This is a genomic window from Paenibacillus sp. Soil724D2, assembly GCF_001427935.1.
Classification (GTDB): domain Bacteria; phylum Bacillota; class Bacilli; order Paenibacillales; family NBRC-103111; genus Paenibacillus_E.
In genome coordinates this window covers 57,672-173,014 of record NZ_LMRY01000059.1, presented here as the reverse complement: position 1 = coordinate 173,014, position 115,343 = coordinate 57,672, and the positions used below count along the sequence as shown (strand labels likewise).

The following is a 115,343-nucleotide window of genomic DNA, read 5'->3' as shown; positions in this document are numbered from 1 at the left end:
GCCATCGAACCGGCCTTCTGGTTAAACTGCACGGCCGATCTGCGCTGGGAAGGTGTCGAATACGAAGGTTCGGATTCAAGCACGGGGAATGCGTTCAGCCGGGAATATATGGAGCTGTATCTCAAGCACGCTACAAGTAAGTCCGATTGGCGACTATACGGACTCTATTGGGCCGTGAATACGTTGTCCGTATCACCCCGTCACATTTTCAACCCGCAGACAGCCGTCCAAGTTCTATCCGCTTCAGATGAAGGCAAACGACTGCTCGCCGGGCTTAAGGTGAAAGACGGCCGGTCGGTCGAGGCAGTTCTGGAAGAACTGATGCCCCGATTCTCGGAAACGCCGTTCGAGTCGGCAAAGCAATAGTGATTTTAAAAATCGGATTTGTTATACTGATAGATATCTATATCGTCCGGCAAAGGAGCACTCGACATTGGCACCATTAAACGATGAACAATTGCATCAAATCCGCGATGAACGAAGAGAACAAATTAAGGCGGCGGCCATCCAGGTGTTTGCCCATAAAGGTATCGTTAGCGCGAAGATGAGCATGATCGCAGAAAAAGCAGGTATTAGCAACGGGCTGCTCTACCATTATTACAAATCGAAAGATGAGTTGTTTATGTCGCTTGTTCAAGAGGCGATGATCGAAACGGAAGCGGCCATGCGAAGCATCAATGAAATGCCGGGAACGCCAATCGAGAAAATCAGGGCTTTGACGGCGGAAATTCTCGATGAAAGCGGAGCACCGTACTTCATGCTCATCCACCAGGCGCGCACGTCCGATGGTGTGCCCGTACCGGTTAAGCACCTTCTGGAGCAGTATTCGATGGATACTTTTATTGATATGCTGCTTCCGTTATACCAAGAGGGACAGCAGGTCGGAGAGTTGGCGGCAGGAGACCCTAGAGAGCTTATTGCCTGTTTTTTATCTGTCCTTACCGGTATCATGGTCATCAATGCGAACGGGATTGAAGACTATCGAATTCCGAAGGTCGATATGTTGATGCGGTTGATTGCCCCTCTGTATCGAGTAACAAATAATTAATGTAATATTCGTATGAAAACTAATCTTGAATATAGAAAAATGGATTATTAGGCAAAAATTCTTTAAGACGAAGAACGATAGTTCAAAAAATAACAGCGGCAGGCCTAAGACTTTATTTCAAGTCCTAGTCCGCCGCTGTTTCATTTTTGGATTAGTCTACTATATAGACTTCATAAAAGGAGTTTTGTGATAGTGCTACGATCAGTTTAGAAACTGTTCAAAGAAATCTGGGCTAGAATTTAGCACCAACCTCTCTCAGGCCAATCATCCGCATAAATCGTTGGTCCTGGCCATTCACTTGCACTGACTGCTCCGGAAAATGTTAGCAACATACAGACTACTAAAAACCCAGTAATAAAACCTAATCTTAATTTTCTCATCAATATTTGTCTCCTTTTTTATGTGTTTATTAAGCGAAAATCCTTGAAGAACATATCTTAACAGAGATAGGTAATATTTTACAGAGTTAAATAGACCAATACTTTATGCCCTCAAATAATCGAGATAACTTTTAAATATGGTAAAAATTACCTATATTCGATAAATTAATAATGATAAAGCTTTTAGAAATTATGAAATCAACGTAAGTTATTTGGAGAGCAGTTTCAAAAACTCGCGCATGAAGCCTGGTAAATCCGGCCAAGCGTGACCAGTGACTAATTTCCCATCCACATGAAGTGAATCTGTCGTATATAAGGCTCCGAGCTGCTCCACATCTAAACGGCAAGCGTTATAGGCAGTCATGGTGCGGCCTTCAAAAAAGCGATTGTCTTTTAAAGCGGAGAATACCTGTGCAGCATGACAAATAGCGCCGATTGGTTTATCAGCTTCAAGAAAGTGACGAATAATGCGCGGAACATGCTCGTTCGAACGAATGTATTCTGGGGCTCTGCCTCCAGGAATGATTAAACCATCATATTGACTAGGATCTACATCAACGAAAGCGATGTGTGACGGCAGCAGATGCCCTGGCTTCTCTGTGTAGGTCTCCCAATCGTCGATAAAATCGTGAACAACTGTACGAAGTACTTTTTTAGTCGGTGAAGCAATTACGGCCTCGTATCCTTCCTCTAATACACGAAAATAGGGGTAATACACTTCCAGAACTTCTGCAGCGTCACCGGTTAGAATTAAGATGCTCTTTGACATGGAATCACTCCTTGGAAATAGATGGTAACCCACATACAATTATGAATAAACCTCGTTTCGTTGTAAACGGGTGGAATTTGATACGATTTGTCGAATCCAACGAATGAAACTCTATATCCAAAGACTCTTTACCACTCGAACTACTAAAAGTATAATAAGTATAGAACAAACGTTCTGGAAGTGGAGTGGAGCCATAATGAGTATTAGTAATCGTGAGAATAAAAAGATAGCCAACGTAATGGCAAATGCCTTACTTAGCCAGCAATTTATTAGTGTAAAGATTTATAATGAGGCTGGGGATGGGCAAATTACAGGTCTGATCACCAAAATTGATCAAGAGATAAGAAGAGTAAAGCTATCCCACGAAAATGGTACGGATTGGGTAGCATTTGACGATATTTTGAATGTAGAATTGGTGGAATAATACTTATAAGAGGATAGTGCTAAAGGAAGGCATGTTGGGAGCTCAGCATGTCTTTTTTCTTTGATTCGGTCTCAAGACCGATTGTGAGTTCATACCCGGGCTTGAATGAATGACAATGTCGTCATTATATAATGAAAACACTAATATGATTCATTTGGGAGACTTGCTTGTAGGGGAGGGAAATGGCATATGGTAAGTGCAAAAAAAACGAGCTTTTTGGATTCGTTTACCCATTCAACTGTAGTTTCGAAGGACGGAACTACTATTGGATACCAAAGTATAGGTAAGGGGCCGAGTCTCATTGTAATCCATGGGGCACTAAGTACTTCGAATGATTTTACCAAGTTTGCCCAAGAATTATCGGATGCATTTACAGTTCATGTTATGGATCGACGTGGACGTGGATGGAGTGGACCGCAAGGGAATGACTATTCCATCAGGAAGGAATGTGAAGATGTAAAAAGCGTACAAGAAGCAACGGGAGCAACCTATGTATTCGGTCATAGCTATGGTGGGCTTGTAACCTTGGAAGCAGCGCGTACAAATACCTTTAAGAAAATGGCCGTCTATGAACCTGGCGTTTCAATTAAGTTGTTACCAACCGATTGGGATTGGCTGCCTGAATATGAAAATGACATGAATAAGAAAGATTTTAGAGGGGCATTTGCCAGCTTTGTAAGGGGTTCAGGTCACACTCCCTTAAAACGGTTACCGAAATGGTATGCAAAATTTATTTTACGTTTGGTGATACGCGGCAATCATTGGAATCAAATAGAAAAACTATTGCCAGAAAATTTAATTGAGCACAGAGAAGTGAAACGTCTGGCATCCACTTTCAGTAATTATCAAATGATTGATGCGAATGTCCTATTAATTTCTGGGGGGAAGAGTCCAGATTCTGTACATCAAATGATTCGCGTATTGGATGAAACAATTTCACGAACACAAACGTTGACTTTACCTAATCTAGATCATCTCGCTCCGGAAAATAAATACACACCGGTCGAAGTGGCACAGCATGTAAAGCGGTATTTTCTTAGTTGAATTTTGGTACCTAAGTCAACCCTATTGATGTATAATCAATTAAACGTTTTTAAAGTGAGCTGAAGCTGATGATCGTCGAGGTCATTCGAGAAAAATAAGTGTTAAAAAAAAGCTGATGGGTGTTATTTTACCGATCAGCTTTTTTAAAGTGCTAAATAGTTGTCTTGATGGGGTTGCCGGCAGGTTGGTTATTAACTCAAGATGGCACAAGAAATACTAGTGGGAATATCGAAAGGGAGGAACCAACCTTGGTTAACGCCATTATAGAAGTGGACGGACTCGTCAAAAGGTATGGGAAATTCACTGCGGTGAATGGAATTAACTTCCAAGTGCGTGAGGGGGAAGTGTTCGGACTGCTCGGGCCAAATGGGGCAGGCAAAACGACAACGATGGAAATGATCGAAGGTTTGCGGCGTCCGGACGAAGGGAGGGCACTTGTTGCAGGCTTCGATACGAAAAAGGATTTGAATAAGGTTAAGGAAATCATCGGCGTCCAGCTCCAATCGACGTCATTGTTCGACCTGCTCCACGTCCACGAGATTATCCGCATGTACGCAAGTTTTTATCCAAGCTCAGTGCCGATCGAGCCGCTGCTCGACGACATGATATTGCGCGAAAAAAAGAATGACCGCGTCAAAAACTTATCCGGCGGTCAGAAGCAGCGACTCGCCATTGCGTTGGCGCTCGTCAATGATCCGAAGGTGGTTTTTCTGGATGAGCCGACAACCGGACTCGATCCTCAAGCCCGGCGTACGTTGTGGGATATCGTGCTCCGCCTGAAGGAGCGCGGCAAGACTGTGGTGATCTCAACGCACTACATGGAAGAAGCTCATGTGCTTTGCGACCGCATCTGCCTCATGGATAAAGGACAAATCGTTGCGCTCGATACGCCGGAGCAGCTCGTCCGCAGCCTGCAGTCAGACAGCGCCATCGAGTTTCGCTTGCCGGAGCCGATTCGGGAAGATGAGGCACGAAAGCAGGAAGTGCTGACGCTTGTCCAGTCATTGCCTGATGTGAAGCAAGTTGAACAGCGCAAAGACACGTTTGTGTTGTACACGGATCATTTGCAAAATGCGCTGACCGCATTTGTACAACAAGCCGCTGAGCAAAACATTAAGGTTTCTGATCTGCAAACGCGCACGGCAACGCTCGAGGACGTGTTCATCCACATGACGGGAAGGAGTCTGAGAGAAGAATGAAAGCGTATCGTCAATTGACTTTGGCCCAGTTACGACTTTTTGGGCGAAATCGGCAAGTATTATTCTGGACGCTCGTTTTTCCGATCTTTTTCATGGTGATACTAGGTTCATTCTTAGGAAAAGGGGACAACACTTCGCTCTCCGTCACCGTTATCGACCAAGACCAGACGACTGCGTCGAAGGCGCTTCTATCCTCTATGAAGCAGCTATCCATTTTAAAATTAACTGAAAGCTCAGATCTCAATACGGCGATGAAAGATCTTAAGCATGGCGATCGGCAGCTTGTCGTCGCAGTTCCAAAAGGGTATGAAGATGCTGTGAGCGCTAAATCATCCTCTATGCAAGGTTCCAAACTCACCGTTTACTACGATGAAACGAGCCAAACAACCAATCAGATCGGGCTCCCCATCATGTCTCAGATCGCCGATGGCATAAGCAAGCAGATCGTTGGTTATAACCCTGTCATCACGATTCAATCACAAGCTGTCCAATCCCTTAACCTGAAGTATATCGATTTCCTAGTTCCAGGGATCGTCGCTATGATGATTATGAATAACAATCTGAACGGGGTCGCCGGCCAAATCGCATCTTGGCGCGAGCGGGGTATCCTTCGGCGTCTTCAGAGTACGCCGCTTCAACCTCGCAGCTTCATTGCCGCGCAAATCACGGCCCGACTGGTATTGAACGGCGCTCAGGCGATAATCGTGTTGCTAATCGGTAGCCTGATTTTCGGAACGCAGGTGAATGGTTCGTGGATGCTTCTGCTAATGTTCGTCATAATCGGGACACTGACGTTCATGTCGATCGGCTTTATCATCGCCGCGCTCGCCAAAACGCCAGAAAGCGCTGGCCCGATTGCCGGATTCGTCTCCTTCCCACTTCTTTTTCTAGGCGGCGTCTTCTTTCCGATCAAGAATATGCCTGATTGGCTGCAGCCTGTAGTCAATTTGCTGCCGATCTCGCATCTGTCCACAGCGCTGCGCCAAATCATGAATGTCGGAGCCTCGCTTGCCGACGTGTGGCGTGAAGCCGCGCTGCTTGGCGGCTGGATGCTCGTAGCCTTCATTATCGCCAGCCTAACATTCAAGTGGGAGTAACCAAAAATATGGGCAGCCGGCCAGATTGGATCGGCTGCCTTTTTCAGCTATTTCTTTTTTGCTAATTGCGTTAGTGTATATTTAATTGAATAATAATTCAATGTCTTGTATTATTATACATAACATTTTCGCATGATGTTATTAATGGATTGAGGGTGAACTGGAATGATTTTGTCTTGTGAATCAAATTTTCTAGAAGATTATCTAGTAGAAACAGAGGAAGTTGATTATAGTCACCTTTCCATTCAAGAAAAAGCAGCAGAATTATATGACGAATCGTATAACGAAGATCATTTTGTGAAAAAAGCTTATGAATTTGTTCGTGATGAAATATCTCATTCTTGGGATATTCAAAGTTCACGAATTACATGTAAAGCCTCGGAGGCGCTATTCTTTAAGGAAGGTATTTGTTACGCTAAGTCTAATCTGTTGTGCGCCATATTAAGAAGCAAAGGGATTCCAACTGGTTTTTGTTATCAACGACTTACAATAGGTGACACACCAGATACAGGGTACTGCATCCATGCTTTAAATGCAGTTTACCTTAAATCCATAGGAAGATGGGTTCGCCTAGATGCACGTGGAAATAAAGTTAATGTTCATGCGGAATTCTCCACAGATGAAGAAAAGTTGGCTTTTTCGGTACGGGAAGAATATAACGAAGTGGATCATCCAGAAATATTTAAACGGCCAAACTTAAAAACAATAAATGCATTAAAGCAACATACAGATTGTATAAAGATGTATCTTCATGGATTACCGTCTAATTTATAATCATGTAGTGAAAAAAACTTATCCATGTATACTTTGCTTTTTATTTGGCAATAATAGTGTTTATTGCGTTAAAAACGGAAAAGAAAGAAAACCTGTTTACCGGATAATGTTCGAATTAAAAATGTATCCATATTGGAATTGAAAATAGAATGAAGTATCGCCTGCAATACGGTTAATTTTTCCTTTCAGGTAGACGCAAGAATGAAGAAGCTGAGATCATTGATCCAGCTTCTTTTTTACGTTTCAGCACGAAATAGGGTTCCATCATCACGGAAGTAATATGCGATATCATCCGTTCTCGTGCTCAGTCTCACTGATTTATTAGTGAACTTTTCGATGATTCCGCGATCTACTTCGTGGTAAACACCGTCAGCGTCCGTTTGCCACACGGAAACCGGAGTTTGTGATAATGCTGCGGTAAATAGATCTGCATCGGATTCCAGCATCTTAGGCACTAGCTCGACCTCACCTTCGGAAGGTCAATTGCGACCAGCTTTATACAAAATAATACTTGAGTATATGTAATAGCTTATCATGTAATAACGGCGGTTATGTTAAAATAATAACATAGACTAAGCTCATGAATGTTTTGTTTGGAGTTGAAATTAATGTACTTACGAAGCCTTGAGATTCTGAGGAATGATCATACGGATCCGAAAACTTATCCATTTTCTATACCTGCTGTGAAATCTTTAAAGTCACTTTCTTTTCGAACGAATGTCACCTTTCTTGTTGGGGAGAATGGTTCGGGTAAATCAACGCTCCTTGAAGCAATTGCTTATCAAAGCGGGTTTAATACGGCTGGTGGAGGGAAGAACAACTATTATGATGTGGAGGCTTCGCATTCCATTCTGGGGGATCATCTTCGTCTTTCATGGATGCCTAAAATCACGAATGGCTTTTTCCTAAGAGCAGAGACTTTTTATCACTTTGCTTCCCATTTGGATACGTTGCCCGAAAGCCTGCAGTATTACGGTGGTCGTTCTTTACATGAGCAATCGCATGGTGAAGCGTTTCTTTCTCTTTTTAAACATCGTTTTGGAAAAAAGGCGATTTACCTTCTCGACGAACCTGAGGCGGCTTTATCCCCTGCAAGGCAATTGGCATTAATGCGTGTTATCAAGGATTTAGAGAAAGAAGCTCAGTTCATCATTGCAACGCATTCTCCGATACTTCTCGGATTTCCAGATGCACAGATTATTAACTTTGATGTTCATCCCATAGAGGAAATTAGATATGAGGATACGTTACATTACATCATCACAAGACGGTTTCTTGAAAACAGAAAGACGGTCTTGCAGGAGCTATTTTCCGATTCCGATGATAATAATTAACGAAAAACTTTACTTTAACAGAAGCTGCTATGATGCGGCTTCTTTTTATTTCTCGCTAAAGAAACGGCACTTTAATACTAAATCACGAAGTTGGAGGGAATAATAGCCACAACAAATTGTGGGGGACTTGGGAATTTAAATTGAGTTAATGGATAAGAATAATCATTAAAACAAGGGAGTATAGCCAATGAATTCAAATCATGTACCATTGACGTCATCAGAAATAGGGAACTTGTGGATGACTTATCAAGAAAAAACAATGTTATTGAGATTCTTAGAGTATTTCCTTGAACACGTTGAGAATGAAGAAATTCAACAAATCTTAAAGTCAACTTACGATTCATCGGAACAAATTGTAGAATCCATAATAACTATTTTCCAACAAGAAGGAGCCGTTATTCCACTTGGCTTTACAGCGAACGACGTTAATAAAGGAGTTCCTAAGTTATTTGATTATCTATATGAACCTATGTTTTTACATATGATAAGTAAGATTGAGGCTAGCCTTTTTGCAATGCACTCGACGATGTCCTATCGTAAAGATATAAGACAATTATTTAAGCAATTAACAGCAAACGCACAAGAGATGTTTGACCAATGTACAGAGTTTCTTTTAGATAAAGGGGTTCTTGCCCGCCCGCCTTTTATGACAATGCCCAAAGAAGTTACCTTTGTTAAAGATAATAATTATTTATCAGGGTTTAATTTGTTAAGGGAAACAAGATCATTAAATGCAATTGAAATATCCCTTATACATCATGCTATTGAAACAAACCTTGTAGGCATGCAATTAATGATTGGATTCGCTCAAGTGGCAAATGATAAACATGTCAAAGAATATTTTGTTGAAGGAATGAAATTGTCAAAGGACATTGAAACCACTCTAGGTGAATTTTTACGTCAAGATTACATAGAGCCGCCGGCTACTCCCGGAGGGAAAGCGACGAATTCTACTGTTGCTCCATTTTCGGATAAGTTAATGATGTATATCACTAACTTGTTAGGATCATTTAGTATTGGGAGCAATGCGCTTGGTGGAGCTTTTAGCTTACGAAGTGATTTGCTGTTAACGATGGCTCGACTTACTCAGAAAATTGTACCCTTTGTCAAAGACGGTGGAGAACTAATGATCAAACACGGTTGGATGGAGGAACCACCACAAGTAGAAGATAGAAAACAACTAACTAAATCATGATAGAAAAATGTTATGCGTTCTTTACTAACGAAGAGCAATGCTCAATAACACATCTAGGCTGCCGCAATTTAATTGGGCAGCTTGTTCTGTTAACAGACAATTTAACACAATAAACGTTTATTTGGGATTGATTGTTAATTAGGAAATTTATGGAGGCTATAAAAGGGGAAAGGTTATTGCTTGGCCAAGTCAATCCTCATGGAACTTGAATCAGGGGCACTGGGTTCATCAATCGGTAATATTTCTCATATAGTATTCAATAATATCTTTTCGACGAATAATGCCTATGAAAATATTGTCATCATCAACAACCGGAACAAAATTTTGATCTGCTGCTAACGCCAGCATATCTTCCATGTGTGCATGAATTGAAACGGACTCATTATGAATATGCTTCTCGATTTCGCTCACGGGCACTTGATGGATATTATCAAAATGAATCCCAGGTGTATTCTTTAACGTCCACAATAGGTCACCTTCCGACAATGTGCCTACATATTTCCCGTCACTATCAACTAGGGGAAGTGCTGTGTAATAGTGATTTTCTAATTCTTCTAAGGCTTCCTGCATGGAAGCAGACGATGTGATAAAGGCAACCTTCTCTTTGGGTAATAGAAAAGAGGCTATTTTCATAGTTATTAACTCCTTTTCTCTCAAATTTCAATTAACTATATGTTCATTAAAACATAAATGTCTTACAAAGGCATTGAAAGATGTTACCATTTTAACAAGTAACACCAGTATTTAATAAAAGATTTCATCCAAAACCTGCGTTAGCCTAACCAGATCCTCCCTAATATCCCGACAAGACCTACTGATCATATTCAACTCTCTCCAGCCTTCCTCAATCTCGGCAATCATCAGGTCAATATCTCCATTAGTGATTTTTCTTTCCTCCATATTGGTCAGCATTTCGATGCTCCTTTAATCATGTTAATTGTTTCAATAGTATAAGTTTCGTTATGCAGTTCACGAATGAGGGTGTAGAAGACAGTCCAATTATGAACGGCAGCTAAACGGACAAATTGTGATTGCATGTCAAGAAATATTGGAGTTCATGCCGGTGTACCATCGAGCTCCTGAAATGTTGACTTTGGCTTCTGAAACCCATATTGTGGAATCGGAAGCATAAAGAGATGGATGTAGCTGAATCAGAGACGCATCGCGAGGATTTGCAGCATCATGACGGTTCTTTTTTATTTGAGAATATTGTTGATCGAGGGAAAATGAACGATTGTTCTCCTCACTTTTCAGTTGTACAGTTGGATCGCAGGAGAATTTTAGTTCTTCTGTTCAACTACAAATATTCGAATTCAATTTTAGGGGAGAGATAAGATTGTCTAAGCATTGGCAAGCACGTTGGATAACGGATACCCCGTTTAGATCGATGGAACCATTGGATCTATTTCATAAAGAAATGGATGCTGCTGAATCAGAGACGCATCGTGAGGATTTGCAGCATCATCATTGGCTTGTAAGGACCACATTTAATCTGGAGTCTATTGATCTTGTTTCCTTATATATGGACATTACAGCGGACGATTACTACAAGCTATACCTGAACGGCCGGTTTGTTGCTCAGGGCCCGGCTCAAAACGATGCTGGCCATTATTATTATAATCGGATGGATGTTAGTCCCTTTCTTCAAGAGGGGAACAATGTCATCGCTGTCCATGTATATTACCAAGGACTAGTTAATCGGGCATATAACAGCGGCGATTACAGGCAGGGGCTTATCGCAGAGCTGACAACGGGTGACCGTGTTCTCGTTAAAACCGATGAGACTTGGCGAGCTAAACGGGCAGAAGAATTCCTGAAAGGGGAGACTTTTGGCTATTTGACGCAATTTGCCGAGCATATCGATGCCAGAAAGTCGGAAAAAGGCTGGAAGGATCTTTCCTTTGATGACTCCGCTTGGCTTCCCGTCCAGACGAACGATCAAGCGGACTATACGCTTGTAGAGCAGCCGACACCGATATTATCGGTTTATGAGAAGCAGCCGCATAGCGTGGTAAGAAGGGCTCCCGGTCATTACTGGATTGATTTTGGCGAGGAAATCACTGGCCAGTTTACCATGGAGGCGGAAGGGGAAGCAGGCGCAGAAATCGAAATCCGCTGCGGTGAAGAACTGGAAGAAGATGGACAAGCGGTCAGATTTAACATGCGCTGCAACTGTACTTATCAAGATCGCTGGACGCTATCCGGGGATAAAGATAAATTGGACCTTTACGATTACAAAGGCTTTCGATACGTGGAAGTGTTCGGCCCTGAACAAGCGATTCGTCCGGATTCGTTCCAAGCGATCGTCAGACACTATCCTTTTAATGAAGAAAGCTGTCGTTTTGAAAGCTCGGATGACTTGATGAACCAAATTTTTCAAATATGTAAAAACGGAGTCAAATACGGTTCCCAAGAAAACTTTGTTGACTGTCCGACCCGTGAGAAAGGACAATACTTGGGCGATAATACGGTAATTGGGCATGCTCACATGCTCCTCAGCGGCGATCTACGATTGTATAAGAAGGCAATTGAGCAATTTGCTCTTAGTTCCTCTACGTGCCCTGGTCTCATGTCAGTAGTTCCAGGAAACTTTATGCAAGAGATTGCTGACTTTTCACTTCAGTGGCCGCTGCAATTACTGGAATATTATCGATACAGCGGGGATCTCACCTTTTTGCGGGACATGTATCCTTATGCCGAGGAACTGCTCCGTCATTTTCAAGCCTACGATCGTGGCGATGGATTGTTACATGAAATCACTGATAAATGGAATTTGGTTGATTGGCCGAAGGAACTGCGCGATGAATACGATTTTGAACTAACGAAGCCGATAGGTCCCGGTTGCCATAACGTGGTTAATGCGTTTTATCTTGGCTGCATCCAAGCAGTGAATGAGATACGTGATTTGCTTGGGATTTCTTACGAGGATGATCTTTCACGGCTAAAAAAACGCTTCATCGAAGTTTTTTATGATCCGACCCACCGTTTATTTACAGATGCAGAGGGAAGCAGTCATCATGCGCTGCATGCCAATGTGCTGCCATTGCTCTTTAATCTGGCTCCGGAGGAATCCATTCCATCTATCGTAGATCAAATTCGCGAGAAAAGATTTTCGTGCGGCGTGTACTTTTCCTATTTTGTCTTAAAAGCTTTGGCGAGGGTTGGAGAACATTCGTTGATATATGAGCTTATGAGCTCAGAAGAAGAACATTCATGGGGAAATATGCTGAAAGAAGGCGCTACGACTTGTTTTGAGGCCTGGGGGAAAGAACAGAAATGGAATACCAGTCTCTGTCACCCTTGGGCAAGTGCTCCGGTACCGTTGCTGATCGAGGAAATCATCGGACTGAAACCTTCCAAACCGGGGTGGAAGGAAATTTCATTTTCACCAAAAATTCCGGCACAATGGGAGCATTTTAAGCTGGAAGTCCGCGTCCCTTCTGGAATGATTCGTCTTGTATACAACCATGGACAGTGGGCCCACGATTTTCCGCAACAGGTACAGGTGATCCGACACGGACCATAAAAAATATTTGTGGAAAAGGAGAATAAACGATGATAAAGAATATCTCGCTGAACAAGACATGGTTTCGTCGTCTCCTATTTTCCTATGTAACGATTTTCCTTTTTATCGTGCCTCTCCTCATGTTTATCCTATTGATGGCATTCAGTGAATTGTCGCGAAAAACCGCAGTCGAATCGAATAAAATTTTCACCAAGCAAGTGCTCCAATCCGTAGACAATCAGATGAAGTTGATCGATAACACGATCACGAATGAGATTGCCAGCGATGATACGCTATTGGGTTTTTTTAATCCTGCCTTGCGCAGCGATCGATATTATTCGGGCTATATGTCGTCTGTAAAAGTGAAAAGTCTCATGGCAACGATGCCTCTCATCGATTCGATCTATTTATACAGGCTATCGGACGATACGGTGCAGACACCATACTCCGTTTCCAAGCTAGCTGCATTTAACGATAAACAATTGATTGTGGAAGCATTAAAACAATCCGGGCTAAATTATCAATGGACAAATGTGCGGAAAGGTTACACGGAGCAAGGCGAACCTTCCGAATTCGTATCGTTAGTGCGATATGTCCCATTGAATTCCGGTAATGACGGTCTAATCGTTGTCAATGTGCAGCTTCAAGCGATTGCCCATTTTGTTCAAACACTGACAACAGAAAATTCCAATCATCTCAGCCTTTATGACCGCAAGGGTACGCCTATTTATGGTGATAGTCATGGGAACGATTCCCTAATGACGGAGATGCGCTCCGATTATTCCGAATGGGCCATTTCCAGCAGTGTGGCGAATGGTAATTTGTTTCGTCTTGTCTCCGCGATATCTAAATATTGGATATTCGTTTGTGCAGTTTTCTTTTTTATCGGCGTTGTATGGATTGTTGTGGTTACCCGACGAAACTATAAGCCTGTAGAAACGATCATACAGCGTATCCAATTATTCTCCCAGCAAAAAAGCGCCGAACTGTTCCGTAAAGGCAATCAAGATGAATTTAAGTTTATCGATACCGCCTTGGTGAATTTGATGGAGCAGTCAAATGCCTATCAGAAGCAGCATGAGGAAGATTTGGTTTTTAAGCGAAAGCATTTCTTTTTCGAATGGATGGAAGGGAATCGGCCCTTGAAGGATGAAGAGTGGCAGCAGGAGATGGAGAGCCTCGGAATGCCTTGCGCTTTTGACTCGCTATGTGTTAGTGTGCTCGAAATTAATAAATACAGTAAATTCGCTAGTCTTTATTCCGATCATGATCAAAATTTACTTAAATTCGTTTTGTGTAGCGTAGTAAAGGAAATTGCAATTGGCCGAAATGTAACCATATGGACCGAGTGGACGTCCAAGGATCAATTGACTTTGCTGCATTTGGTCCAGAACGTTTCGTCGGAAAGTAAGCCCGAGCAGATAGCGAGTGATATAGCGAATGACCTGATGCAATGGGTGAAGACCAACCTTGATTTCAATATTACAATGGGCATAGGTTCAGGCGTCGATCGGATAGAGCTTGTACATTACGCGTACGTCGAAGCCTTGGAAGCACTTCAATACAAACCTTCACTAGGTGAGGATAGTGTGATCTGTTATTGGCAGATTAAGCTCGAGGGCAAGCAACAGTCGCTCGATCTGCTCGAATATATCCGTGAGATTGCCTTTTCATTACGAACGGGGGAAGGCGATTGGCAGGGCAGCTTCGCACAACTTTTCGATGGCATTCGAGCCGGTCTGTATGCGCGTAAGGAATTGGACAACTTAATGAGCTACATGATATTTTTTCTTGATAAGGAGTTTACGGACCTACCAGTGGATGTGCAAAAAATATGGGCAAACGGCGTGCAGGATAAACTGCAAAAAGCGGTAGACGACTGGGACACCGTGGACGAACTACAGCAAATGTTGAGAAGTGTTCTTACGGAAACAACTGAAGCAATCGCGACGCTGCGTGAGATGAGCAGCAATTATATGCTTATCCGCAAAATTAAGTTGTATATGGAGGAGCATTACCAGAATCCGGATCTATCATTGCTTCATTTAAGCGATGTGTTCCATGTGCATATGAAAAGCATCAGTCGTACGTTTAAAGAAGAAATTGGCGAGAATTTTATTGATTATTTGACGCGAATTCGTACGGAACACGCGAAAGAGCTTTTGGTTCAAACCGAACATTCCATACAAGAGATTACGGTCAGAATCGGATATCTGCATCCGAACACGTTCATTCGATCATTTAAAAAGCTGGTTGGTCAAACCCCAGGAGACTTTCGGAAGACTGCTCAAGTGAAATCATAAAGATGAACTTTGTTGATTGGTGTTTTTTTGTTGATTAATAGGATTTGGATTGCGATAGAATCGGATTCACTGGTGAAAAAGCCAGGGAGAACGGTTCTTTTTTTATTTGAGAATATTGTTGATCGAGGGAAAATGAACGATTGTTCTACCTCACTTTTCAGTTGTACAGTTGGATCGCAGGCTACAACAAAGAAAGAGGGAACGATATGAAAGCAATAGACCGAAGGGGAATCGACATGAAGAGATTAAGGGAGAATATGCCACTTCTCCTTATGTTCATACCCGTCATTTTATTTTACTTAATTTTCAAATACGCGCCGATGGCTGGGCTGATCATTGCTTTTAAAGATTATAACTTTTTTGATGGGGTGTTTCGCAGTCCTTGGGTTGGATTTGAACATTTTCAAAAGCTGTTCAGTAACCCAAATTCGTTAAAAATTATCCGAAACACGCTTCTACTTAGCAGTCTAAATATATTCGTGGGGTTTCCGTTTCCGATTCTATTAGCTATTCTTTTGAACGAAGTGCGAAAAATGTGGTTCAAGAAGATCGTTCAAACACTTGTTTATTTACCTTACTTTTATTCATGGATTATTGTCGGTGGGATCGTCTTTAGTATTTTCGGAATCGAAGGAAGCTGGTTAAGTCAGTGGATGACCTTCTTTAATGTTGAACCATTTCCATTCTTATACAATATCAAATCATGGATTACCATCTTTGTTGGTGCAGGAATATGGAAGGATATGGGTTTTAATGCCATTATCTATTTGGCGGCAATGACGACAATCGATCCCTCACTTTACGAGTCAGCAAGTATGGATGGCGCTAATAAATGGAAACAGATTATTCATATTACGATTCCCGGAATTGCACCGACCATGATTTTGCTCTTTATACTTTCCATGGGGCGTGTGATGGAAGTCGGATTCGACCCCATTTACGTCTTGCAAAATGCTGCGGTGAACGACGTTTCGGATGTCATTAGCACGTATATTTATCGCGTTGGACTGCAAGGCGCGCAATTCAGCTTAACTACAGCAATGGGTATGTTTGAATCTATCGTTGCATTAATTTTGCTGCTTTCTGTCAACTGGATTGCACGTCGTTTTCAGAAGGGTCTATTTTAGAGAGGAGGAATCGTGATGCGTGCATCCAATGGAGATAAAATCTTTTACATCATGAACTATATCGTATTAGCCTTAATTGCCTGCTCTAGCTTGTTTCCACTTCTTCATTTGATTGCGCTTTCCATTAGTAGTTCATCCGCCATTGAAACCGGGAAAGTAAATCTTTGGCCTATCGGCTTCACCTGGGAAACGTTTAATGTTTTGATCAAGGGAACACCGCTTATCCGATCATTCAGCAACAGTGCTTTGATCACGTTGGTAGGTGTTACGTTATGTATGCTCACCACGATTATGGCCGCATATCCCTTATCACGTCCCAACTTTTATGCACGACGCTTCTTTACGCTTTCGATGATCTTTACGATGATCTTTACGGGTGGCATTATCCCTACTTTCCTGGTCATCCAAAGTCTGGGACTGGTTAACTCCTATTGGGCGCTATGGTTACCGGGTTTAGTAAGTACGTATAACATGTTGCTTTTACGCACGTACTTCGAGAACATCCCGTCTGAAATTGACGATGCGGCGCGTATGGATGGCTGCAGTGAAGTACGTCTTCTACTTCAAGTTGTATTGCCCATTTCTATGCCTGTTCTCGCGACATTAACGCTTTTTTATGGTGTTGCGTACTGGAATATCTTTATGAGTATGCTGATTTACATCAACGATACCGATAAGCACAACTTAACCGTACTCGTACAGCAAATGATTCAAAGCCAGAGCGTGCTGCAGCAAAGCATGGCGGTGCAGCCTGACGATCAGGTTCATGTGGTGGAGGAAGGAATTAAAGCTGCAGGCGTGATCGTCATGATTACCCCGATGTTGGTGGTTTATCCATTTTTGCAAAAATACTTTGTCAAAGGCGTTATGCTTGGTTCCGTGAAAGGCTAAGGGAAGCATGAGGGCGATAAGGAGGTGGTGTTACAAAGAGAAATATGGTTCCCAAAGATTCGATGAGGTAAGCTTAAGCAAGCAAATAACGAATTCAAAAGGGGTTTATCAAACATGAAAAAATGGTTTGCGACATCACTAACGATGGCATTATCGACTTCAATGGTTCTAACGGCATGCAGTACGAAATCTACCGTACAACCGAGTCCATCTGCTAATTCAACAACTCCAACAGCAGCAACAACTCCAGCCAAGAAAGGGGATATCTCCGTATCGGTTTATGACCGTGGAAGTATTCCTGCTGCAGAAGGAACATTAGAAGATAATCGTTGGACAAAATTTATTAATGAAAACGGCCCTGCGAATGTCAAATATGTGCCAATTCCACGCAACGATGCGGCACAAAAATTCAATGTACTGTTTGCTTCGGGATCGGCGCCTGACATTATTAACGAGTTTGATCCGAATATACTAAACCCGCTCATTGATCAGAAGCAGCTTATGCCGCTAAACGACCTGATCGACAAGAACAGTGTTGAATATAAGAAGGTGCTTCAGGATTATCCCGCATTGAAGAAAGTAGCAACCAATCCCGACGGGAAGATGTACAAAATTGGACGGGTGCTAGAATCATTTCCAAGTTATGCGGTCTTTGTCCGTGCAGATTGGTTGAAAAAATTGAATCTGGACGTACCGAAAACGACCGAGGATCTGTATAAAGTAGCAAAAGCGTTTGCGGAGCAAGATCCTGACGGCAACGGAAAGAAGGACACATACGGAATGGCTTTGAGTTTTCGTTCGGAGTTTGCGATCGATATGATGTTCGGGAACCCTGTTGAGCTGTATGGTCTTGTAAACGATCAACCGAGCCGGGCATTTGAACATGCAAAATTGGCGACGGAATTCAAAAAACGCTTGTTTGATGAGGGGATAATCGATAAAGACTTCGTGAATGACAAAAATGGGGCAAAGGCCAAACAAGACTATTTGAATGGCAAGCTGGGCATTTTCCCGACGTTTGTAGGAAGTTGGTTCGATTCGACAGTAACCGATATACAAACCTTGAAAAAGGCTGTTCCAGATGCCGATGTGATCCCTATCGCACTGCCAAAAAGTCCAGTAGGCGAATTTATTCCGGATGTACAAAGTCCAGTGCAAATGACAACTGCGATTAATGCAAAGACGAAAGACCCGGTTGCAGCGATCAAATACATCGACTTCATCAATCGTGTCTCGACGGGTACCAGCCTGCTTTTCGGTGTGGAAGGTACGCATTATAAGAAGGATGCAAACGGATGTCCGCAAAACATCGACCCCAATAAAAGCAAGTCTGAAGTTAGCTGGGCGGGCGACTACGCTCAATCCTATTCCCGTTTGCTGCTAGGGAAGTGTTCGTTCTTCCAAAATCAATTCAATCCTGACATTCCAGAACAAAAAGCAGGACTGGATATGTTCAACAAAGCCGAGTCCTTATATCTCGATTCGACTAAAAAATACCGTTTCGTCACCTTGCAAGAGCTGATACCGTCTTTCCCCAAAGATATGCAAACGTCATTTAACACTGTCAAAAAGCAAATTACCGATACGTGGTTGAAATCAGTCTTGAGCGGGGATAAATACTCTGTGGAACAAGCCTACAAGGACGTTCAGACTTCATGGGATAAAGCGGGCGGCAAACAAATGGATGACTTCATAATCGAGTGGTATAGAACCAATAAGGACAGCAGTTTCATGATGAAAGATTTATGGGAGACCGTTGCCAAACAAGCACAAATGAAGAAATAAGCAACGCGCTTGTAATACACGATGGGGGCCGTTATCCGAATCTGCGGTCCTCAGCTTTATTTTATCCATGCATGAATACGAGGAGGGGGATTATGAGGAAGTTTAAGAAATTTATTTGTGTTTTGGGGCTATTATTTTTTATGGTAATTGGAGCACGTGCTGCTACTGCGGCGGTTATACAGCAGCTGCCGGTCTCGAACCCAGGATTTGAAACACTGACTGTAACGAACGGTGTTTACAGTCCGAAAGATTGGAAGACGTGGTGGTGGAGCGGACCCGTCAACAATCCGTCAATTTCGGCCGCGAATTATACGGAGAATGAAAAAAGCGGCGGCCAGCGCTCCGTATTTATTGGCAGTGTTAGCACGGGATACGCGGGGTGGGTATCAAATCCCATAACGCTTCCTTCGGATATGATGTCGTTTCGAATTTCTGCCAAACTGAAGACATCGCAAGATTATGCGGGAAACAAGCCGCGTTTATGGGTTTCCTTCCAGAACAACGGGACTTTTTTAGGGTCCTACACGACGGATCAGACGGAGGGAGTGTCATTTGCGGATTGGACAGAAGTGTCGTTTACCGTCGATCGAAGCCAATTTCCGGCTGGCACCAACACACTTGTGCTGAACCTGTCGACAACCAGCATAAATACGGCGACACCAGCAAGCGGCAAACTTTACTACGATGATGTGATGGTGGAGGCGTCGGATGAACCGATTCCGGTTGTTCAGCAGCTGCCGGTTTCGAATCCGGGCTTCGAGATATTGACCGTAACGAATGGCGTTAACAGTCCAAAAGATTGGAAAACGTGGTGGTGGAACGGAACCGCAAACAATCCGCCTGTTTCTGCGGCGAATTATACAGAGGATGAAAAAAGTGGCGGTCTGCGCTCGGTGTTTATCAACAGTGTCAGCAGCGGATACGCGGGGTGGGTATCGAGTCCCATAACGCTCCCTTCGAATATGACATCGTTTCGAATGACAGCCAAGCTCAAGGCGTCTCCAGACTATTCGGGCAATAAACCGCGTTTATGGGTTTCCTTCCAGAACAACGGGACGTTCCTAGGGTCCTACACGACTGATAAGACGGAGGGGTTGTCGCTTGCGGATTGGACGGAAGTGTCGTTTACCGTGGACCGAAGCCAATTTCCAGCCGGCACCAACACGCTAGTGTTGAATTTGACGACCACCAGCATAAATGCTGCGACACCGGCCAGCGGCAAACTTTACTTTGATGATGTGAAGGCGGAAGCGTCGAACCAATCGCTGGGACCGGTTGTTTTTACCTTGAAAGGCAATAAATTTGCTAGCTGGTGGAATCTGGGGGACCCCGTCGTGTATCAATTGAACGCCGGAGCAGTAGCGAGTTCCGTTAATGCCATAATTGGTAGCGTTTACAATTCTGATAATGAATTGATAGCACAAGTGCCTGTATCGAGACAGACATTCCTCGATCAAGGCTGGAGCTGGACGCCTCAAGAGCCGGGGTATTACGAAATTGCTTTTGCGTATCAACAGAACGGTTCGACGGATTTAACGTATCTGCCCGTCAAATATACGTATTCACAGACGGATCTTACTACGTTTACTCGTGAGCGGTATTCTTTGGTAGTGAGTCAGGGTCCAACTAAACCAGTATCGCAAAGATGGCCGACCATGGGCTTCAGCTACCAGCTTTCGGAAGGCGAGAATGCCATGAAACTGGCTGATCTAGTGGGATTTCGCTTTGCTCGGATTCATGCAGTGCCATGGGGATCGCAGTTCCGCGATACGAGCTGGGCGATTGAACCGTCACGCGGTGTTTATGAGTGGTCGAGATTCGATGACCAAATCAACAAGCTGTCAAGTTACGGCTTCGATATGATTGGAAATCTGTTATACACGCCGCAGTGGGCATCGCCGCATCCGGAGCAAACGCAGGCGAATATTAGTGTGCCGGCCTATTCCGCTTATGCTCCTGTGGATATGAAGGACTGGGAAGATTTTGTTCGTGCCGTCGTTACCCGGTACAATACTCGAATTAAGACGTGGGAAGTATGGAATGAGCCAAACTTGCCGGGGTTGAGCGTGTTTTGGTTGGATTCGACGGAACGTTTCGTGGAGCTGTTGAAAACGGCGTATCAGACAATTAAAGAGGAGCAGCCGGATTCAGATGTATGGATTGGCGGACTTGCAGGACGCAACTATTTATCATTTTATAAAGAACTGCTCAGTTTGGGCGGAGCGTCCTATTTTGATAAGCTCTCGCTGCATGGTTACCTGCCAGATCCGCGCGAATTCCAGCGTATAGATCAGGCTTTTGGGATCGCATCCAAGCAGTGGGCAGATTCGGAGAGTCATGCGATTCTGGTCAATTCGAATTCAGTAACAGGCACAGTGCCTACGGAATCTGAGATCGCCAAGCGCATGATCGTTGACTTCCTGTCGCAGCTCAAATGGGGAACGCAAAAAATTGCCTTATTTCATATGTTGAATTTATCGGAGATGGAAACTTTATCTTATGCCAAGAGCACAGGAACTGTTACGCACGCATCGGGTTTATTCCGCTCTAAGCCGCGAGTGGAGCCGAGACTCGCAGCGTCAGTAGCCCATCATTTTCTCGATCTTGTTGGTCAATCGCTCGTTTATAAAGGGGAGTATGTTCTCGAGGGAGGACAAAAAGCAGTTGTACTTGACAATGACGGGGCCAGGCTCATAGGTTTGTGGTCTGACGCATCTTCAGATGCTCCGATCGATGCGCGTCTAGCGGCTGCTTTCACTGGAGAGACCACTGTGACGGACTGGGAGGGCAAAGTGCAAAGTGCCAATAACCTACTTAGCGTACATCCTGGCAAGGTATATTGGATAAGTAATGTGGATAGCGCAGCATTAACGCTACTACCGATCTCAGAGCCGTTTTTGATCTCGGATTTCGACCGTAATACGAGTAATATTGTTGTCCCTGAGTCGAAGGGAACCAGCGGAGAACTGTTCAATCCTGTCACATTAGAAGTCGCTGACCATGCTGTTTGGACTACCGATAATTGGGCGTATAAAGCAGCTGCCCAGTCGACGAAACCGGTGGATTTTGACGCTTCCTTTGCGGCGGGGTATTCAGATAGCGGGCTAGACCTGATCGTTCGTGTGAAGGATGGGACATTTGTTCAGGATAATCCACTCGGAAGCTTCTGGAAAGGGGACAGCGTACAGTTCGCGATTGACACATTCGGACAGGGATTTACGGGAGATCAGGTGGAGTTCCAGGCGGCACTGACACCGCAAGGCCCAGTGCTTTATAAACAATCGGTGCCTTATGTTGGCGGCAATTTGCCAACCAATTGGACACCGGGTAACAGCGTAGCACAGTACGCGTCCCTAAAGGTAGATCAAACGGTCCCAAATGAAACGACTTATTATATTCATGTGAATTCTTCTGAATTGTATCCTTATGTACATGATCCGAAAAATCCGCTTCGACTGTCTGTGCTGGTCAACGATAATAACGGCAGCGGTCGACTTGGATGGCTTGAGTGGAGCAGCGGGATTGGCAGTGATAAAAATCCGGCGAAATATGGAAAAGTGTGGATGTTGAATGGGCTAGTTGTTGAAGCGGCTCAAACGAATATGACGGAGGGACAAACACAGACTCTGGGTGCCCACGGACTGACGGCAAGCGGTTTTGTAGATTTGTCTGGCAAAGCTGCTTGGCATTCATCCGATCCATCAACCGTAACTGTGGATACTTATGGCGTAGTGAAGGCAATTGGGGAAGGCAGAGCGATCATTCAAGCATCGTACGGACCCTTTGTCGGCAGCATAGAGATAACGGTAGATAATACGGCGCCAATTGCAACAGTGGCCTATAGCGTTGTAAACGCACAAAGCGTGATTGCCACAATTACACCGAGCGAATCGGTAACGATTACGAATAATGGGGGTTCAAACAGCTACACATTCATCTTTAACGGCAGCTTTACCTTCGAATTCGTCGACGCGGCAGGAAACTACGGAACGGCAACGGCAACTGTGAACAATATTGCAGCAAAAAGTAAAGCTAAACCGGGTACAGTAGTACTATCCGATGACAATGGGTATGATACCGGACTTCTGGACGGTACATATAATGTTACGATGAACATGTGGTATGGAGAAAACGGTAGAATTTATAAACTTTACGAGAATGATGTATTAATGGATACGCAAATTCTCACTGACAATTCACCATCAGCTCAATCCACCGTAACATCCATTACCTACAAGCAGAATGGGATTTATCGTTACTATGCAGAGCTTACCAATGCATTCGGAACAACAACGAGCCCTACACACGTAGTTTCGGTTACGAAAGCAGCGCCAGAAAAACCGGTTCTGTCGGGCGATAACTGGGATGGCGACGGCAACTTTAAAGTCAGCATGAACATGTGGTGGGGAACCAATGGGACAACGTATCATTTATATGAAAACGGTATTCTCATCTATACAGAAGCACTGGCCAATCATACACCGAATGCCCAATCCTCCGTAATGACCGTGGCAAATAGAGCAAAAGGCAACTATGAGTATCGAGCTGAGCTTATTAACTATGCAGGAGCCACCTCTAGCGAAAAGATGATTGTAAATGTAACTAAATAATTAAGTTTTGAAGGGGCACCCCAACTCATCTACGAGATGAGTTGGGGTGCCTCTCCTCTTCTATATAATCGAACGGGATATTTTAATTAAAATCAATTCCTAGCTTCTATTTTAGAACTATTTAATGCACTATTAGTAGAGAATCATAAGTAAGGGGGATGAGCTAACATGAATAAAATTCAGGAGTTTAACGCGCTACATGAATCCAATGAAGTTTTATTGCTGGGGAACGCCTGGGACCTACTCTCCGCTCTGTCACTTGAGAAAGCCGGATTCAAAGCAATCGGTACAACGAGTTGGGGAGTAGCGAAAAGCCTAGGATATTCTGACGGCGAAATGATTGAATTTGCCATCCAGCTTAACGTTGTGAGAATGATCGTAGATCATGTGAAAATACCTGTTACTGCAGATATTGAGTCAGGTTATGGAGAAGATGATCAAACGATCGTCGATAATGTGATGAAACTTGCAGATTTAGGTGCTTCAGGAATCAATATAGAGGATTCGCTCAAGAACCAAGCGGGTCTCAAACCATTGGACCAACAATGCAATCTTTTATCGAAAATTAGAACCGCATTAGAGAAGAATGGGTATCAAGATTTTTATATAAACGCGAGGACGGATACTTATTTACAAAATCAAGATCCTCTAAATGAAACGATTTACAGAGCAAAAGCCTATATCGAAAGCGGGGCAAGCGGTATTTTTGTTCCTGGATTGAAAGAAGATGATGAAATCAGAGCAATCCTATCACAAATAAGTGCCCCACTAAATATTATGTCTTTGCCGGGACTTACTAATTGCAATAAGCTCAAGGAGCTTGGAGTCAAACGGTTAAGTATTGGAGGTGGGTTATATCGAAAGGTTAATAACTTATTGGATCATTGCGCGGCTCAAATTTATGAGTCTCAGGATACATCGATATTATTTAATTGATTTATCATTTAACAGGTTAACGTAAGGTCAGGCTTCGAACTGAAACAGTTTAGAGAAAAATTTCATTGCATCGGGACTACTACTGCTTTTTAACCGAGCGTTCAATTCTTCTTTGGCAATTTTCAAGTCAACATCGAATTCGTGCAATCCAACGCTCTCCATCCAATGATCCGCTGTTTCGAATGAAGTGCTTTGCCATGCGCTGTTCTCATCTAACGAAATTCTGCTTTCTTTGACACCGGAAATGACGATATCCAAGGTGCCTTGTAAATCCAATAAACCTTGTCCAAAGGTTTTTTTCATTTCTTTGGCGTTCATGCCCGATTTAACTCTTAACGACCTTGTTTCAATCCCTTCGTCTTCTTTGATTTGCTGGAGAAGCTCTACAGAAGTTTTTGAGACAAGGCCGTGCTTATATCGATCTTCAATGGGTTGAGGGCTTCCCAATATGGCTTTGATCCATGGAAACAGTTCACGTGAAATGAAAACTGATTTTTTTTTTAGGAATTTGCCATAGGCAGCCGTACCGTCGCTCGGAAACCGTGCCCGCCACACCCAAGGATCTAAATCAGTGCCAGTTAACCACGGCTCACCGTGAGTGACCTGATAGAGTGACGGGTGATCTGGAATTAAGGGAGCTAAAGGTAGAATACCGACTTCATGAATTAGTTGAACGGCCTCTTCATACGTATGTATTTTTTGTTCTTTCATAGCAGTTCACCTCAACCAGTCGATTTAATTTGAAAATAAAGGCTTATCCATATAAATATGAAGCACGTGACAGTAAAACACAATATAAATGTCTAGAGCTATCCCATTCAAATTGGAATAAATATCTATTGATTAATAACCTGAAGCTAATTAAAATAGTAAAAGTTATGAAAACTAAATATGAACCCTCATCAACCTAGATGAGGTAGAGGTCGCGATGTTGAAGAGTACGTCGGAGGAAGTCCAGTAAAGACTGTTGATTCCGATGAAAAGGCAACATTGCCGAAGCCGCACGGTATACTGACCGCGCTCGGCTGGGGCCGTTTCCGAAAGGAGCGGAACTGTCATACTGTTGAATCCAAAACAGTGTGTTGTGCTATCTTGAAACAGGATAAACGAGGGAGTAGAAGCGGCCTAACTTTATTTATGAAGAGAGGCGGCTTTTTTGCGTTGTTAGCCTTCTATTTAATGAAAACTAATGGAAACATGTAAAAGGGAGCGTACAGAAATTGAAAGAGAACAAGTTACTTAGAGGTCTAAAGTCGCGCCACATGACGATGATTTCACTCGGTGGATCGATTGGAACAGGGTTGTTCCTAGCCAGCGGCGGGGCGATACATACGGCAGGACCAGGCGGCGCGCTGTTAGCATACTTCATCATTGGAATAATGGTTTACTTTTTGGTAACAAGCTTGGGAGAAATGGCGACCTATATGCCGGTATCTGGAACCTTCAGTACCTACGCAACGAAATTCGTAGATCCATCCTTTGGCTTCGCGCTAGGGTGGAATTATTGGTACAACTGGGCAATTACAATCGCGGCAGAATTGTCCGCAGCGACATTAATTATTAAGTTCTGGCTGCCTGACAGCCCCTCGTTCTTATGGAGTGCTTTATTCCTTGCCTTGATGGTTGGTCTTAATTTATTGTCTGTTAAAAGCTATGGCGAGTCGGAATATTGGTTCGCAATGATAAAAATTGTAACAATTACTGTGTTTATCGGTATCGGCTTGCTAATGATCGTCGGCATCTGGGGCGGAGAAGCGATTGGATTCAGTAATTTTACAGCGGGTGACGCGCCGATTTCGGGCGGCTTGCTTGCCGTACTTGGGGTTTGTATGGCTGCCGGCTTCTCCTTTCAAGGAACAGAACTCGTCGGTCTTGCAGCAGGAGAGTCCGAGAATCCTCGGAAGAGCGTACCTCGCGCGATCCGCAGTGTGTTCTGGAGAATTCTATTGTTTTACATCTTGGCGATTTTCGTCGTTGGCATGCTGATTCCGTATTCCACAGATACACTCTCTAGCGACAGCGTAGCCGCAAGTCCGTTTACGATTATTTTCGAAAAAGCAGGCTTAAGCATAGCAGCTTCTGTGATGAATGCCGTTATTCTAAGCTCGGTTTTATCCGCGGGTAATTCAGGGATGTACGCTTCTACACGCATGCTGTGGGTATTGGCGAAAGAAGGTAAAGCGCCTAAATTGTTCACGAAATTAAATAAAAGCGGGATTCCAGTTTATGCCCTGCTCGCGACAGCTGCAATCGGAATGCTCGCGTTCCTGGCCTCTTTCTTTGGTGATGGTAAAGTGTACATTTGGCTATTGAATGCATCAGGTATGTCTGGATTCATCGCATGGCTTGGTATTGCAATTAGCCATTATCGTTTCCGTAAAGCTTACGTTGCACAAGGGCACAAAGTAGCTGATCTTCCATACCGCTCCATGTGGTTCCCGTTCGGGCCGATTTTGGCAGGTGTAATGTGTATGATTGTCATCATTGGCCAAAGCATTAGCGCGTTTTCAGACGGTCAGGTGGACTGGATGTTCTTACTCGCTTCCTATATTGGAATTCCATTTTTCTTGGTGTTGTGGTTGGGCTACAAGTGGAAATACAAAACAAAGGTGTTAAAACTGGAAGAATGCAATTTGGATTCTACAGTAGATTAATTGCAAAAAGAGCAAGGGCTATAAACTGCCTTTGCTCTTTTTGCGTAGGGACTGTCCCAAATTGTCGCACAGTATATCACTCAGATATCTTCGACTATTTTTGGATAGCCTTCTCCCATTAATGTAAAGAATACTTGACATAATGTATGGTTGATAATATGATGTGTAAATAATACTTTACTTTTTTATAAATATTAACAGAATAGGAGAGGTGAATATGTCCTTTCAAGAAAAGAAAAACATCGTATCTTTGTTTACCACCTTACTCATTTTTTCTATCTATAGCATGTATGTGTATCAAAAGTATCAAGAAGGGAGCTTTCATACCTCGAATGTATTTAGCTTCTGGGGAGCCTTCATCTTAATCTTAATCCCGGTGTCGATTATAGCAAAAATCATCATTCATATCGTATTCAGTATGATCAATACCATAGCAACGAATGAGAAAGAACCTCGAGTTACAGATGAGCTGGACAAATTAATTGAATTGAAATCCACAAGAAATTCTCATTATGTATTTATCATTGGTTTTCTTCTATCCATGATACCGCTGGTCATGGATCAACCACCTTATTTTATGTTCATCATACTGATTAGTTCAGGGTTATTGTCAGAGGTGATTGGAATCATCACACAGTTGTATCTCTATCGGAGAGGAGTCTAAGATGGGCAAAGCACATATTAGCAACAAGATTCGAACTTTACGCTTTAATCATGATGAAATGACCCAACAACAATTAGCGGATAAAGCAGGGGTGACACGACAGACGATTGTTGCAATTGAGAAAGGGAATTACTCCCCTTCCCTAGAATTGGCTTTTCGTATTGCCCGCGTCTTCAGCTTAACGTTGGAAGAAGTGTTCTCTTTTGAGGAAAATTAGGAGGGGTTAGAAATGACAAACCATAACACCGAAGCTTCACCGCTTTTTTATGCTAGAGTCGCTGGGTTCGGGCTTCTACTTATGGCTATACTTGCTATGTTTTCAAATTTTTCTGTTCTTGAGGGTCTTATTATACCGGATGATGCAGCAGCTACTGCTAATAATATCATAGCCAATGAGATGTTATTTCGGAGTGGATTTATCAGCTTTGTCATCGTGCTTATTCTTGATGTGCTGGTAGCTTGGGCATTGTATGCTCTGCTCAAACCCGTTAATAAGAATCTTGCCATGCTCGCGGCATGGTTTAGATTGGTATACACCGCCATTTTTGGAGTCGCCTTGTCTAATTTGTTGAATGTTTTACCAATTCTAAGTGGTGCTAATTACTTCACCGTATTCACAACAGATCAGTTAAAGTTATACGCTCAGGTGATGCTGCTGATCGATGCATTTAAAAATGGATGGCTGATTGGATTGGTATTCTTTGGATTTCATTTGTTGGTCATTGGTTATTTAATCATCAAGTCAGGAGGCTATATACCAAGAATAATTGGGATCTTCTTGATCCTTGCATCTGCTGGATATGTTATAGATAGTATTGCACATTTTCTTCTACCCAACTACGCCGACTACAAAACGGTATTCCAACTGATTGTAGCCATACCTGGTGTGATTGGAGAGCTGTCATTAGCTTTCTGGCTTCTGATCAAAGGTGTAAAGGTTCAACAGAAGTAATAGCCATCCAAACAAGAAGGATACCTATTGGATTATGGTCATATTCTTAAAGCAATATTCACAAAATCAACCTCCCACGATGGGAGGTTTTTTAATTGTAGAACAATAAGACTAAACACGTCGAACAAAATTCCCCCTCGCCCCATCGCAACCATCAACACGCAACAAATTACCTACCCATCACAAACAACTGTCGGTTCTTCCCCAGACCTCCTTTCGGTACAATGAAAGCGCATACTGTTTTCGTAAAGGAGAATGAATCATGAACTTTGACCTGAACGTTGTTCCTTTCAGCCGGAGAGAATCCTTTCTAGCAATCTCGATTCTGCCTGAAGCTCAAGATAGACAACAAGGCTTGTATCTGCGTACCGTTCGTGGCGGCGACGATAAATTTGGCGAGGCGTTTCATATGGATATGTTGGATGAAAACGGTCAATCCGTGTCATTCCAGGCAATAGCTTGCCCGGAGCTGATCCGGCTTGAATCGACGGCAGGCTTAACGGCTGAAATTTGTATCTCCGATCGCCGAACATTTCGAATTCGCACGAAAGGTTGTGGAATCCGCTTAACCTTCCGCACGGCTGCTTACGATTACGCTTATCAAGCAGCCTCCAGCAGCTGGGAAGTAAACAGCTTTACCCATGAATGCAGGTTCATGCTCACCGCGCTGGTTGGCGACTTGAAGATGGAAGTGCCATGGGACAAAATCAAAAGCTCCTATGTAATCGCAGATTTCTTACCTGACCGCAAATCGGGTATATCCGAGTTTGCTTTAGAAGAATTCCACACCGTGTGGGAGCCGCGCTCTGCTTGGGAATCCTTCGATGGCGCTGTGAAGCAAGTGAAGGAAGAGTTTAATAAATGGCTCGATTGCACGCTGCCTCTGCCAGAACGCTGGCAGGATAGTCGGGAGCTTGCGGCTTATATCACGTGGTCCTGCCTCGTTCCAGATGAGGGGTGCCTGACCAGACCGGCGATGTATATGTCGAAGAACTGGATGACGAATATTTGGAGCTGGGATCACTGTTTCAATGCGATGGCGCTTGTTCGCCATGATCCGAAGCTGGCATGGGATCAATTCATGATTTTCTTTGACCGCCAGGATGAGAGCGGTTTGATTCCTGATTTCATCAATAATAAGTATGAGCTCTGGAACTGCAACAAGCCGCCGATACATGGTTGGACGCTTTCTTGGATGATGGCCAGAACGGACTATATTAAGGATGCGCAGCTTCGGGAGGTCTACGGACCACTCTCCAAATGGACGAAATGGTGGTTCCGATATCGCGACGGCGATGGAGACGGGATTCCGCAATACAATCACGGCAATGACTCTGGCTGGGATAACAGTACAGCCTTCAATAATGGCATTCCAGTAGAAAGCCCAGATTTAGCGGCCTTTCTCATTCTTCAAGCAGAACTGCTCGCTGAGATTGCGGGACTGCTCGGGCATGCGGAAGATGCCAAAGAATGGCGGGGGCTTGCTGAGGGCACACTGGAAAAGATGATTAGCCATTTCTGGAAAGATAGCCGCTTCACGGCCTGCCGCTCCGGCACGCATGAGTTATCCGAAGGGGACAGCCTCCTCTTATTCGTTCCAATCCTTCTGGGCAAACGTCTGCCAGAGCCGATCCGCACAGCTTTGCTGAAGGGGCTAAGGGATGAAGATCGTTTCTTAACCACTAATGGTTGGGCGACAGAGAGCGTGAAAAGTCCTTTCTACAATCCGGACGGCTATTGGCGAGGTCCGATCTGGGCTCCTTCGACCATGCTGCTCGTGGAAGGAGTGGCCGCGGCGGGTGATCGTGAGTTGGCAGAAGAGGTAGCGCGCCGATTCTGCACCATGCTGGATCACAGCGGAATGGCCGAGAATTTTGACGCGATTACGGGACAAGGCTTGCGTGATCGTGCCTTTACATGGACATCGAGTGTGTTCTTGATTCTAGGTAATGAATACACAACCTAAATAAAACCTGCACTTCTCCCTGCTATAAATTAGCAGAGGGGTGGTGCTTTTCCCGTTTCGGGGATCGGATCTCATAATGGTATGGTGAAGCCAACGCCGTCAGGGACTCCCTCATGGATGGAGGATACATTGTTCGCTGAAAGTGTTCCATGCTACACTTCAAATGTATGATTTTATAGAGAAAGCTCAAGGGGAGGGTGCGATCATCAAAGATTATTTGCTTAAGCGACTCAATATCCGCCTTTTGTCTGGCTCTTATAGGAGCATTCGCACGAAGCTTCTCTTCTGTTTTCTCATTGTAACGATAATTCCGCTGCTCTCACTTGGGGCCTTGTCTTATTACCAGTCCGCGAAGGTCATTAATTCTCAGTTTGGCAAATATGGGGAGAACGCTGTGGCGCAGTTGGAGCAGCAGATGAGTTCTTATTTGAATCGGATGAATCAGACGACGGAGACGGTTTATTCCTATTTGCTTGATCCTGCAAGGGTTGATCTAGGGAACCAGGTTCCGACGACTTATAAAGAGATTATGGATAAGGATGATTTTGAAGTTCTTCTGAAAGCGCTTAAAACCGACCGAACGACAGGCATCTACATTATTACCAGTTCCGGTTACTATTATGGAGAAAATAATCTCGATGTGTCGAAGCTTAGCCGTATTCCGGCTTGGCAATCCATGTCGGATGCTAATGAAGGGAAGTACTGGCTGGGTTTCTATGCTCAGAATCATGGGATGAAAGAAACCGAAGATTCCGGGATGCCCGTCCTGGGCTTAGCTGTCCCGATTAACAATCCATACGGCGCGCTGCGGGGCAGCAAGATTCTTATCGAGGAGAATGCGGAAGATCTGCTTCATATGTTCAAGCTGTTCGAGAACGATACGAAGGCTCATCTCAGAATAGCAGATCCGCAGGGACGAATTATATATGAGACAGCAGCTGCCTTCACTTCGCAAACCAGTGATATCGTTTGGAACAAAACACTTGCAGCTAATCATTGGACGATTGAGGCGAGGCTGCCTTCCCAGTCGTTTTATCGCTCCTCCAGCATTATAAGATCGAATACGATTATGGTTGCTGTAGCTTCATGTCTGCTAGCCTTTGGGCTTGCGTATCTCTTCTCCTCCCGATTCACCGCGCGGATTCGCCGTCTTAAGGATGCGATGCAGAAGGTCAGCTTCGGTAAGCTGCATACGAGGACTCAGGTCGAAGCCAAGGATGAGCTGGGCATTTTGGATACAAGCTTTAACAATATGGTAGGCGGCATTCAGACTTTGATTGGCGAGGTTGAACGGAGCGAGCGGCTCAAGAAGGAAGCGGAGCTGAAGGCCTTTCATTATCAGATCAACCCGCATCTGCTCTTCAATACACTTAACTCTATTCAATGGAAAGCTAGGCTTCAAGGTGCGGAAGATATCCGCCAAATGCTTTACCATCTCACGATGGTACTCGAAGGCAATCTGGATATCTCGCAGGAGCTGATACCGCTCGGTAGAGAGCTGCGGATGATTGAGCATTTTCTGAAAATCCAAGAGGTCCGATATGGCCCCGTTTTCAAGTATGAACTGGCATGCGATGAACTGCTCAAGCGTTATCTGATTCCCCGCATGACACTGCAGCCTTTATTCGAGAATATTTTCTTCCATGGCTTCGAGGACGGCAAGGGCTTAATCCGCTTATCCATTCGGGATGAAGGCAATCATTTGCTGCTCACACTTTCCGATAATGGAGCGGGTATTCCAGCGGACAAGCTGAAGCGGCTGCTTCGGCCAAGCGATACGAGTCGTAAGGGCAGGGGAGGTCTGGGTGTGCAGAATGCCGATCAGAAATTCAAATTGCATTTTGGCCTGCAGTATGGGTTAACGGTGGAATCCAACCAGGGTGAAGGGACAACGATCATCATAGAATGGCCTAAGAAGGAGGAGAGTCCGCATGGAAACTATCAAGAGCATTAAGGTGATTATCGCAGATGACGAGAGCATCGTCCGTAAAGGACTTCGTTCCACGGTTCCTTGGGATAAATACGGGATGGAAGTGGTGGCGGACGCTCCGAATGGCCGCAAAGCTTGGGAAGCTTTCCTTGAGCATCGGCCTCAAGTCGTCATTACCGACATTGTTATGCCCGAAATGGATGGCATTGAATTGTCACGCCGAGTCAAGGAAGCAGCACCCGATACGAAAATCATTCTGCTCAGCTGCCACAGGGATTTCGAGTACGCTCAGCAGGGTATGAAGCTGGGAGCAGCTGGTTATCTGCTCAAAACCGCCTTTGAGGATGAGGAGCTGGAAGGCATGCTGGCGAAGTTTCAACATGAGCTTGCGATAACTCCTTCGGCACCAACAGTCGCCCCGACAGTTAGCAGCGAAGACGAAGATGAGCGGCTGGGTACCTTGCTTTATGCTTGGCTGAATGGCCATAATGACAAGCTTGTTGGGGAGATGGAGAAACGTACCGGCGAGGTGTGGTCTTTCCATGGTGAACCGGTTTATGTCTTTTTGATCAAGACTTCCGGGTGTGAGGCGTCTTGGCTCGATTTGTTGAAGGAAGCGCTTGAGGAGGATCGCCAGCTGTGTAAAGGGGCAGTCATTCCATATGGGGATGAGCGCTGCTACTATATTGTGCCCGAGTCGCTTCTGAATGCTGCGGAGAGCTTGCTTGTGGAGAGAAAGAGCGAGAATGCGAAGCTACAGTGGGCCAGAAGAGGGCCGCTCACAAGCACAGAGGAACGTCTTGAAGCGTTGTTAGCCCTGCATAAAGCAGCGGAATTGGAGAAAGCCTATGGCGTAACAGCCGCAGATTGGCCGGAGCCGATCTGGAAAGCGGTTAAGCTTCTGCATGACAACCCGGCGGCTGAATGGTCTGTCAGCGATGTAGCTGGACAGGTTGGGCTCAGCCGAAGCCACTTCTCTATCATATTCAAGAAAACGCTGGGAGACAGCTTCGTTGTTTTTCAATACAAACGTAAGCTCAAGCTGGCCTACGGATTATTAAAGGATACGTCGCTCACGATGCAGGATATTGCTGAGCGCACAGGGCTTGGAGATAGCAAATATTTCAGCAAATGGTTCAAGCGCTGCACTGGCCAAACGCCAAGTCAGTACCGAGCCGAACATAAAGACGGTACCCTCCGAACATATGGACACCCGCCTCGGTGAATCGAACAAAAACGCACAAACATTCGAATAGTTATCGGTTTTGAACCGCTTTCATTTTAGTTATGATGAAAGCGGTTCAATTATTATATACTCATTCACGGATAGGGGAGCTGACAGAATGATCAAGAAACTTTCACTCATTGTTCTTACGACTGCAATGGCGATGACTGCGCTTACAGCATGCAGCAGTAATAACGAAGGTACGACTAGCAAGGCGACAGAACCGGCGAAAGGTAACGATGCTGCCAAAGAGAAGACGCTTCGATTCGCAACATGGGATACCGGGGATGCGCTTAAGATCGAGCAGGATATCGCGAAGAAGTTCGAAGCGAACCATCCGGGAACGAAGATCCAGGTAGAAGCGTACGCCGACGGTTTCGATCAGAAGCTAGCTGCGGGTTTCGGCGCTACGAATCCTCCGGATGTGATGTACATGTGGGATTTTCCAACGTATCATCAATCGCTTGAGCCGCTGGGCAGCTACGCTGACGGGGATAAGGACTTGAACAAGGATGATTTCTACAAAGGGTTGTTCAATTACGCGACGATCGAGAACAAGCTCTATGGCATTCCAGCAGGCTTCACGACTCGTGTCGTGTACTACAACAAGAAAATGTTTGATGATGCTAAGATTCCTTATCCGAAGGATGGTTGGACATGGGATGATTTCCAGGATATTTCCAAGAAGCTGACGGATAAAGCTAAGAAACAGTTTGGTTTCGGTGTTCGAGCGGATAACGATACGTACGATTTGCAAGGTTTTGTATGGAGTAACGGCGGCTCTTATATCTCTAATGACGGCAAAACGATAAACGGCTTCATGAACAGTAAAGCAACAGCCGGAGCTATTCAAATGTTCGGGGATATGGTCAAGAACGGTTCGGCCGTGCTGGCCGGAGGCAAAGGACAGCAAAGCGGTGAGGATATCTTCAAAGGCGGCAAAATCGCCATGTGGGAAAGCGGTATCTGGCCGCTGGAATCGTTCAAGGAAGCAGGGATTGATGTAGGGACAGTGGAGATGCCTGCTTTTCCAGGCAAACCAGTCAAAGGTGTGATTGCTGAATCTGCTCTATCTATTGCGAAGGATTCGAAACAGAAGGATCTAGCTTGGGAGTTTATCAAGTATTATGTTGGGAGCGAAGCGATCAAGATGCGCGTATCGGATTTGCCGGTCAGAGTAAGTGTCGTGAACGAGCTTAAGAAGGATCAGGATCCTCTGTACAAGCCGTTTTACACAATGCTGCAGCGCTCCGACAATTCGCCGGCATTCCTGCTGAGTGCCAAGTGGAATGAAGTGAACCGTCAGCTATCTTCGGCCGTAGAAGCTACCGTGCTTGGCAGTAATGCGCAGGATGCGCTGGATCAAGCCGTCAAAGACAGCGAGCGTTATTTGAAATAAGATTTCTACAGAAAGAAGGTTAGGGAGATGGCTCAGACCTACCCGCAGCAAGCAAACGCAGGGAAACCAATGGCCAGCCTCAAGCCTAGAAGGAAACTCAGTTGGGGTGGGGTAACTCCCTACCTCTTCATTTTTCCATGGATCTTCGGATTCCTAGTGTTCACTTTAGGGCCGTTGTTATTCTCGCTTATTATTTCATTTTTCGATTGGCCAATTGTAGGTAAAGTGCGCTTTATCGGATTAGACAATTATGTGGATATGTTTACGAAAGACCCGCTGTTCTGGAAGTCGTTCGGCGTGACAATCAAGTTCGCAGCGCTGTTTGTTCCACTCAATATAGCGGTTGCGCTTGGACTAGCGATTCTGCTTAATCAGAAAATTCGCGGCAGCGCGATTTTTCGAACCGCGTTTTACCTACCCTCTGTGATCTCGGGCGTGGCGCTAGCTATGATTTGGTCTTGGGTGTACAGCGGAGATTACGGTATTCTGAATTATTTTCTGTCGATTATCGGTGTTCAGGGTCCTGACTGGTTGAATAGTAAACAATGGTCTCTTGTAGCGATGGTCGTTGCCAGCTTATGGGGACAAGGCTCGATGATGCTCGTTTTTCTTGCAGGGCTTAAGGGGATACCAAAGGATCTATACGAATCTGCTTCCATAGATGGTGCGGGTAAGCTCAGACAATTCTTTAGCGTTACGATACCGATGCTTAGCCCGACAATTATATTCAATCTGATTACGTCCATTATCGCGGCGTTCCAACAGTTAACCCTTGCGCTCCTGCTCACAGGAGGCGGTCCGATGAAATCAACGTATTTTTACGCGATGTATATGTACGAGAATGCCTTTAAGTTTTTTAAAATGGGTTATTCCGCAGCAAACGCATGGTTCATGTTCCTTATTGTGCTCAGTCTGACATTCCTTGTATTCAAGTCGTCAGAGGCTTGGGTGTTCTATGAAGGCGAAATGAAGCAAAAGTCACAGAAGAAAGTGAAATCCGGCGGAAGGAGGAGGTCAGCATGAAACGGATAATCGTCTATACGATGCTGATTATCTGCTCGCTGCTGTTCGTCGCTCCGCTGTTCTGGGCGGTGACGACGGCGGTGAAATCGCCAGCGGAGCTGTACCTTTTCCCGCCAAAATGGATTCCTTCGGTTTGGAAATTCAGTAATTTCGCCGAAGCATGGACGATTCAGCCTTTTAACTTATTCCTGAAAAATACCGTCATCGTGACGTTGATGTCAACGCTCGGCCAATTAATATCCTGTACGCTTGTAGCCTACGGGTTTGCGAGATTCCAATTCAAAGGGCGCGATCTGCTGTTTCTGATTGTGCTTGCTACGATGATGATCCCTTGGGAAGTCACCATGATCCCGCAGTATATGGAGTTTAACTACCTCGGCTGGATTAATACGCTCAAACCGCTTATTGTTCCGTCGTGGTTCGGTTCGGCTTATTATATCTTCTTACTGAGACAGTTCATTCTGACGCTTCCTCGCGAGTTGGATGAGGCGGCAACGATCGATGGGGCTAACAAATTTGCCATTCTTGTGCGGATCATTGTCCCGCTCATGGGACCATCTCTCATCTTAGTCGGCGTGTTTCAGATTATGAGTTGTTGGAACGATTATCTGGGACCGCTCATTTTCCTTAATGATCAGTCAAAATATACACTGACGCTTGGATTGTCGCAGTTCAAAGGGATGTTTGGCGTCGACATGCAGTCCATTATGGCCATTACCTGTCTGATCTCCATTCCGCCGCTGGCTGTGTTCTTCTTCGCACAGCGCTATATTGTCGGTGGAATTGCGGGTACGGGGATTAAGGGGTAGGTGGCTTAGGAGAGGAAGGTCATCACTTTAAGCTTGGCGAGATCCGGTCCGCTGTGGAGGTGCTGTTAAGCTTTCGTGAGGTAGATAGGCTTCAGGTGATTACTAATGTTGTATTTCATACAACAATTCACACGCCCAAAGGCAATTTTGCAACTTGAAGTTGTAGTTTGTACAACATTTTTAGCCCGTTTGTTGCGAAATGGCCTGTATAGGAGCAAATTGTTGTATTTCATACAACAATTCACACGCCAAAAGGCTATTTTGCAACTTGAAGTTGCAGTTTGTACAACATTTTTAGCCCGTTTGTTGCGAAATGGCCTGTATAGGAGCAAATTGTTGTACATGATGCAACAATGTACGGAAAAAGCGCGATAACGGCAGTAATTGTTGCACTTTCTACAACATCATTCAACCCGCGCACATGGATTCATTCATCTAGCAACCTCAATTGAGCATAGTTGAATATTGAACCCGATCAAAGACATCTCCATTGCAGAGCAAGATTAGATGAATGAATCGACGGTCTCCTTATTCCAATGGATACGCGTCGTGTGGACCAGATTAGGTTTTTTTGAGCAGAAGGTTAATAGAGACATATAGATAGAGATTCGAGAGGAGAGGCAGCTATGCATAACGAGAAAGTGGCACGTGATTGGGATAATCTAGCGGTGTTAGAGCGAAATCGCACGAAGAGCCGCGCATATTTCATCCCACATTCCGATCAAGCCGGAGCTTTGAGCTATGACCGAGGGAGCTCGCCTTGGTTCAAATCTTTGAATGGCAGTTGGAAGTTTCATTATGCGAAGGGGCCTGAATGGGCGCCGGATGATTTTTACCTAGAGAATTATGACTTGTCTGGGTGGGATAAGATCCAAGTTCCGAGCCATTGGCAGCAGAAGGGTTATGGCCATCCGCATTATACGGACTTATATTATCCGTTCCCGGTTGATCCTCCGCATGTGCCTAATGATAATCCGACAGGCAGCTATGTGCGAGAGTTTGAGCTTCCACAGCATTGGGACGGCAGAAAGCTGGCCGTGAAATTCGATGGCGTGGATAGTGCATTCCATGTATGGATCAATGGGACATTCGTTGGTTACAGCCAAGGAAGCCGATTGACGTCAGAATTTGATCTGACACCGTTTGTGAAGCAGGGAATCAATCGTATGGCGGCGCGCGTCTATCAATGGTCAGACGGCAGCTATCTGGAAGACCAGGACATGTGGTATATGAGCGGTATTTTCCGGGATGTGTATCTGATTTCGGAGCCGTCCTCCATACGGATCGTGGACTATCGAATCGTTACTGAACTGGACGCGGACTATAGCGATGCGACTTTATCAGTTCAAGTTGAGCTGCATGGAAATGTATTGCAAGGGAAACTCCAACTGCAGCTTCTGGATCATGAAGGTGTACATGTTGTTTCAGCTGTAGAAAAAATCACTGACGGCGGTGCTGATCAGAAGATTCTGTCGTTTTCAATGCCAGTCACAAAACCTTCGCTTTGGAGCGCTGAAGCTCCAGCTCTATATCATTTGACGATAGGCGTAGTGGATCTGAACGATAAAGTGGTGGAGACGGTTGCTCAGCGAGTTGGCTTCCGCAAGATCGAAGTGAAGGACGGCCAGTTTCTGGTGAACGGCAGGGCGATCATGCTGAAAGGCGTAAACCGTCACGATCACCATCCGGATACAGGACGCACGGTGACGCTGTCGACTATGATTCAAGATGTGAAGATGATGAAACAGCATAATATTAATGCGGTCAGAACCGCTCATTATCCGAATGATCCGCGGTTCTACGATATTTGTGACGAATATGGTTTATATGTCATGGAAGAAACGGATTTGGAAACTCACGGCTTCGAGCCTCTGGGCAATATTTCACGGCTAAGCGATGATCCTGCTTGGCAGGAAGCATACGTTGACCGCGTACGCCGCATGGTAGAGCGTGATAAGAATCATCCTTCTGTCTTGTTCTGGTCACTTGGTAATGAATCCGGCTTCGGCTGCAACTTCCGAGCGATGTCGGCGTGGTGCAAACAAGCAGATCCAACGCGGCTCATTCACTATGAAGAAGATCGCGAGGCGGAAGTGTGCGATATTGTAAGCACCATGTACTCCTCCGTAGAGAAGATGGCAGGCTTCGGTCAGCAGGTTGATCATCCTAAACCGCATATCCTGTGCGAATTCGCTCATGCCATGGGGAATGGTCCAGGCGGACTCAAGCCGTATTTTGATACCTTCGATGCTCATAGGAGACTGCAGGGCGGCTTCGTCTGGGAATGGATCGACCACGGTATCCGCAGGAAGACAGCGGATGGTAAAGACGACTACGCTTACGGCGGAGATTATGGCGATGTGCCGAACAACAGCAATTTCGTCATTGATGGTCTTATTCGTCCGGATCGGACACCTTCCCCAGGTCTTATTGAATACAAGAAAATTATTGAACCTGTTAGGGTCGAGTATATAAAAGATGATTGCATACGCATCATGAATCGCTATGATTTTATAACGCTTGATCACCTCTATGCAGATTGGAGTGTGACGGTAGATGGGCGGACTGTCCAAAGCGGTGTGCTTGTTCTGCCGCGAATTGGTCCTGGCGAAAGTGCAGAGGTGTATGTTCCCGTTAGAGCAGATCTGCAGCTAGCCTTATTAGATCCGAATGCGGAGCGCTGGTTGAATGTAGGCTTCACGCTTGCGGCAGATTGCATCTGGGGTGAGCAAGGACATGAGGTAGCTTGGGCACAGCTTGCTCTCGAAGCAGTTGGGAACGCAAATGATGCGTCTGCTTATGAAGCAGTTAGTTTGCCAATGCGGAGCTTATCCTGCACAGAGGAAGGGCGTCGACTCATCCTCGCAAACGATTCTTTCCGAATGGCATTCGACACCCGGCGGGCAGGAATCAGCTCGCTGCGAATGAACGGCCAAGAGCTAGTGAACACGGGGCCGCGTCTTAACTTCTGGCGTGCACCGATTGATAACGATATGTATGTCCTGCCTGACTGGTACAAGGCTCATCTCAATAGGCTAAGCGAACGAATAGATAATTGTCGCTGGGAGCGGCTGGATGAGGGTACGATTCGTATAACTTGGGCGTCTCGCATTGCACCCCCGGTATTCGACTGGGGCTTCCGATGTGAAACGACTTACACCATAACAGGCTCAGGTCTTATCGTCATTGACGTTCAAGGCGTTCCAGAAGGCAAGCCGCCTGCTATGCTTCCTAAGATTGGACTCCAACTGGAGATACCGGGAAACATGGACGCTGTGAAATGGTACGGACGTGGTCCGGGGGAGAACTACTCCGACAGTAAGGAAGCAGGACGGTTCGGTGTGTATCGGAAGTCTGTAGATGAACTATTCACGCCATATATTTATCCGCAGGAAAACGGCAACCGCACAGATGTAAGGTGGGTATCCATTACAGATGGTGCCGGAATCGGTCTACTCGCGGTAGGAGCACCAACACTTGAATTCAGCGCACGACGCTATACCGATGCTGACTTAGAAGCAGCCAAACATGCAAGTGATCTTGTTCCACGGGATTTCATTACACTCAACCTGGATTACAGGCAGAATGGTTTAGGCAGCAACAGCTGTGGACCAGCTCAATCCCCGGAAAACACAGTCACATCAGAAGCATTCCATTTCCAGATGCTGCTTAAGCCCTATCTATCCGAAGATACCCTACCTGAGCGGTTGAGCCATCAAATGAGACTAGAAGCGAAAGAGAAACATCTACAGGAGGGTGCAAACCATGCTTAACGCACAAGACGTATTGAACTTAACGGGAAAAATAGCAGTTGTAACCGGCGGAGCCTCAGGGATCGGCCTTGCGACGGCTGAACTGCTTGCCAGCTTTGGAGCTTATTCCATCCTTCTTGATATTAACGAAGATCAAGGAGAACAGGCGGTAGCTGGAATTAGACAGCAGGGTGGCCAAGCGAGTTTCTACCGCTGTGATGTGTCTTCCTCTGCCGATTGCCAGCGTGTTGCAGCAGAAATTGATGCTGCACACGGACGAATTGATATTTTGTTCAACAATGCTGGGATTATTCGTCGTAAAACGGTCGTTGAGCTGGAAGAACGTGATTGGGATTTGGTTATAGATGTTTCCTTGAAGGGTGTTTATCTCCTGTCCAAATCTATCATTCCGATCATGGAGCGAGAGGGTGGAGGCAGCATCATTAACTCAGGCTCCGGTTGGGGCCTAAAAGGCGGTGACCGCGCTGCTGCCTACTGCGCTGCCAAAGCAGGCGTTGTGAATTTAACGCGGGCTATGGCTATCGATCATGGCGTCGCTAACATTCGCGTGAACTGCGTATCGCCAGGCGATACGGACACGCCGCTGCTGCGTGATGAAGCGAAGCAGCTTCAGCGAAACGAGGCCGAATTCCTAGTCGCCTCGGCCGGTGGCCGCCCGCTAGAGAGGCTCGGAACACCGCGAGATATTGCGAATGCGGTCCTATTTCTAGCGAGTGACATGTCTTCTTGGGTAACGGGAAGTGTGCTTGTTGTAGATGGCGGGGGCATTGCCTAAGGGCAATTCGTGTCTATCTCCGCTTGGTAGTTAAGAATCTATGAGTTATACAACGATGAATGGAGGCGTTACCTTTGCCTAATAACAGAACATATGCCCATCCTTATATACCGAATACCGTGCCTGAGGTTCGTGATGCGATGCTGAAGGAAATCGGCCTGACCTCGATGGATCAGCTTCATGACGCCATTCCAGACAGCTTGAAGCTGAACCGGGAGATGAAACTCCCGCCAGCTATGACGGAATACGAGCTGCGTCGTCATATAGACGGTCTGCTTGCCAAGAACAAGCACGGTGCCGCTTATTTGAATTTCCTTGGAGCGGGCTGCTGGCAGCATTTTATTCCGGCTGTCTGTGACGAAATCAATCAGCGTTCCGAGTTCGTTACCGCTTATGCCGGTGAACCCTATGAAGATCACGGACGATTCCAAACCTTGTTCGAGTATCAAAGTCTAATGGCTGAGTTGGTTGATATGGACGTCGTTAATGTCCCTACCTTCGACTGGGCACAAGCGGCTTCAACAGCGATTCGGATGGCGGGCCGCATCACAGGCCGCAGTGTTGCACTGCTTCCAAAGTCAGTCGATCCCGACAAAGTCATGATTATCAACAACTACTGCACACCCGTGATGGAACTGCGTTTTGTTGAAATCAATGAGGCAACCGGCAAAATGGACTTGAATGATTTGCGCAGCAAGCTATCCAGTGAAATAGCTGCGGTATACTTCGAGAATCCGGGCTACCTCGGTATCATCGAAGACCAAGGACAAGAAATTTCGGAGCTTGCCCATTCTGTGAATGCCATCTCCATCGTTGGCGTGGACCCTATCTCACTTGGCGTTCTTCAGCCTCCGAGCCAATATGGCGCAGATATCGTCTGTGGAGATTTGCAGCCACTGGGGATGCATATGAATTACGGCGGCGGGCAAGCCGGGTTTATCGCGACGCGCGATGAAGAGACCTACGTCATGGAATATCCTTCCCGGTTGTTCGGCATCGTGCCAACGGAGGTTGAAGGCGAATATGGCTTTGGCGATGTAGCCTATGAGCGCACATCCTTCGCGCTTCGTGAGAAAGGGAAGGAGTCCGTTGGTACCCAGACCGCATTATGGGGCATAACCGCAGGTGTCTACCTATCCTTGCTTGGGCCAACCGGTATGCAGGAGGTCGGCGAGACCATCATGCAGAAGTCGCAATACGCGGCCAAGAAAATCTCCGCCATTCCAAGCATTTCCCTTCGGTTCGCAGAAACAGCTTTCTTCAAGGAGTTTGTTGTTGATTTCAACGATACAGGCTTGACCGTCGCTGAAATAAATGCGCAACTATCCGAAGCGGGAATATTCGGAGGCAAAGATTTGTCCGCTTCTTTCCCGGCATGGGGACAATGTGCCCTCTACTGCGTTACTGAAATTCATTCGCAGGCTGATCTAGATCGTCTAGCAGACACCATTCAAACCATCGTTCGCAAACCGTGATCGATTTATATAAAGAAAGGACGGAACGCCATGAAACGAATTCGCAGAGATCATAAAGTCCGTAATTTTCATCAAGCCAAATGGGATGAGCCGGTCATATTTGAGCTTCACCGTCAGGGAGAGCGAGGGGTAATTCCGCCAAGAACGGAGGCTGCCATTGCAGCTGAGGTGGGAGACGGCATTGGGCGTATACCTTCTTCTATGAAACGAAAGTCAGCGCCGGCTTTACCCGAGATCGGTCAAGCCAAAGTACTTCGGCATTATTTGCGCCTGTCCCAGGAGACTCTTGGCTCCGATATGAATGTTGAGATCGGACAAGGCACCTGTACGATGAAGTATATTCCGCGCATCAACGAAATGCTTATCCGTACGCCCCATATGATGGAGCTGCATCCCTTACAGGATGCCGATTCCGTTCAGGGTATGCTGGAGATTTTCTATAAGCTGGACCTTGCGATGCGTGAGATCAGCGGGATGGATGCCTTCTCGTTCCAACCGAGCAGCGGTACGCAGGCCTTGCTTGCGATGGCATCGATCGTTCGTGCTTATCATGATTCGCGGGGGGAGGGAGATCAGCGGGATGAGATCATTACGACGATTTTCTCCCACCCCTCCCAAGCTGCGACAGCTGCGGTCAAGGGCTACAAAATTATTACGCTGCACCCAGACGAAGACGGCTTCCCAGACATAGAGAAGCTGAAGAGTGTCATCTCCGAGCGAACAGCTGGTTTTGTCGTTGCGAATCCGGAGGACACTGGCATCTATAACCACCGAATCCGCGAGTTTACCGACATTGTTCATGAGGCTGGTGGAGTCTGCTTCTACGATCAGGCCAACGCAAACGGCTTGCTTGGCATCACTAGAGCGAAGGAAGCGGGCTTCGACATGTGCTTCTTCAATCTGCACAAGACGTTTGCGGCTCCTCATATGTGCGGCGGTCCGGCTACGGGGGCTCTTGGTGTAAGCGAGGAACTGAAGCGTTTCTTACCTGGACCGCTTGTGGATTATGACGGAATCCGTTATGTCTTGAAGAATAAGACAGCAGACAGCATCGGCAAAGTCCGCAGTTTCCACGGGGTTGCACAGACTGTACTGCGTTCCTACGCTTGGATTATGAGCCTAGGTCCAGATGGGCTGAAGGATGTCGCCCAAATTGCGGTTCTGAACAACAATTATCTTTATCACAAAATCTTGCAAATCCGCGGAGCGAGTGCACCTTATATCAAAGGACGCCGCCTCGAGCAGGTTCGCTACAGCTGGAAGCAGCTTACAGATGAGACAGGTGTCACGACAGAGGACATTACTCGCCGCATGTGTGATTTCGGCCTGCATTACTGGACGTCCCATCATCCGTATATCGTGAAGCAGCCGTTTACCTTGGAGCCGACAGAGTCGTATTCCAAAGAGGATCTGGACGAATACATCCATGCGCTTGAGCATATCTCGAATGAAGCCTACACACAACCGGATATAGTGAAGTCAGCTCCGCATAACAGTACTGTCCATCGAAACGATGAATCGTCTTTAGATGATCCGAAGCAGTGGTGCATTACTTGGCGGGCGTATTTGAAAAAGACTCAACCGGTATAAATCAATCTATCGTTTTTATGTTGCTATCATCTAATAATTGTTGTTTTCAGAAAGGCCCCGCTAGGGGTCTTTTCTGTTTTCAAGTCATTTTTGTCATGGGTAACAGAGGATTTCGTAAAAAAACACAAAAGTGGAATCCTTTATTTAATAAGGGATCCCACTTTATTCATTTGCGAATTCAATTGTAGAAAACTCATTGCTTTCTCATAGCTTCTGAAATAACTGTGAAATCCGATAGATCAATCTCAAAGTGTCCCATGCGAAAGCGATAACCCCAATTTCGGTTTCCCTTGGTGAAACTCATTCTGTCCAAGAGGGAATGTACGGGAGCCTCCGTACACTTATAATAATCTATGTTGCGTCGATAGGGAATGAAGGATTCACTCATAGGATACTCGTACACTTCGTCATCTCTCACTTGTCCAATTGCTGTAAATGCTTGTAAAGGATCACCGCCGTTTAAATCCGTTTTTGGGGAATAATAGATTAGCCAGTCTCCCTGTCTCATTCGCTTTAAGGGAGCGGCCTTTCCGTGACATAATTGGGCAAACCCGCCTTCTACTCCTCTCATGACATGCGATTTAGAGACGACTCCGATCCAATAACGATGATTATTTTCCATATCCATCACACAGCCTCGAGTTCAATTTTTCTAGCCAAATACTCAACATGAACAAATTCATCCCATTCTTTCCATGTGTCGATGTCGCTGTAAAGACCCCAATTGGTTTCCGCCTTCGCATCGGTTATAACGCTGTGTTCAAATTTCCACATTTTTATTGCTCCTCTTTTTATGGTTAGTCAGCTGTAAATTCTCGGCTGGCGGCACCCATTTTGATTGTTATAAGAAATTTCTCCTATTCTGATGTAGGATTCTACTACTTGAAGTGAGAATATATTCACTATAACAACCTGCTGTTGACAACGTATTGTCAGGAGTAAGACGGAGGCTTTTTCATGAAACGTTCTGATCGTATGCTTGCAATTCTTCTGGAACTACAGAGAAAAGGGGTAGTGCGTGCCGAAGATTTGGCAAGCCGCTTCGAAATGAGCGTCCGTACAGTGTACCGGGATATGGAGGCCCTCTCAATATCAGGCATACCACTGCGATCTACACCAGGTATTGGGTATGAGCTCATGGAAGGGTTCTTTCTACCGCCGATTCAATTTACAGCTCTAGAGGCGTCCATGTTGTTACTCGGGAGCGACTATGTAGCTAATACTTTTGATAGCACATATTGTGAAGCAGCGCATGCCGCACAGGAGAAAATAGAGGCAATTATGCCTGAGCAGCAGCGGAAACAGGTTCAACAGCTTCGTGACAGTATTCATCTCCTGAACTTGGACGATGCTTTTCATGCCCCAAACGCAACAGAATCCGCCCAAGAAATATTGGGGCTTGTGCGAAGAGCCGTTTTGGAACAACGTGTGCTTTCCTTTACGTATAGAAGCCGTAAATCTTCCCCTTATGCATCCGAAGAACCCTCGGGCATTCGTAGCGTTCATCCCTACGGACTCATTCATCTCAGAGGAATTTGGTACTTCGTGGGTCATTGCACCAAGCGCAATGAACTGCGTCAATTTCGTTTGGAGCGTATGGAGTCTGTTAATCTGTTGTCAGACACTTTTGAGCGTCCCTCTGAATTTCGGATGCGCGAATATGAGCCAGAACAAAACTTTCAACAAGAAGTGACCGTATCGTTTGCGAAGGAGGCACTTCCTTGGATTCGAGAAAACCCCTCTTTTTATTTAACAAATTTGGAAGAACGAGAGGACGATGTCCTTGCGACGCTGCATTGTCGAAATGAACAAGATATTCTGCAATGGGTACTCAGTTGGGGGCGGTACGCACGGGTGTTACAACCACAATCGTTGCGCGAGAGCATCAAAGTTCACGCAGCGTTTCTTGTCGATGCTTATCGGGAACCGGAACCTTCTAGAAGCAATTAGGGGATCTGCCATCATTTCATGATGCGATGTTGGAAATCTGCAGATGCCTGATATATGATGAGGGTAGAAGGGATCGTGACCGAGAATGTCAGAAGAACGATTAGCTGTTTTAGAAGTACATATCGATCAGGCTGGATATGATGAAGTTCCAGATATTATCAAGAAGATTCATTTTGATGTTCGGCAAGGAGAACTGGTAGGCCTGTTAGGTCCAAATGGAGCTGGCAAGAGCACGACAATTAAGAGCATCCTTGGTTTATTGAAGGATTTCAAGGGTAAAATCTCTTTTATGGGTGAGCGAAAAAGCTATGCTTACATTCCGGAGCATCCGATTCTATATGATGAGTTGACGTTATGGGAGCATATGGAATTTGCTGCTTCCGTCTACGATTTAGATCGAACGGTATTCCTAGAGCGTGCAGATGATCTTTTGCATCGGTTCCGATTGATGGATGAAAAACATCAACTGCCCGGGAAATTTTCCAAAGGTATGCAGCAGAAAATTATGCTCATCCTCGGCTTTTTGAATAAACCAGATGTGTATATTGTGGACGAGCCTTTCATTGGATTGGATCCGAAAGCGATTAAAGATTTCTTAGGAATGTTGGATGAGGAACGCAAGCGCGGTGCAGGTATTCTGATGAGTACCCATGTGTTAGATACAGCGGAACGGATTTGCAGTTCGTTTGTACTTCTTTCTGGTGGCAGATTGGTAGCAAATGGAACACTGCAGGACATTCAGCAGCAATGCGGCATGCCTGACGCGCCATTGTTCGACTGCTTCCATTCGTTACTATGAAGGGGGACAATGGATTGAAGAGCAGCTTTCAGGTTTTCACACGACGAGTTCGCTCGGACTGGCATTTCCAGTATCGGGCTTTGCGAATGGCTGTGGATTGGGTTATTGCGATTTATTTTGTCATTCCACTGATGATTGTGGCAGGCTATCAATATTACTCTTGGTGGGCGACTCAGCCTTCTTGGTTTAATTGGATATCGATGTTTATGATTACAGCGGCCTTCTATGTATTCACTTGGCTCGGAACCATTCGATTCTTTGTTGAGGAGGGGGACCAGCTTTTCCTCCGACAGAACCAGAAATGGTTTCGGCATCTCATGCAACTCGGCTATAGATACTCTCTTGTGCTGCAGGGAGTCACTACATTAGTATTGATGCTTGTATTTCTTCCTTTATTAGTTCAAACGTTTTCCTATAGCGTGATACAAGTTATTTGTTTATGGTTGCTTACCTATTTTCTGAAAATTAACGTAGGCTTGCTTCGTCAACTGCTTACACTTCGTTTCAATGGAATTATGCTTTGGTTGTTGCGGATTATGGTTTTTGTAGGTCTGTTCTTCTTGTATCAAGTGTTAGTTACGGAGGTTAGTCATAACACTTATTATAGTTGGATGGCTATTGTTCTTTTTCTAGTGCTGGTTGTTTTCTTAAGCAGAATACGGCTGCAGGAGAAAGGGGCTTTCTTCGCTGATATCGCCAGAGAAAGAGATGCACGGATGCGAATTGTCTCTCTGATGTTAATTCGTGTTGTCGAGCGGAAAAGAAAACCGACACGGAAGTATCCCCTTTTATTCGGGAAATCGCAGCGCTTGTTCAAAGGGAAAGGTGCCAGCAACGGAATCGCTGATTTATTGACGAAATCCTTTTTTAGAAATGGCACACAGTGGAAGCAAACGATACAGTTCGTCGTTGTGATCAGTGGAGCTATGTTTATTTTGCCGGGTGCCCTTAAAATTACGATCTGGATCCTTGCTGCATGCCTATTGGCATTTTGGAGGAAATCATTCTGTAAAGATGAATTAACAGCTCCGTTTCTGACTCTTTTTCCTATACAGGACACAACTAAACATCAGGCTCTCCAATCTGCAATTCCAATCCTTGTACTGCCGGCGCTGATCTTAATCAGTCTATGTGTGGGGATCTCCTTCTTCACCTGGTGGGGGCCAGTACTGATGATCGGAGCTGCAATTCCGTTAGCCTATGGGACTTCCTCTGTTTTTACAAGTTGGTATTGAGCAGGCGAATTTTACTTTAAGGTACGTAAGAAATCAAACAAGCCCAGTGCCAAAACGGCACTGGGCTTGTTTGATCATGAACTTATTTGACTAGAGCATTGTACACATTCGCTTCACCAGCGCCGTATAAAGCATCATTACCGGTTGGGCCGTAATCGATCGCCGTTTTTTCGATTAACGCGGCTACTTGTGCAGGGTTCAACTCCGGATGAGCCGCTTTAATGACACCTGCAATACCAGCCACTTTCGGAGCCGCCATGGATGTACCGTGGAGCAGCGCGTAGCTATGCAGGTTAGAAGTGAAATACGATGGCAAATAGGTAGGCCATGTGCTTAACGCGCGATAGTGGAAATCTCGCTGGTTCAAATCCAGAGTTGAAGCATATACAGGCCCATTATCGCCGCCTGGTGCTGCTACGTCGATTTGATTTAACCCATAATTGGAGTAAAATGCGATACTGTTCGTCGACCACTTGTTCGAAGATGAAACATTGATGACACCATTGATTTGTCCAGGTGTTTCTGTTGTTTTCCCTTTAAATACAACGCCTGGGGAACCGTATGTAGCGTTTAGATAATCGGTCATTGCCTTGTTATCACGTAGGTTGAGACCTTCATTACCAGCTGCAGTTACCACCGTTACATTATGGTTCACAGCATATTGAATGGCACGTTTCCAAAGCAAAATGTCAGCAACATCTGAATATTTGGTTCCATCAACATAATACTTTTGGGAGTCAAAACCGCCGATCGACATGTTAATGACATCAACCTTATCGTTCGCCGCCTGAATGATTGCAGCTACAATCCAGGCCGTAGGCGCACCTTGTCCTCCGGGAAATACGCGGTAGGAGCGGATGCCAAGATTCGGGCCGACCCCTCTGACTTTGCCGTTCCCGGCAATCGATCCTGCCACATGCGTTCCATGTCCTTCGCGGTCCAGTAGATCGTTAGGATCACCGGTCTCACTGGTATCTATTCCTGCGGGTACAAAGTTCATGCCACCGAGGAAGTTAGCTTTTAAGTCGGGATGATTGGCATCAATACCGCTGTCGATAATACCTACAACGGCTTTATGCGTGCCGCCTTTGCCGCCGGTTTCAAGCGCAAACGAAGCTCCATTATTCGTCACTTTCTTAATGTCCCATTGATAATCCCAGTAGCTGCTCGTTGCTTCCGGTTGGGGAATATCTGTAACTGGCTGACCGTCAGCTGCGGAAGGATCTACTGTACCATCGCTTAGTTTATGTACCATCTGAACGTTGGCAGCTGCAATATCCTTGAATGACTGCAGTTTTGTTATAAATTCGGTGCTGGACGAACGCACCTCCAATCCGCCAATCTCAGGAATAGCGCGAACAACTTGCCCGCCTGCGGCTTGAATCATTGCTGCATAACCCGTCGGAAGCTGGTTCGAGAATGCAATTACATAGGTTTTGCCTGGAACTGTTGTTCCACCTGAGCTGCTCTTCGATGCTGCCATTGCAGATATACCGCCGCCCATTACTGTGGAGACAGCCAAAATACTGGATACCACCAGGGTTGTCCACTTACGCTTCATAGTAGCCCTCCTCCTTCAAAATAAGAAAAATTGCTGTTCTAATAAATTGTAAGGGACAGAATAGATTAATAACATGGGTTGGACGAACCAAATGTGATGTCGATTCCATTCTTTTTTTGACGAATGGTCAATTTAATTTGTTTGAGCCCACCTTTGTTTGAAACTTAAGCGAAATGACGTTTCATTCGGATTGGAATCAAACGTGACGTCTCCATTATTTTTGGTCATAATTTGCTTGCAAATGGCTAGTCCAAGACCGGTACCATCTTTTTTGTTTGTTACAAAGGGAATGAACAGTGAGTCCTTTATCTCTGGGAGGATTTCAGGTCCGTTGTTGGAAATGATAATTAAGAATTCATCTTCTTCCAGCCTGGATGCGATCATTAAACTTTTCTCGCCTTCCTTTTCAGACAAAGCGTCCAAGCTGTTGTTCAGAATATTTGAAAGAACCTGTTGAATGGCTATTTTTTGAACCTTGAGCTTAATGTCTTCCCCTTCTTGAAAAATTAACTCAATATTATCGTTTACCAATCTAGGTGTAATCAAGGCTAGGACGTTGTCGATGATAGATTTAGAAGATACCTCTTCAAAACTTTCCTCGATGGTATCCTTTTTTGAAAAACTGAGGAATCCTGCGATCTGCATTTGAATGCTCAGAAGTTCACTTTCAATCGTATCCAGATAGGAGTTAATTTTTTGGTAATTTTGAATCGATAGTTGGTTACGTAAGATTTTTAAAAAACCAAGTATGGCTGTCAGTGGATTTCTGATTTCATGCGCCATGCTGGCCGCCATCTTGCCAATAATCGTCAGGCGGGCATCATGCAGCTCCGTAATCGTCTTTTCTTGACCAGACAGCAGTTCATTCGTAATGGTGTTATATTGATGGAGAAAATACCTTTCATATAAGCTGACCCGAGCAATTATTTCCCTAGTCAGACTCATAGGAATCGCCTTTCCTTTAGGGCTTTCTTGAATGAACCATAAAATCGCGTCAATCCACAGTTGACTGCTATGCACAACATGGCTAATAGAAACATTTCTCATCAAAAACAGCTTTTGGGACTCAGGGATCGTTATGAAGAGAGAATGCTCTGCCGCGGGAATATGAAGGTCTAACATAAATGTATAGAAGACATCTGCATCTTTTTCCAGAACGTTTCTGTCATACTCAGGATAACTATGAATGAACTCACGAATCCACTTCGCAATAATTTGCTTTTTATATTTTTTTAGTATCATCAGGTGCTTCTCATCATTCATCTCATTTGCTCCCTATAGAGGATATTCTTTAATAGGGGTTCGACGAAAAAAGAACAGTTCCTGTTCTATTTTCACAAATATGTTGACATGAATTGGTTTAAGGTGTACATTTATCTTAAATTAAAGATACTTAAATCAAAGATATATATGAAGTTTGATTTTAATTCCCATTCAACTAGATGATGCTCATGGAGTGCTGGAGGGATAGGCTGGCCGAATGAGATAGAATAATCAAAATTTAGGAGGTTGTTCAAGAATGCAAGCACGAGTGTACACGCCTGCCATGCAGGGAATTGGTGAATTTGACGGTGGGAAAATCAAAGAACAAAAGCCGATCGGCTTTCCAGGTGAAGGATCGGTTATTAAGCGAGTGGGTCCTTTATTTTATTGGGCATGGGCCACTTCAAGTACCGAAGCCATGATCGGTCTGCATCCACATGAAGGATTTGAGATTATGACTTATGTGGTAAAAGGCAGTGCCTTTCACGGGGATACCTTGGGTAATGACAGCACAGTGGGAGCAGGCGGGGCGCAGGTCATGCAAACAGGTTCTGGCGTTAGTCATCAAGAAAAGCTAAGTGCCGATGCGGAGCTTTTTCAAATTTGGTTTGAACCTGAATTGACGGAAGCGGTTCGGAGAAAGCCAACCTATCGCCAGTATGAGCACGAAGAATTTCCACAAGTAAGCCATGCAGCAGGGTATAAAGTGAAAACGGTAATTGGTACAGATGCTCCCGTACAGTTGGTTGCTGATATTGAAATGTGGGATGTTGAAGTAAATAGCGGCGCCCATTATCAACATAAGATTGATGCTGGTTATACATTAACGGCTTTAGCCATACGCGGGCAGGGAACATGGGGCGAGTCAGGTGCGTCGAAGCAACCTGTACAGTTTCATCATAAAGATTTCGTCCTTGCAGCTGCTGAGTCAGAGACAGAGGTAACAATTACGAACTTGGATGAAGAGATCATGCGGTTGATTCTCATCAAGGTTCCTACAACGGTGCCTTATCCACTTTATCGTAAAAGATAATTGTGGCTTTCGGTTTACGTCAAATGTCTATAATCAAAGCTTATTTAACCGCCCGTTGATGAGCTCTAAATTCAAGGCAAAAGCCTCTGTCCTATTACTTTAGGCAGAGGCTTTCGATGTTGAAGCCGAAAGGGCACGCTGCACAACATCAAAGCGATTATTTCCCAAGGTGTTCAAAGCGGTATGCTTACGTTGAAGGATTATGAAATAAGCCTAATAATGGGCATAGGAGATTAGAACAGATGGATAAGAAAAATAATAATTTAACAGAAGCATGCCCTAATGATCAAAATTCCTGGATTTCTTCCTCAGACACAATTCATAGTGACCTGCTAGCTACCAAGAATCTCGTCTATAACGTGTGCGGGTTTGATTGCTCTCAACCGCTTTTAGAAGCTCAAAATGCTGAATATGGAGCCTATTTATTTCATTTAGATTCTCTCTCCATTAGATTTCGTGTCGCTAAAATCACGCCTACAAAGGTGGGGCAGTTTGTGACACTATGGCATAGAATTGGAGATGGAACGATCCAACCGTACGACCTATCAGATCCAGTCGATTTCTTCGTAATTAGTACCCGCAATGGGAATAACTTTGGCCAATTTGTATTTCCAAAGCAGGTTCTATTCAATCAAAATATAGTATCAAATCAAGGTGAAGGCGGTAAACGGGCAATACGAGTGTATCCACCTTGGGACAAGACTATAAGCCGCCAGGCTCAAAAAACACAGAAATGGCAATTGGACTATTTCCTAGAGATACCTATAAATGAACGAATAAATTGTGATCATGCTCGAATGCTTTACGGCCTCGAATCATTTATGTAAGCCAACAGCGGAATAATAAAAGAGACCCACAACATAGGCTGCGAGTCTTAAGTATTTATATATCGAAAAGGGAGCGAGTAGCGGTTTTATTCTTGTTTGCTACCTTTATTTTTATCGTGTCCGTTGCCGTTCCCTTTTTCGCCGCCTTTGTGTGGGCTATCGTTCTTTTTCTCTTTTGCTTTATCAGATTTATTCATATGCTGGTTGTCTTCGTCCTTCTTCGTTTGATCTGATTTTGTTACTATGCTTTCCTGTTTCTCTTGGTCCGAGACAGACTCGTTTGAAGCTGGTGTTGAAGCTGGTGTGGGAACTTGAGATGGAACCGGTGAAGCAACTGGGGGCTGCTCTTCCTTAGCTGTTACGTTCTCATTCATCTGCCCCAACTTCTCTTTTTTCTCGATTTTGGACAGTTTTTTATCCAGATGAGCAAACGCCTTTTCTATATTTTTCATTAAAGCCAGTTGGGCGTTCGGATTTCCCACCTTTTCCAATGCGGAGGACAAGGCTACAATATTATGTTGTAAATCGGCCTTTACCTTCAATACCTGCTCCGGATTTTTCACTTCTTTTACAGGATTGATCACATCTTCGGCTTCCGTTTGCTCTGCGGCTGTTGTTGCAGTTTCTTTTTGTGTTGAATCCTCATCTTTAGCAGCCGCTTGTACAATAGTCTCTACTTGTGTAGTCTTAACTGTTGTCGATATTCCAGAAGCTTGATCTGTTTTTTGAACAGCACTTTGCTGAGTTTCCAGCGACTTCTGGAGAGATAGATTTGCCTCTTTCGTTTTTCCTTGAGCCAATAAGGCATTCGCTTCCTGAAGTCGATCTTGGGCAAATGCGGTAAGTAGTCGCGCCTCTTTCACGTCATTGACAGTTAGGGCCAATCGAATGTTTTCGTACATTGTTTTTACAAAGTAGAAGAAGTCTCCTGGCAAAAGATCTGGAGTCTCCGTTTTGGATTCGTTCAAAGTCGCGGCTACTTGTGAGGAGGAAGTCGTATTCTGGGTGACGCTCACGGATGCGGGACTGGACGACGGTGTTGTTGTTGTTGTTGTAATCTCCGAAGCTAATACGCTACCGGTACCCACGCTAAAAACGAGTAAGCTGACCATGGCGCTTTTGGCAAGAAGGTTGGACCATTTTTGTTCTTTTGTAAACTTTACTATCAAGATTATTACCACCTTATGAAAGTATTTTAGCTGCAGCTGATACTAAGTTATACGAGACCCAAGTGTATTTTCTGGGGGCAGGTGGGATTACGAACGTGGGATCAACGTTTTTCATAGAAGCTCAATGAACACTTTTTGTTGGTATACAATATAGCTTTGACGTTGATAATATGTTGCGATGAAGCTTGTTACGCTCTTGTGCAATAACCAGGATCATGATAATTTTATAAGTTCTAAGCAGAGAATATTGAATTTAATATCCCAGCCCCTTTGATATGATGATGACAAGAACAACAACAACAGATAAATGAAAGGGGCATTCACATTTTGAAAAAGCTAAGCCAAACAGTAGTAAGCGCTCTCGTAGTCGGTGGTTTATTGGCGGGATGTTCAACGCAAAGTGATGGTGGAAATACGTCGTCAGCCGTACCCAAACAAACGGATAATGCTGTTAAAAAAGAAGAGAAAGTAAAGCTTACGTTCTGGAGAAACTCGGGGAACGATACGGAGAACGCAGCCTATGACAAGCTTGTTGCTTCCTTCATGCAAAAGTATCCGAACATTTCTGTCGAAATGACACCGATTCCATATTCGGATTATGACACGAAATTACGAGTATCCATCGCTTCGGGCAGCCCGCCGGATATTATGGCATTAGATGCGCCTACCGTTGGTTCCTATGCAAATGCCGGTGCTCTGAAGCCGTTGACCACATACTTCAAGACGGACGGGAATATCGATGATGTTCCTAAGTCAACGCTTGCGACCTACACGTATCAAAATGAAATCTACATGGCGCCATTAACGGAATCTTCGATTGCCATGTTTTATAACAAAAAGATGTTTCAAGCGAAGGGTATCCCACTTCCTTCCAAAAATCCGGATGAGCCGTGGACATGGGATCAGGTGCTCGATGCTGCGAAGAAAATCAATGATCCAGCGAGTGGCATCTTTGGTATAGATCCTGCACAGGGCTTCGGGAACGCGGGAGGTACAGCCTACTTCAAGTATCCGATCATCTGGCAGCTCGGCGGGGAAATTATGAGTCCTGACGGTAAAACGTCGAAAGGTTACTTGGATTCACCGCAAACGAAGAAAGCCGTTCAATTCTTCTCGGATCTGTATAACAAAGATAAAGTATCTGCTCTGGAGTATCCGCCGGATCCATTCCCGAACGGTAAATTGGGCATTACGATTGATGGCTCCTGGTCTCTGGCTAATCTGAAAGAGAAATTCCCGAATTTCAAGCTGGGCGAGGACTATGACATTGCTCCTCTGCCTAAGGGGACTGCACAAGCGGTAGCAAACGGCAGCTGGGCGCTGGGCATATCATCAAAGAGCAAGCATCCGGATGAAGCTTGGAAGTTCGTCAACTGGGTAACTGGTGAGGAAGGACAAAAATCGTATGCCGGCATGACCAAAGATATTCCATCCCGTTACTCTTCAGCGAAGACTTTCCCGGAATTGAATGAGTATCCGAAGAACATTTTCGTCATCCAAAATCAAAAGTACGGCAGACCGCGTCCGATTACGCCGATCTTCCCGCAAATGTCTGATGCTGTGAATAAAATGTTTGAAGATGTCACCATCGGCAAACGGAATATTGATGCATCCATTGCAGAAGCCATCACGACGATCGATAAGGCTTATGCGGATGTGCAGGCGCAGCAGAAAAAGTAGGGTTGTGAAAATTAAAGAGACGAATCATTTCGATGATCGTCTCTTTGTCGTTGTTTCCTATGAAGGTTGACGTGTATGATAAATAGAGTGTGATGACGGGATAAGAAACGGGGGATTTCATGTTTTTTTCATTGAGGAGCCGTCTGATGGCTGTTTTCTCTATTCTGCTAATCCTCCCTTTTGCCGCACTCGCTTATATTCTTAGTGAGGAAGCGACGAAAACGATTAAAGCGTCGATTGAATCTTCCACCGCTCAAACCATCGAACAATTTGCATCGCATGTTGTGACTTTGCTTACTCAGGTTGAAGATACGGGCAATCAGGTTGTGAGCAGCCGAACGACGCAGGAATGGCTTACCGTTCACTTGAATCCGGATAATACGATTCAGGAGCGAGTTCTTACGAAGCAGAGAATGCGGGAGTATTTTTCTTCATATGCAGTTAACAATTCTAACGGCATATCGATTAGCGCTTTTGCCGAGGATGCCGGGGGATTGTGGACGCAGGATAGAACCTATAAAAATAGCGAGTGGTTTAAGGCATTTATGACAGAGGGCAAGCGCTGGACGACAGCGCATAAAGATATCGATCAATCGGACGAATTCATGAGAGCAAGATCGATTAACAGCTTTCTTTTTCCACTGGTGCAGCTGCAATCGTTAAAGAATGTCGGGTTCATTAAAGTCAATTACCCCACAACTTTGCTTCGAAATGCGATTGAGAAGATTCGGGTTGGGAAGACTGGGAAAGTGATTTTGCTAACGAGTGAAGGCAATAGTGTGTTGGATCAAAATATTTCAGAGCATCGGGACATTCTAAGGAGCGGTCTTGAGCAAATCGATAAACGATTCGAGGAGGAGACTAGCGGGATTTTCCCAATAGAGAATAAAGGGAGTACGAATTTGCTCTTTTTCCGCAAATTGCCTGCTCAGAATTGGACCATTGTAGGCACCGTTCCCGAAGGAGAATTGTATGAGAAGATCACTCATATCAGGCAAACGATGCTTTTGGTTACTGCCCTTTTGCTTATTCTTGCTATGCTAACGGCCTTCTGGTTGTCCGCAGGTATTACCAAACCGCTAAGTGTGATGGGCAAAGCGATGAAGCATGTGCAGCGCGGCGAATTTAATCAGGCTCTGCATGTGATGCCGAAAGTGAGGGAAGGACATAGTGAAGTAGGCTATGTGACGGGCGTTTTCGAGCAAATGACGCACAGGCTGAGATTTTTGATCGAAACTGAATTCGAAACAAATTTACGTAGAAAGAATGCCGAATATAAGGCGCTGCTTCTGCAAATTAATCCGCATTTCTATAATAATACGCTTGAAATTATTAGCGGTCTCGCTGCCATGAAGCGGGAAGATCTAGTGATGGACGCTACCGAGGCGTTAGGCAAAATGATGAGGTATTCGCTGAACCTGAACAGCGATCTGGTCCGAGTAGCCGAGGAAATGAACTATATTCGTGATTATCTGTTCATTCTCCATTTGAGACATGAAGAGCGATTACAAGTCGTAATCGAGGATGATCCCGCGGCAGATGATGTCATGATTGCCAAGTTCATTATTCAGCCCCTGGTGGAGAATGCAGTGAAGTATAGTCTGGAGAAGGCTGGCGTCGCACAGGTTACATTGCGGACTCTGGTACAAGACGAAAGATTGCTAATCTGCGTCAAAGATAACGGAATTGGCATGTCCCCCGAGTTGGTACAAGATTTACTGACAGAGATTAAGATGGGTGATTCCGTTGCCATTCTTAACAGCGAGGGGCAAAGTATCGGACTCCGCAATGTTTTATCACGATGTCGATTGAATTATGGGGAGCAATTTCACTTAGGCTTACATTCCAGGTTGGGCGAGGGGACGGAAATGACCTTGTACCTTCCTCTGTTAAGGAGCTGACAACATAGATGTATAGAATCTTGCTGATTGATGACGAAGTCGGCGTACGAAACAGTATTAAAGCCAAAATCGATTGGAAATCCGCCGGATTCCAAATTGAATTCGAAGCAGCTAATGGTCTGGAGGCCATGCAGATTCTTAGTGAGCAGCCGCTGCCCGATGTTGTGATTACGGATGTCCGAATGCCGCAAATGGACGGTATAGCGTTCATCAAAGCTAGTAAGGAGAAGTTCCCCCAACTTCGTATCATTGTGCTTTCGGGCTACTCGGATTTTGAATATATGAAGGCGGCCATCCAGTTGGGTGTGAAAGATTATTTGCTAAAGCCTGTGGTGCGCAGCGAATTAACGGCACTCCTTGCCAAGCTGTCCGGTGAATTGGAAGATGACCGCAATCGAGTACGCGAACAGGACCAAGAGGAAATGAAGAATCATCAACAGCTTCAGCTGATGCAGGAGCAATTAATTTGGCAGCTGGTGAAGGATGAATGGTTTAGTGTATCAACCGTGAAAGAACGGATGCAGCAGTTACAGCTGTCTTCTTTGACCATAGATGATGTACATGCGCAGTTTGTGACAGTGGAAATGAGAATTCCACACGGACGTTTGGACGATTGGAGTGAGCGGAAAGATTTACTCTATCTGGCATTCCAGATGCTTTGCCGGGAGTCTGCTGAAAATTGGGAGCAAGTGTATCCCTTTTATCCTATTAGTCATCCTGCGATGATGCACTTTCTGATCCTAATACAAGATCCTGTTCAGCATAGTCGTTTCATGGATGACTTCGTGCGCAAGCTCAAGCAGAATATCAAAAGTTACTTGAGAGTAGAGAGTGTAGTCGGCATAGGCGAGTCCATCACCGGGCTGAGACAGTTAAAGGATGGTTATGCATCGAGCATGCTGGCATGGAGCCAAGGCACGATCCAATCAGACAAGGCTGAGCCGAACCGAAGTATGCTGGCCATGACACATGCGTTTTCACCGGAAGTAGAGAGAAAGCTGATGCAAACCATTGAAAGTCTGGATATGCCTGCATTTACTAAGCAGCTGCATACCATTTTCTCCGCTGAACGAGACACGCCGATGTTTGTATTTACCTTTTTGACGCTTCGGATTATTTTGCTGTTTAATGCGATAGCGAAGAAGTTCGAACTCGGTGACGCATCGCTGCAAAGCTATCTATGGAACTGTCAGATGACGGTAAGAGACTATTCCTCTAGGGAGCAAGTGTTGGAACAGCTTCATGAAATGGCGCAGTTGGTGATGAATGAAGTGAGGAAAACGAGGTTCTCGAGTGGTCAGCAGATGATCGAAGCGATTCGTAATTATGTGGATGAGAACTTTTCCTATGAGCTCACGTTGGCTTCTCTTGCGGACATGTTTCATCTTAACGAGACCTACTTGTCCGGCTTGTTTAAGACGAGCGTGGGCATTACTTTTAGTGACTATGTCACAAGGCTGCGTCTAAGTAAGGCCACGGTGCTGCTGGAAGAAAATGAACTGAAACTTACGGATATTGCTACGCTGGTTGGCTATTCTAGCTCGAGTTACTTTAGCACCGCTTTTAAGAAGTATTATGGCAAAGGACCAAAGGAGTATCGGGAAGAGCTACTAAGTAAGAAAGTATAGTAGCAACAGATGCAGATTTGAAATAGGGCTGTTCCAAAAGGACAAAATTAGACCTTGAGGGCAGCCCATTTGTCTGGGAAAGCTAGCTACTCACAGAAATAAGAGCCTTTGGGAGCTTCTATTTGCGATGAAAGTGGCCAAAGGAGCGGAATAAGAGCCTTTAGAGGCTCTTATTAGTCGTTGAAATGGTGGGAAAGCTAGCTACTTGGAGAAATAAGAGTCTTTGGGAGCTTCTATTTGCGCGGAAAGTGGCTAAAGGAGCGGAATAAGAGCCTTTAGAGGCTCTTATTTGTCGTTGAAATGATGGGAAAGCCAGCTACTTGGAGAAATAAGAGTCTTTGGGAGCTTCTATTTGCGCGTAGAGTGGCTAAAGGAGCGGGATAAGAGCCTTTAGAGGCTCTTATTTGTCGTTGAAATGATGGGAAAGCTAGCTACTTGGAGAAATAAGAGTCTTTGGGAGTTTCAATTTGCGCGGAAAGTGGCAAAAAGAGCGGAATAAGAGCCTTTAGAGGCTCTTATTTGTCGTTGAAATGGTTAAAAGCTAGCTACCTGAAAGAGTTTAACAACTGCAAATAAAATTGAAAGGCAACTCCCGATGATTTTGAAATCTTTCTTCGTTCGGACTCGGTACAATAGCCATACAGAAAATGATGGCGACATGCACAAGGAGGAAGTATGCGGAAGAAATTAGGATTATGGGCAGTTGGTGCTGCCGCGGTCGTACTTCTAGGATTGGGGGTGGCTGTTCTGGTTAAAGGGGATGGTAGGTCGTCGGATGCTGCAGAAAGCTCAGCTTTTACGTATGCGAGTGATCCGAATTATTATACAGAAAAGTTCCGTCCGCAGTATCACTTATCGCCGGAATCCGGGAATATGAGTGATCCGAATGGGATGGTCTATTTCGAAGGTGAGTATCACCAGTTTTATCAAAACAGTGGCCAATGGGGACATGCGGTAAGTAAGGATCTGACCCACTGGGAGCATCTCCCGGTAGCTCTGGCTCGGGATGCCTTGGGAGAGATTTGGTCTGGGAGCGCTGTGGTAGATAGCAAGGATACGAGCGGATTTTTTGGAGGCAAGGCGGGGTTGGTCGCGATTTTCACCCATTTCAAAGGCGGCGTTCAGTCGCAAAGCATTGCCTATAGCGCAGATAAAGGCCGGACATGGACCAAATATGAAGGAAACCCAGTGATTCCGAATCCGGGCTTGAAGGATTTTCGAGATCCGAAGGTCATCTGGCATGCGCCTACCCATTCTTGGGTGATGGTTGTGTCTGTCGATAACCGTGTTCGTTTCTATACATCGCCGGACCTGAAATCGTGGAAAATGACAAGCGAGTTCGGAAGCGATCAGGGCTCGCACGCGGCCGTATGGGAATGCCCGGACTTGTTCGAACTGCCGGTGGAGGGCTCCAAAGCAAAGAAGTGGGTACTCGCTGTAAGTATCGGCAGTAACAATACGACGAAGGGTTCCACTGCGCAATATTTCATCGGTACGTTCGATGGGCTAACGTTCAAGAATGATAATAAGCCATCGGATGTGCTTTGGACAGATTACGGTAAAGATTTCTATGCGGCTGTGTCCTACTCAGATATCCCGACCAAAGATGGACGCCGTATCTGGCTGGGCTGGATGTCTAATTGGCGTTATCCCTTCTCGATGCCTACTAGCAGCTGGAGGGGGAACATGTCCATCCCCCGCGAGCTTAGGCTGAGGAATATCCCTGATCAAGGTTTGCGGCTGATTCAGGAGCCTGTGAAAGAGCTCCAGACTTTGCGTGGTAAAGAAGCTGCCCTGTCCAAGCAGGAACTGACTGCAGGACGTAATCCTTTCGAAGCCATCAAAGGAACATCCTATGAGCTGGTTACGGAGCTATCCGTTCAGCCGAATGCGAAATTGGCATTCAAGCTAAGAAAAGGAAGCGACCAAGAAACGGGCGTCAGCTATGATGCCAAGACGGAGCAGTTGACGGTAGATCGAACACACTCCGGCATCTCCTCGTTCGAGAAGGGTTTCGCTGAGAAAGTTTCGGCACCGCTGAAGCTGAAGGACGGCAAGCTCAAGCTTCGACTTTTCGTAGATGAATCTAGTCTTGAGGTATTTGCGAACGATGGCGAGGCTGTCGTCTCCAGCCTGATATTCCCAGATCCGACGAGTAATCGACTGGAACTAACAGCTTTGGAAGGCAGCATCACGCTGGAGAGTGCGCAGTATTATCCGATACAAACGGTATGGCGCAATGAAGATGTGAATGCCGTGAAGCCGCAGCGGATTGTGCTAAGTAAGAGTACACTCGATATGCCAGTGAATGGCAGTCAGCTGGTCGAAGCCTCGGTCATTCCTTTAAGCGCTCCGCAGCTGTTGAAATGGCAGTCTAGCAGCGATGCGATAGCTATAGTTTCAGCTGTTGACGGAGGAGTTATGGTGAAGGGCGTTCAGGCCGGACAGGCGGAGATCAAAGCGATAATCCCAGATGGCGGTGTGGTTTCGAGCTTCAAGGTTTTTGTTTACGATACAAATTGATAGAAGTGGAATGGAGAGATGTACCATGGATACTGCGATACAAACAGTGGTAGAAACCACAAAAAAATCGCAAAGCTTCCGAAGACATGAGCAAGCTACTGCATTCTGGTTTATTTTACCTGCGATAGCCTTATTGCTTGTCTTCGTGTTCTACCCAATGCTGCAAGCCTTCATCATCAGCTTTAAAAACTATTCGTTAGTAGGCGCAGGCGATGTATTTGTCGGAATGGATAATTATGCTCATCTGATGAAGGACCGCGCCTTCTTTAACAGTCTGAAGCATTCGTTTTATTTTGCAATTATCGTGATTCCGATTCAAACGAGCATCGCTCTGGGGTTAGCATTATTGATCCAGAAGAAAACAGCGGCGGCAGGACTGTTCCGGACGCTTTATTTTATCCCGGTTATTATTTCGACAGGGGTGGCTGCAACGGTATTTAAGCTGATTTACAACAAAGAGTTTGGGCTCTTGAACAGTATTCTCAAGGCTCTGCACCTGCCGGTTACGAGCTTTCTCTCTGATCCGGACACGGCGATGAATGGCATTATTGTGCTCGGGATCTGGAAAGGCGCCGGATTTTTTATGATCATCTTCCTGGCAGGTCTGAACAATATTTCCCCTGATCTATACGAAGCTGCTAGGGTGGATGGCGCATCTAGGATTCAACAATTTTTCAAGATTACGCTTCCGTTGTTGAATCGGACCATGGCCTTCGTTGTCATTATGACCACGATAGATGCAATCAAGTTATCAGGGCTCGTATTCGTGTTGACGAATGGAGGACCTAACAGCTCGACGGAGACGGTTGTTTTCTATATTTATAAGCAAGCTTTTACGCAAATGAGGATGGGGTATGCGACAGCGGCGGCTTTTGTGCTCTTTGCGATTGTGTTGACCATTTCACTTATCCAAATGAAGCTTTTTAACAAAGATACTGATTAAAGCGGAGAGACTTTGAGCTATGCTCAAAGATCCCAAAGCGGAGAGACTTTGAGCTACGCTCAAAGATCCCTATATTAGGAGTGAATCGCTATGAAGAGGATAACCAACATCGTAAGAATGATCATCATGATTGTGATCGCTCTGATATCTGTCGCTCCGATCCTATGGATGGTCGCCGGCTCATTTCGTCCGTACCAGGAGCTTTTTAAATATACGTCTCTGAATATTCATCTGCTGATCCCCGTGGAATGGACGGGACGTAATTTTCATAATGTCATTTTCAATGCGCGCAATCCGTTTCTTCGTTATATCTGGAATACTCTGTTCGTGGCTTCGATCGTAACTGCGCTAGTGCTAATCATTAATTCGATGGCAGCTTTTGCTTTTGCGAAACTCAGGTTTCGCTTTAAAACAGTGGCGTTTGCCTTATTTATGTCCGCGATGATTATACCAGGTGAGGTTACTCTCGTACCGAACTACTTACTCATGCATGATCTGGGCTGGCTTAATTCTTATAAAGCGCTGATCGTACCTTCGATGTTGTCCGTGTTTGGCATTTTTATGCTGCGGCAATTTTTCGCAGAGGTTCCGAATGAAATGATGGAAGCGGCACGCATAGATGGAGCTAGCTTACCGCGCACATTCGTATCTATTGTACTTCCGGCGGCGGTTCCCGCATTAATTACACTCGGCCTAATGACATTCCTAGGCAATTGGGATTCCTATCTTTGGCCGCTTATTGTGATCAATGATCAGAAGATGCAAATGATCCAAGTAGGCATTTCCACGTTTTCCTCTAACGAAGGGACGGATTGGTCCAAGGTACTAGCGGCGAACACGTTATCGACAGTGCCGATTCTGCTGCTGTTTTTATTCTTGCAGCGCTACTATATTCAGGGGATCACGATGTCAGGTATTAAGGGTTGATCCAAGGATCATGCATAATGAGGAGAAGGGAAACTTAAGATGAATTATGATGCAGTTGCACTAGGGGAGTATTTAATTGATTTTACACCTCAAGGTCTATCAGACGCCGGACAGCCTATGTTTGAGCGCAATCCGGGAGGAGCTCCTGTGAACGTTGTGGCCGCTATGGCTAAGCTCGGCCTGAAGACCGGGTTCATTGGGAAGGTGGGCAATGATCCCTTTGGTAGGTATTTGCGGCAAGCCTTGCTTCAGCAGGGTGTGTCAGATAGCGGGCTTATCGCATCTGACGAGGCCCATACGACAATGGCCTTCATACATTTGGATTCGCAAGGCGAGAGATCCTTTCATTTCTCACGAAAGCCCGGTGCTGACCAGCTATTGAGAGAGGATGAAGTGAATCTGGCCATGCTGGAGGGAACGCGGATTTTTCACTTTGGATCCATCTCGATGACGGCGGAGCCTTCCTACTCAGCTACGATTAAGTCCGCTCAGATTGCCAAGGAGAAAGGTGCGCTTATTTCTTATGATCCCAATTGGCGTCCTTCTTTGTGGGAGGACGAACATCATGCTAGGGAGGCTATTCATGCGGGCTTGAGACTGGCTGACCTCGTGAAAGTATCCGAAGAAGAGATCATTTTCTTGACAGGGCAGCAGGATATCGAAATTGCGTCCAAACAGTTAATGGAGCGGTATTCAATAGGGCTACTATTAGTAACAGCGGGACCCAAAGGCTCATTTTATCGAATGAACGATTGGTGGGGGAAGGTGGACAGTTATTCTGTTCATACCGTTGATACAACGGGTGCAGGGGATGGCTTTCTCGGAGCTTTTCTACATGAAGTGTTAAAGCTGGGAAAACCTTTGCAGGCTTGGAGCGAAACAGAATTATGTAACGCTTTGAGATTTGCGAATGCAGCGGGTGCTTTAGCGACGACTCGGAAAGGTGCCATTCCTTCCCTTGGTACAATAGAAGAAATTGATGAATTAATGCGAGCAGAACATGTGTTATAGAAGGTTTAGGAATGAGGGGGAGATAAGATGAGTCAAGAAGACAAGGAACGGAATAAGGTTCACGAGGAACGAGTAGATCTAGCCAATAAGGCGTTGAAACAAGCGACAGCAACAACAGTGGTTGAGGATAACTACAGGCTTGATTATCATTTGATGCCGCCTGCCGGTTGGATGAATGATCCGAATGGTCTTATTTATTATAAAGGGGAATATCATGCCTTTTATCAGCACAATCCTTATGAGCCGAAGAATGGACCGATGCACTGGGGACATGCCAAAAGTAAAGACTTGTTGAACTGGGAGCATCTGCCCGTAGCGTTGGCTCCATCAGAAATTTACGATATGGGAGAAAGCGGTGGATACGGCTGCTGGTCGGGCAGCGCTGTAGACGATAACGGTGTGCTGACTTTGATCTACACGGGGCATGTTGATGGGCGCACTCCCACTGAGGTTCAGTGCATTGCGACAAGCACAGATGGGGTTACTTTCAACAAAGCCGTGTATAACCCAGTTATTGCTGGCGCGCCAGAGGAAGGCTGCTTCGGATTTCGGGATCCGAAGGTTTGGCAGCATGATGGTGTATGGTACATGGTTATTGGATACGGGAAAGACGGCTTGGGCAAGGCGCTGCTGTATAAGTCTTCTGATCTGCGGGATTGGAGCTATATCGGGGTCGCAGCTGAAAGCGATGGCACGATGGGGGATATGTGGGAGTGCCCAGATTTGTTTCCATTAGGGAGTGGTGATGATCATGTACTTGTCATTTCCCCTATGAATATGGGAACGACCAAGACAATGTATCTTACCGGCAAGTTTAGCTGTGAGACCGGGTTATTCGACTACCGTTATGCGGAACGGCTGGACTATGGCTTTGATTTCTATGCTCCGCAAACGTTCACGGACGGACAAGGAAGGCGTATTCTCATAGGCTGGATGAATATTTGGGGCGCTCAAATGCCGGAGCAGGAACATGGCTGGATGGGGGCTTTTACCCTGCCTCGCGAACTGACACTATTAGAGGACGGAACGCTGCGGATAGAGCCTGTGGAGGAATTGAAAGCCATGCGCGGGACTCATCAACGTGTGAACAATCTGTCCATTTATGCGGGTACGGAAGTACCTTTGCTAGAAATTCATGGGGATGCGCTTGAACTTATCGCCGTTTTTAACTTGAATCAATCAGCTGGCGATGTTGAGTTCGGTCTGCTTCTTCGCTGTTCAGAGGATGGTTCCGAGTACACGGAAGTGAGCTATTCGGCTGCTGACCGGAAGCTTAGAGTGGATCGTAATCACTCTGGTGCGGGCGAAGCGGGTATATGTGAAGTGGATCTGAATCCACTGGAGGATGGCCGCATTAAGCTGCAGATATTCATTGATCGCTCTTCTGTTGAGCTGTTTGCTAATAACGGGCTGAAAACCGTAACGAACCGCATTTACCCGAAACCTGACAGCCTGGGAATCAAGCTGTTCACGAGGAATGGGGAAGTATCTCTGGAAAGCTTGGACGCATGGAAGTTAACAATGCAAGGGTAAGCAGGTCATCGATAGAAAGATTAGCGCGAGAAGCGCTTTTCTCATTCCTGAATAGTAAGCGCTTACATGTTTTGTGAAATAAAAATAGATCTCCAGCTTGGGTTTATCCATTACAACTTTTTGCGGAATGGTTCCGCTAGTCGATTCGTCGCGCCATGTATTAGCTAACGGATACACACTCATAGAAACTACTGTCACATTGCCGCCTATCGCATAGAGACGCTTTCCAAGCCGAGTGTGCTGGGCGCTGGTAATGTTGCGATGGCGCGCGCAGTAAAAGCTGGTTTAATCGGCGATGTATATATGATCATGGATTACGCAACGGTCACACTGGGACGCTCGTTTTTTGCTGGAACTGCTTGGCGTCATATGAAAGGCCGCGCGGGCGCAGGCTGGATTAATGATCACGGGGTTCACCGCACTCATTTCTTCACGGAAGTGAATGGGCCTATCCAAGAAGTGTTCTCCTATACGCGAATTTTTGAAAAGGAATTAAATGACGGTGAAACAACCATTCACCCTACCGGAGAAGATACATCTGTCACTGTATTCCGTTTCGAGAATGGGGGTCTGGGTCATTGGATGTGCAGCACAGCAGCCCACGGCGAGAAGACTGATGGGGTATGGATCTATGGGAGCAAAGGATGTTTGCGTCCTGGTCAACACGTAACACTTGAAGGCAAATCAATTGTTACCCATTCCGAAATCATCCAACGTTACGCGCCTGAAGTTGTAGAAAACCCTTTTGCCCACTCTTACATTGAATTGTGGGAAGCGATAGCTGAGCAAAAGCAGCCTATTTCCAGCGCTGAACGTGGTCTCGAAGCATTGGGAGTCGTGATCGCTGCCTTGAAGTCCGGACATACGGGTCAGCCAGTGAGTGTCCAAGACATCATTCGAGGCGAAAAGCATGCCTATGAAGATACAGTTCTAGCAGAAATGAAAACAGCTCGTTTTTGAATTAAACTGCGATGAGGTCCACAATTAGTAAAACTAATGTGAAAACTGCTTGCGAAAACGCAGAGGTGAGATGCCGGCATACTGTTTGAAGCAGTTGGAGAAGTATGGGGCGTACCCAAAACCGACGCGTTCGGCGATTTGCCCGACCGGCCAATCTGTTTTGATCAGCAGCAGTTTTGCTTGTTCCAGCCGATACTCGTGCAGATATTCCATCGGAGTACAGTGGTAGATCTCTTTCATGCACCTAACAACGTAGTTCGGGTGATAATGAAGAGCCTCCGCAAGTGATTCATTCGTCACGTCAGCCTGAAAGTGCTGCCGAAGGTAAGCTTCTGCTTTCTCCGCGAGCTTTAAGGCAGGGGAAGAGTCGCTTCCACTATACCCTTCCTCTAGTAGACGCAGCAGCTCCATGAACAGCTGCTGCTCGTTCCAAAAGGTCGCCGAGCGATGTTGGTCTATCGATGCGAGCATTTTGCGAAGGTGGCACTCGGCAAGGGTAAACTCCGGCGGTGAGGCATATTGCCGAATCCGAATTGTATAGGGGTTTGCCCATACATGCTGGACCGGGTAGGCTGGGTTTACAGCATTGTCCGCCGCCTGGAGCCAACTCCCTTTAAAGTCGAAGTGATTCCAATAGAAAACGGTCTCCGTCTCGCAGGGCTTCACCGCATAGTGATAACGGTTGGGCAGTAGCAGCAGTGTCTGTCCTTCCGTAACCTCCCACTGGCTATCCTCCTCTCCGATGTATAACGTCCCTTTGACAACCCAAAGCAGATCGAAGATGCCGATATTTCGCCGGCTCGGGTGCTGCTCTCCCGGATATAAGGTCGATAAGCCGGTCGTAATATAATAGGGCACTGGCGGCAGCTCCATCCAAATGATTCCCGATTTGCTCATTCCCAATACCCTCCGAAGTTTTGTGTGAAATTTTATAAAAAATAGGTTTGATTTATTCGTAGTTCATCCATATTTACAAGGATAAACTGGATGAGAGTGATAATCAAATGTCATATAAATCATGTACAGTTCTAGGAGGATATGCAGATGGGGATATCAATGAGCGAGCGGCAGAGCAGCAGGCATGTACGCATACAGGACGGGTTTTGGAATCAATTTACAGAGCTGGTGCGGCGAACGGTTATTCCTTATCAATGGGAGGCGCTTAACGACCGTATTCCAGAAGCTGAGCCGAGTTATGCGATTCGTAATTTCCGGATTGCGGCCGGGATGGAAGAAGGCGAATTCGGAGGGATGGTTTTCCAGGACAGCGATGTGGCGAAGTGGATTGAAGCAGTAGGATACTCGCTTGCGAGCCAACCCGACCCCGAGCTGGAGCGAACTGCGGACGAGTTGATCGAGCTAATTGCCAAGGCCCAACACGGCAACGGTTATCTGAACACGTATTACTCGATCAAAGAACCGGGCAATGAGTGGACGAATCTTCATGAAGCGCACGAGCTCTACTGCGCGGGCCATATGATAGAGGCAGCGGTTGCGTATTACGAGGCCACGGGAAAACGGAGGCTGCTTGATGTCGTGTGCAAATTTGCCGACTATATCGACAACGTATTTGGACGTGAGCCGGGCAAACTGAGAGGCTATGACGGCCACCAGGAGATAGAGCTGGCGCTAGTGAAGCTGTACCATGCGACGGGAGAGGAGCGATATTTGAAGCTGGCGCAATTTTTCATCGATGAGCGCGGTCAATCACCCAACTTTCTGATTGAGGAATGCAAGCAAAGAGGCGGGTACAGTCATTGGGCAAAGAAGGAGCTGCCGATTCCGACCATCGAACAAATAGCCTATAATCAGGCGCATATGCCAGTTCGTGAACAGGACGTAGCAATAGGCCATTCTGTACGGGCGGTCTATATGTATTCGGCGATGGCCGACCTTGCAAGCCTGACAGATGACCGGGAGCTGCTCGAGGCGTGCCGTCGTTTGTGGGATAATACGACGAAGCGACAGATGTACATTACAGGAGGCATCGGCTCGACGCATCACGGTGAGGCGTTTACCTTCGACCACGACTTGCCCAACGATACCGTATATGCGGAGACGTGTGCTTCCATCGGTCTAATCTTTTTCGCCCGCCGCATGCTGTTATTGGAGGCGAAAAGCGAGTACGCTGATGTCCTTGAGCGAGCGTTGTATAACAATGTTTTAGGCAGTATGTCGAGGGATGGTAAGCATTATTTTTATGTTAATCCGCTGGAAGTGTGGCCGAAGGCTTCTTTAAATAATCCGGAACGTAGGCACGTGAAGTCGGTGCGGCAGAAATGGTTCGGTTGCTCCTGCTGCCCACCGAATGTGGCAAGGCTTCTCACCTCTTTGAACGACTATATTTATACAGCTTCTGTAGAGGATAACAAAGTTTATACACATCTGTTCATAGGCAGTGAAGCGCAGTTCGAACTAGCTGTCGGTCAAGTGGCGCTGAAGCAGCAATCGCGACTTCCTTGGGAAGGTTATGTGCGATTTGAATTAACTGCTGTTCCGGATGCCGGATTCACGCTTGCGCTGCGCATTCCGTCTTGGTGCTATGGGCAAGCTGTTATGAGAATTAACGGCATGATTTCGGAATACGAGGTTGAGAATGGATATGCAGCCGTAAATAGGCAATGGGCAAAGGGAGACATCGTGGAATGGGAGCCCGTGCTTAAGGCTCAGTTGATTTCCTCGCATCCGGAGATCAGGGCCAATGCAGGCAAAGCTGCTATTGAACGCGGTCCGCTAGTTTATTGTCTGGAGGAAGCTGACAATGGCAGCATGCTTCCGAATTTGTCTCTAGATCGTGAAACGGAGCTGCAATCGTATTACGATTCCGAACTGCTCGGTGGAGCGGTCGTTGTTGAAGCGAAGGGTCACGCTGATGAACGAGCTTCTTGGCCAGAGAATACGGCGTACCGTCCGCTTACGCAGCTTCAAGTGTCTGAGCCCGTAAAGCTTAAAGCCGTACCGTATTATTTGTGGGGTAACAGGCAGCCGGGCGAAATGACGGTCTGGATTCGTGTTTGAATGATCTTCGAAACGTCTCGTTTCGTAATAGGCTAGGGGCTGTCCCAAAAGTCATATTTGGTATATTCAGCTCCTGCTTTGTGAATTTCAAAGCCAGAATGCTACTTCCATTGGATTAATCCAATGGAAGTAGGGATTTGGCGGCATAAAAGTCAATTCCATTGGATTATTTCCAATAGAAACACGAATTTCGAGGTCTAAGAGTCAATTCCATTGGAAAAATCCAATGGAATTATAATTTCGAGCTGAATACCGATTCGAATGTTCCATATGGTCAAAATACCTAAAAGGGCTGTCCTCAAGTAGATTTAACTACTTTGGGCCAGCTTCTTATTATTTTCGCGAAATCAATATATTCTAATCGTGTTAATCAATAAATTACAATGACAACTGCCTGCAGCAACTCTAAAATTAAATTGTGAAAGCTTTTTTTGTGAAAGGCCTTTAATTCAGAGCTTTCAATTCTAAGCGCAAGAGATACTTGCGCTTATTCCATTTTGCCTGAAGATTATGAGAAAACCTCTATCGAGGCCATTCAAGGTTGAGCGACCGCGTTTAGCGAGGAGAGACTTTGGTCTACGGTTTTATCGCCAATAAGAAAGCGGTTTTCGGGAACCGAAAACTTATACTTTCTTATGTGGTAAATTAGGAATGCTATTCCTCAAAAGATAAAGTAACATGAAGGTAAGCGCTATCTTCGTTCAGAAAGGAACTCTACTACGATGCGAACAAGCCTACGTCTTCGATTGATGGTACTCATGATTTGCTTAACCACGTTGCCGGTCGTAACCGTCACATGGATTGCCACGAATAATACACGGAGTTCCGTAGAGAAGGAAATCATTAATGCAAACAATTCGAGGATGCTATGGGCCGATCAATATTTGGAGGAGCTCCATCAGCAAATCGATATTCTGTTTTATTCCTTACAAATTAACCAGACGCTCATGGCAGGACTAAATGATATGAATAATCCTGATATCGGAGTCCAATTCAACACGCAAAACTATATCAAAAACACACTAACGTCTGCCTTCCATGCAAACTCCAGAAAGATAGACGAGTTGAACTTATATATTCATCCAATCCAGAAGGCATTTTCAGTCAGTTATGCAAACAGCGGAACTATTTATTCCTTAAACATTCAGGAAGGCAACTGGGGACGTATGCTTCAAACACCCATCAATATGTATTTTAAACAATCCGGCAGTGCCATCTATGCATATCACAGTATGAACCGATTTGAGGATCGTATGTTGTTAGGCGGTATTTCCGTCCGTATAAACAAGCAAGTGTGGAGGGAAGTCAGCGATATTTTAAAATCAGAATCAGAAAGCTCAGTGTACCTGATTAATGATCAAGGGGAGCTTTTGTCGGGTTCAACGGAGACAATGGATGCCGCAGAGCTTCAGTCCCAACTTCAAAGCCTCGACCAGAATGATTTTGAATTGGCGTTTCGTAGAACCAAGACGGATTTCTATTTCTTGAAACGAGTCGGAGACGGTCAATTAACAGTCGTGAAGGTCATTCCGCTTCGTACGGTCAACCAAAGCGCACAGCCGACGATCCAAGCAGGGATTTTAACAGGAACTCTATTTGCTATTGCCTCTATTTTGCTTTCCATTTTCGTATCGCTTCGGATTAGCAGGCCGATTGTCAAGCTTGCCAAAACGATGAAGATGACCCATATTCATAATTTTAAAATGTCTCCGGTCCAAAGCAGGGACGAAATCGGATTGCTGGAAAACGGCTATAATTCCATGATGAAGCGTATTAAGGAATTGATCGAGGTTGAATATCAACAGGAAATCGATCTGAAGAATGCGCAATTAATGGCTATGCAGGCCCAAATCAACCCGCATTTTCTCAATAATACCCTGAATTTGATGGGGGGGATGGCATTGGTGAAGGATGCGCCTGAAATTTATGAAATTACCCGGGTAATGGGAGAGCTTTTACGTTATTCCATCAGTGCAGACGGTGATTTGGTACCTCTCGAAGACGAAATCAAGCATATGCGGAACTACCTATATATTCAGGAACAACGCTTCGCAGATCGTTGCTTTATGCATGTATCTACAGATGAGAGGGCACTTACTGCAAGGCTTCCTAAATTTACACTCCAACCGATTCTCGAGAATGCGTTTGAACATGGACTGCAACGTAAGGAAGGCAAGTGGAATATCGAGATTCGGATAAGGCTGATTGGTAAACGAGTCTATATCTTCATTAAGGATGATGGGATAGGCGTTGACGACCAGCGTCTAAGCGATTTGCGATCGGATTTGAGAGATGGACGACTGGCGCCTCGAGCAAGGAACAACGATGTACGAAAGAAAAGGGGAATCGGATTAAGGAATGTGCATGCACGGCTCAAGCTGCAATTCGGCATGGGCTGCGGTGTTCGAATATTTAGCAAGACAGGGGTAGGGACTTTGGTTGTATTAGTAATGGCTGCTGTTACGCAAGAGGAAGGGGGCAAAACGGATGCTGAACGTATTGATCATCGATGATGAGCTATGGGCCAGACAAGTCGTTAGATCATTGGGAGCTTGGAACAAACTTGGACTGAATATCATTGGGGAAGCAGATGGCGGGCGGGAAGGAATCGTTCTGATTGAGACGCTGCATCCGAGCATTGTGATCACCGATATGCGAATGCCGGGACTGGACGGTGTGGAGCTCCTGAAGGCATTAAATGAACGATACCCCGAAGTTAAAATTATCGTGATGAGCGGCTTTGACGATTTCGTTTATTTGAAGCAGGCGATACGTTCCCGTGCCATTGAATATCTGCTGAAGCCAATTAATCCAGTTGAATTGAACGCTGCCCTTTCTCGGTGCGTGGAGGAGCTGCAAGCTTCCCTACAAATACCAAATTCATGGGATACGCACATCTTTACGGATAAAAAGATGCTGGACATCTATTTGAATTACCGGCAGCAGGTTTATGAATATCTCTTGGAACTTAATCGACCCGCTGTGCTCCATACAATGGAAAAGATAGAGGACCTCTTATCCGAAGGATATACAGGGACACAGGACGGGAGATTACCGGCTAGAATTGCGCATGATTTTCTGCATTTGCTGGAAGAGTTTACGGCTGGTACGGATTATGGTTTGGATTCAGCTTGGATCGAAGAGCGACGTGAACGTGCAGCATTGTTAAGTGGGTACTCTTTGGGAGAAATTCATACCATCCTGCGTGAGTGGTTAATTGATGCAATAGATGCCATCGAGGCGTACCGCAAAAATAAAAATCGATTGGCCCCCGCGGACGTACAGGCTTACATTGACCGCCACTACCAAGAAGCAATTTCCCTTGAGACGGTCGCTCATCACTTTTTTGTGAGCAAGGAGCATCTAAGTCGATCATTTAAGGCTTCCATCGGGGAAAATATATCCGACTATATCGTTCGTAAGAGGATGGAGAAAGCTAAGGAATTAATCATGGATCAACGACTTGCCATCAAACGAGTAGCAGAGCTAACTGGCTATATCGATATTGCTTACTTTTATCGGGTGTTTAAGAAACATTTTGGGCTCACACCAGGAGAAATGCGTAAGGATTAGCTCGGAGATCAATAAAGTACAATAACGAATGCTAATAACATCAAATGATTCATAAAACCCTTCTCCTCTATACTGAAAGTGTAGTTACTAATCTTCTTTAGGGGGAAATGAAAAATGAAGAAAGCGCTTCACTTCATGCTAAGTGTTACCATATTGGGCGCAATGGTCGGTTGTGGCACGAACACCAACTCTAGTAATGACGGAAAAGAGGCAACGCCAGCTCCGGCAGATTCAAAACCGGCAGCATCTGCTCCTGCTCCAGCTAAGAAAGTAGAATTGAAAGTATTTATGGGCTTCCCGCGGTTTAAGGATCAATTTGATAAATACTTTGAACAATTTAAGGCAAAGGAAAAAGCGGAAAAAAATATTGATGTCACCATCAATCTTGAAATGCCGAATCCTGATCAAGCCAAGCAGATCCTGCAGACTCGCCTTTCTTCCAATGATGCGCCGGATTTATTCACCCTGCACGCTGTAGCAGACGTACCTAGTTATTACAAAGCCGGTTACTTGAGTGACTTATCCAATCAGCCATTTACGGCAGGCTTGTTCGATAACGTTAAAAAGACGGTAACTTTTGACGGAAAAATAGTCGCATTACCGCTTGAAAGCTTGGAATGGGGTTATTTGTACAATAAGAAAGTGTTCAATGATTTAGGTCTGAAAGCTCCTCAAACAATAGATGAAATGAAAGCGGTTGTAGAGAAGCTGAAAGCAAACAAAGTGGCACCCTTCGAGTTGTCTTTCCAAGAGGCATGGATTCCGCAGCTGATTATGGCGCTGTCGCTCGGCGGGATTGTGAATTCGGAGCATCCGGATTGGATCCAAAAGATGAACAAGGGTGAAGCCTCCTATAAAGACATACAGGACGTATTCAATATTATTGATATTGTTATGCAAAATGGGACAGATAAGCCATTCGAAGTAGGCAGCGCCCAGGGCTCTACCGATTTTGCTAACGGAAAAGCGGCAATGTGGGTTCAAGGTCCGTGGCAAGCAGAAGCGATTCAAAAGGTTAACCCGAAAATCGAATTCGGCGTAGCACCGCTTCCGGTGAGCAATAACCCGAAAGGTACGATGATCAACCTATCAACGTCCACGTCTCTAGCGGTATCTCCAACAAGCAAGAACAAAGAGGTTGCCATGGATCTTCTAAACTACATCCTTGATCCGAAGGATTCGTCAGCCTTGTTCCAAGAATTGAAGTTCAATCCCGTATCTAAGGTACACACGTATAAATCGTTCCCTTGGATCGATGAAGCGATGAGCTATGTTTCTCAAGGGAAGGCTTATCAGGATCTGTCTCTTCCTAATGGCGTCACGGATGAACAAGCGAAGCTGCTGCAAAGCTACTACGCGAAGCAAGTAACGAAAGACGAGATTATCAAATCGCTGGATAAGAAATGGGCAGACGCGATTAAGGCTCAGCAATAGCATGGCGATATATGGTGACCGGGAGTGAGAATAGGCTAATGACAACGAAACGAAAAAAGACGGTCATCCTATTAGCCTTCGTGTTTCCCGCTCTATTCTTCTACGCTGTATTCGTACTCGCCCCCGCTTTCGGGGGCGCATGGTACAGCCTTACGAATTGGAACGGACTGAATCGCACGTATCGGATGGTGGGATTGGCGAATTACATCGAGGCATTGACGGCGGACCCGTTCTTCCTAAAGTCGGTAGGCTTCACCCTTAAATATGTCGTGTTCATGGTTGTGCTTCAGAACGCGATCGCTCTGCTTTTGGCGGTTCTCGTGGAATCCAGACGGCGCAGCAAGGTATGGTTCCGAACGATTTTTTTCATGCCCAATATGATCAGTTTAATCATAGGCGGCTTTATGTGGTTATTTATTTTCACCAAAGTACTCCCGTATATAGCCGAACATTCGGTATTCGCCTTTTTGGATAAATCCTGGATCGGTGATCCAGCTTATTCGTTCTTCGCCATCGTCATCGTGTCCCTTTGGGGAGGTGTCGGTTACCTGATGGTGATCTATATTGCCTCCTTGCAGGGTGTGCCCCAGCATCTAAAAGAAGCGGCTGCTATGGATGGAGCGAATGCTTTTAAAACGTTTCGTTATGTGACGCTTCCGATGATTTATCCGGCCCTGACGATTGGTATCTTTCTTACGCTTAATGGCTCGTTTAAAGCATTCGATGCCGTCTACTCGTTAACCGGCGGCGGTCCAGGCAGATCAACGCAGGTCATCGCGCTGAACATTTTCGAAGAAGCATTTAAATCAAGCAATCGATACGGATACGCCAATGCTAAGGCGATGATCTTGTTTCTAGTCGTATTCTTGATCACCTTGATTCAGCTGTGGTTGATGAAGAGAAGAGAGGTGGAATCATGAAGCGAATCGGTTCCTTTATGATTCTGCTCATCCTTATTGCTGCTGCCATATTTACGTTATTTCCGATTTACATGGGGCTGTTGAACTCCTTTAAGACGGAAGGCGCCATGATGAATAATATGTTGTCGCTGCCTACCCATTTGGAAGTTGGAAATTATCTTGGCGCATTCCATAAGACTAATTTTGTTAGAAGCTTAGGAAATACGATATATATCGCATCGGTTGGCTTGTTAGGCATTATCATTTGCGCGTCGATGGCTGGGTATAAACTATCTAGGACACCCGGGAAGTTAAGCGCATTTATATTTCTGCTGTTCGTCATGTCCACGTTGATTCCATTTCACTCTATTATGATAACGCTGACTAAAATTTCTAAAGCGCTATCGGTGCAAGGCTCAACGACGGGTTTAGGGTTGATATATATAGGCACGGGTGTCGCCTTTGCGATCTTTTTGTACCATGGTTTTGTGAAATCGATCCCCCGCGATCTGGATGAAGCGGCTGTCATCGATGGATGTGGTGAGTTTCGATTATTTTTTGTCGTCATATTTCCGTTATTACTGCCGATTACGGCTACGATTGCGATTTTAAACCTGCTATGGATATGGAACGATTTTCTTCTGCCGTTACTAATGTTAACAAACTATAAGACGTATACCTTGCTATTATCCACCAACATGCTGTTCGGTCAATACGGGAATAATGACTGGTCTGCCATCTTGTCTTCATTAATTTTGGCCATGCTGCCGGTCGTTCTCTTCTACTTATTACTGCAAAAATACATTATGAAGGGTATTGCAGACGGTGCGATAAAGGGATAGGAGTGACGAATAAGAATGAATTCAGAGCGTGAGAACGAAGTTGTTGGTTTTCTTAGAGCTGACGGAAAGAGACTCGTTAACGGAGAAGGTCGCGAGGTGCTGCTGAGAGGCGTCGGCTTTGGAAGTTGGCTGCTCCCAGAGGGCTACATGTGGATGTTTCCAGAGCAAGGAGATCGTCCGCGGCGTATTGAAAAGATGATTCAAGAGCTAATCGGAGAAAGGGAGGCCGAAAGATTTTGGGACATTTACTATGATGTTCACACGTCGGAAGCTGATATTCAGCAGATTGCCGCTGAAGGATTTAATTCCGTTAGGGTGCCAATAAACGCAAGATTTTTAATTGAGGATGGCGAGCCCCTTAGGGTAAAAGAACATCGACTGGAACTCATTGATCGCCTGATTGGATGGTGTCGTAAGATCAGCCTTTATGTGATTCTAGATCTGCACGGGGCGCCTGGGGGGCAGACGGGTACGAATATAGACGACTCTGAACGCGATTTGCCGGAGTTGTTTACAGAAGAGCATAATAGGCGTCTTACGGTTCAGTTATGGCGATTTCTCGCTGAGCACTACAAGGATGAGTGGATTGTTGCTGGTTATGATCTGCTTAATGAGCCGCTGCCCAACTGGTTCTCTGCTTATAACGGTGCGGTCATGCCTCTTTACCGGGACATTGTCAAGGCGATCCGGGAAGTGGACGATCGCCACCTGATTATTCTAGAAGGTGCCCATTGGGCAACCGATTGGTCGATTTTTACGGAGAAAATCGATGATAATCTGATGCTGCAGTTTCATAAATATTGGAATAATCCAGATACGGAGAGCATCAGAGTCTACTTAGATAAGCGTGAAGAGTGGAACGTGCCCATTTACATGGGGGAAGGTGGCGAGAATAACAAAGCATGGTACGCGGGTGCTTTCCGCCTTTTTGAAGATCACAATATCTCATGGAATTTCTGGACTTGGAAGAAGATGGGCAAGGATAATTCACCTTGCAGCGTTAAGGTGCCCTACGATTGGCAGATACTGGTTGATTACTTAGAGGGCGGTATGAAGCCGGACGAGATAACAGCACAACGGATTTTATGGGAATATCTAACTAATTTAGCTTTCGACCAATGTGTGTATTACAGCGATGTTGTTAACGCCTTGTTAAGCAGGCCTCCCGTTCGCATACCTGCTATTTTCTACGGGTATCGGGGAAAAGGTATCAGTTATGGCATCCAGCAGCCGTCGAATCAGAATGTTGGCTTTCGCATTCATGACCGCACGGACATTCGGTTTGTCGCAAGTGCAAGGGAGACAGCAAACTTCGAACATGGCAAAGGAGAGGCATGGCAGGAGGACGAGCGCCTAGAAGTACTCTTAGCCGAAGGCGATTGGCTAGCCTATGAAATTTATGTGCCTAAGTTTACGGATTTTACGCTTTATGAGATCAATGTACATCTTAACGAGCTTGATGAAAACGGAAGTCTGGCAATCTCGATAGATGGCGAAAGCAAAGATATCAGAGATCCGTTCACACTAGAGCCTGGGACACATCGTATTGTAGTTCAAGCTAAAGATGCTCTAGTTCGGCTTGAATGGTTAGAAATTATTCCGTCAGGGCACGTTTCAGCCGGACAGATCCATGACGCGAGCTGAGGTCGTCATACTGCTTAAATCACTTGCAGAAAATCCCTAGGCTCCACTATACAAAGAAACGCAGTCAACTCGGCTGCGTTTTTTTATATGGTGACAGACTCTTTTTGATTGAATCTGGGTATGCCCACGCGGATTATCTTGGATCAGTTACTATTATTTATTCTAGGTGTTTTTTATTTGCAGTCGAAGCACGTTCCATGAAGCTTTGCTAAGATCAGCCTTTACATATCCGCCGTCGGCCTTGGCGTTACCGCCTTTATGTGGGACGACATTGTCGGGCTTCGTTTTTGTATTGGCCGCTTTTAAATCTTCATTCTCCAACACTAGATGCTCGATAATGCTGACTTCGCCGAAGCTGCGGACGTCAACGTTAAGTTCGAGTCCCTCTGATAAATGACGATTTACAGCGAAGATCGTAACTTCACCTTGCTCTTCATTGAAAACACTGATTGCTTCTAGATAAGGGACATCGGTGAAATCCTTTGAATCGTATTTAGGTGATGAAGTAATCGGGTGAAGCACCGTTCCTCTACCGTACATGGAAGCATGAAGGTATGGATAATATGTGGTTTGCAGCCAAAGAGGGCCCCCATTTTCAGTCATAATCGGCGCAATCACATTAATCAATTGGGCTATGCACGCCATTTTAACACGATCCGCATGTTTCAGCAGTGTAATCAGGAAGCAGCCTACTGCAAGAGCGTCTTCCAACGTATAAACATCTTCGAATTCCGGCGGTGCCACCTGCCAGCGTTCAGTTGCACGGCTTGTTCCGATGGAATTCCAAACATTCCATTCATCTAATGAAAGCATGAGCTTTTTCTTGCTCCGTTTCTTCGCTTTCATGTAATCGCAAATCGCTGTTACACTGTAAATGAATTGATCCATATCAAGCGATTTTGCCAAGAAATTAGAAGAATCATTCTCGTTATTATTGTAATAGGTGTGCAAGGATAAATAATCCACTTGATCGTAGGTAAGATCGAGCACGGTAGCCTCCCAATCAGCGAATGTACTCATTCCACTTGACGAGCTGCCGCATGCCACAAGCTCTAGGGATGGGTCGACCCACCGCATAGCTTTGGCCGTTTCATTCGCTAATCTGCCATATTCGACAGCCGTTTTTGCTCCGATTTGCCAAGGGCCATCCATTTCATTCCCAAGGCACCACGTTTTGAAATTATGCGGATCTTTATAACCATGTGATATTCGCAGATCACTCCAGTAAGAACCTGAAGGATGATTACAATATTCGACGAGATTTCTAGCCGCGTCAACGCCGCGGGTACCCAGATTAACGGCCATCATGACTTCTGAACCGACTAATTTAGCCCAATCTGCGAATTCATTTGTTCCCATCTCATTGGTTTCTGTTGTCCACCACGCTAGATCCAATAGACGCTTACGCTCGGCCTTTGGACCAACACCGTCCTCCCAGTTATAGCCGGATACAAAATTTCCCCCTGGATAGCGAATGATAGGAACATTCAGTGAACGAATTGCCTCCAGAGCGTCGCGTCGGAAGCCGTTCTCATCTGCAGTTGGATGGTTTGGCTCATAAATTCCGCCATATACGGCACGTCCTAGGTGTTCGATAAATGACCCATAGAGACGCGGATCTACTTCAGAAATGGTGAAATTCTTATCAATAAGCATAGTCGATTTCATGGACATAGCAGATAATCCCCCTAGATGAATTAATGAAATGATTAAGTCATAAATGTTGATATTGTATATAATATTTATCATAATAGATAAATACTTTCAATACGTTGGATGTGAAAAAACATAGAATTAACTAAATTACTAATTCAAGAGTGGGTGTGTAATCATGTATTTATCAACGGATTCGGAATCGCTTCGGGTCTACGAGGCATTGGCGAGCGAGGTACGGCTGCAGATTATTGATTTATTATATACAAAAGAGATGCATATTAAAGAATTGGCTTCTGAACTTTACCTAAGCAGTGCTATTGTCAGTACGCATGTTACCAAACTGCAGAGAGCAGGGCTTGTAAGCTATAAAATGAAAAGGGTTAACGGCGGGACCTATAAGTATTGTTCGTTGTCAACGGAGTACCTGCAAATAAAATTATCCCGTTCTTCTAAGTTGAAAAGAAAATTCGTTGAGGTTGCTGTGCCTGTTGGCCAATACACGGATTTCGCGGTTTCCCCTACGTGTGGAATTGCAACAACAGAAAAGATGATCGGTTATTACGATAATCCGACCTATTTTTTGGATCCTGAACGCGTTCATGCAGGCATTTTGTGGTTTGCTAGAGGGTTTGTCGAATATAAATTACCAAACTATCTCTTCAAAGATCAAATCGTACAAGAAATTGAAATCTCCATGGAAATCGGTTCCGAAGCTCCCCATATTAATGAAAACTGGCCTTCGGACATCCAATTTACAATCAATGATAAATTACTGGGAATGTGGACGAGTCCCGGAGATTTCGGTCGAATGAGAGGCAGATTCTCACCGGATTGGTGGCATTCTGACGTCAATCAATACGGATTAATGAAAGTACTTCGAATAAATGCAAACGGTACATTCATAGATGGTCAGCAAATTTCTGATGTCACGATCAAGGATGTACAATGGGATAGCACACAGTGGACATTGCGAATAAGTGCTGAAGATACCGCTCGAGGTCGAGGTGGATTAACCTTATTCGGAAGGGGATTCGGCAACTACGATCAAGACATCGTGATTCGAAGTTATTACGAATGATTTAAAAGAAGGCCATAGAAATTCATTGCGGAGGTAAAGGGATGGCTCGTTCTTGTCGTGTACTTATTGTAGATGATGAAATTTTAGTCAGACAGGGTATCAAGCACTTGTTGCACTGGGAACAAGAGGGGTTTGAGATCGTAGGAGAGGCTTCCAACGGCAAAGATGCTCTTGAACAAATAGAGCGCACACAGCCGCATATCGTTATTACCGATATCGTGATGCCTGTTATGGGAGGAGCGGAGCTTACTCGTGTGATAAAGTCGAAGTTCCCGGAAATTGAAGTGATCATTTTAAGCAGTTTTGGTGAGTTTGATTATGTGAGGTCCACCTTTCAAAGCGGGGTTGCTGATTATATATTAAAGCCAAAGCTTGAAGCTGAGCAGCTGCTCGACATATTAAAGCGCACCGCGCGTAAGATTCCCTCTTTAAAGCTGGAAGAGTCCAATGACGATGGCAGCTTGTCCATTAAGCTTGTCATCGATAAGCTTATTTCCGGTTATGAGGTCGATGACGATTTTAAAGATACCACCGCTGCTTTTCCATATCCTAGTTACATCCTGCTGGGGGCTGATCTCAAGCAATTGCCGAGCAAGAGCAAGGATCAACATACCGCTTCACAATGGATGGCGAAAATTGCTGCTGAGTTGGATAGCGGCTTAGATCATGCGGTTTATTATCCCGTTCCCACTGATCCTAACATGGTTCTTGTGCTGGTAAACATGGACAAGAGCGAGTGGGATCGTTTCACATTTATCGTTCGGAAGCTTGCCGCTTGGACAAGGAATCAGCAGCCGGAGATTGGTTGGACGGTCGGTGAGGCATTTAGCGATTTGAGACAGCTCGGCACGAACTTTAGGGATGGGTTCCTGAAAATAAACGCTTATCGCTTTTTTTTACCTACCTCCAACAATTTAATTGTCTATGGGGAACTGCCGAAGCGTTCTGAAGAGGTTGCGAAATTTAATATGACGCGCTTTACCGAACAAATGAATCGGCAACAGTTCGAAGAGGCATTCCAAGAGTTATTGGGGTACGTGCAGGCCGCGTCAAACCATTATCAAACGGATGTGTTTGAGTTCAAGTCCTTTTTGGGAAACATCATTTTTAATATAACCATTGTGCTTGGCCGTTTGGAATTGGATATGAAGAATTTGGAAGAAGCGAAATATGCTTATTTCAAATCGATAGGCGAAGCGTCACATGTCAGCGAAGCGATCAGGCTTCTTGAGACATTTATACAGGAAACAAACGCTGTTATAAAAACGAAGCGGTCAACGGGCGGAAATCCGAATATGACGATGCTTCTTGATTATATCCACGAGCATTACGCTGAGCCGCTCAGCCTAACGGAAATAGCTAAGCATTTTCATTTTAATCCTTCTTATTTGTCGAGTTATTTCACATCGCATAATAAAGAAGGCTTCAGCGAATATTTGAACAAGATCAGAGTCGAGAAGGCAGCGGATCTTCTGAAGCAGGATTTCGCATCTATATCCGAAATTAGCGGAAAAGTAGGCTATTCAGACCATAGTTATTTTACAAAAGTATTCAAGAAATTAACGGGCATATCACCGAGCCAATACAAAAAAATTCATCTCAACAAGAAAAGGAACTAGGTTATGAGGAGACTTCTGGACAAATTTAAATATCACGGTCTTTTTATTAAAATGTTTATCGTCACGGTGGTTAGTATTATTTCCGTGTCGCTATTCACTTCAGTTGTCACGATTCAAATGTCGGAACGACTCTTCATGAATACGTTCAGTATTACGAACTCCAAAATCATTAGCCAGATTCAAGCGAATTTCGAATCGTTCAATTATTCTATCGTTACGGCATCAAATAATGTGCTGCAGAACGGCACGATAAAAGAGTTTCTGACGAGTCCGGATATGGACACACTTTCTACGGTGCGAAGTCAGTATGAGGCTAGCCAACAGATGAAACGGATTCAGTCTAATGTAGCCGCCTACCCAGTTACAATTACGATCAGTGGAATGAATAAGAAAAGCCACTCGACGGATAGCTATTATTGGCCGAGCTCATTGGAAAAGCTGAGAAACAGCAGGTTAACCGTCAATACCCTAGCCACGCCAAAGAGGCTTATCTATCAATTGGATAAAGAAAGCATAACCAATACGTCTGAAGCTGACCCGGTGATTGTCGCTTCTAGGGCACTTATGGAGAGAACGAGCGGCAATCCATATGGTGTTCTTTATTTTGCCATACGAGAAAGTGACTTTAAGCGATTCTTCACGAATTTCACAAGTGATGGCAACGACGTTATCATATTGGATCGTTCGGGCAACGTCGTATCAAGTAACCGTCATGAGTTAATTGGCGAAGAGGCGCATGATTTACTTGGCTATGCCAAAGAAATGGAACAAAAAAAAATAAATGTTAAAGATGTAAATGTAATGGGTAAAAACAGTCTAGTGCTTTCGGAGTACCTTCCTACGTATGATTTTTATCTAGTCAATCTCATTGATAAACAAATGGTGCTTAGCCAGGTGGTCGATGTCAAAAGGGTTGCGCTTATTTGTATGGCTATCGTGTTCGCAGCTCTGCTTATAGTATTTCTTATTTCAAGACGCTTGACAAAGTCATTGACCCTGCTAGCCAGACAAATGTCGGGCATTACGGAAAATAATTTCGATAATTATATAACAGTTACTGGCAGCTACGAAATCAAGGAGCTCGGACATGCGTACAATTACATGCTGGACGAGCTTAACGATTATATAAAGAAGCTGATTCAGACACAGAAGGACCAGCGCAACGCGGAGCTATCCGCTCTACAAATGCAGATTAACCCGCATTTTCTATACAATACGCTGGCATCCGTGAAAATTTTGGTTCAGCAGGGGAATAAGGAGAAAGCCGCCGCTACCATCAACTCCCTTATCTCCCTTCTCCAGAATACCGTCAGCAACATTAGTGAAACGATAACCGTGGAGCAAGAACTTGATAATTTGAAAAATTATGTATTTATTAATCATGTGCGTTACGGTGAGCTGATCAAAGTCGATTATTTTGTAGCCGAAGATTGTATGTCCTATCATGTTCCCAAGCTCATCATCCAGCCTTTTATCGAAAATGCTTTTTTTCATGCCTTTCATGAAAGGAACGAAGGGTACATTTATGTACTGGTGTCGCGCGAGGCAAATGCACTGGTCTGCGAGGTCATCGATAATGGTATTGGAATGAAAGGCTTTGATAATGGGAATAATTCGCAGAGCTCCTTTAGCAGCAGTCGATTTTTCTCCGGTATTGGAATTCGAAATGTGCATGACCGTGTAGCACTGCTTTACGGAGAGGAATACGGCGTTACTATTGTGAGTAACATCGGTGAAGGAACGAGAGTGAAAATAAAGCTTCCACTCCTTCATACCTAAAAAAAATACCAAAAAACAAATTAATTGCTATTTACATAAAGATCCAATGGAAAGCTAACAATAGAATGACAAATCCACACAAATATATTACTAACGGGTCATTTTAACGAATTGTTATAATGACAATTGTTAGCGGAGCAAACGCTTTCAAAACTAACTTATAGTAATTTAAAAGGGGCTGAATTTTTGTGAAAAAGGTACTCGCCATCTTATTGGCCAGCTTAGTACTACTGACGGCATGCTCAAGCAAAGGGAATAATGTGCCGAATACGGGTGGAAAAACCGCTGAAGCTACGCCTGCAGCTGCGAAGGAAATTACAGTATGGGCGTGGGATAAAGTATTTAATATTGGTGCTATGGAACGTGCAAAAGCAGCTTACGAGGCGAAAAATCCCAATTCCGGTTTGAAGATCAACATTGTGGAAAACGCGCAAGCCGATATCATTCAGAAATTGAACGCAGGCTTGAATGCTGGCACGACAAAAAGCTTGCCGACAATCGTATTGATTGAAGATTATCGTGCACAAAGCTTCCTGCAAGCTTATCCAGATTCGTTCTTTGAATTAACAAATGTGATTAAACCGACTGATTTCGCCGATTACAAAATCGGACCTACAAGTGTAAATGGCAAACAATACGGGGTTCCATTCGATTCCGGCGTTGCTGGATTGTTTGTAAGAAGAGATTACTTAGAGCAAGCGGGTTATAAGGTTGAGGATCTGCAGGATATCGACTGGAAGAAGCTGATTGAGATCGGTAAAGCAGTGAAAGCCAAAACAGGCAAACAACTGCTAACACAAGATCCGAACGATCTTGGGCTTATTCGCATGATGATTCAGTCCGCAGGCTCGTGGTATTTAAAAGAAGATGGAACGACGCCTAACTTGGCAGGCAACGCGGCCTTGAAGGAAGCAGCTGAAACCTATAAAGAAATAATGAAAGCGGACATTGTGAAAGCCACATCGGATTGGAGTCAATTCGTTGGCGCATTCAACAGTGGCGATGTAGCTACGATTCCAACGGGTAACTGGATTACGGCTTCGGTTAAAAAAGAAGCATCGCAGTCCGGCAAATGGGCTGTCGTACCGTTTCCTAAACTGACAAACAACCCAAAATCTGTTCATGCATCGAACCTTGGCGGCAGCTCGTGGTACGTCATGAACGTCGATGGAAAAGAAGCTGCGGCTGAGTTCTTGAAACAGACATTTGGATCTGACGTTGATTTGTATCAGAAGCTTGTTACGGAGATTGGTGCAATCGGTACGTTAAAAGCCGCGGCATCCGGACCTGCGTACACACAAGCTGACGAATTCTTCGGCGGTCAAAAAGTAATTGCCGATTTCGCCAAATGGACAGAGCAAATTCCAAAAGTGAACTATGGTATGCATACGTATGCGATTGAAGATATCCTTGTCGTCCAAATGCAAAATTATTTAAAGGGTGCAGATATCGACAAAGTGTTAAGCGACGCTCAAGCTCAAGCAGAAACACAAGTCAAATAATTTAGATCATACGGTAATTAATAAAACCTGGGGCTTCGCCTTCTCCTGATTCCTAAGTCAACTTTCCGGCTGCAGGCGTTGGAGGAAGTTCCATGGTTTTATTTCCGTAAAGAAAGGGGTTAGGCTAACGTGAAAGCAGCGAGGCCTGGCGTAAATATTCGCACAAGAGCTAACTTGACTGGTTGGATGTTTATTATCCTGGCGGTCATCATGATTGCAGTGTTCTATTTCTATCCCATGATTCAAGCGCTTATTTTATCATTTAAATCGGGTAAGGGAATGAATTTATCCTTCGTCGGCTTAGATAACTACGCTCGTCTGTTTAGCGATAAAACGTTTATAACCGCGGTTAAGAACACGTTTATTTATTTGATTATCCAAGTTCCAGTAATGATTGTTCTAGCTATGTTTATCTCTGTGTTATTGAACGACAGTAAGTTGAAATTCAAAGGCTTTTTCCGTACGGCGATTTTCTTGCCGGCTGTTACCTCGCTTGTAGCGTATTCCGTTATTTTTAAATATTTGTTTGCCACGGAGGGCTTGGTTAACAAACTTCTGATCAAGATTCATCTTATTGCAGGCCCGATTCAATGGATCACGGATCCGTTCTGGGCGAAAGTAACGGTTATTATTGCAATCACATGGCGCTGGACAGGCTATAATATGATCTTCTACTTGTCCGCGCTTCAAAATATCGATCAATCGATTTACGAGGCTGCAAAAATTGATGGAGCTTCATCAACGAGACAGTTTTTTGGAATCACGATGCCTCTGCTCAAGCCCATTATTTTATTTACTTCCATTACATCGACAATTGGTACGCTGCAGTTATTTGATGAAGTTGTTAACATTACGAAGGGCGGACCGGGGAACGCATCGATGTCTATTTCCCAGTATATTTACAATTTGTCCTTTAAATATTCAGCGGATTTCGGATATGCCGCAACGGTGTCGTATTCCATCGTGATCATGATCATTATATTGGCCTTTGTTCAGTTTAAAGCAGCAGGTGATAAAAATGGATAAATGGAAACGTATCTTTATTTATATATTTCTGAGTGTCGCTGCGTTTATTTCCATATTTCCGTTTCTATGGATGATTATCAGCGCCACCAATAAGTCGGCCGATGTGACGAAGGGAAGATTACTTCCCGGAAGCCACCTTGTGGATAATATTACAAATTTATTTAGTAAGGTAGACTTTGTACCTGCTTTACTGAGTTCCGCTAAAATATCGATTACAACGACCGTATTGGCCATGTTAATCGGCTCTTTAGCCGGGTACGGCTTTGAAATTTATAGAAGTAAGGCGAAGGACGTCGTATTTAACATTCTGTTACTGTCGATGATGATTCCGTTCGCGGCTATCATGGTACCGCTATTTCAAATGTTCGGTGGTATCTCACGCGTTATTCCATTTATCGGGCTGGATACCGTATCCGGCGTTGTGCTGCCGACATTCACCACGGCATTTCTTATTTTCTTCTTCCGTCAAAATACGAAGATGTTTCCGAGAGAGCTCTTGGAGGCTGGTCGAATTGACGGGCTGAACGAATTAAGTCTATTCTTCCGTATTTTCATGCCAACGATGAAGACGACATACGCCGCAGCGGGTATTATTACGTTCATGTCGAGCTGGAACAATTATTTATGGCCGCTCATCGTTCTGCAATCACCGGAGAAAAAAACAATACCCATGCTGATATCGAATTTGGGATCAAGCTATTCACCTGATTATGGCATTATTATGATGGCAATCGTGATTTCGACGATTCCGACTGCACTTGTCTTCTTCCTCATGCAGAAGCATTTTGTAGCAGGTATGACAGGCTCGGTGAAATAGAAAAAAAGAAAGTCAGGTGATTACGCACACAGCGCATATCACCTGGCTTTTAAATAACTTTATGGGGGAAAATGTAATGAAATTGACGAAGCCTAACCTAAGCTGGCTTACAGATGTAGGCGTATTTGCGGTGAACCGTCTGCCGGCGCACTCAGATCACCGTTATTACGAAACATTAGAGGAAGCAGAAGCAATAGCACCTATGGCGCTAAGGCACGACCTTAACGGCAGTTGGAAATTCAACTATTCCGGGAAGCCTGCTGATCGTCCTGAGCTGTTCCATCAGCTCGATTACGAGTGCGGCAGTTGGAGCAATATTGAAGTGCCAGGACACATTCAATTGCAGGGTTATGGAAAACCTCAATATGTAAATACGATGTATCCATGGGATGGGCAACACGATATTCGTCCGCCAGCTATTCCGGAACATGATAATCCGGTCGGCAGTTATGTGAAGTACTTCACACTGCCTGATCATATGAAGGGCAGGCCCGTCTACATATCGTTTCAAGGTGTGGAGTCAGCCTTTTACTTGTGGTTAAACGGAGAATTTATCGGATATAGCGAAGACAGCTTTACTCCGGAGGAATTCGACCTGACGCCGTTCCTGCAGGAGGGTGAGAATAAGCTTGCTGTAGAAGTGTATCAAAGAAGTACAGGCAGCTGGCTGGAAGATCAAGATTTCTGGCGTTTCTCAGGCATTTTCCGTGACGTTTATTTATACACCGTTCCGAGCATTCACGTTCGCGATCTTTTTGTACATGCTGATCTTGATGCTGCATATGAGAATGGCAGCCTTCGTGCGGATATTAAGCTGGCTGATCGGCAAGAAGCTGCTTTTTACCTGGAATTAAAGGATGCGGCGGGGCATACTGTTGGGACGGCTCGCTCCGAAGTGTCAACCATCGAAGCTATATCGTTGTCTATGGATGCTGGACAAGTTACACCGTGGAGTGCAGAGAAGCCATATTTGTATGTTCTATATGTCAGCGTTTATGATCAAGCAGGCAAGCTTGTTGAGGTTATTTCGCAGAGGGTCGGCTTCCGTAAGTTTGAAATGATAAATAAAATCATGCACCTTAACGGCAAACGAATCGTCTTCAAGGGTGTCAACCGTCATGAATTCAACAGCCGCAAGGGACGGGCCATTACGAAGGAAGATATGTTGTGGGATATTGCTACGCTAAAACGCAATAACTTAAATGCCGTCCGGACATCACATTATCCGAATCAGTCGTTATGGTACGAATTGTGTGACATCTATGGCATCTACGTCATTGATGAGATGAATTTGGAAACACATGGTTCATGGCAGAAGATGGGCGCAGTAGAGCCATCTTGGAATATTCCGGCGAATAAGCCAGAATGGCAGGATATCGTGATGGACCGGGCAATTTCGATGGTCGAGCGCGACAAGAACCATCCTTCTATTCTGATCTGGTCGGTCGGTAACGAAGCCTATGCGGGCGAAGTCCTGCTAAACGTGTCGAACTATTTCCGGGAGAAGGATCCTAGTCGACTTGTTCACTATGAAGGGGTTTTTCATAACCGTAAGTATAACGATACGAGCGATATGGAGAGCCGTATGTATGCGAAGCCGTTGGACATCGAGGCCTATTTAAACGATAACCCGCAGAAGCCGTATATAAGCTGCGAATATATGCACGCGATGGGCAATTCGGTAGGTGGCATGCATAAATATACAGAGCTTGAACAGAAATATGCTATGTATCAAGGTGGCTTTATCTGGGATTATATCGATCAGGTGATCGTCAAGAAAGATCGTTACGGTAAAGAGTTTCTCGCATTCGGCGGCGATTTCGGCGACCGCGCCACCGACTATAATTTCTGCACGAACGGTATTGTTTACGCGGACCGCAAGGTGTCGCCAAAGATGCAGGAAGTGAAGTTCCTCTACCAGAACATTAAACTCGTGCCAGATCGCCAAGGTGTGAAGGTGACGAACGAGAACCTGTTCGAAGGTACTGAGGGCTATGATCTGCTAGTTGTCCTGCATAAAGAAGGTAAGGAGATATTCCGAGGCAAGAGGAATATCGACGTTCCGGCGCAAAGCGAGGCTTATGTACCGCTTGAGCTGCCGTCTGTGGATGAGCCAGGTGAGTATGTCGTACATGCGTCGCTCAATTTGAAGGAGAGTACTCTATGGGCTGAAGCTGGACATGAGGTTTCGTTCGGGCAGTACGTATTTCTGGTTGATGATCCGGCTTCGTCTGCACAACCTGAAGGATCATTCAGAGTCGTGGATGGCGATGTAAACATAGGGGTTCATGGACGAGATTTTAGTATCATGTTCTCGAAGCAGGCGGGAAGCCTGATTTCACTGAACTATGCCGGCCGAGAGATGATCGCTATTCCGCCAGCGCCGTTATTCTGGCGTGCGACAACGGATAACGATAAAGGATTCTCGCTCGGCTTTGACTCGGGTGCTTGGTACGCGGCGAGCTTAACGCGCAAATGCATCGGTGTCGAATTGACGGAGCAAGCGGGAAGCGTAACAGTAACGTTTCAGTACAAGCTTAGTATCAGCGCGGACGTTTTAGTGACGGTTGCATACACGGTGTATGCCGACGGCAGTTTGAACGTCAAATCTCGCTACGAGGGAGCAACCGGTCTTCCGAAACTGCCGATATTCGCGTTGTCGTTCAAGGTTCCAGCTGATTATTTCCATTTGGATTGGTACGCGATGGGACCTGAGGAGAACTATATCGATCGCGCCTTCGGAGCAAGGCTCGGGGTGTTCAAGAATGACGCTGCTGATAATGTGTCTGGCTATGTCGTGCCGCAAGAGTCGGGGAACCGCACAGGCGTCCGCCGTGTGAACATTACGAACAACAATGGCCACGGTATTCGGATAACCGCACCAGCTGTTCAGCCGGTGGAATGTAACATTTCGCCATTTACGGCATTCGAGCTGGAAAATGCCTACCATCATTATGAGCTGCCGAACGTTCATTACACGGTCGTCACGGTAGCGGGCAGACAGATGGGCGTTGGCGGTGACGACAGCTGGGGGGCGCCGGTACATGATGAGTATCTGATCAAAGCAGACCAAGACCTAGCCTTTGAATTCAATATTCACCGGCTATGATGGCTCTATACGACGTACTTTGATCGGTGAAAACAAAGAAAATTGGTTGAGTGGGGACTAATATCCCTCTCAACCAATTTTTCATTCCTATCTAATTATAGAATAGCCAAAAGGGTAAAAATATAATTCTTGACTTTTGATTGAGATTAGACAGGTACTTGACACGCATATGATATATTAAAAAATAACTAGTAGGGTCTATAGGGTTAATACTGTCGTTTGTTTGAGGGAGGCCAATATGTTTCAGTATATAGATCAACACTACGAGGCAGTTGATTTTAGCGGGCGGGATTTAAGATACGGTGAACTTATTCGCTGCACCTTTAAACGTTGTACATTTACCAGCAGTTCGATGGAGGAAATCACGATAAATCAATGCCGGTTCATAGAATGCAATTTTCGCGGAGCTTTGTTGAATGGTTCGATTCACACAGAATCTGCTTATGAAAACTGCAATTTTGCTGAAGCTAATCTCTTCGTTTCTGAATTTAACCATTGTAAAATGACAGGCTCAGACTTTGCAGGCGCTCAAATGGATGGTGTTACCTTGGTTCGAGGGGATTGGTCCTATACAAATTTGAGACAAGCTAGATTAGCAAAACAGGTTATGCGAGGAGTTCGTTATCATGGAGCAGATCTTTCTGATGCTAATCTGGAGAAGGCTGATCTAAGAGATTGCGACCTGACAAGTGCAATTTTTGGAAAAGCAAAGCTGCAGGGTGCGGACTTGCGTGGCGCTAATATGGATGGAATCGATTTTAAAACGCTTGTTGTCAAAGGCGCACGGATGGACAGAGAACAAGCTGTTAGTTTTTTGCGTTCATACGGTGCAAAGATAGATTGAGACTGAGAAATCCGACTTTTCCTTTCAAAAGGCAAGTCGGATTTTTCGTTTCAATTGTCCAATTCTTGCCCTGGCTTCTTTATACATCTTGAGGCTTAAAGGGAATTGCTGCTTTGTATTCCGATGGACTGCACCCGACATATTCCTTGAACACTTTTGAAAAGTAATGCTGGTCGTGAAAGCAGAGCGCATCCGATAATTCTTTGATTTTCATATCGGGATTTGTTTCCATTAGTCTTCTTGCTTCACGAATTTTCAAATCCAGATAGTGATGTACGAACGTGTTTTGAGAGTATTTTTTTACAATCCGGCTTATATAGGAAGAGCTTACATGAAATTTCGTGGAAAGATCGCTCATAGACACCTGGGCATACAGGTTCGTTCTGAGATGCTCATCGATTTTCATAAACAACTCATTGCCGCTTTTTTTGTTAGAGGTCAGCAAAAAGTCGAAGCATTCGCCCGAAAATGCAAGAAGTTCAGAGCAAAAGTCGGCATAGCTTGATTGTTCAAATAGTTTCCTGGCTTGTTCAAGCACCGCCCAGTTTTTCCATTCGGTATGCGGGTTTGCAGAGGATTCGAATGCTCCTACAAGCCGGGATACAAAGCGTTCCAACTGGGCGACGGGGAGGTCAGCCTGCTGCCATTTACTCAACTGCTCGGAGAGCTGCAGGAGAAAGCGGTCCTTCTGAAGTCTCTGTATCATGCCTGTATAGTTGTCGCCTACTCGGTTTATTTCCTCTTGGGAAGCTTGCTGTATGTGCAAAGGAAGGCTGACATCCAGCAGGATCGGCTTGGAGAAGTTTAATTGCTCCTTGAGTGTCTGTGAAATTTCCCTGTAAGACTCGGGGATCTTCTTAGGCACTACCGATCTGGAACTGCAAGCTATAGAGACATCGAGGCCCAGTGTAACAAAGCAATTGTGTATTATTTCCATAATATTCAAGTTGTAATTGTGGCCCTCAATGAAAGAAGCATTCATCAGGATAAGAAGCTGCTGGGGATCTTGAGTTGGAAAAAGCCAGAAGGGATGCCCCTCTAAAGCCTCCGTGAGTCTCAATTTAATAATCTCCGAATTCCAGTGATCCGAAAGTGGCGTAAAGATTTGCTTGCGAACCACCCACAACAGCTTGGATTGCTCAAAGAAAGCCGGTTCCAGTTTCATAAGACGGCTGGAAGAAGGATCCAGAATTCCATCGAATACGGAGCTTTCTGTATGGTGTTCCTCTTCGAGCTGGGCGACGACTCGTTCCATAACCTCCATCATCTGACTGCGTTCTACAGGCTTTAACAAGTAGTCGCATACCTGCAAATTAATGGCTTTTCGTGTGTACTCGAAATCGTTGTACCCGCTGATGAGAACGACCTTCAGCTTGGTGTTTATTTTTTTGGCTTGATCGATCAGTGTAAGACCGTCCATCTTAGGCATTCTGATATCCGTAATGAGGATGTCGATTGCGTTATGCTGACAAAACTCCAGCGCTTCCTCGCCGTTCGTTGCGACGGCTGCGACTTGAATAGGAAGACCGGAAGTTTGAATGAGCGCTTTGAGGTTCCGCAGAATCGGTTTGCTGTCCTCTGCAATGAGAGCTTGAAACATCGTTGTCCCTCCCGCATGAATCTAGTAAAAGTCTTTGGTTAACGAAGCTATAATTTGGATGGTAGCGCCCTGGCTGCCGGAATTGTTGTACAAATTAAAAAATAACCGGTTCCTGTACATAAGCTTGAGGCGATTTACGGTGTTCACAATCCCCATATTGCCGATTCCCGCCGCAAGACTCTCCTGCTCCTGGGAGTCGGGGTTCATGTCGTCGATATGGCTGAGAATTTCTTTGATCTTGGATTCCGCAAACCCCCCGCCGTTATCCGTGATTTCAATAGCCCAAAGCCCGTTGTACAGCTTGGCCTTAATCTGGATTTTCCACGGAGGATCAGATCGATCGAAGGCGTGTTCGATGCAGTTTTCCACAAATGGTTGAATGACTAGGCGTGGCAGCAGTATGGATTCAGAGGAATGGTCGATGTCTATTTCCCACATGAGATCATCTTCGTATTGCTGCCCAATCAACGATAAGTAATGTTTGGTATGCTCGATTTCATCCAATAAAGTGACATGCTCATACGGAGAAGAAACGGCATATCTCAGATTTTCGGATAAATGCTTGCACATTTCACTAACGACTTGTACCTTGTTCTCTTGAGCTGCAATGCTGATCAAATAAAGCACATTGTGAATAAAATGCGGAGCGATCTGTGCTTGCAGCGCCGAATTCCGCGCCATTGCCTCTTTGTGAACCGCCATCTTCTCTCTTTCGATCGATTCTTGCAGCCGATCAAAAAGCTCGCGAAACGCTTCGTTCAGCAGCAGCAGTTCATTGTTATACAGCCGGCTATCCATGTTCATGCTCAGGTTGTTATAGTTGATGCGAAGAATTTGACTGCGAAGCTTCCTGATCGGCAGTACTAGACTTTTGGACGTGAAATAGATGTACAGGAACGAGAATAACGTTAGTGAGACAATGATGATTATCGCAATATTTTTAACGGAATTGACAGAACCAAGAACGGATTTGCTTGGTGTGATCACATATACCGTCCATCCTGTAAACGAAGATTTCTGGAAGGCGACATAGTTCTCAGAAGTATCTTTATAAATGCCGTTCGTGTTTGAAAGGTAGTCATTGCTTCCGTCAGGTGTCTTGTACTCCGTGTCTGAGGACTTAATAACCGCCTCACCGTTGCCGTCTGTTACAAATACGTTTCCGGTGTTGCCAGCGTCAGCCAAGGATTGTAAATCACGATTATCCATCTGAATGGACAGATAGCCGAAGACGGTGCCATTCACATCCACGATGGAACGTATAAAGGAAATTGGCTGGCCCTTGGGCGCATAGAGAATGTAGCTGCTGCTTTCCAATTTCCTTCTTGCCGTCTCGTCACTTAATACGGGCTCAAGCGAAGGCAAGTCCGTATATCCGATATAGGAAGCCAACTCATCGCCTTGAAGGCTGTATATGATCATATCATGGATATTTAGGCTTGGGCCGACGGCACGAAACATAATATCGCTAAGCACACGTTTTTGATTCAAATCATCAATCGAAGAAGTTGACTTTTTGCTCAAGGACTCATACAAAAAAGAGAAAATATCCCGATTGGATAATACGCGCTGCGAAAGCTGGTTTTGCATAGCGATGTAGCTGTCCAGTTGACTAGCAACTTTGGTGGCTGTCAAGAGAGTGTCCTGGATGGTTCTTTCTTTGAGCGGCTTGACGACTAGCACATTCACATAGATCAGAAAGCAGCCGAGAATGAAGATAAGCAGAATGAAAAAGGTTGCAAACAGCTTAGTCTGGAGGTTGATCTGCAGCGGCTTTTTGCCGATCAAGTTATTCACTTCTGCGCACCTTCCTTCCTGTAGTGTCATGAATAACCCTACTATAACACCGGAATGAAATCGTTAATACCCCCAAATTGGTTCATAATATTACACAGGAAGAGTCAACCACGAACATGTACTTTGCAGGAATAGATACCTATAATCGTAGTTGTAACCAGTTGCAACGGGTTTCATCAAACCAACATGATGGAGGGGTTCAGTTTGAAACAAATAAATAAAAAAATATTATTTAGTTCCCTTACGCTTATGATAGCGCTCTCCCTGACAGGCTGTGGATCCAAAAGCAATCCAGATTCGGGCGGAAGCAGCACGCCAAGCAGCACGGATAAAGCGGCTCCCTCGCAGTCTGCCAAAGTAACGATTGAATTTGCATTGGGGAAAAGCTCTGAGAACGCAGCTTATGCGAATAAAGAAATGCTAGCGGAGTTTGAAAAGCAGACGAATATTCACGTCAACATCCAGATGCTTCCTTCCGAGCAAATCTCCACGATCATGCAGACGAAGCTGGCTGTGGGAGAAGTGCCTGACCTGATTCTATATAACCTCGTCAGTGCTGAAAGAGAACTAAATTTGGATAAAAATTTTGAACAGCTGGATAATGAGCCGTGGGCTTCCAGATTGCTTAACAAGGATGTACTTTCTTCTAACGGGCATATTTACGCGTTTCACTTGAATCAGGATGCAGGGCAGCAGGGAATGGTTTACAACCAGGATATATTCAAGGAACTGGGATTGTCTATTCCAAAGAATTATACTGAACTGCTGGCGGTTAGCGATAAAATTAAAGCAAGCGGTATCACTCCGATCTTCATGCCTTTTAAAGATTCCTGGGCGACTAATATTTGGACAGCAGCCGCATTGGCCGATTATGCGAAGAAAAACGATCCTAAATTGTGGGAAGATTTGAACGCGAATAAGCGCAAATGGACCGAAGTTCCCGCTTTTGAAACCGTTACGCAGCAGCAGCTGGACCTGTATAAGAAAGGATATACGAACAAAGACGTATTAAGCGATAGCTATGACATGGCGGTCAATAAATTCCTGAAGAAGGAAGTCGCTATGATGGCTATGGGGGATTGGCTCATTAATGACGCCTATCAAAAAGATCCAAACATTCATCTTGGACTCTTTGCTATCCCGTATGCAGACGGAGCGGATTTGGGAATAAGCCCGCTAGGCGGCCAATTGTTCGTCCCTAAAAAAGCTAAACATCTGGCGGAAACCAAGAAATTCCTGGATTACCTTGCCTCCCAAAGCGTAGGGCAAAAAATTGTAACAACGAACAAATATATTTCCAATTTCAAAGATATCCAAACGCCGGAACTGCCTCCATATAAGCAGGCGATCGTTGATACCTATATGAAAACGAATAAAACGACGATGACGATGGACGCGTACCTATCAGTCGATATCTCAGAGCTATGGAAAGGCTACCAAGACATGTATGCGGGCGGTAAGACTCCGAAAGACGTTTATGTTTCCTGGGATAAAAAATTCGCTCAGCTGATGAAAGACAAGAAAATGCCGGGCTTCTAAGTTTAAGGTTTCAAAAGGTTTCGCCAAAAGGCAGAATGAAGCTTCAGGGCTTTATTCTGCCGAAGTTTTTTATGGAGCGTGATAACATGAGAATTACGAAACGTCTTTATTCTTACTATTTAATTTTGCCGGCTCTTCTTCTTTATTTGGTTTTTTATGTGCTGCCTACGGTGATTGGTTTGTTTTATTCCTTTACGGATTGGCGGTTGGACACGGAAGAGATCCATTTCAACGGGCTGTATAACTTTGAACGTATTTTCACGGACGAGACGCTGCTTCTGGCCATCAAGAATACGATTATCTTCGCTATTGTAACTGTCATTGGCAAAAATGTGCTGGCAATCCTTCTTGCAGTTGCACTGAATATGAATTTAAAAACCAGAAATTGGCTAAGAGCCATATTTTACACACCTTCCATTATAAGCGTACTGGTCATCAGTCTCTTGTTCATCCCTATGCTTCGTTCGGAGGGCTTAATTAATCAAATCCTTGAAGCCGTAGGCTTGGGTGTTCTGAAGCAAGCTTGGCTGACAGACCCCTCCGTTATTATGCTGACGATTAGCGGACTAGCGATCTGGCAATTTACCGGATTTCAAATGGCTATTTATTTGGCAGGGCTGCAATCCATCTCGAAAGATTATTACGAAGCGGCCCGAATCGACGGAGCGGGAGGATGGAAGAGCTTCCTTCACATTACGCTCCCGCTGCTGTGGCCCGCTATTAATATCAATGTCATGCTGACCTTGATCGGAGGCTTGAAGGTGTTCTCCGAGGTGTTCGTTCTGACAGGAGGAGGTCCCGGGAATTCTTCTCAGGTCATTGGGACCATGATTTTAAAAGCATTTGGCGAAGGCAACTGGGGGCTTGGAACGGCCGTGAATACCGTACTGTTTATAGCCGTAACGCTCATTTCCATTCCGCTGCTCATGTATATGCGTCGCAAGGAGGTACAGGAATAATGATTTCATTGCGTAAAACCGACTGGAAGGCGTTAGTTGTGGAAGCTCTCATGCTGATCCTTGCGCTCGCCATAATAGCTCCATTGCTCATTATGCTGTTAGGTTCCTTTAAAACAAGCTCAGAAGTATTGGATTTCTCTTTAAAGCTGCCTCGTAAATGGATGTTTTCCAATTACAAGGAAGTGATTGAACAGGGAGGGCTGCTTCGTGCTTTCTGGAATGGCATCCTGATTTCCGGTGTATCTTCCGTGTTGAACATTATCACGACTTCTGCGGCTGCTTTTATTATTGTGCGCCGGGATACAAAGCTTTCCAATCTGATCTACCTGTTTTTCTTTATGGGGTTAATTGCTCCAGTCTCGATTATTACGACGATTCGTGTTGTCCAATGGTTGGGCCTTTACGGCACCATTACGAGCGCAATTTTTATTTATGCGGCGATGAACAGCGCTTTTAGCGTTTTTCTGTACACAGGTTTCATGAGGTCGATACCAAGAGCGCTGGATGAGGTAGCTTTTCTGGAAGGCGCCAATATGTTCGACGTATTTATAAAAGTGATTTTCCCGTTAATTATTCCGGTAAATGCCACTGTGGCAATTATGGTATTTATGTCCGTCTGGAACGACATTACAATCCCGATTTATTTCTTGACGGATAGCTCCAATTGGACGATGCCTTTATCCGTATATAACTTTTACGGTAAATTCAGCAGGGACTGGAATCTCGTTTTCGCCGACTTGACGCTGACTTCATTACCTGTTCTTGTCTTATATCTAATGGCGCAGAAATATATCGTCAGCGGCTTAACAGCCGGAGCCGTCAAAGGCTAAGGAAAGGATGTCATTTCAGCGATGTGGGCTTCCTATAGGTCAGCCACCGTTCTTTCAACGGCTAAAAATTATATCATGACTAGCAATTCAACCTTTACGCACTCTTACAGAACTTACATCAAGCCGAGGGAATACGGAAAGCTGAAGATAAAATTCTGGTGCAGCAATAACGTGGACTCCACATGGGCGGACGGGTCTGTTTCCAGGGCAAATCTGCAAGGGGGTTCATGGAGAATTGAGGCGGCATACATAGCTGACGGTGGGAGACTTCCCGATGGAAGTTTCGTTTCAGGCACTCAAGTACCGTTAACTTACGATTCTTCGTTCTCCAAACTAGTCATACCGGGTGAAACGTTCTGGAGTGATGCCGTAACTTTAACTATCCCGGAAGGAAATTATTTGGCATTTACATGGACGATTACGACTATGGATGCGGGGAACAGCATTCCCTTCAATACGGAAGGCTTGCTGGTATCTGCCTATGATGCGCCGGGACATGCTGCTGATCAAGCGTCATCCGATTTATACCGCAGATCTGTCAACTGTCTGGTGCTGCCGGATTTCATTGGCTACGAGCGTGTGTATGCGAAACACATTACTTTTCTGGGGGATTCGATTACCCAAGGCGTGCGGACCCGTTTGGATGCTTATGAATACTGGGCTGCACACATTGCGAAGGGGCTCGGGCATTCAACAAGCGTCTGGAATATCGGTTCAGGATGGGCAAGAGCCTATGATGCTGCAAGCGATGGAGCCTGGCTGTACAAGGCCAAGCAAAGCGATGAAGTCGTCATTGCATTGGGGGTTAACGATATCGGTACTGCTGGCCGAACTGCGGCTCAAGTGCTGGACGACCTGCAGACCATCGTCGCCAAGCTTAAGCAGGATAATGCTGCAAAGACGGTTATCCTATGCACAGTTCCTACATTTAATTTCACCGATTCGCAGGAGTTAGCCTGGAGACAAGTCAATGACTCAATACGCCAACATGCCATCCTTGGTGCCGATCACGTGTTTGATATGGCAGAGGTGCTTTCCCAAGCAGCACCAAACGACAATCTGCTTAATCCAGCCTATATGGCCTCAAGCTCGGACCCGCATCCTAATGGGGAGGCGGGCTTAGCTATAGCCGATGCTTTCCTGTCATGGTATGGGAACATTGCTGATCAAAAGGAGGTTAGCTATGAATAAATTTGGGGTTTCATCCATATTGTTTCAGGGTGATTCGATTACCGACGGTAATCGCGGAAGAAACGATGACTTGAATCATATCTTGGGTCACGGGTATGTGTTTCTGCTTGCTGCAGAGCTGGGTTTGCAGGCAGCCGGACAAGCACCGCATATGGTTAACCGCGGCTGCAGCGGGAACCGCATCGCCGATTTGTATGGACGCTGGGAGGAGGATGCGCTTTCGCTGCATCCTGATTTGATCAGTCTTTTAATCGGGGTCAACGATGTTCATGCATTCGTGAACGGGAAGCAGGATTTGGTTCAGGACAGGTTTGTGCGAACGTATCGCAGATTGATTGAGGATACGCAGGAGCTGCTGGCCTCAACAGCGATTGTGATCTGCGAGCCGTTTCTGCTTCCAGCAGGTCAGGTGGGGCAAGCTTGGCAAGCATGGCATTCCGAAATGAGCCGGAAACAGGAGCAAATTCGTAAGATTGCGGATGAATACGACCTGGACTATATCGATTTGCAGCAAAGCTTTATTGATGCCTGCGAGCTGGCGCCCGCGGCTTATTGGCTTTGGGACGGTATTCACCCGACACCGGCTGGCCATGCCTTAATAAAAAATCGTTGGATGGACTTCTATAGCAAACGATTCATGTCTGATAGTGGGATATCAGTAGGAGGGCAAGCGTATGAGTGAAAAAGAATTGAAGCTCTGGTATGAGCAACCGGCGGTACAGTGGGAAGAGGCGCTTCCGATCGGTAACGGGCGATTGGGCGGCATGGTGTTCGGCGGAGAGACTGTGGAGCGGATTGAATTAAACGAAGATACGCTATGGTCAGGGACTCCGCATAATGCTCAGCGGCCGCGGCCATTTCCGAGCCTGTCTAAAGTCAGAAATCTCATTGATCAAGGCAGTTATGAAGAAGCAGAGCAGTTGATCCACCAAGAAGCGTTGAGCTCTTATGCACAGTCGTACTTACCCTTGGGCAACCTGATCATCCAGCGCGAGTTTCCAGGAGAGATTTCGGCGTATAAGCGGGAGCTGTCACTGGATAACGCCGTTACACAAGTACTTATGACGTCCAGCGGTGAGCAGAGCTTGTTGCAGACGGCATTTTGCAGTAACCCAGATCAAGTGATGGTTGTACGTCTCGAAGCGGAGCAGCAGGAGCTGATCTTTACAGCCTCGCTGCAGGGCATGCTGCAGGGAGAAGTGATCAGGCTAACGGACAGACATCTGGTTTACAAGGGACGATGTCCCAGTCACGTAGAGCCGAACTATAGGAGTGTGGGAGTGGAGACTCCTATTCTCTACGACGAACGGCCAAGCATTGAGTTCGAGCTGCATCTGGCAGTGTTTGCCGATGAAGGTGAGGTTTCGGTTACCCATCAAGGGGAGCTCACGGTGCAGGGGGCGCAGAAGGCAGTTCTGCTGATCACTGCTGCGACAACGTATCCGTCAGTTGAGGACCCGAACCGGCAGCATAAGCTAAGAGGCACCTGCCTCAGCAGAATTGAAGCGGCAGGCTCTAGAGGATATGCCCAGCTGCTAGAGCGGCATATAGAAGATTACCAACGCTTGTTTCATAGAGTGGAACTAAAGCTTGGCGACCCAGAGCAGTCTGAATTACCGACAGACAAGCGATTGAAAAGATTTCGCACAGGCGCAGATGATCGTGGTTTGGTAGAGTTATTCTTTCAATTCGGCAGATATTTATTGATCGCTTCCTCAAGAACGGGCTCCCAGCCGGCGAATCTGCAAGGCATCTGGAATCGGGAGCTCCGGCCGCCATGGTCCTCCAATTTTACGACCAATATTAACGTTCAAATGAATTACTGGCTTGCTGAAATTTGTAATTTGAGCGAGTGCCATGAGCCTCTGCTGAGGATGATCGGAGAATTAGCCCTTACAGGAGCAGCTACTGCATCGGAAACGTTTGGTTGCCGCGGTTGGGCTGCTAATCATAATACGGATATTTGGAAGCTATCCAACCCGGTTGGCGAGCAGGATGGAGGCATCCATTGGGCTTTTTGGCCGATGTCGGGAGCTTGGCTTTGCAGGCATCTATGGGAGCATTATGTTTTTAGCCAAGATACTTCCTATTTACGCAATGAGGCCTATCCGCTGATGAAGGGGGCGGCCATGTTTGTGCTTGATTGGCTGGTGGAGGACGCATCAGGATTTCTGGTTACGAATCCGTCCACCTCGCCGGAAAATCAATTTATTTCGTCCAATGGCTATGTATCGTCTGTCAGCAAAGCGGCAACGATGGATCTCATGCTCATCTGGGATTTATTCAATAATTGTATGCAGGCCTGCGAAGTTTTGGAGGTTGATCAGGACTTCCAATCTGCGCTGAACCAGGCAAGGGAACGACTTTATCCGCTGCAGGTTGGGCAGTACGGACAACTCCAGGAGTGGATAGAAGATTTCATGGAAAATGAACCGGGGCATCGGCATATGTCTCATTTGTATGGATTTTACCCGGGGAATCAAATTTTGCTTCACGAGCATCCTCAGTTGGCGGAAGCAGTGCGGACCTCGCTTCGGAGAAGACTGGAGCAGGGTGGGGGACATACAGGCTGGAGTTGTGCCTGGATCATTAATTTGTTCGCGAGGCTGGAAGAAGGCGAATCTTCTTATCGCTATGTACGACAGCTGCTGGAGACATCCGTTTACCCGAATTTATTCGATGCGCATCCTCCATTTCAAATTGACGGCAACTTTGGCGGTACGGCAGGAATCGCCGAGATGCTGCTTCAAAGTCATGCCGATGAACTTAGCCTACTTCCCGCATTACCCGCACCGTGGGCTGACGGGTTCGTGAAAGGCTTGCTGGCCAGAGGTGGATTCGAGGTGGAGATCCGGTGGGAGCAGGGGGAATGGACAGAAGTGAGCCTGCGATCCCAACACGGAGGTTTATGCAGAGTGAGAAGCAAGCAGCCCGTTGATACCGTTGTGTCGGAGGGCGTTATCATTGATTGTCGTAGGATTGATGCTGATCGGATTGAATTCGATACGGAGGTAGGAGGTATCTACGTTTTGCGGCCATTTGGGGCGAAGCGTTAACGTTGGCAGATAGTAATTAGGCGTTCACTCTATTGGGTGAACGTTTATTATTTTTGGCGTTAATGGAGGACGCAGTGTGTTCGTCGGGCAGAGCTAACGGGAGGTTCGTTTAACGAATACTTTCCCTTTAATTTATGAAATGCATCATTTACTATGGAATTAATGTTAGTCTCTCATGAAAGGATGGCTTGGGATGATTATAAAAGAATGTCTTATCAATGAAATTCAATTTCTTATTGAAGAATACATCCACTCTCTATCTTCACCTTTTGATTCCTTCTTGGAGGAGCATATTCTAGCATCGACTTTTTACATGATCCAAGAGGGATCAAACGTAGTGGGTTACTATGCTATTCACAATAACGAACTTCTTACCCAATTCTACATCAGTCGCCCCTACCAAATGTACGCGCAGAAGATGTTTAGCCAAGTGCTTGAAAGTAATACAGTGAACTCTCTTTTCGTTCCGACCTGCGATGAACTATTTGTAAGCCTAGCGATAGATAAGGACTTTACGATCAACAAACAAGCTTACTTTTTCCAAGACAATCATGCGGACATAATAGAGAGTAATGTATCAGGTGATGAATCATTTCGCCTTGCTAATTTAGAAGATCTGCAGCAGATACAACAAATCTGTGGAGATTTTCTTGACCAATACGAACGGCGGATTGCAAGTGGAGAACTCTTCACCTACTATAGAGGTGCTGTGTTGCTTGGAATCGGAGTAGTTGAGAAGTCTAAGATGTTCAAAGGATTAGCAAGCATAGGTATGTTTACTAATGAGGCATATAGAAAGCAAGGAATCGGGAAAGTCATCATTTTACAATTAAGGAAATGGTGTGATAAGCAGGGTATTAAGCCTGTAAGTGGATGTTGGTACTATAACGAAGCTTCTAAGAGGACTCTGGAGAGTGCGGGTATGGTCACGAAAACCAGACTATTGAAAATCAAAGTAACTTAAGAATGACTGATTAATAAGCATTCGGATCATATATGGGAGCGGAGATAGTTATGAGTAAATATGTTATTGGAATTGATCTTGGCGGAACCAATATTAAGTCCGCAATTTTCAACACGGAGTTTCAAAAAATTCACGAAAGAAGTGACCCCACGGAAGCCGCAAAAGGACCTGGTCATGTGTTAAACAAGATTAAAGAAATTGTTCAAGAGATGATGTCGTCCGAGGGAATCAATCAAACTTCTATTAAGTGCATGGGTATGGGAATCCCTGGTTTACTTGATCCAGATGAAGGTCTATCCATATTTTCACCAAACTTTCCAGATTGGGAAAACATTCATGTTGTGAATCAAATGAAAAACAATTTTGACTTTCCTGTTTTTATCGACAATGATGTGCGGGTAAATATGTATGGTGAATGGCTGTTTGGTGCAGGCATCGGTTACAAAAACTTAGTATTGATCACGTTAGGTACGGGTCTAGGATCTGGTATTGTAAATGATGGAAAGGTTTTCTACGGTACAACATCTAGCGCGGGCGAAATTGGGCATATGAATATGTACCGGGAAGGTCGCCCTTGTCGTTGTGGAAGCTCAGGTTGTCTTGGGAGATACGCGTCGGCGATAGGAATGGTTAAAACCTTTACAGACAAGCTTGAAGAAGGTCGGTCTAGTACCGTATTGCAATGGGTGGGAGACGATCGGACGGCAATTACTGCCCAGATGATTTCAGAGGCATACGATCTGGGAGATTCACTTGCAATTGAGGTGATGCATGAAACAGGAAAGATTCTTGGTTTTGGTCTTTCGAATGTAATCAACTTATTAAATCCAGAAGTAATTATAGTTGGTGGCGGAATGTCGGCAGCTGGTGATCGCTTGCTGAATTCAGTACGCGATACCGCCCGAAATCATGCTTTAAAGCTTTCTTCCCATGCTTGTAAGATAGAACAAGCGAAATTAGGCGGACAGGCTGGTATGATCGGGGCGGCTGCATATGCGAACAGTAAGATGCCTTCATAATTTAACCTGTAATTTGTAAATAGGTTACGCTAAAACAAACAACGAGAGCACTAAAACAACAGGCTGCCGGAATCATCGGCAGCCTGTTGTTTTAATGGGCAGTTACAGGAATAGCCTGCTTTGATATTTGAAATTTCCAATAATGTACGTTTATCTTTGAAGCTGTGTTAGAAGTTTTCTAACACAATTTTTCCTATCGATCTACCTGTTTCCATTTTTTCATGTACGGCACGTAGGTTTTTTGCATTAATTGGTTCTAGGCGCTCAGTTAAGGTGGTTGTTAACTTACCTTTATCGATTAAGTCAGCCAGTTCATTCAGCAGCTCGTGTTGTTTGATGATATCTTTGGTATGGAACATGGATCGGGTAAACATAAGCTCCCATACAAATGTGACACTTTTAGAAAAAAGCAGGTCCATATCCAAGCTTCCCGTCCAAGTAGTCTTATCTGCAGGTACGATTGAACATATCTTACCTTGGGGGGTTATGACCTCTGCCATATTCGCAAAATGTTGCACCGTGTCATTTAAACAAAGTATATAATCGACAGTCTCAAATCCAATATTCTTGAGTTGCAGTGCAAAATGGCTATTGTGGTTGATAGTAAAATCTGCCCCTTGATTTTTGGTCCACTGGATTGACTCTGGGCGTGATGCAGTACCTATTACCGTTAGACCTGCTAATTTGGCAAGTTGAGTAGCAATCGACCCTACTCCTCCTGCTGCACCGATAATGAGTATGCTTTTATCTTTGTTTTCTTCTACGCTATGATGGATTCCTAAACGATCAAATAAACCCTCCCAGGCAGTTATCGAGGTAAGGGGTAAAGCGGCTGCTTGTGCAAAATCCAAACTCTTAGGTTTGTTTCCCACAATTTGTTCATTTACCAAGTGAAATTCACTATTACCCCCTGGGCGAGCCACGCTCCCCGCATAATAGATCTCATCTCCAGGTTTAAATAACTGACATTCAGGTCCAACCTGTTCCACAATCCCAGCTACATCCCAACCAAGAATTTTAGGCGATTCTTCTTCATAGTTATTTTTCTCACGCACGCCCAAGTCGGCAGGGTTGACAGAGATGGCTTTTACTTCAACCAGTAGATCGCGTCCTGTAGGAACCGGTTTTTCAATATACAGATCAACAAGGCTCTCCGGAGCGGATATAGGGAGATATCGGTAAGCGCCGACTGCTTTCATTTTTTGGTGATTAGTCATATTTTTCTTCTTCCTTTCAAGTTGGTATATCGTACGTTTGAATTATATGGTGTATACTTACTTTTAGGAAGTAGGCATAATTTTATTATATAGTACTAAAAATCATACCATTGGAGGGAGACAGCGTAATGGGAGATCGAAGAAACAAATACGGTGCTAGTCCAAACATGGCAGGATGTCCTGTGGAGACAACTCTGGATGTCATTGGGGGTAAATGGAAAGGGATCATACTCTATCATCTCATTGACGGAACGAAAAGATTTAATGAATTTCGACGTCTCAATCCGGGTATTACGCAGTTTATGCTTACATTGCAGTTACGGGAGCTTGAACGTGATGGCATCATTCATAGAGAAGTTTATAAAGAAGTACCGCCTAGAGTGGAATACTCACTTACTGATTTTGGAAAGACGTTAGTACCGATCATAATATCTATGAAAGAATGGGGGGAGATTTATAAAATTAGACTTAACGAAATTAGAACGCAACAAGGGGAAGATGCTTGAATGTTCAAAAGGGGAAAGGTTTTCTTATAACTTTTCATGCTGAAACCCACAGTTTTTTTTGGAATGTCAAATTATTGCCAATGCTGCCATTAGTCTGTAGAATGTTTAGTAAATATCTGTTTATTTAAATGGCGAAAGAATGTGATAGCATGGTAACGATCAAGGATATAGCCAATAAAGCGCAAGTTTCAAGTGCTACTGTTTCACGCGTTCTAAATAACGACATGACTTTGCAAGTTGCAGAGGAAACTAGGCAGCGAATTATTGAAGTTGCTAAGCAACTGGACTATAAAAAAACGAAATCACGTGCAAATAAGAACCATGAGGTAGAAGCTGAAAAAAAACAAATCATCGGATTAGTTATCTGGGGCTCGGAACAGTTGGAGTCCTCAGATCCGTATTTCATGTTTATTCGTCAAGGAATCGGAAAAGAGTGTGCAAAGCAAGGTATTACCGTTGACAAGGTGATGTTCATGGATGACTTCGATATGAATATCGCAGAGGAACTGGATGGCTTAATCGTCATCGGCAAAGTGCATATCGATTTGCTGAGACGATCGACTCAGATACCGCATATTGTTTCGATCGATTATGTGTTAGATGACGAATACGACTCCGTTATGTTCGACCTGCGCAAAGCGACTAGACATGCTATGGATCACCTTTTTCAGCTTGGTCACGAAAGAATCGGCTACATTGGCGGAATCAGTTATATTCGCACGCTAGTAGGCAAAGTGTATAACATTGATGTACGTCAAAAAGAATACGAAGCGATCATGCGGGAAAAAGGATGGTTCGAACCCGCCCACCTGTTTGTGGACGACTGGCGCACAGAGCAGGGCTACCTTTTGATGAAGCAAGCCTTAGAATTGGATGATCGGCCAACTGCTTTTTTGATCGGCAGTGACCCAATGGCTATAGCCGCGCTCAAAGCATTGCAGGAATCTGACATTAAAGTACCGGACGAGATTGCCATCGTAAGCTTCGATGACATTCCCTTAGCTTCGTTCGTTTCCCCTCCTCTTACAACCGTAAGAGTGCTTACGGAAGATATGGGGGTTACGGCTGTGAAGCTGTTGGTTGACCGTTTCAACGGCCGTGATGTTCCTCTCCATGTGACCATACCAACAAAACTTATCATTCGTGAGAGTTGCGGGACAAAAATAGAATCGTAAAAATAGGAAGAAGCCATCTACTCAGATCTGTATAGATTTGAGGGATGGCTTTTTTTAATTTAGTGAAATTTACTGAATGATGAATAAAAACGATTGAGAAAGTATCATTTAAATGCTAAAATCAAGTAAACATTTAGTAAATATATATATTTTGTGATGGAGGAACCAACATGAAAGAGGAAGCTTTGAACAATTGCACGTTACAGGTAGGTCCTTACCATTTTCAATTATCGGGCTGCAACGAGCAGTTTCGCGGCTCGATGACTCGGGCGAACGTTCAGGAGGGTGTAGAACTTATTCACATCAGGTTGGAAGGTGAGAACCCGCAACAACCGCCTACGATTGAGTTAATTTGGCATCATCCGGGCCTAGATATTCAGGGCAGTTGGTACCCTAGCGCCTATCGTTCCAAGAGACTTCGTGTGGATTGGGAAGAAGGAGTCGTTTCCAAATCAACGTATTCTGCGCCAGTCTTTAGTTTATATAACATACAGGGAAGCAACCGACTCACGTTCGCTTTTTCTGATGCGCTCAATTCCGTAGCCTTGTCAGCAGGTGTCAATGAGGAGACGGCAACTTTCCGCTGCGGGGTCAAGTTGTTTTTTGAACCTAGTGCACCCATGTCTGTTTACGAAGCGACTTTGCGCTTGGACACGAGAGAGATAGCGTATTATGAATGCCTGGATGATGTTCAAAAGTGGTGGGTTTCCCTTCCCGGATATACGCCTGCACTTGTACCTGAATCAGCTAAACTTCCCATGTATTCAACGTGGTACAGCTTCCATCAGCAACTTACTTCGAAAGGGATCGAGCAAGAATGTAAGCTAGCCAAACAATTAGGCTGTGAAGCCGTCATTGTCGACGATGGCTGGCAAACGTCTGATAACACGCGCGGCTACGCTTATTGCGGAGACTGGGAAGTATGTGAAGAGAAAATTCCCGATATGAAAGCTCATGTTGAAGGTGTACATCAAATGGGTTTGAAATATTTGTTATGGTATTCGGTTCCTTTTGTTGGATTCAGGAGTAAGAATTGGGATCGTTTTAAAGACAAATTGCTAAAGACGATTGACAGCTTGCAAACAGGCGTGCTGGATCCGCGGTATCCTGATGTACGGGAATTCATTATTAACTTGTATGAAACAGCGTTGGTGGAGTGGGATCTTGATGGATTTAAGCTTGATTTTGTAGATAGCTTCGTTGGAACTGAAGAGACGATTTATAAGGAAGATAGCTCGATGGATTACATCTCAATTCCTGAGGCTGTAGACTGCTTAATGAGCAATATCATCGATAGATTAAGACTCATAAAGCCTGATGTCATGATCGAATTCCGTCAAAATTACATCGGCCCTTTAATGAGAAAATACGGAAACATGTTTAGGGCAACGGATTGTCCGAATGATGCGATCGAAAATAGAATCAGAACGCTAGATGTCCGGTTAATTAGCGGAGATACGGTTGTTCATTCCGATATGGTAATGTGGCATCCGCAAGAACCGGTTGAAAGCTCTGCGCTGCAGATCGTAAACACGCTATTTTCCGTTCCGCAAATTTCAGTTCTGCTGGACCGCCTACCGGAAGAGCATCTTCAAATGGTGCGTTATTGGTTATCTTTTTGGAGGGAGCATCGCGATGTATTGTTAGACGGCCATTTGAAACCGCAGCATCCAGACTTTCTCTATCCATTAGTCATCGCGGATAACGGGCATAAAAGGATTGTTTGCGCCTATGGCGATGTAACTGTCAAACCAGGACGCAATCATCCCGAGCATGTTCTATTCGTGAACGGAACGTTGAATTCGCGGATTTATGTGGAGATGGAAGAGGATTGGGGCGCCAAATGGGTGGAGGTTCGAGATTGTAAGGGGCAATTGATTACTAAGGAACGTTTGGAACTGAAAGCTGGCATTCATCGATTGGATATTCCCCCTTGCGGCGTGGCATCGGTATACGAATAGCTTCGAAAATGTATGGAGAGTATGTGATGATGATAGCCACGATTAAAGATATTGCCAAAATCGCTCAAGTTTCTTCGGCTACGGTTTCGAGGGTGTTAAACAACGATACGACGTTCAATGTGCCCGACGAGACAAAGCATCGAATTATGGAGACGGCAGGTAAGTTGAACTATCGCAGAAATGAGCGAAAGCAGAAAACGGAACCAAGTGACATGCAGCAGCTAAAGTTTGGTTTACTGATCTGGTGTTCCGAGCAGATGGAATATTCGGATCCCTTCTACTTGTCTATCCGGCAGGGCATCGAGAAGGAGTGCGTAAAGTACGGGATTAACATTAGCAGAGTGTTCCGATTTATGGATGAATCTAGAACGAACATCGATGTCGATCAGTTGGATGGATTATTCCTTATTGGAAAGGTGCATATCGATATCATCAACCAATCGACACGTACGCCAAACATCGTTTCTATCGATTATGTGCTTAGTGATGAATTTGATTCCGTGATGTTCGATTTGCCCAAAGCGACCAGGCAAGCTTTGGATCATTTGCTTCAACTAGGTCATCGAAAGATTGGTTATATTGGCGGAATCAGCTATATCCGAACATCAGAAGGGAAAATGTTCAATAAGGATGCTCGGCAAAAAGAGTTTGAAGTCATTTTGAAAGAAATGGACTTATTCAATCCTAATTATGTGTTTGTCGGTGACTGGCGCGCTGAAGTTGGTTATGAACTAATGAAACAAGCGCTGGAAGCGGAAGATGTGCCTACCGCCTTCGTGATTGGCAGCGATCCTATGGCGATTGCTGCGCTTAAGGCAGTGAGCGAATCTGATTATAAAGTGCCTGACGATATAGCAATTGTTAGTATTGACGACATTCATCTAGCTTCGTTTGTGACTCCTCCAATAACGAGTATCAAAGTGTTTATGGAAGAAATGGGGGAGACAGCGGTTAAGTTGATGGTCGACCGCCTGAGAGGTCGAGAACTGCCGCTGCATGTAACCATTCCAACGAAGCTTATGGTGAGAAAGAGCTGTGGTGCGCATACCGCGGACGCAAAATAGAACGAATAAGGTGTGGTAAAGCGAATAGGTGAATCTGTCGCTTTACCATTTTTCATTACATTAATTTTTGATCAACACATATATTTAGTAAATATAATCATTAATTAGGGTTTTAATTAAAATATTTTAGTAAAAACTATTGTGTTTTTAGAAAATAATTAGTAAAATAAAAAAGTGGAGTGATTCACTAATCAAATTTGCAAAGACAACTTGCTTATAACAGAATGTATGGTCAATGGTCACAGAATTGGAATGCTGAGATGCAGGAGGAAATCTTAAAGGACGGTTTTGAAAGCGCAATCATTTAAACTAATTTAAATGAAAGAAGGGGTCGGATTTGAAAAAGACATTGCGAGTTATGTTGTCTGCGGCACTAACGATGAGTGTTGTTGCTGGATGCTCCACACAGAAGGTTGACAACAAAGCAACAGAAACACCAAAAGCTACGACTGAAACAAAAGCGGAAACAGCAAAAGCCGCAACGAACGAGTTTGGCTGGGAAGTGCCTAGTAAGCCAATTGAGTTTAGTTACTACTATGCAGATGCGATCAACCCTGACAAGACCAAAAAGAATAGCGATTTGATGCATAAATTCTTATTGGAGAAATTTAACGTCAACATGAATAAAATTACTTTTGATGCTAAGAAAGAAGATAAGTTGAATTTGATGCTTGCTTCAGGCGATTATCCAGAAGTGATTGCCAATATGGACGAGGCGACGGTAGCCAAGTGGGTCGCACAAGGTAAAGTGCTTGAACTTGGTCCAACTATCGACAAGTTAGCGCCGAACGTCAAGACGCAATTGGGTGATCTGTATAAAACATACTTAACGAACGGCAAATTGTATGCCCTTCCAGGTTATTGGGGATCACTGCCAATCCCGGATTTCTCAGCACATATTCGTTATGACTATTGGAAAGAACTTGGAACTCCGAAGTTTGAAACGCCAGATCAATACTATGATGTACTGAAGAAAATTCAGGAGAAGCATCCGAAGAATGATAAAGGTGAAAAGACGTACGCGCTCTCTGGTTTTGCACCGGTTACGGAGAAGATCGTTCCGACACTGGCTGGCATGTGGGGACTGAAAGACGGGAATAAAATCAGCGCTGACGGAAAGATTACGCATTGGATTAACACGCCTGAAGGTCTTGAGCTTACGCTTTTCATGAACAAGATTTATCGCGATGGCTTGCTCGATCCAGATACATTTATTAACAAGTACGAGAATATGAAAGCTAAAATGTCAACGGATCGTGTTATGGGCTTCATTGGCGCATGGTGGATTGGTTGGAACGCAGGACACGAAGTGTGGCAGAAGAGCGATCCTAACTGGAATGAAGAGAAGCGTTTTATGCAAGTGAGCGCAAAAGCTGCGACTGCTGATAAAGCCTACTTGTCAGGGAAGAATTCGCGAAGTACAGGTATGACGGTGATAACGAATAAAGCCAAAAACCCGGAAGAAATTGTGAAATGGTTAAACTACTCTGTGACAGATACCGGTACAAGATTAATCGGTTGGGGAGTTCCGAATACTGACAAATCCGTATGGAACTTCAAAGACGGGAAAGCCAGTTTTGTTGAATCACAGAAACAAGCGATTATCGATTCCAAATTTGATTACGATGCTGGTGATCTACTCGGCATGGATATGTATAATCTGGTTACTAGCCAAGGCATTACAAAGGATGACGGTAAAAGCGCATATTGGTTTGATCAAAACTTCAACGATAATGCGAAATGGAAAAAGATGATGAACGACAATTTGAAAGATACGATTTATGACAATACCGTTGGGGATATCAAAATTCCTGCCAATGACCCGCTGGCAATAACCGATAAGCAAGTGAAAGATTTGCTTGAGTCGCAGTGGGCTAAAGCGGTTATGAGCAAGACGGAAGAAGAGAGCCGTAGTAATTACGCAGCCCTGAAAGAAAAGCTGAATGCAGCAGGCTTGGATAAGATCGAGAAATATAAAACCGATGAATACCAAAGAAGATTAAAAGAGTGGAAATAACAATAACGAAAGGAAGGGTCACTCCTTCCTTTCCTTTGTCCGAATTGTCTCAGTGAATCAAAACAGTCGGATATGGAGGTACTTATGGAGAGCACTGTGCATGAGCTTAATGACTATGGAACAAGTTCTATGGCGAAAAAGAAAACAAAGTTTCAATTGTTTAAGAGAAGATTTGTTAGAGAGCGTCAAATATGGTTGCTTTGCATCCCCATTCTCATCTTTATTGCTATCATGCAGTATTTACCTATGTTAGGCGTAATTACAGCCTTCATGAATTACATTCCCGGAACTTCTGTTTTCAAGAGTGAGTGGGTTGGCTTACTGCATTTCAAAACGTTCTTTGCTTCGCCGGATTTCCCCATGCTTATGCGGAATACGCTGGCTATCGGTGGGCTGAATATTTTGTTTGGATTCCCGGCGCCGATTATTTTGGCATTACTGCTAAATGAAGTTCGCAGTAAGCCTTTTCGTAAATTTATCCAATCTACTTCTTACTTGCCCTATTTTCTTTCATGGGTAGTCATTGCCAGTATTACTTTTACCCTATTTGGTAATGAAGGGATTTTCAACGAATTTTTGCTGCGTTTCGGATTCAGTGATCAACCTATATCCTTCCTGGGTGACGGTGGGAAATATTACTGGGGGATTATCACGGGACTCGGCGTGTGGAAAAATGTTGGATGGAACTCCATCATTTACTTGTCGGCAATTACTAGTGTTGACCCTGAGCAGTACGATGCGGGAAAAGTGGATGGCCTCGGCAGATTCAAAAGCATGTGGCACATTACGCTGCCTGCTATTCGCCCCACGATTGTCGTATTGTGGATTCTGAGCTTGGGTAGTATTTTTACGGCAGGTCTGGAAGCCCCTCTCTTGATCGGAAATTCTCAAACTAGAGACTATTCGGAAGTCATAGATACGTATGTGTTCACATATGGACTTCAACTCGGGAACTATTCATTTGCAACCGCCATTGAATTAATCAAATCAATCATTGCGATTAGTTTAGTATTCGGGGCCAATCGCTTTACGAAAAAAGTGATGGATACGTCACTCTACTAGGAGGAAGCCTACATGGTCACTACATTCTCAAAACAATCGCTAGGCGGCAAAATATTCGATGTCTTAAATGTAATCATTCTGCTCATCTTTGGATTGCTTGTGGTGTATCCCTTTTTAAACTTGCTTGCACTCTCTTTCAATGATGGAACCGATGCATTGAAAGGCGGCATCTATTTATGGCCACGCAAATTATCATTCAGCGCCTATCAGTTTCTGTTTCAGGATCAGAGACTACTTTCCAGTTTATCGATTTCCATTATGCGGGTAGTTATCGGCACGCTTACCTGTGTGCTGTCAACTGGACTCTTGGCTTATATCGTTACGATCAAGCATTTCTCCGGAAGAAAGATGATGAAAGTCATCTTCATAATAACGATCTATTTCAGCGGCGGTTTAATTCCAACTTATCTGGTTTTTCTTGGCCTCGGATTGACGGATTCGTTCAATGTTTACTGGATTCCGGCCATGTTTAATGCGACTTGGATGCTGTATATGGCTTCTTATATGGAAAGTATACCTGACTCCTTATTTGAATCGGCTAGAATTGATGGTGCAAGCGAGCTTGGCATATTTGTCCGTATTGCGGTCCCGGTTTCGATACCTGTATTTGCATCAATTGCCATTTTCAGTTCGGTAAGCCACTGGAATTATTGGCTGGATACGGTAATCTACAATTCAAACGGGAATTGGGATACGCTGCCTATTTACTTGAAAAGACTGCTTCTAGAAGTAGAAGCGTTCGAAGAGTTAAGAAATCCGCTAGCACTTAGCGAAAAGTTGAGAAATTTATCGCCAACGACACTGCGTGCCGCATTAACGATGATTGTTACATTACCGATCTTTTTTGTCTACCCGATCATGCAAAAATATTTTGTCGGCGGGCTTACGCTTGGCGCAGTCAAAGGCTAGTTGTGTTTGTTAAAAAAATGAGAGACTTTATTCTCCGA

At 45.0% G+C, this 115,343-nt stretch carries 89 protein-coding genes and 1 riboswitch (1 of these 90 only partly in view); of the genes, 74 read left to right on the top strand and 15 right to left on the bottom strand.

The window, feature by feature from the left end; translation table 11 throughout:
* Positions 1 to 366, top strand: the end of a protein-coding gene (locus tag ASG85_RS34255; protein WP_060649215.1) for an FAD-dependent oxidoreductase. The gene continues 1,110 nt to the left of window position 1, outside the view; the window shows 366 of its 1,476 coding nt (coding positions 1,111-1,476); its start codon lies beyond the left edge, outside the window; it ends in the stop codon at positions 364 to 366.
* A gap of 67 nt (positions 367 to 433) precedes the next feature.
* Positions 434 to 1,048: a TetR/AcrR family transcriptional regulator gene (locus ASG85_RS34250; protein ID WP_060649214.1), complete on the top strand. Its 615-nt coding sequence runs from the start codon at positions 434 to 436 to the stop codon at positions 1,046 to 1,048.
* Positions 1,049 to 1,636: 588 nt separating this feature from the next.
* On the opposite strand, the gene ASG85_RS34245 is transcribed toward ASG85_RS34250, so the two are convergent.
* On the bottom strand, positions 1,637 to 2,197 hold the full coding sequence (locus tag ASG85_RS34245) for a DJ-1/PfpI family protein (protein ID WP_057305204.1): 561 nt from the start codon (positions 2,195 to 2,197) through the stop codon (positions 1,637 to 1,639).
* 196 nt (positions 2,198 to 2,393) lie between these two features.
* Between ASG85_RS34245 and ASG85_RS34240 the strand changes: the two genes are divergently transcribed.
* The 5 genes from ASG85_RS34240 to ASG85_RS34220 all read left to right on the top strand — a co-directional run bounded on the left by ASG85_RS34240 (position 2,394) and on the right by ASG85_RS34220 (position 6,735).
* Entirely contained in the window at positions 2,394 to 2,621 is a 228-nt protein-coding gene (locus tag ASG85_RS34240) for a YolD-like family protein (RefSeq protein ID WP_057305205.1), read from the top strand.
* Between the two features lie 189 nt (positions 2,622 to 2,810).
* Positions 2,811 to 3,665: an alpha/beta fold hydrolase gene (locus ASG85_RS34235; RefSeq protein ID WP_060649213.1), complete on the top strand. Its 855-nt coding sequence runs from the start codon at positions 2,811 to 2,813 to the stop codon at positions 3,663 to 3,665.
* 248 nt (positions 3,666 to 3,913) lie between these two features.
* Entirely contained in the window at positions 3,914 to 4,864 is a 951-nt protein-coding gene (locus ASG85_RS34230) for an ABC transporter ATP-binding protein (protein ID WP_235550282.1), read from the top strand.
* The gene (locus ASG85_RS34225; protein ID WP_060649212.1) at positions 4,861 to 5,961 is read left to right on the top strand and encodes an ABC transporter permease; all 1,101 of its coding nucleotides are present in this window, start codon (positions 4,861 to 4,863) and stop codon (positions 5,959 to 5,961) included. Before ASG85_RS34230 ends, ASG85_RS34225 begins: the two co-directional genes overlap by 4 nt.
* 165 nt (positions 5,962 to 6,126) lie before the next feature.
* Entirely contained in the window at positions 6,127 to 6,735 is a 609-nt protein-coding gene (locus ASG85_RS34220; protein ID WP_060649211.1) for a transglutaminase-like domain-containing protein, read from the top strand.
* Between the two features lie 236 nt (positions 6,736 to 6,971).
* Here the strand turns inward: ASG85_RS34220 and ASG85_RS34215 are convergent, their stop codons facing one another.
* On the bottom strand, positions 6,972 to 7,190 hold the full coding sequence (locus ASG85_RS34215) for a hypothetical protein (protein ID WP_060649210.1): 219 nt from the start codon (positions 7,188 to 7,190) through the stop codon (positions 6,972 to 6,974).
* A 153-nt stretch (positions 7,191 to 7,343) separates the two neighbouring features.
* Here ASG85_RS34215 and ASG85_RS34210 point away from each other — a divergent pair, with 153 nt between their 5' ends.
* Positions 7,344 to 8,069, top strand: a complete 726-nt coding sequence (locus tag ASG85_RS34210; protein ID WP_060649209.1) for an AAA family ATPase — start codon at positions 7,344 to 7,346, stop codon at positions 8,067 to 8,069.
* A 187-nt stretch (positions 8,070 to 8,256) separates the two neighbouring features.
* A complete protein-coding gene (locus ASG85_RS34205) occupies positions 8,257 to 9,264 on the top strand; it encodes a DUF3231 family protein (RefSeq protein WP_057302095.1) in 1,008 nt (335 codons plus the stop codon).
* 228 nt (positions 9,265 to 9,492) lie between these two features.
* Here ASG85_RS34205 and ASG85_RS34200 read toward each other — a convergent pair whose 3' ends face one another.
* Both ASG85_RS34200 and ASG85_RS38490 read right to left on the bottom strand, forming a co-directional pair.
* Entirely contained in the window at positions 9,493 to 9,897 is a 405-nt protein-coding gene (locus tag ASG85_RS34200) for a CBS domain-containing protein (protein WP_057302094.1), read from the bottom strand.
* A gap of 111 nt (positions 9,898 to 10,008) precedes the next feature.
* Entirely contained in the window at positions 10,009 to 10,176 is a 168-nt protein-coding gene (locus ASG85_RS38490) for a hypothetical protein (RefSeq protein WP_156389894.1), read from the bottom strand.
* A 424-nt stretch (positions 10,177 to 10,600) separates the two neighbouring features.
* Between ASG85_RS38490 and ASG85_RS34190 the strand changes: the two genes are divergently transcribed.
* The 7 genes from ASG85_RS34190 (at position 10,601) to ASG85_RS34155 (ending at position 24,421) form a co-directional block, all read left to right on the top strand.
* The gene (locus tag ASG85_RS34190) at positions 10,601 to 12,790 is read left to right on the top strand and encodes a family 78 glycoside hydrolase catalytic domain (RefSeq protein ID WP_060649208.1); all 2,190 of its coding nucleotides are present in this window, start codon (positions 10,601 to 10,603) and stop codon (positions 12,788 to 12,790) included.
* Positions 12,791 to 12,819: 29 nt separating this feature from the next.
* Positions 12,820 to 15,072 (top strand): helix-turn-helix domain-containing protein, encoded by a 2,253-nt coding sequence (locus tag ASG85_RS34185; RefSeq protein WP_057302091.1) that lies wholly within the window; start codon positions 12,820 to 12,822, stop codon positions 15,070 to 15,072.
* 236 nt (positions 15,073 to 15,308) lie between these two features.
* Positions 15,309 to 16,199: an ABC transporter permease gene (locus ASG85_RS34175; RefSeq protein WP_082562059.1), complete on the top strand. Its 891-nt coding sequence runs from the start codon at positions 15,309 to 15,311 to the stop codon at positions 16,197 to 16,199.
* A gap of 15 nt (positions 16,200 to 16,214) precedes the next feature.
* Positions 16,215 to 17,090, top strand: a complete 876-nt coding sequence (locus tag ASG85_RS34170) for a carbohydrate ABC transporter permease (RefSeq protein ID WP_057302088.1) — start codon at positions 16,215 to 16,217, stop codon at positions 17,088 to 17,090.
* A 114-nt stretch (positions 17,091 to 17,204) separates the two neighbouring features.
* A complete protein-coding gene (locus ASG85_RS34165) occupies positions 17,205 to 18,875 on the top strand; it encodes an extracellular solute-binding protein (protein WP_057302087.1) in 1,671 nt (556 codons plus the stop codon).
* A 92-nt stretch (positions 18,876 to 18,967) separates the two neighbouring features.
* Positions 18,968 to 23,485, top strand: coding sequence for a beta-galactosidase (locus tag ASG85_RS34160; protein ID WP_060649207.1), 4,518 nt, complete (start codon positions 18,968 to 18,970; stop codon positions 23,483 to 23,485).
* Between the two features lie 168 nt (positions 23,486 to 23,653).
* Positions 23,654 to 24,421 (top strand): isocitrate lyase/PEP mutase family protein, encoded by a 768-nt coding sequence (locus ASG85_RS34155; protein ID WP_060649206.1) that lies wholly within the window; start codon positions 23,654 to 23,656, stop codon positions 24,419 to 24,421.
* 27 nt (positions 24,422 to 24,448) lie between these two features.
* On the opposite strand, the gene ASG85_RS34150 is transcribed toward ASG85_RS34155, so the two are convergent.
* On the bottom strand, positions 24,449 to 25,132 hold the full coding sequence (locus tag ASG85_RS34150; protein WP_060649205.1) for a hypothetical protein: 684 nt from the start codon (positions 25,130 to 25,132) through the stop codon (positions 24,449 to 24,451).
* A 198-nt stretch (positions 25,133 to 25,330) separates the two neighbouring features.
* Positions 25,331 to 25,519, top strand: a riboswitch (Lysine riboswitch).
* Positions 25,520 to 25,683: 164 nt separating this feature from the next.
* Here ASG85_RS34150 and ASG85_RS34145 point away from each other — a divergent pair.
* From ASG85_RS34145 to gcvPB, 14 genes are all read left to right on the top strand, one after another.
* Positions 25,684 to 27,075, top strand: a complete 1,392-nt coding sequence (locus tag ASG85_RS34145; RefSeq protein WP_235550289.1) for an amino acid permease — start codon at positions 25,684 to 25,686, stop codon at positions 27,073 to 27,075.
* A gap of 217 nt (positions 27,076 to 27,292) precedes the next feature.
* On the top strand, positions 27,293 to 27,739 hold the full coding sequence (locus tag ASG85_RS34140; protein WP_060649203.1) for a hypothetical protein: 447 nt from the start codon (positions 27,293 to 27,295) through the stop codon (positions 27,737 to 27,739).
* 1 nt (position 27,740) lies between these two features.
* Positions 27,741 to 27,956 carry a helix-turn-helix transcriptional regulator gene (locus ASG85_RS34135; protein WP_057302081.1) on the top strand — a complete coding sequence of 72 codons (216 nt, stop codon included), beginning with the start codon at positions 27,741 to 27,743 and terminating at the stop codon, positions 27,954 to 27,956.
* Between the two features lie 12 nt (positions 27,957 to 27,968).
* Positions 27,969 to 28,691 carry a DUF4386 domain-containing protein gene (locus ASG85_RS34130; RefSeq protein WP_060649202.1) on the top strand — a complete coding sequence of 241 codons (723 nt, stop codon included), beginning with the start codon at positions 27,969 to 27,971 and terminating at the stop codon, positions 28,689 to 28,691.
* A gap of 262 nt (positions 28,692 to 28,953) precedes the next feature.
* A complete protein-coding gene (locus ASG85_RS34125) occupies positions 28,954 to 30,657 on the top strand; it encodes an amylo-alpha-1,6-glucosidase (protein WP_060649201.1) in 1,704 nt (567 codons plus the stop codon).
* A 163-nt stretch (positions 30,658 to 30,820) separates the two neighbouring features.
* Complete coding sequence (locus tag ASG85_RS34120) at positions 30,821 to 32,611, top strand: sensor histidine kinase (protein WP_082588358.1); 1,791 nt, start codon at positions 30,821 to 30,823, stop codon at positions 32,609 to 32,611.
* Positions 32,589 to 33,812 (top strand): response regulator transcription factor, encoded by a 1,224-nt coding sequence (locus ASG85_RS34115; protein ID WP_060649200.1) that lies wholly within the window; start codon positions 32,589 to 32,591, stop codon positions 33,810 to 33,812. The genes ASG85_RS34120 and ASG85_RS34115 overlap by 23 nt, the downstream gene beginning before the upstream one ends.
* Before the next feature lie 118 nt (positions 33,813 to 33,930).
* Positions 33,931 to 35,211: an ABC transporter substrate-binding protein gene (locus ASG85_RS34110; RefSeq protein ID WP_060649199.1), complete on the top strand. Its 1,281-nt coding sequence runs from the start codon at positions 33,931 to 33,933 to the stop codon at positions 35,209 to 35,211.
* 69 nt (positions 35,212 to 35,280) lie between these two features.
* On the top strand, positions 35,281 to 36,234 hold the full coding sequence (locus ASG85_RS34105) for a carbohydrate ABC transporter permease (protein WP_057302102.1): 954 nt from the start codon (positions 35,281 to 35,283) through the stop codon (positions 36,232 to 36,234).
* Positions 36,231 to 37,043 carry a carbohydrate ABC transporter permease gene (locus ASG85_RS34100; protein ID WP_057302076.1) on the top strand — a complete coding sequence of 271 codons (813 nt, stop codon included), beginning with the start codon at positions 36,231 to 36,233 and terminating at the stop codon, positions 37,041 to 37,043. The genes ASG85_RS34105 and ASG85_RS34100 overlap by 4 nt, the downstream gene beginning before the upstream one ends.
* 626 nt (positions 37,044 to 37,669) lie before the next feature.
* A complete protein-coding gene (locus ASG85_RS34090; protein WP_060649197.1) occupies positions 37,670 to 40,816 on the top strand; it encodes a glycoside hydrolase family 2 TIM barrel-domain containing protein in 3,147 nt (1,048 codons plus the stop codon).
* Positions 40,809 to 41,591 carry an SDR family NAD(P)-dependent oxidoreductase gene (locus ASG85_RS34085; protein ID WP_057302073.1) on the top strand — a complete coding sequence of 261 codons (783 nt, stop codon included), beginning with the start codon at positions 40,809 to 40,811 and terminating at the stop codon, positions 41,589 to 41,591. Before ASG85_RS34090 ends, ASG85_RS34085 begins: the two co-directional genes overlap by 8 nt.
* Before the next feature lie 74 nt (positions 41,592 to 41,665).
* Positions 41,666 to 43,066, top strand: a complete 1,401-nt coding sequence (gene gcvPA, locus ASG85_RS34080; RefSeq protein WP_164484206.1) for an aminomethyl-transferring glycine dehydrogenase subunit GcvPA — start codon at positions 41,666 to 41,668, stop codon at positions 43,064 to 43,066.
* A 30-nt stretch (positions 43,067 to 43,096) separates the two neighbouring features.
* Complete coding sequence (gcvPB, locus tag ASG85_RS34075) at positions 43,097 to 44,656, top strand: aminomethyl-transferring glycine dehydrogenase subunit GcvPB (protein ID WP_060649196.1); 1,560 nt, start codon at positions 43,097 to 43,099, stop codon at positions 44,654 to 44,656.
* 193 nt (positions 44,657 to 44,849) lie between these two features.
* Here gcvPB and ASG85_RS34070 read toward each other — a convergent pair whose 3' ends face one another.
* Together ASG85_RS34070 and ASG85_RS38485 are read right to left on the bottom strand one after the other, a co-directional pair.
* Complete coding sequence (locus tag ASG85_RS34070; protein WP_057302070.1) at positions 44,850 to 45,284, bottom strand: EVE domain-containing protein; 435 nt, start codon at positions 45,282 to 45,284, stop codon at positions 44,850 to 44,852.
* Complete coding sequence (locus ASG85_RS38485; protein ID WP_156389892.1) at positions 45,284 to 45,430, bottom strand: hypothetical protein; 147 nt, start codon at positions 45,428 to 45,430, stop codon at positions 45,284 to 45,286. Before ASG85_RS38485 ends, ASG85_RS34070 begins: the two co-directional genes overlap by 1 nt.
* A gap of 183 nt (positions 45,431 to 45,613) precedes the next feature.
* On the opposite strand from ASG85_RS38485, the gene ASG85_RS34065 reads away from it, so the two are divergent.
* The 3 genes from ASG85_RS34065 (at position 45,614) to ASG85_RS34055 (ending at position 48,640) form a co-directional block, all read left to right on the top strand.
* Positions 45,614 to 46,606, top strand: coding sequence for a helix-turn-helix transcriptional regulator (locus tag ASG85_RS34065; protein ID WP_057302069.1), 993 nt, complete (start codon positions 45,614 to 45,616; stop codon positions 46,604 to 46,606).
* An 85-nt stretch (positions 46,607 to 46,691) separates the two neighbouring features.
* Positions 46,692 to 47,405, top strand: coding sequence for an ABC transporter ATP-binding protein (locus ASG85_RS34060; RefSeq protein ID WP_060649195.1), 714 nt, complete (start codon positions 46,692 to 46,694; stop codon positions 47,403 to 47,405).
* Positions 47,406 to 47,419: 14 nt separating this feature from the next.
* Positions 47,420 to 48,640: an ABC transporter permease gene (locus ASG85_RS34055; protein WP_060649194.1), complete on the top strand. Its 1,221-nt coding sequence runs from the start codon at positions 47,420 to 47,422 to the stop codon at positions 48,638 to 48,640.
* Positions 48,641 to 48,722: 82 nt separating this feature from the next.
* On the opposite strand, the gene ASG85_RS34050 is transcribed toward ASG85_RS34055, so the two are convergent.
* A complete protein-coding gene (locus ASG85_RS34050) occupies positions 48,723 to 50,201 on the bottom strand; it encodes a S8 family serine peptidase (RefSeq protein ID WP_060649193.1) in 1,479 nt (492 codons plus the stop codon).
* Between the two features lie 132 nt (positions 50,202 to 50,333).
* The gene (locus ASG85_RS34045; protein ID WP_057302065.1) at positions 50,334 to 51,464 is read right to left on the bottom strand and encodes a sensor histidine kinase; all 1,131 of its coding nucleotides are present in this window, start codon (positions 51,462 to 51,464) and stop codon (positions 50,334 to 50,336) included.
* A 256-nt stretch (positions 51,465 to 51,720) separates the two neighbouring features.
* Between ASG85_RS34045 and ASG85_RS34040 the strand changes: the two genes are divergently transcribed.
* Both ASG85_RS34040 and ASG85_RS34035 read left to right on the top strand, forming a co-directional pair.
* Positions 51,721 to 52,497 (top strand): pirin family protein, encoded by a 777-nt coding sequence (locus ASG85_RS34040; RefSeq protein WP_057302064.1) that lies wholly within the window; start codon positions 51,721 to 51,723, stop codon positions 52,495 to 52,497.
* Positions 52,498 to 52,739: 242 nt separating this feature from the next.
* The gene (locus tag ASG85_RS34035) at positions 52,740 to 53,324 is read left to right on the top strand and encodes a MepB family protein (protein ID WP_060649192.1); all 585 of its coding nucleotides are present in this window, start codon (positions 52,740 to 52,742) and stop codon (positions 53,322 to 53,324) included.
* 86 nt (positions 53,325 to 53,410) lie between these two features.
* On the opposite strand, the gene ASG85_RS34030 is transcribed toward ASG85_RS34035, so the two are convergent.
* Positions 53,411 to 54,493 (bottom strand): DUF5667 domain-containing protein, encoded by a 1,083-nt coding sequence (locus ASG85_RS34030; RefSeq protein WP_060649191.1) that lies wholly within the window; start codon positions 54,491 to 54,493, stop codon positions 53,411 to 53,413.
* Positions 54,494 to 54,820: 327 nt separating this feature from the next.
* Between ASG85_RS34030 and ASG85_RS34025 the strand changes: the two genes are divergently transcribed.
* The 9 genes from ASG85_RS34025 (at position 54,821) to ASG85_RS33985 (ending at position 67,599) form a co-directional block, all read left to right on the top strand.
* On the top strand, positions 54,821 to 56,173 hold the full coding sequence (locus ASG85_RS34025; protein WP_057302061.1) for an ABC transporter substrate-binding protein: 1,353 nt from the start codon (positions 54,821 to 54,823) through the stop codon (positions 56,171 to 56,173).
* 146 nt (positions 56,174 to 56,319) lie between these two features.
* Complete coding sequence (locus tag ASG85_RS34020; protein WP_235550280.1) at positions 56,320 to 58,074, top strand: sensor histidine kinase; 1,755 nt, start codon at positions 56,320 to 56,322, stop codon at positions 58,072 to 58,074.
* 8 nt (positions 58,075 to 58,082) lie between these two features.
* The gene (locus tag ASG85_RS34015) at positions 58,083 to 59,702 is read left to right on the top strand and encodes a response regulator transcription factor (protein ID WP_060649189.1); all 1,620 of its coding nucleotides are present in this window, start codon (positions 58,083 to 58,085) and stop codon (positions 59,700 to 59,702) included.
* 675 nt (positions 59,703 to 60,377) lie between these two features.
* Positions 60,378 to 62,225, top strand: coding sequence for a glycoside hydrolase family 32 protein (locus tag ASG85_RS34010; protein ID WP_060649188.1), 1,848 nt, complete (start codon positions 60,378 to 60,380; stop codon positions 62,223 to 62,225).
* Between the two features lie 25 nt (positions 62,226 to 62,250).
* On the top strand, positions 62,251 to 63,168 hold the full coding sequence (locus tag ASG85_RS34005; protein ID WP_057302056.1) for a carbohydrate ABC transporter permease: 918 nt from the start codon (positions 62,251 to 62,253) through the stop codon (positions 63,166 to 63,168).
* Positions 63,169 to 63,258: 90 nt separating this feature from the next.
* Positions 63,259 to 64,095, top strand: a complete 837-nt coding sequence (locus ASG85_RS34000; RefSeq protein WP_060649187.1) for a carbohydrate ABC transporter permease — start codon at positions 63,259 to 63,261, stop codon at positions 64,093 to 64,095.
* Between the two features lie 39 nt (positions 64,096 to 64,134).
* On the top strand, positions 64,135 to 65,106 hold the full coding sequence (locus ASG85_RS33995) for a PfkB family carbohydrate kinase (protein WP_060649186.1): 972 nt from the start codon (positions 64,135 to 64,137) through the stop codon (positions 65,104 to 65,106).
* A 27-nt stretch (positions 65,107 to 65,133) separates the two neighbouring features.
* Positions 65,134 to 66,639: a glycoside hydrolase family 32 protein gene (locus tag ASG85_RS33990; protein ID WP_060649185.1), complete on the top strand. Its 1,506-nt coding sequence runs from the start codon at positions 65,134 to 65,136 to the stop codon at positions 66,637 to 66,639.
* 261 nt (positions 66,640 to 66,900) lie between these two features.
* Positions 66,901 to 67,599, top strand: a complete 699-nt coding sequence (locus ASG85_RS33985; RefSeq protein WP_060649184.1) for a Gfo/Idh/MocA family protein — start codon at positions 66,901 to 66,903, stop codon at positions 67,597 to 67,599.
* Positions 67,600 to 67,632: 33 nt separating this feature from the next.
* On the opposite strand, the gene ASG85_RS33980 is transcribed toward ASG85_RS33985, so the two are convergent.
* Complete coding sequence (locus ASG85_RS33980) at positions 67,633 to 68,496, bottom strand: helix-turn-helix transcriptional regulator (protein WP_060649183.1); 864 nt, start codon at positions 68,494 to 68,496, stop codon at positions 67,633 to 67,635.
* 147 nt (positions 68,497 to 68,643) lie between these two features.
* Between ASG85_RS33980 and ASG85_RS33975 the strand changes: the two genes are divergently transcribed.
* The 7 genes from ASG85_RS33975 (at position 68,644) to ASG85_RS33945 (ending at position 79,009) form a co-directional block, all read left to right on the top strand.
* The gene (locus ASG85_RS33975; protein ID WP_060649182.1) at positions 68,644 to 70,617 is read left to right on the top strand and encodes a glycoside hydrolase family 127 protein; all 1,974 of its coding nucleotides are present in this window, start codon (positions 68,644 to 68,646) and stop codon (positions 70,615 to 70,617) included.
* A 722-nt stretch (positions 70,618 to 71,339) separates the two neighbouring features.
* Positions 71,340 to 73,130 (top strand): sensor histidine kinase, encoded by a 1,791-nt coding sequence (locus ASG85_RS33970; RefSeq protein ID WP_060649181.1) that lies wholly within the window; start codon positions 71,340 to 71,342, stop codon positions 73,128 to 73,130.
* Complete coding sequence (locus ASG85_RS33965) at positions 73,105 to 74,190, top strand: response regulator (RefSeq protein ID WP_060649180.1); 1,086 nt, start codon at positions 73,105 to 73,107, stop codon at positions 74,188 to 74,190. The genes ASG85_RS33970 and ASG85_RS33965 overlap by 26 nt, the downstream gene beginning before the upstream one ends.
* A 114-nt stretch (positions 74,191 to 74,304) precedes the next feature.
* Positions 74,305 to 75,624, top strand: a complete 1,320-nt coding sequence (locus tag ASG85_RS33960) for an ABC transporter substrate-binding protein (RefSeq protein WP_060649179.1) — start codon at positions 74,305 to 74,307, stop codon at positions 75,622 to 75,624.
* 38 nt (positions 75,625 to 75,662) lie between these two features.
* Positions 75,663 to 76,544, top strand: coding sequence for a carbohydrate ABC transporter permease (locus tag ASG85_RS33955; RefSeq protein ID WP_060649178.1), 882 nt, complete (start codon positions 75,663 to 75,665; stop codon positions 76,542 to 76,544).
* Entirely contained in the window at positions 76,541 to 77,365 is an 825-nt protein-coding gene (locus tag ASG85_RS33950) for a carbohydrate ABC transporter permease (protein ID WP_057302045.1), read from the top strand. The genes ASG85_RS33955 and ASG85_RS33950 overlap by 4 nt, the downstream gene beginning before the upstream one ends.
* A gap of 15 nt (positions 77,366 to 77,380) precedes the next feature.
* Positions 77,381 to 79,009: a cellulase family glycosylhydrolase gene (locus ASG85_RS33945; protein ID WP_057302044.1), complete on the top strand. Its 1,629-nt coding sequence runs from the start codon at positions 77,381 to 77,383 to the stop codon at positions 79,007 to 79,009.
* Between the two features lie 162 nt (positions 79,010 to 79,171).
* On the opposite strand, the gene ASG85_RS33940 is transcribed toward ASG85_RS33945, so the two are convergent.
* Entirely contained in the window at positions 79,172 to 80,683 is a 1,512-nt protein-coding gene (locus tag ASG85_RS33940) for an alpha-N-arabinofuranosidase (protein WP_057302043.1), read from the bottom strand.
* A gap of 157 nt (positions 80,684 to 80,840) precedes the next feature.
* Between ASG85_RS33940 and ASG85_RS33935 the strand changes: the two genes are divergently transcribed.
* From ASG85_RS33935 to ASG85_RS33900, 8 genes are all read left to right on the top strand, one after another.
* Positions 80,841 to 81,743 carry an ArsR/SmtB family transcription factor gene (locus ASG85_RS33935; RefSeq protein ID WP_060649177.1) on the top strand — a complete coding sequence of 301 codons (903 nt, stop codon included), beginning with the start codon at positions 80,841 to 80,843 and terminating at the stop codon, positions 81,741 to 81,743.
* Positions 81,744 to 81,784: 41 nt separating this feature from the next.
* Positions 81,785 to 83,362, top strand: a complete 1,578-nt coding sequence (locus ASG85_RS33930) for a response regulator transcription factor (protein WP_060649176.1) — start codon at positions 81,785 to 81,787, stop codon at positions 83,360 to 83,362.
* Between the two features lie 3 nt (positions 83,363 to 83,365).
* Positions 83,366 to 85,141, top strand: coding sequence for a sensor histidine kinase (locus ASG85_RS33925; RefSeq protein ID WP_057302040.1), 1,776 nt, complete (start codon positions 83,366 to 83,368; stop codon positions 85,139 to 85,141).
* A gap of 188 nt (positions 85,142 to 85,329) precedes the next feature.
* On the top strand, positions 85,330 to 86,643 hold the full coding sequence (locus ASG85_RS33920) for an ABC transporter substrate-binding protein (RefSeq protein WP_057302039.1): 1,314 nt from the start codon (positions 85,330 to 85,332) through the stop codon (positions 86,641 to 86,643).
* Positions 86,644 to 86,829: 186 nt separating this feature from the next.
* Positions 86,830 to 87,669, top strand: coding sequence for a carbohydrate ABC transporter permease (locus tag ASG85_RS33915; protein ID WP_082588357.1), 840 nt, complete (start codon positions 86,830 to 86,832; stop codon positions 87,667 to 87,669).
* A complete protein-coding gene (locus ASG85_RS33910; protein ID WP_057302037.1) occupies positions 87,662 to 88,486 on the top strand; it encodes a carbohydrate ABC transporter permease in 825 nt (274 codons plus the stop codon). The genes ASG85_RS33915 and ASG85_RS33910 overlap by 8 nt, the downstream gene beginning before the upstream one ends.
* Before the next feature lie 76 nt (positions 88,487 to 88,562).
* Positions 88,563 to 91,595 (top strand): glycoside hydrolase family 2 TIM barrel-domain containing protein, encoded by a 3,033-nt coding sequence (locus tag ASG85_RS33905; protein WP_060649174.1) that lies wholly within the window; start codon positions 88,563 to 88,565, stop codon positions 91,593 to 91,595.
* Between the two features lie 238 nt (positions 91,596 to 91,833).
* Positions 91,834 to 92,439, top strand: a complete 606-nt coding sequence (locus tag ASG85_RS33900) for a pentapeptide repeat-containing protein (protein ID WP_060649173.1) — start codon at positions 91,834 to 91,836, stop codon at positions 92,437 to 92,439.
* Between the two features lie 79 nt (positions 92,440 to 92,518).
* Here ASG85_RS33900 and ASG85_RS33895 read toward each other — a convergent pair whose 3' ends face one another.
* Both ASG85_RS33895 and ASG85_RS33890 read right to left on the bottom strand, forming a co-directional pair.
* Positions 92,519 to 94,039: a response regulator gene (locus ASG85_RS33895; RefSeq protein WP_060649172.1), complete on the bottom strand. Its 1,521-nt coding sequence runs from the start codon at positions 94,037 to 94,039 to the stop codon at positions 92,519 to 92,521.
* A gap of 21 nt (positions 94,040 to 94,060) precedes the next feature.
* Positions 94,061 to 95,866 (bottom strand): sensor histidine kinase, encoded by a 1,806-nt coding sequence (locus tag ASG85_RS33890; protein ID WP_156397038.1) that lies wholly within the window; start codon positions 95,864 to 95,866, stop codon positions 94,061 to 94,063.
* Between the two features lie 174 nt (positions 95,867 to 96,040).
* On the opposite strand from ASG85_RS33890, the gene ASG85_RS33885 reads away from it, so the two are divergent.
* From ASG85_RS33885 to ASG85_RS33850, 8 genes are all read left to right on the top strand, one after another.
* Positions 96,041 to 97,375, top strand: a complete 1,335-nt coding sequence (locus ASG85_RS33885) for an ABC transporter substrate-binding protein (RefSeq protein WP_235550279.1) — start codon at positions 96,041 to 96,043, stop codon at positions 97,373 to 97,375.
* A gap of 86 nt (positions 97,376 to 97,461) precedes the next feature.
* Positions 97,462 to 98,334 carry a carbohydrate ABC transporter permease gene (locus tag ASG85_RS33880; RefSeq protein ID WP_060649337.1) on the top strand — a complete coding sequence of 291 codons (873 nt, stop codon included), beginning with the start codon at positions 97,462 to 97,464 and terminating at the stop codon, positions 98,332 to 98,334.
* On the top strand, positions 98,334 to 99,164 hold the full coding sequence (locus tag ASG85_RS33875; protein ID WP_060649170.1) for a carbohydrate ABC transporter permease: 831 nt from the start codon (positions 98,334 to 98,336) through the stop codon (positions 99,162 to 99,164). Before ASG85_RS33880 ends, ASG85_RS33875 begins: the two co-directional genes overlap by 1 nt.
* Before the next feature lie 21 nt (positions 99,165 to 99,185).
* Positions 99,186 to 100,355, top strand: a complete 1,170-nt coding sequence (locus ASG85_RS33870; RefSeq protein WP_060649169.1) for an SGNH/GDSL hydrolase family protein — start codon at positions 99,186 to 99,188, stop codon at positions 100,353 to 100,355.
* Entirely contained in the window at positions 100,348 to 101,037 is a 690-nt protein-coding gene (locus ASG85_RS33865) for an SGNH/GDSL hydrolase family protein (RefSeq protein ID WP_063860465.1), read from the top strand. The genes ASG85_RS33870 and ASG85_RS33865 overlap by 8 nt, the downstream gene beginning before the upstream one ends.
* Positions 101,030 to 103,411: a glycosyl hydrolase family 95 catalytic domain-containing protein gene (locus tag ASG85_RS33860; RefSeq protein ID WP_060649168.1), complete on the top strand. Its 2,382-nt coding sequence runs from the start codon at positions 101,030 to 101,032 to the stop codon at positions 103,409 to 103,411. Before ASG85_RS33865 ends, ASG85_RS33860 begins: the two co-directional genes overlap by 8 nt.
* Before the next feature lie 193 nt (positions 103,412 to 103,604).
* The gene (locus ASG85_RS33855) at positions 103,605 to 104,375 is read left to right on the top strand and encodes a GNAT family N-acetyltransferase (protein WP_235550278.1); all 771 of its coding nucleotides are present in this window, start codon (positions 103,605 to 103,607) and stop codon (positions 104,373 to 104,375) included.
* 50 nt (positions 104,376 to 104,425) lie between these two features.
* Positions 104,426 to 105,394 carry an ROK family protein gene (locus tag ASG85_RS33850; protein ID WP_060649166.1) on the top strand — a complete coding sequence of 323 codons (969 nt, stop codon included), beginning with the start codon at positions 104,426 to 104,428 and terminating at the stop codon, positions 105,392 to 105,394.
* A 167-nt stretch (positions 105,395 to 105,561) separates the two neighbouring features.
* On the opposite strand, the gene ASG85_RS33845 is transcribed toward ASG85_RS33850, so the two are convergent.
* A complete protein-coding gene (locus tag ASG85_RS33845) occupies positions 105,562 to 106,611 on the bottom strand; it encodes a zinc-binding alcohol dehydrogenase family protein (RefSeq protein WP_060649165.1) in 1,050 nt (349 codons plus the stop codon).
* Between the two features lie 128 nt (positions 106,612 to 106,739).
* Here ASG85_RS33845 and ASG85_RS33840 point away from each other — a divergent pair, with 128 nt between their 5' ends.
* The 7 genes from ASG85_RS33840 to ASG85_RS33810 all read left to right on the top strand — a co-directional run bounded on the left by ASG85_RS33840 (position 106,740) and on the right by ASG85_RS33810 (position 115,305).
* On the top strand, positions 106,740 to 107,117 hold the full coding sequence (locus tag ASG85_RS33840; protein ID WP_060649164.1) for a winged helix-turn-helix transcriptional regulator: 378 nt from the start codon (positions 106,740 to 106,742) through the stop codon (positions 107,115 to 107,117).
* Between the two features lie 149 nt (positions 107,118 to 107,266).
* Complete coding sequence (locus ASG85_RS33835; RefSeq protein ID WP_060649163.1) at positions 107,267 to 108,292, top strand: LacI family DNA-binding transcriptional regulator; 1,026 nt, start codon at positions 107,267 to 107,269, stop codon at positions 108,290 to 108,292.
* 170 nt (positions 108,293 to 108,462) lie between these two features.
* Positions 108,463 to 110,253 (top strand): glycoside hydrolase family 36 protein, encoded by a 1,791-nt coding sequence (locus ASG85_RS33830; RefSeq protein WP_057302024.1) that lies wholly within the window; start codon positions 108,463 to 108,465, stop codon positions 110,251 to 110,253.
* 26 nt (positions 110,254 to 110,279) lie between these two features.
* Positions 110,280 to 111,317 carry a LacI family DNA-binding transcriptional regulator gene (locus tag ASG85_RS33825; RefSeq protein WP_060649162.1) on the top strand — a complete coding sequence of 346 codons (1,038 nt, stop codon included), beginning with the start codon at positions 110,280 to 110,282 and terminating at the stop codon, positions 111,315 to 111,317.
* 337 nt (positions 111,318 to 111,654) lie between these two features.
* The gene (locus tag ASG85_RS33820; RefSeq protein WP_060649161.1) at positions 111,655 to 113,334 is read left to right on the top strand and encodes a hypothetical protein; all 1,680 of its coding nucleotides are present in this window, start codon (positions 111,655 to 111,657) and stop codon (positions 113,332 to 113,334) included.
* Positions 113,335 to 113,418: 84 nt separating this feature from the next.
* Positions 113,419 to 114,396, top strand: a complete 978-nt coding sequence (locus ASG85_RS33815) for an ABC transporter permease (protein WP_235549156.1) — start codon at positions 113,419 to 113,421, stop codon at positions 114,394 to 114,396.
* A 12-nt stretch (positions 114,397 to 114,408) separates the two neighbouring features.
* Positions 114,409 to 115,305 (top strand): carbohydrate ABC transporter permease, encoded by an 897-nt coding sequence (locus ASG85_RS33810; protein WP_060649160.1) that lies wholly within the window; start codon positions 114,409 to 114,411, stop codon positions 115,303 to 115,305.
* The last annotated feature ends 38 nt before the right edge of the window (positions 115,306 to 115,343 follow it).

Excerpts from the sequence above, each read along its gene's own strand:
- ASG85_RS33940 (WP_057302043.1), bottom strand. The coding sequence starts at position 80,683 with ATGTCCATGAAATCGACTATGCTTATTGATAAGAATTTCACCATTTCT.
- ASG85_RS34100 (WP_057302076.1), top strand. The coding sequence starts at position 36,231 with ATGAAACGGATAATCGTCTATACGATGCTGATTATCTGCTCGCTGCTG.
- ASG85_RS34185 (WP_057302091.1), top strand. The coding sequence starts at position 12,820 with ATGATAAAGAATATCTCGCTGAACAAGACATGGTTTCGTCGTCTCCTA.
- ASG85_RS33990 (WP_060649185.1), top strand. The coding sequence starts at position 65,134 with ATGAGTCAAGAAGACAAGGAACGGAATAAGGTTCACGAGGAACGAGTA.
- ASG85_RS34145 (WP_235550289.1), top strand. The coding sequence starts at position 25,684 with ATGACGATGATTTCACTCGGTGGATCGATTGGAACAGGGTTGTTCCTA.
- ASG85_RS33985 (WP_060649184.1), top strand. The coding sequence starts at position 66,901 with ATGGCGCGCGCAGTAAAAGCTGGTTTAATCGGCGATGTATATATGATC.
- ASG85_RS33815 (WP_235549156.1), top strand. The coding sequence starts at position 113,419 with ATGGAGAGCACTGTGCATGAGCTTAATGACTATGGAACAAGTTCTATG.
- ASG85_RS34035 (WP_060649192.1), top strand. The coding sequence starts at position 52,740 with ATGGATAAGAAAAATAATAATTTAACAGAAGCATGCCCTAATGATCAA.
- ASG85_RS34140 (WP_060649203.1), top strand. The coding sequence starts at position 27,293 with ATGTCCTTTCAAGAAAAGAAAAACATCGTATCTTTGTTTACCACCTTA.
- ASG85_RS33855 (WP_235550278.1), top strand. The coding sequence starts at position 103,605 with ATGATTATAAAAGAATGTCTTATCAATGAAATTCAATTTCTTATTGAA.
- ASG85_RS33945 (WP_057302044.1), top strand. The coding sequence starts at position 77,381 with ATGAATTCAGAGCGTGAGAACGAAGTTGTTGGTTTTCTTAGAGCTGAC.
- ASG85_RS34015 (WP_060649189.1), top strand. The coding sequence starts at position 58,083 with ATGTATAGAATCTTGCTGATTGATGACGAAGTCGGCGTACGAAACAGT.
- ASG85_RS34240 (WP_057305205.1), top strand. The coding sequence starts at position 2,394 with ATGAGTATTAGTAATCGTGAGAATAAAAAGATAGCCAACGTAATGGCA.
- ASG85_RS34000 (WP_060649187.1), top strand. The coding sequence starts at position 63,259 with ATGAAGAGGATAACCAACATCGTAAGAATGATCATCATGATTGTGATC.
- ASG85_RS33960 (WP_060649179.1), top strand. The coding sequence starts at position 74,305 with ATGAAGAAAGCGCTTCACTTCATGCTAAGTGTTACCATATTGGGCGCA.
- ASG85_RS33900 (WP_060649173.1), top strand. The coding sequence starts at position 91,834 with ATGTTTCAGTATATAGATCAACACTACGAGGCAGTTGATTTTAGCGGG.
- ASG85_RS33925 (WP_057302040.1), top strand. The coding sequence starts at position 83,366 with ATGAGGAGACTTCTGGACAAATTTAAATATCACGGTCTTTTTATTAAA.
- ASG85_RS33870 (WP_060649169.1), top strand. The coding sequence starts at position 99,186 with ATGTGGGCTTCCTATAGGTCAGCCACCGTTCTTTCAACGGCTAAAAAT.
- ASG85_RS33835 (WP_060649163.1), top strand. The coding sequence starts at position 107,267 with ATGGTAACGATCAAGGATATAGCCAATAAAGCGCAAGTTTCAAGTGCT.
- ASG85_RS34020 (WP_235550280.1), top strand. The coding sequence starts at position 56,320 with ATGGCTGTTTTCTCTATTCTGCTAATCCTCCCTTTTGCCGCACTCGCT.
- ASG85_RS33965 (WP_060649180.1), top strand. The coding sequence starts at position 73,105 with ATGCTGAACGTATTGATCATCGATGATGAGCTATGGGCCAGACAAGTC.
- ASG85_RS34005 (WP_057302056.1), top strand. The coding sequence starts at position 62,251 with ATGGATACTGCGATACAAACAGTGGTAGAAACCACAAAAAAATCGCAA.
- ASG85_RS33955 (WP_060649178.1), top strand. The coding sequence starts at position 75,663 with ATGACAACGAAACGAAAAAAGACGGTCATCCTATTAGCCTTCGTGTTT.
- ASG85_RS33875 (WP_060649170.1), top strand. The coding sequence starts at position 98,334 with ATGATTTCATTGCGTAAAACCGACTGGAAGGCGTTAGTTGTGGAAGCT.
- ASG85_RS34065 (WP_057302069.1), top strand. The coding sequence starts at position 45,614 with ATGAAACGTTCTGATCGTATGCTTGCAATTCTTCTGGAACTACAGAGA.
- ASG85_RS34115 (WP_060649200.1), top strand. The coding sequence starts at position 32,589 with ATGGAAACTATCAAGAGCATTAAGGTGATTATCGCAGATGACGAGAGC.
- ASG85_RS34105 (WP_057302102.1), top strand. The coding sequence starts at position 35,281 with ATGGCCAGCCTCAAGCCTAGAAGGAAACTCAGTTGGGGTGGGGTAACT.
- ASG85_RS34210 (WP_060649209.1), top strand. The coding sequence starts at position 7,344 with ATGTACTTACGAAGCCTTGAGATTCTGAGGAATGATCATACGGATCCG.
- ASG85_RS33970 (WP_060649181.1), top strand. The coding sequence starts at position 71,340 with ATGCGAACAAGCCTACGTCTTCGATTGATGGTACTCATGATTTGCTTA.
- ASG85_RS34090 (WP_060649197.1), top strand. The coding sequence starts at position 37,670 with ATGCATAACGAGAAAGTGGCACGTGATTGGGATAATCTAGCGGTGTTA.
- ASG85_RS34125 (WP_060649201.1), top strand. The coding sequence starts at position 28,954 with ATGAACTTTGACCTGAACGTTGTTCCTTTCAGCCGGAGAGAATCCTTT.
- ASG85_RS34010 (WP_060649188.1), top strand. The coding sequence starts at position 60,378 with ATGCGGAAGAAATTAGGATTATGGGCAGTTGGTGCTGCCGCGGTCGTA.
- ASG85_RS34050 (WP_060649193.1), bottom strand. The coding sequence starts at position 50,201 with ATGAAGCGTAAGTGGACAACCCTGGTGGTATCCAGTATTTTGGCTGTC.
- ASG85_RS33850 (WP_060649166.1), top strand. The coding sequence starts at position 104,426 with ATGAGTAAATATGTTATTGGAATTGATCTTGGCGGAACCAATATTAAG.
- gcvPB (WP_060649196.1), top strand. The coding sequence starts at position 43,097 with ATGAAACGAATTCGCAGAGATCATAAAGTCCGTAATTTTCATCAAGCC.
- ASG85_RS34235 (WP_060649213.1), top strand. The coding sequence starts at position 2,811 with ATGGTAAGTGCAAAAAAAACGAGCTTTTTGGATTCGTTTACCCATTCA.
- ASG85_RS34040 (WP_057302064.1), top strand. The coding sequence starts at position 51,721 with ATGCAAGCACGAGTGTACACGCCTGCCATGCAGGGAATTGGTGAATTT.
- ASG85_RS34060 (WP_060649195.1), top strand. The coding sequence starts at position 46,692 with ATGTCAGAAGAACGATTAGCTGTTTTAGAAGTACATATCGATCAGGCT.
- ASG85_RS33905 (WP_060649174.1), top strand. The coding sequence starts at position 88,563 with ATGAAATTGACGAAGCCTAACCTAAGCTGGCTTACAGATGTAGGCGTA.
- ASG85_RS34205 (WP_057302095.1), top strand. The coding sequence starts at position 8,257 with ATGAATTCAAATCATGTACCATTGACGTCATCAGAAATAGGGAACTTG.
- ASG85_RS33980 (WP_060649183.1), bottom strand. The coding sequence starts at position 68,496 with ATGAGCAAATCGGGAATCATTTGGATGGAGCTGCCGCCAGTGCCCTAT.
- ASG85_RS34045 (WP_057302065.1), bottom strand. The coding sequence starts at position 51,464 with ATGAATGATGAGAAGCACCTGATGATACTAAAAAAATATAAAAAGCAA.
- ASG85_RS33865 (WP_063860465.1), top strand. The coding sequence starts at position 100,348 with ATGAATAAATTTGGGGTTTCATCCATATTGTTTCAGGGTGATTCGATT.
- ASG85_RS33880 (WP_060649337.1), top strand. The coding sequence starts at position 97,462 with ATGAGAATTACGAAACGTCTTTATTCTTACTATTTAATTTTGCCGGCT.
- ASG85_RS33890 (WP_156397038.1), bottom strand. The coding sequence starts at position 95,866 with ATGACACTACAGGAAGGAAGGTGCGCAGAAGTGAATAACTTGATCGGC.
- ASG85_RS33910 (WP_057302037.1), top strand. The coding sequence starts at position 87,662 with ATGGATAAATGGAAACGTATCTTTATTTATATATTTCTGAGTGTCGCT.
- ASG85_RS33915 (WP_082588357.1), top strand. The coding sequence starts at position 86,830 with ATGTTTATTATCCTGGCGGTCATCATGATTGCAGTGTTCTATTTCTAT.
- ASG85_RS34245 (WP_057305204.1), bottom strand. The coding sequence starts at position 2,197 with ATGTCAAAGAGCATCTTAATTCTAACCGGTGACGCTGCAGAAGTTCTG.
- ASG85_RS33840 (WP_060649164.1), top strand. The coding sequence starts at position 106,740 with ATGGGAGATCGAAGAAACAAATACGGTGCTAGTCCAAACATGGCAGGA.
- ASG85_RS33810 (WP_060649160.1), top strand. The coding sequence starts at position 114,409 with ATGGTCACTACATTCTCAAAACAATCGCTAGGCGGCAAAATATTCGAT.
- ASG85_RS33930 (WP_060649176.1), top strand. The coding sequence starts at position 81,785 with ATGGCTCGTTCTTGTCGTGTACTTATTGTAGATGATGAAATTTTAGTC.
- ASG85_RS34160 (WP_060649207.1), top strand. The coding sequence starts at position 18,968 with ATGAGGAAGTTTAAGAAATTTATTTGTGTTTTGGGGCTATTATTTTTT.
- ASG85_RS33830 (WP_057302024.1), top strand. The coding sequence starts at position 108,463 with ATGAAAGAGGAAGCTTTGAACAATTGCACGTTACAGGTAGGTCCTTAC.
- ASG85_RS38485 (WP_156389892.1), bottom strand. The coding sequence starts at position 45,430 with ATGTGGAAATTTGAACACAGCGTTATAACCGATGCGAAGGCGGAAACC.
- ASG85_RS34110 (WP_060649199.1), top strand. The coding sequence starts at position 33,931 with ATGATCAAGAAACTTTCACTCATTGTTCTTACGACTGCAATGGCGATG.
- ASG85_RS34085 (WP_057302073.1), top strand. The coding sequence starts at position 40,809 with ATGCTTAACGCACAAGACGTATTGAACTTAACGGGAAAAATAGCAGTT.
- ASG85_RS34220 (WP_060649211.1), top strand. The coding sequence starts at position 6,127 with ATGATTTTGTCTTGTGAATCAAATTTTCTAGAAGATTATCTAGTAGAA.
- ASG85_RS34135 (WP_057302081.1), top strand. The coding sequence starts at position 27,741 with ATGGGCAAAGCACATATTAGCAACAAGATTCGAACTTTACGCTTTAAT.
- ASG85_RS34175 (WP_082562059.1), top strand. The coding sequence starts at position 15,309 with ATGAAGAGATTAAGGGAGAATATGCCACTTCTCCTTATGTTCATACCC.
- ASG85_RS33860 (WP_060649168.1), top strand. The coding sequence starts at position 101,030 with ATGAGTGAAAAAGAATTGAAGCTCTGGTATGAGCAACCGGCGGTACAG.
- ASG85_RS33845 (WP_060649165.1), bottom strand. The coding sequence starts at position 106,611 with ATGACTAATCACCAAAAAATGAAAGCAGTCGGCGCTTACCGATATCTC.
- ASG85_RS34170 (WP_057302088.1), top strand. The coding sequence starts at position 16,215 with ATGCGTGCATCCAATGGAGATAAAATCTTTTACATCATGAACTATATC.
- ASG85_RS34225 (WP_060649212.1), top strand. The coding sequence starts at position 4,861 with ATGAAAGCGTATCGTCAATTGACTTTGGCCCAGTTACGACTTTTTGGG.
- ASG85_RS34150 (WP_060649205.1), bottom strand. The coding sequence starts at position 25,132 with ATGAAAGAACAAAAAATACATACGTATGAAGAGGCCGTTCAACTAATT.
- ASG85_RS34070 (WP_057302070.1), bottom strand. The coding sequence starts at position 45,284 with ATGGATATGGAAAATAATCATCGTTATTGGATCGGAGTCGTCTCTAAA.
- ASG85_RS33895 (WP_060649172.1), bottom strand. The coding sequence starts at position 94,039 with ATGTTTCAAGCTCTCATTGCAGAGGACAGCAAACCGATTCTGCGGAAC.
- ASG85_RS33975 (WP_060649182.1), top strand. The coding sequence starts at position 68,644 with ATGGGGATATCAATGAGCGAGCGGCAGAGCAGCAGGCATGTACGCATA.
- ASG85_RS38490 (WP_156389894.1), bottom strand. The coding sequence starts at position 10,176 with ATGCTGACCAATATGGAGGAAAGAAAAATCACTAATGGAGATATTGAC.
- ASG85_RS33950 (WP_057302045.1), top strand. The coding sequence starts at position 76,541 with ATGAAGCGAATCGGTTCCTTTATGATTCTGCTCATCCTTATTGCTGCT.
- ASG85_RS34200 (WP_057302094.1), bottom strand. The coding sequence starts at position 9,897 with ATGAAAATAGCCTCTTTTCTATTACCCAAAGAGAAGGTTGCCTTTATC.
- ASG85_RS33935 (WP_060649177.1), top strand. The coding sequence starts at position 80,841 with ATGTATTTATCAACGGATTCGGAATCGCTTCGGGTCTACGAGGCATTG.
- ASG85_RS33995 (WP_060649186.1), top strand. The coding sequence starts at position 64,135 with ATGAATTATGATGCAGTTGCACTAGGGGAGTATTTAATTGATTTTACA.
- ASG85_RS34130 (WP_060649202.1), top strand. The coding sequence starts at position 27,969 with ATGACAAACCATAACACCGAAGCTTCACCGCTTTTTTATGCTAGAGTC.
- ASG85_RS33825 (WP_060649162.1), top strand. The coding sequence starts at position 110,280 with ATGATGATAGCCACGATTAAAGATATTGCCAAAATCGCTCAAGTTTCT.
- ASG85_RS34165 (WP_057302087.1), top strand. The coding sequence starts at position 17,205 with ATGAAAAAATGGTTTGCGACATCACTAACGATGGCATTATCGACTTCA.
- ASG85_RS34120 (WP_082588358.1), top strand. The coding sequence starts at position 30,821 with ATGTATGATTTTATAGAGAAAGCTCAAGGGGAGGGTGCGATCATCAAA.
- ASG85_RS34155 (WP_060649206.1), top strand. The coding sequence starts at position 23,654 with ATGAATAAAATTCAGGAGTTTAACGCGCTACATGAATCCAATGAAGTT.